Source organism: Agrobacterium sp. 22-214-1 (assembly GCF_053522465.1).
On record NZ_JBNWCK010000006.1, the window covers coordinates 1 to 115343 of the forward strand.

A 115343-nucleotide genomic window follows, 5' to 3' on the forward strand; every position below is an offset into this window, starting at 1 on the left:
CAAAACCCCGTTGCACTCGCGACGGGGTTTGTTGTTTCTGGACTCATGATATCGGGCCCGCCGTCAGGGAAAAACTAGGCCGCTGATCACAAAGCCAATCCCACAATCTACTTCCATGAACAAAGCCATCTTCGGCATTGCCATCGATCAGAAAACCGTGAGTTGGCCGTGGCTGCGGGCGAAATCCTGCCCGCACGGATATCGCGCAGCATGCGGCGGCCGAGCCGTGTCGAAGACCGGCTCATGAGGTCAGTTCGCAGGTTCGGCCAACCGGGCCATTATAGCGGACATTCGGTGGATACGGCGCAGCGGCTGTTTGCGTCGTAGCAGCCATCAGCCACGGTTCAATCAGTAAGACAGGAAACGTCCACCCGCCCGACTTGCCGTCCTCGACGCGGCTACGATGGGTCTTGGCGGCGAGGAGGAACAGCGCGTTCCTCCACAGTTTCCAATTCGCCTGTTCCCATCAGACGCAAAATTGATCCTCGATCGAGGAATCCCGCTGACTGTCCAGCAATAGTGGGCATAGAAGGCGACGGGGTCATCAGCCGATCCCTTTCTGCTCTATGTTTCAGCGACGGGGCGTGCCGCTCGTTCTGCCTGCCGCGGCCTCATGTGTGCAAAGATAGTCGCAACAAAGGCCAACGGTTCATGGAACGTCAAATGCTCGCTCTATTTCCAGAGATTGTTGCAATGGGCGCGCTCGGGATCCTTTCCGCGCTCTCCACGGCGTCGACCGTAGGGTGAGTCTGCTGTGCCCAGCGCAAAGCCAGTCGTAATCGTCTGCGGACATCGATGCCCAATCCCTAAAGGGCCGCGGTGAGCAGGGGCTCGCCATGATCAACCGTGAGCCGGCTTGTCACAGGTACCACCTCGCGGGGGCCATCGGGCCCGTCAAATGTCCAGTGTGTCCGCAGCTCCGTGCGCGAGAATGGGTTTTGGCTGCGCCGCTCATTGTCTATACCGGACACTCTCCGGGGTCTTTCCTGTCCAGGTTCGAAAGGCCCGATAGAAGGAATTCGGCTCATCAAAGCCGAGCAGGAAAGAGATTTCCGCCAGAGGCAGGGTTGTCTTCCTGAGGTAGTGGTGCGCGAGCGCTTCGCGCGTCTCTGCCAGGAGTTGCTGATAACTGGCGCCTTCGGTTTCGATGCGCCGTTGCAGGGTCCGCTTGCTCATCATGAGTTTCCCGGCGATCGCCTCAATGGAAATACGGCCGCTCGGGATTCCCTCTATAAGGGCTGCACGAACGCGTTGCGACGTCGTGACCTCTCTATCGAGTTCGGCGAGCTGCTGACGTAAATGTGGCTCGAACGTTGCCCACATTTGCGGATTTGAGGTCAGGAAGGGGCGGATCGCATCGGCCGCGCTGAAGACAATCCGGTGGCGCGCTCCCTGTTTCAGCCTGGCCCCCAGAAATGCTTCATAAGGGGGTATCGGCGAAGGCAGGACGGTGGTCGTTACCGCGACTGGCATCACCGCCTCGCGCGTAGCCATGCGAGCGAGCGAAACGAAAAAGAGCAATTCCAGCAGGATCAGGGAATCGGGCGGCTGGGCCGCGCAGGTCCACGCGAGTTCCAAGGTCATCCGATCATGCTCCTCCGACACCTCGAGGTGCATTGGCGCGATCAGCCGCTTGTATTGCGCGACGCGGCGGACGGCCGTCACGAGGTTGGGGCTGCACAATGCAGCGAAGATAGGTGGCGAAAAAGCTTCGCCGCGGATGGCTTCGCACACCCGCAGCGGGAGAAGTCCATCACCCGCCTCCGCCTCCATGCCGTTCCAGAGACGGTGATATTGATCGGGCAGGAGGCGAACCGAGGGGTGTTGCAGAAGATCGTCCGACAGACCGGCACGCCGCAGGACGTTGGTCGCGGAGATACCGAGGTCCTTGAGGACCATCCGCCATGTCGTCGTGTCGAGTGCGTAGGTGTGCGATGGGGCCATTCTGGTTTCTCCCGCGTGATGACTTAAGCCATTCACTTGCAGGGCATATTACATAGAGAAGAACACTGCCGACAGCTGTCAGCAATGCCGGCTGCAGGTTTTATGCGATCTACTGCACGATGCGAAGGGAGAGACATACTGGAAGCAGATTACCAGCAAACGCGTTCGCCCGTGCCACAAGCTCGGCCAAATTCTCTTCCTCAGTTTCGAGCGCTCTTCCCTCCTTCAACAATTTCTGTCCCTGGGGAGCAAGCACTGACCAGGCATATTGGGCCCATTGGTCCGGCTGCTCTTTATCGTCCCCTATCGCCAGAAGAAAAAGCTGTTCGAACCTGTCCAGCCTGACGCCTCCGCCGGTCACCGGCGAAGCGAGAAACTGCAGGGTTTCGCTGTCCTTCGCGCTCCTGCAAACAGCAGCGTTGAACGCGCGGCAGCTTTTCTCGCGCCGCGCCTGCCCCTCCTCCCTCAGGCATGGCTGTAGGTATCCCGCACCGACGAGCGCGCTCAGCGTCTCCGTCACTTGCCCCCAGGACAGAGAACGGCCAACGATACTATCGCTCAAAATCTCCCGCACAGTGACGGGACCGCCGGACAGAACATTCAGCAGCGGTTCGTAAATCGCCTCTTGAAGCTGCTGATTTGAGAAACGCCTTTTCAGGGCTGCGGCAACGACGTCGCGGGGCCTGGAAAGTGCAAACCGGGCATCGATCCAACCGCCCGCCGAACTTCGAACAGAATGGGGGATCGCGCCCTTTACGAACAGATCCCGACGAAACTGCTCATTCGTCACGAAAGCTTTCAATGTCTCGCGCTGTATCGGATCCGCCTCCGCCCGCAATAAAGCCTGCTGCTCGGCGCTGAACAGCTGGCTCTCTACCGTATCGAGCAGATCGACTGAGCCGAGGAATGACAGCTTAGCGGCAGACAATTCCCTGGCGACATCCGAAAAATACATGGGATGCCAGTCCTCATTGAAATATTCGTGCGCGAGGTAGTTGCACGACATCGGCTGCATCTGGCCGAAATGCGTTTTCACTGAGGGATTGTTTTTGAAATATCCCGTATTCGCTTTGAGAAGCGTGTCCGCGAACGCGAGGGCTTCCTCGATGCGCAGCTGCAGCGGTCCTGAGCTCCGATTTGCCCGATCGATAAGAATGCGCCGCAAAGGCAGGGCGGACGCCCAGCCGGGGAGCGTGTTGTAGCTGATGAAGACCAGACCGCCGGGCTTCAGCTTGCGAAAGATGAAGTCCATGATCTGGCCGCGGTTCTTCGCCGATATCCAGCTGAAGACCCCGTGGAGGGCGATGATATCGAAGCCATCGGGAAGCGAGGGTTCATCGGCAAAATCCGCAAAGGCATGCTCGTAAAACCGGATATTGGCAAGTGCGGCTTCACCGGCCAGCGATTGCGCGCCGGCAATGTGGGCGGGATTGAAATCATTGGCATAAAATTCGATATCAGGATTGGCGGCGGCAAGAAGATTGGTCGAGAAGCCCTGACCGCAGCCAAGCTCGCAATATTTCAGCGGTCGGCCTTCCAGGACAAATTTCTGTCCCCTGCAAAGGGCGGCAAAACCCAACAAGGCAGGCGTCAACTCCCGGTAAAAATCGAATGTATAGTCCAGGCCGTCTACATAGCCTTGCGTCCAAGTCGTCAAAATACACCTGCTCTGCTATGGGTTGTAATCTGGGCCGATCAAGCCAAGGCATCCGCGCGCGACATGCTGCTTTGCTCCAAAACTTCGGAGTTGGCGCTCAACGGGCCCAACCTTAGGTGCTGGCTCATGGGTCAGGATGGCGGGCGTGCCATGCGGCACCAGCAAGGGGAGAAGTTGCTCATCCGATTCCGCCTCCATTCCGCTCCGGAAGCCGTGGATATCGAGCAGGAGGCGTATCGAGGGAGCTGTTGAATATCCCCCGATACGCCGGCGCGCCGCAGGGGCGACGACTCAAGCCACCCCGAATTGCGCCTTCATACCAGCGAAAAACTCTGCATCGACTGATGCACGGCGCGCGGCGAGGAGCTGCTCCGCATCGGCGCCGGCGATATAACGGAGCCGGTCGCTCTCATCCGTTGTCGCCTCGTAAACGACTTCCGCAATCGCCTCTGGCGACGATGTGTGCTCCTTCATCGAATTCACAAGGTCCCACATGCCCTGAATAAGAGGCTGATATTCAATCAGTGCAGGATCGTTGTTGTGTTCGAAGGACCGACCGGAAAAATCCGTGTTGATCATGCCGGGTTGGATGATTTTCACACGGATGCCGAGGGGGGCAAGCTCATATTGCAGCGCTTCGGAAAGGCCTTCCACCGCGAACTTGGTGCCATGATAGAGCGTGCCGGTCGGAAAGGCGACGCGCCCACCCATCGATGAGATGTTGACGATGACGCCACTGCGATTCTTCCGGAAATGCGGCAAAAGGGCTTTGGTCGTTGCCATGAGGCCGAGGACGTTCACGTCATACTGGCGGCGCATGCTTTCCAACGGTGTTGCCTCGAGGGGGCCATAAGCACCGTAACCCGCATTATTGACAAGGGCGTCGATACGCCCGAACGTTGCCAAACCGGCTACCAGCGCGGCGGTGATCGACGTGACATCCTGAACGTCGAGACGGGTGACGAGAGTATTGGCAAGCTTCGTCAGTTCTTTTTCGGACTCTGGGTCGCGCATCGTTGCAATGACGTTCCATCCTTTCGCTTGAAAGAGCTTTGCGGTGGCACGGCCAAGGCCGCTCGAAGTTCCGGTAATGAGGATCGTTCTAGTCATCTTGTGCTTCCCAATTTCATGACGGGCGCCACTCTATGTGAGTGATTTCTGCCGTCAGTATCGTAACGCGCCAATGTGCTACCGGATCGCGCCAATCAATACATAGTCGGGCGCGGTGGTCAGCCCTTGCTCCTCTCGATCCACACGCGCTCCGGCTCGCCGGAGGATTTCCGCGACAATCCCCACGCTGGGCGGCAGTCTGCGCCATGATCGTATACGAACCCGTACCAATGTCGGTCATATCGCTTGCGACAACGACGGAGGCGTCTGGCTTCAGCGTCACGCGTGCTCCTGACGTGAGTACCGGCGATCCACGATAGGCGCCGGCGACACCTTGACCGGGCGGCCCAGCTTGCGTGCGGCAAGCCCGGCCAGGATCGCATCGGCTCGAACGAAAATTTTCGTGCCAAAGCCACCGCCGATATAGGGAGAGTCCAGTCTGACATTTTCGGGCGGGATGCTAAAAGCCTTCGCTATCGACTGTGCGCTCCACGTAATCATCTGGTTTGACGTCCAGAGAGTGATGCGATCATCGTCCCAGGAGGCCAGCGTAGCACGCGGTTCCATCATCGCATGACTTTCGGCGGGTGTGGTGTAGGTTTTGTCCAGCTTCACCGGCGCGTCGCGAAATGCGGCCTCGAAATCTCCCACCGCGACCCGCGGTTCGAACTCACCCGCACCGGCATGCGCAGAGAGGTCGAAGCTGACGCTGCCGTCCACCTCGTAATTTACAATCAGGAGGTTGGCCGCGGTGCGCGCGGTCTCGAAACTGTCCGCAACAACGACTGCGATGGCCTGATGATAGTGAATCACATCCCGTCCGCCAAAATGGTGAACGGGATCATACACCGCTATGTCGACGAGGCGATCAAGCGGCGTGGGCTGTTTTGCCGTGCCCAGAACACAGGTCACTATCATTATTCGAAAAGAAGAAGTACGGCGCATTTCTCACCGCGTGCAAATTGCAATCGCTCGAGAATTGGTGATGGTAAAGCCGTTGGAGGAAATCCGCTTTGCAGGATTATGGCGTCAACCGCACAATGATCGCGGCCTCGGAAGACGACAATTTCCGTTCGACGGTCAGAGCTTGTGCTGAATCAAGGCCACTGATGGTGACGCGGCCGCCCATAATCGGCTCTCTCACGACCGGTTCGAAGATGACGTCTCCATCAACCAGCAACTGGGTCTTCTGCCCGAGAGCCGCGCGTGTGAAATCCTCGAAGGCCTTGGCGCTTTCCGGTGTCAACGCAATTTCCACCGCAGGCCCGGCAGCGGGATCGACCGAGGTTTTCACGCTTGCGACCTTGAGCGAAATCGGTGCAATATCCCTTGCACCGTCGGCAGAGGCGTTGCCGCCATCGGTCGGGCTGGGAGAGGGAGGCGTATCGACATCGGTCTTCGCTCGGTACTGGTTCAGATCGATCGAAGCTTGCGGATCGTTTTTGGACAGCGGTTCAACAAGTTGGCCAGACAGGGTCCTGCCATTCCACGCATGCGGTGCAGGCAGGACCGGTGGCTGACCCTCTTGCCAGACATGCACAGCCATTGTGAGCGTCACGCCGCCGACACTTGCGACCGTGTTTTCCAGAACTTCGAGTGTCGAACCATCACGTGTTGAATTCACATAGGTCACGGTTCGTGACTTCCCGGCACTTTTGACCTGCGCCAACTGGGTTTCGGTCAGTTGCTTCGCCCGGTCTCCGAAACTCGCGATCATGCCGTCGATCGAGGATTGTTGCGATTGTAGCAGGGCAACCGGATCGTAGGTTATCTTTGCGCTGAACGTGGCCGTTTGCGTGATCTTGTCGGCGGCTTCGAGTTTCCAGACGGTGCTTGTCGGGACGAGCGTGCCCTTCAGCTCTTCATTGCCTTCAACCGTCCATTCCCGTCCGATATCGGTCGTAAAAGCTTCTGAAGACTGCCCAAGTGCAAGGATCATGCTTTCGGGCGCAAGAACGTCGATAATTGTGAGAGGGTTACTTTTGACGGTCTGAAGCATGCGAGAGGCCGTGCCGTCCGGCGCGGAGGTGGACAGGAGCCTTTCCATATTGGCAACGATCTGATCCGCGCCCACGAGCGCCGTCGGAGTACCGCTCAAATCGGTCTCGAATTCCAGTTGCTGAACACCGTAGGCGGCGAGTGAATTGCGAAACATGGCGTTCATCGGATAGGAATCCGCCGCGTCCACCGCATCCGGCGGGATATCGGCGGAGAGTCGCCATTGCACCCGCATGCCCTCGTCGTCCCGCGATAGCACCGTTGCCGATTGACGGAAGTCCCCGCGCATGACAACGGACGAGGCTTCCGGCTTGTCGAACCAAAGCGACATATCGGTCTCGGTCGTCTTTTGGACGCGATAATGAAGCTCAGTCCCGACGGCAGGTTCGTAAGGTGGAACGGTCACGCTCTCCGCTGCCTGGGCCGGGCCGGCTGCCATCGTTGCCTGGAGTATCAGCCCGGCAGCGAGAAAGAGGGAAGGGACCAGACCGATATTTCGGCGCGTTGTGTTCGTGCGAATTTGCGTCTCCCTCCGATTACGGTTCTCCAACACCTGACACGTCGATTTCATGCTGTCTATCCCAGGTTCAACGCCAAACGTCTCCCACAAGCAGTGATTTTTAATCATTGAATCCTGTCTTGCACTGCGATTCCGCGATCATTGCACATCAGGCGATGTCACGGCGCGCAGTCCGCTAGTTGAGGCGTTGACTGGTCGTGGCATCGAACAGGTGGATCGATGCCAGATCCGGCTGCACCTGGATGGTTGCGCCCGGCTGCGCTTGGACGCGCTCGCGGAAGACGCCGATGATCTGGTGATCGCCGAGCATCATCGTGACCTGCGTTTCAGACCCCATCGGCTCCACTAATAAAACGGTTGCTGTGAGGCCATGGTTGACCAGTTCGAAATGTTCCGGGCGGATGCCGTAGATCGCTTCGCCTGTGGCAGGGCCGGGCGGGAGGGGCAGGACGACGCCGTCAGCCTCGAAACCATCGGCGGTCAATCGTCCCTTGATGAAATTCATCGCCGGGGAACCGATGAAGCCGGCGACGAAGGGATTGGCGGGCCGGTCATAAAGCTCGAGCGGCGCTCCGCATTGCTCGACCCGTCCGGCATTCATCACCACGATCTTGTCGGCCATGGTCATGGCTTCCACCTGATCATGCGTGACATAAACGGTCGTGACCCCCAGACGCTGGTGCAACGCCTTGATTTCACCGCGCATCACCACACGCAGCTTGGCATCGAGATTGCTGAGCGGTTCGTCGAACAGAAAAACCTGCGGATTGCGGACGATTGCGCGGCCCATGGCGACACGCTGCCGTTGCCCGCCGGAAAGCTGGCGGGGGAAGCGTTCGAGCAATGGCGTCAGCCCCAATATGTCAGCTGCCCAGCTCACCCGCTCGGCAATCTCGGCCTTGCTGCCACCGCGATGCTCGAGCGAGAAGGCCATGTTCCTGGCGACGCTCATGTGCGGATAAAGCGCGTAGTTCTGGAAGACCATGGCGATGTCGCGGTCTTTCGGTTCGATCTCGTTGACGACACGGCTGCTGATCGAGATATCGCCGCTGGTCACGGTTTCAAGGCCTGCGATCATCCGCAGCAAAGTGGATTTGCCGCAGCCCGAAGGGCCGACGAGGACGACGAATTCGCCATCGGCAATATCGATATCGACACCATGGATGGTGGCGAGTGCGCCATAGCTTTTCTTGACGGATCTAAGTGTAACGGGTGCCATGGGTCAGCCTTTCGATTAGCCTTTAAGCCCGGTATGGGCGAGGCCTTCGACGAATTGTTTCTGCGCAACGATGAAGACGATGAGTACGGGGATGGCGGTCATCGTTGCGGCGGCAAGCTGGATGTTCCACATCGGTCCGCCATAGGCGTCGGTAAATTGTGTCAATGCCTGCGGCAGGGTGAACTTGTCGGGGCTGGAAAGAAAGACGATGGGTTCGAGATAGAGGTTCCAGCTACCGAGAAAGGTAAAGATCGCAACGGCGGCCAGCGCCGGACGGGCAAGCGGCAGGGCGATGGTCCAGAATATCTTGAACCGGCCGAGGCCATCGACCCGGGCGGCCTCCTCCAGTTCCACCGGCAGGGAAATGAAGAACTGGCGCATGATGAAGGTGGCGAAGACCGCCGGCGCACCGAAGATCGGCACGAGGATCAGCGGCCAGTGTGTGTTGATCATGCCCCATTTGAGAAACATCCGGAACAGCGGAACGAGCGTCACTTCCGATGGGATCAGCAATCCCACCAGCACCACCATGAAAATGGCGTTGGCAAATGGGAACCTGATACGCGCAAAGGCATATCCGGCCATCGACGCCACTGCCATGGTGCCGATGGTGACAATTGCCGCGATATAGGCCGAGTTCCAGTATTGGAGCGCGAAGGGCTGTATTCTGAAAACGTCGGAATAGGACGAAAAATCAAAGGCGCGCGGCCAGATATCCGGCGGAAAGGCAAATATCTGGCTGACGGGTTTGACCGACGACGTGACCATCCACCAGGTCGGAAAAACGAAGGGGACAAGCAGCAGGCAGAGTATGAAATAGATCAGCGTCTGCGCGCGGGGGCTGAGTTCAGTTTTCATAGAATACGAACTTTCTGCGCAGGTGCCATTGGATGAAGGTGAGCGCGCCGACAATGACCAGCAGGATGATGGAGAGTGTCGAGCCGTAACCGAAGAGGTAGAACTGGAAGGCCTGCTGATAGAGGTAATAAACGAGAACCGTCGTGGAAAAGCCCGGCCCGCCCTGCGTGAGGATCATGATCTGCGCAAAGACCTGCAAAGCGCCGACAATGGTGACGATGGAGGCGAGCAGGATCGTCGGGCTGATCATCGGCAGGGTAATGCGATAGAATTGCTTGAAGCGCGGCACACCGTCGACGCGTGCGGCTTCGAACAGTTCTCGCGGCACGCCCTGTAGTGCTGCAAGAAACAGGATCATGTTGAGGCCGAGATTCTTGAGCGCCTGCACGACGATGACCGAGATCATCGCAGTCGTTGGGTGGCGCAGCCAGTTGGGACCTTCGACGCCGATCATTTGCAGGAGGCCGTTGATACCGCCATTGTTCTGCAACAAGAAGCTCCAGACGATTGTCCAGGCGACCAGCGACACCACGACAGGCGAAAAGAACAGTGTGCGGAACACGGTCATGAAGGCCAGCTTCTGATTCAGGAGCAACGCAAGCCCCAGCGCCAGGCTCATATTGAGCAGGGCAAGTCCGGCCGAGAACACGGCGGTCACGGCCAGCACTTCGCCTATGGCCGGGTCGTTGAGCAGCTTCTGGTAGTTGGCGGCGCCGGTGAACCGGAACGATCCCGCCAGCACGTTCCACTCATGCAGCGAATACCAGAAGACCAGCACCAGCGGCACGAGCACAAAGACAACGATACCGATGAGTTGCGGCGCTATGAACAGATAACCGGTGGCGGCGTCTCGGCGCGCCATGGTCCAGAAGCCGCGCCGGGCCTTTTTCTGCGCCGTCTGGAGGGCAAGCGTCATGGCTTTTCGTCCTTCTGCCTTTCGCATCCACGGAAAATCGGATGACTACCAAGCGTCAATTGGCCGCCAGCAACGGATCGAGACGGCCGCAAAGCGCTTGCAGGACAGCCGCGACATCGGCGTCGGGACGCCAGAGACCGTCAAGGCCAGCGCGAACGGTCTGTTGCAGCCGGGCAAAATTGCGGACCTGCTGCGTTGATTGACCGGTGGCGACGCCACGAATGACCACGGCCTCTATCTGTTTACGCGACAGCAATGGGTTGGCGGCCGCGAGGACATCGGCGATGAGCAGGCTCTGCCGTGCCGGCGGGAAAAACCGCGCGAGCTTGGCCACATTAGGCTTGGAGGAGAAAAACGCCAGGAATTCCGCCGCAAGCTTCGGGTTTTTGCCGCTGGCCATGACGCCAATGCCTGCCCGACCTGTTACGGCATAGTCACCTGCAGGTCCTGTAGGCAACGGCACGAGATCCCAGTCGAAGGCCTTGTCGCCTTTCGGCAAAAGCGCTGCGCGGCTGATCTGGGTGGTCGTCATCGCCGCATCCCCGGCAAAAAAATCGGCAGAAACACCGGGGCCCGGCATGGCTTTTTTCACGAAGATCGCATCGTGAATGAAGCGCATCGCATCAACCATCTCCCGGCTGGCAAAAGCGCAGGACTTGGTATCCTTCGACCAGGGATAGGCATTCCAGCCGGTATAGACTTCGGCAAGGTTCTCCCAGGCCTTGTATTCGAAATCACGAATGATCAATCCCTGTTTGCCGGTGGCCGCGACTTTCGCGGCCGTCGCAATGGCATTGTCCCAGTTCCATTCGCCGGCAGCGATCATTTCGGCGGGTGTTTTTGCACCTGCCGCCCGGATCATGTCGTTGTTGACGAAGACGCCGAAGGGCGACGTCGAGAACGGATAGAGATATTGTACACCTTCGTAAGACCAGGCGGTGAGTGTTGCCGGGGGGAAGTCGCCCATGTCGTAACCTTCGGTATTGTCAAAGGTTTCGGTGAGGGGATAAAGCGCCCCGGCCGCCATGAAGTCAGGCGCGGTCGTGTCGAACAGCCAGGCCAGATCGGGAGGGTTGCCGCCGGCGATCTGGGTGGTCAAGGTGGTGGCATAGCCTTCGTATGCAAGCGAATCGTAGTTGATCTTGACGCCGGGATGGCTGGCCTCGAACTCATGGGCGATCTCGTTGAAGAGGGCGAGATGGGCTTCGTTGGCGCTCCAGATGGCCATTCGCAATTCCTGCGACAAAGCCGGCGAAACTAGCCCGGATGTGACCAGAAAACCGGTCAATGCAATTTTCACTATACTCCTGCGCATGAATAATCCTCCCAGATTATACGTTTTGGCTAGTAGCCGCGAATATCAGGCCAATGGCGCTCCACCCCTTGGCGTTCGATGTGGGTGTGAAACTCCGCTAGCCGCTTTTCATCGGCATGCACGCCATGCGGGGTCTCGCCCCTGTCAAGGCAATAGGCGGCCAGCATGCCGGCCACTTCGCCGATGTTCCATTCGACCGGATGCAGCCTGTAACAACCATTGGTGATATGCGTCGTGCCGATATTCTTGGATGCCGCCAGCAGGTTCGTTTTGTGGCGGGGAATAAGGGCACCCAGCGGGATTTCGAAAGGGCAGGCGCCGACATCGATATAGTTATCGCCGCCCGTCGAGGGGTGCAGGTCGATGCGGTACATACCGATACCGATACTGTCGGGGTAATGCACCGCGCCGCGATCGCCGCGCACGGCAAGCGACAGATCCTGTTCGACCACCGTGGTCAGAGCACGAATGCGACGGCTTTCACGGATATAGGGCGCCATGGCCAGGCCATGCTCCGTGCCGGTAATGTCGCCGCGCAAGCGCAGACCCGGAAAACCCTGACCACCATCCGGGCGGGGCGCTTCGGTCTGCATCCAGTAGAACATGGAATAGGACAGGCTTGCCGCATCGGCCAGCCGCTCGGCATATTGTTCGGGGGTAACGTCGATGATCGGCGCCTCGAAATAATCGATCATCGGCCAGTTCACGAGGCAGATATCGCTGGCATAGGCACCGGGCCGAAATGTGTGGCGGGCGGCAATGCGGCGGAATATCCACAGGCTCATATCGCCCGCGCTCTGTCGCTGGTCGGCAACGTCGCGTGTCGCGTTGTCGACCGGGTTGGGATCGAAGAACCGGCGGCTGCGTTCCAGTGTCCGCGGATTGGGAGAGTCCCAGCTCAACAGCGGGCCGCCCCAGAATTCGGGAGCAACCTGCCGCCAGTGGTCATACCGGGCGGGCTTGTCGATGACATGATCGCCGTCAACCTGATCGACGGCGAAGCAGATCGATACGGCCTGCTGATTGTGCGGTTGCGCCTCAGCCGGCGCGCTCGGCTCGCCGGTCTCGGATTGGGCTTCGAAACCGGTGACATAGTCGGTCGCGGTCAGCGGCAGCAGATCGCCCAGTTCGGTGGCGTCGATGATGTAGCGGGCCGAGCAGGAAATGAGGTCGCCCGTATTGCAATGGCGCAGCGTCACGGCCCGCACGGTGTCGCTGTCGACGTCTGCGGCGATCGGCTCATAGGGCTTGAGGATGGTCAGCTTGCCGCCGGCCGCGTAAGGCGCAAGCATTGCGTCCATCACTGCCAACGAAACGCGTGGTTCGTGGCAGAGGCGAGATACGTTGCCGTCACCGGGGTTGAGTGTCAGATCCGCCCGGGCGGTGTCCGTCAGCGGATAGTGGTCGCGGTAATATTGCCGTACGCCCGTGCGCAAGGCGCGATAGCTGGCTGTGATCCCGAACTGCTCGACCCAGCTGTGCTCGTCGGGCGGCACGGCCTGGCTGGTCAACTGGCCGCCAATCCACTCGAATGCTTCGGTCAGGATAACGCTGCGACCGTTGCGCAGGGCTCCAAGCGCCGCCGCCACGCCGCCAAGTCCGCCGCCAACCACAAGAATATCTGCATTGTATTCTCTCACGTCAGGTTCTCTTTCCTTGGGTTGGACCTTGAGTTGGGGAGCCGAGCGTTTCGCCCGCCACGATGTCGCAGCCCAGCAATATCTGCTTTACGGGGCCGGGGGGGCTGGTGAGGGTCTCGACCAGCATGGAGGTTGCCTGCCTGCCCATTTCTTCGCGGGGGATGGCATAGGAGGTGAAGACGCGTTGCAACCGAAGCGTATGCGTGCGGGTGCCGCTGCCCAGCACCACGATGGAAAGATCGGCGGGGACGCTCACCCCCTGGGCGCGGGCATGATTGTCGAAGATCACCGCTTCGGCCACTTCGGCAAAAAAAACGACGCTTGCGCCGCTGGCGCGAACGGCGGCCAGTTGTTCGGCCGGATCGCCGTTTTCGCTTTCGTGGGAATAGACCAGTTCCGCTGCGCCCTCGATTGCGGCGAGAAAACCACGCCAGCGGTCGCTGATGGATTCCGCCGGACCCGTCGCGCCGATAAAGGCGAAGCGGCGATGCCCGGCGACAAGCGCCTCTCGGACAAGAGCATGCGTGGCTGTCACGTAATCCGCGCCAACATAACGCACCGGCCCGCCGGCATCGTCACGACGGCCGACTGCGACATAGGGATAGTTACCGGCAACGAGTTGGGCCAGCTCATCGCGGTCGAACTGGCTGCCCAAAATCAGGCATCCGTCTGCAAGTCGAAGCCGACCCGTTTCCCCGAAGATACGCTTGCGGCCGTTATCGTCGCGCGCCGCAGCCGTCATCAGCAGAAGGTCGTAGCCCAACCTCTCCGCTTCCTCCTCTATCCCCATCAGAAAGGGCGTGTAGAAATCCGCCTGCGCAATCGGAAAAGCCGGCTGATAGGTGAATACACCCAGAATCCGGTTGGCGCCCTTGACCATGCTGCGCGCGATGGGGTCCGCCACATAACCCGTGTCGCGAATGGCCTTCAGCACGCGCTCTCGCGTTTCAGGCGGGATACGGCCTTCAGCGGATTTCGCCTCGTTGAGGACGAGCGAAACCGTCGCCTGGCTGACCCCCGCGAAGATCGCAATGTCCCGTTGCGTCAAGCGCCTAACCATCGAAACCTCGTTTCCTGTCGATTGCTAATTCGTATTAGCTGCTTATGCGTATAAACAGGTTCTGCGAGGGGATGTCAAGAGTGAGGTACTTCATGATGATGTGTCGGTTTCCGGCATGGAGCATTTTTGCCGTCTACGCTCATGCACTTTCCGCAGGCGGAGCGTTCACTCCCCTACCGCCATTCCCTCGCGTCTTGGGTCGGCGCTGCCGGCCAAGCCCTGGGCGGTTATCTCGATAGCCTGCAGACCGGAATTCATCTCACCCGGTTTCACCTCGTAACCAAGCGCCTTCAGCGGCCCGGCCAGATCTTCAGCGCTGGTGTTGGCCTCAATGTCGTAGGTACCGAACCGGTTGATGAGATGCGGCTGGGCGACGATCGTCTCAACCGGCATTCCCCAGTCGATATAGGCGATCAGCGCCTGCGCCACATAGCCGATGATCTGGCTTCCGCCGGGTGAACCAATGGCGAGCAGCGGTTTTCCATCCTTCATCACGATCGTCGGGGCCATGGAGGAGCGCGGTCGTTTGCCGGGCTCGACGCGGTTGGCAACCGGCAGGCCGCCGTCATGGGTCTTGAAGGAAAAGTCCGTCAACTCGTTGTTTAGCAGGAAGCCATTCGTCATCAGACGCGAGCCGAAACCGCTTTCGATCGTCGTCGTCATCGAGACCACGTTGCCTTCCTTGTCGACGATGACGAAATGGCTCGTGGATGGCAACTCAAGCGCGGCATCCCGGCCGAAAAGCAGCGCGTGGTCCCATTCCGGCTCACCGGCCTTGACGGCATCGTTGGCCAGCGCCTTGTCGCCGTCAAGCAGCTTTGCCCTCTCGCCTAGATAGGTCTTGTCCAGCATGCCCTTGACCGGTAGCGGCACGAAATCGGTGTCAGCGACGTAACGCTCGCGGTCGGCGAAGGCGAGACGCTGCGCGTCGCCGATAATGCGCCAGCTTTCGACATTTTCCGGCCCCAGCGACCTGAGATCGAAATTCTCCGCCATGCCGAGTATCTGGCCGATGGCAATACCTCCCGACGATGGCGGTCCCATGCCGCAAACGTCATGCGCACGATAAATAAAGCAGACCGGTTCGCGCTCGATGACGCGATAGTTGGAAAGATCGGAAAGTGACAGCACGCCAGGATTGTCGGCTGCCTCGCGCACCGTCTTGACGATCGCCTCGGCAATTTTCCCCTTGTAAAAGGCATCGGCGCCGTCCTTGGCGATCGCTGCAAGCGTCTCGGCATAGGCCGGGTTCTTCAACGGAGTACCGGCCTGCAGCGCGGCCCCGGAGGTGTCATAGAAATAGGACCGCGCCTCTGGATATGTCTTCAGCCGGTCACCCTCGGACGCGATCAGAGAGGCAAGGCGCGGCGACACCTGAAAACCGTCGGTCGCCAGCGTTTCCGCCGGCTTCAGCAAGCTTGCCCATTCGGCCTTTCCATAGCGTTTGTGAGCTTCCTCCAGAAGTCGCACCGTTCCCGGCGTGCCAACGGAACGACCGCCGATGACTGCGTTCATGAATTTAAGCGGCTGACCTTTGTCATCCAGGAAAAGCTTTGGCGTGGCTTCCATCGGTGCCGTCTCCCGGCCGTCCAACGTCGTCAGCCTGCCGCTTTTTGCGTGGTAATAAACGAGGAAGGCGCCGCCGCCGAGACCGGAACTCTGCGGTTCAACGAGGCCCAGCACGGTCTGCACTGCCACCATCGCATCTATGGCATTACCGCCCGCGGCGATCACGTCGCGCCCCGCCTGGGCTGCCAGTGGATTGGCTGCCGCGACCATGAAGCTCTTTGACTGGACGCGTCTGGCAGTCGCAAGCCCCGTCGCTTTCTCGGGCGCCACTATGTCGGACGCCTGCTGGGCGGAGGCGATTGCGACGGAAAACATCAAGGCGAGAACAGCTTCACTGAGAAATCTCATTTTCATTAGCCTTATCCTCCAGAGCGGCACAACCCGTTAGTGTAAGAAGGGCATCCAACTGAGCCAGCAGGCAGGTCGAACTCGTAATGATTCAGGCGCGGATAATTTTCCGAATTCTTCCTTCGCTCCCGCAAAGGCCCGGCCGTCGCCCGTATTTCAGCCCCGTCGCGAGCATGAGTAAAGCGTTTAAGCACTTTGTCGCTTTGTTTCAGGCGGTTTATCCGCTCGCATATTACGTCGCGCGACTTGCCCTTCATGCAATTGCTATCCCTTTATCCCGCTTGCCGCGATACTGGAGATGAACAGCCTCTGCAGGCAGAGATAAAAGATCAGCACCGGCAGCGTGATGATGGTGAGATAAGCCATGACTTCACCCCAGGGTGTGTTGAGCTGGAAGAAATATTGCAGCCCCACCATGACCGGCCTGTAGGCCTCGGACTGGGTAACGAGAAGCGGCCATAGATATTGCTGGCTGTACATGACGAGAAACTTCAGGATCGCAGCCGTTGCGATGACCGGGCCGCTGAGCGGCATGACCACCTGAGCGTAAATCCGCAGCCAGCCGGCCCCGTCGATGCGCGCGGCCTCCAGCAACTCCTTCGGCAGATCCTTGAAATATTGCACGAAGAGGAAAATCGTCAGCCCGTCTGCGATCCATGGGATGATCTGCACATGCCAGGAGTTGAGCCATCCCCAGGTAAACCCGTTGCTGCCGATCCATGGCAGATTGTTGACTTCGAGCAGCAGCGGCACGGCAATGGTTTCAAAGGGAATGATGAGCGTGGCGAGGATGACCGAGAAGAGAACATCCTTTCCACGCCAGTTCAAAAAGGTGAAAGCGAAGGCGGCAAGTGAGCCAAGCAGCAGGGCGAGAAACACGGTAACGCCCGTTACCAGCACCGAGTTGAATATGAAGGTCGCAATCGGCGCTCGGGCAAAAGCCGCAGTGTAGTTTTCGAGCGAAAGGTCTCCCACCGGCAGGAAAGCTCGTATCGACGTGGCATCACTGAGCAGCTGGTCGTTCGGTTTCAGCGACGAGAAGCCCATGAACAAGAGAGGCAAAATGAAGATCGCCGCGAAAGCGAGCATGAGTAGATAGTTGCCGATGAGAAAAGCGAGGCTCTTGCGTTGTCCAGCCTGCATCATTGCTTCTCCCTTGTCAGGTATCGTTGGGTTAGCGAGATGCACAGGACAAGCAGGAACAGGACGACCGAAATTGCCGAACCTGCCGCGATGTCCTGCTGTCGGTATCCCCGCTCAACCGCCTGATAGACGATGCTTTGCGTCGAATCGCGGGGGCCGCCCTTGGTCATCACATCGATCTGCGCAAAAAGGGCAAAAGCCTGCATGGTAATGACGATGATAATTAGCACGGCCGTGTTGCGCAGCAGCGGCCAGGTTATCATGCTGAACTTCTGCCAGCGGCTCGCTCCTTCGATATCAGCCGCCTCGTAAAGATCCGGAGAGATTGTTTGCAGGCCGGAAAGCCATATGACCATGTGGAAACCGACCCCCTGCCAGACGGACATGACCAAGATGGCCCACAGGGCGGTATCGGTCCTGCCCAGCCAGTCGACTGGCTGGAACAGCCCGAAGCTCATGTAACTCAAAAGGCTGTTCAGGAGCCCATTATCCGCCGCATAAATAAACCGCCAGAGCAACGCCACCACCACAACCGACAGCACGACGGGCATGAAGTAGACCGCGCGGAAAATCGTGACGCCGGGAATCTTCTGGTTCACCAACAGGGCAAGAAACAACGCCAGCGCCGCCTGAACCGGCGCAACGACCGCCACGAAGGAAAGCGTGTTGACGAGCGCTGTCAAAAACACGACGTCGCGTGCCAGAATGACGATCTGGTTCTCACCCCAGCTGAAGCTCTTATATTCCCGCATTCCGTCCAGATGGGGATAGTGAGGATTGTTGCGGGTGAAAGTGCGAATTCGCGGATAGGAGATTGCGCCATCCGCCTCCCTTTCCGGCTCGAGCGTCAGCACGCCGATACCCAGCAGCCGGGTGTAATTTTCAACGCCGACAAACTCGGTCGGATTGGGAGATGTCAGCCGCTGGTTGGTGAAGGAAAACCCGAGCCCCAGCAGAAAGGGCGTGATCAGGAACAGCCCGATCAGCGCCATCGCCGGTGCGGCCATGAACCAGCCCGTAAAGCTGTCCCGGGTCAATTTTCCCTTTGAAGACAAGAGTGCCATCGACAACCTCCCCCTATTTGGGTTGGTAACCGGAATTGCGCTCTATGTTGTTGTTTATCTCGTCGGTCGCGTTGTCCAGCGTATCGGCAACATCCGCGCCATTGGCAATGTCGGACACCGCTTTGGAAAACACCGGCGAGATGAAGGCGTAAGCCGGCGTCACCGGGCGCAACGTTCCCTGACGCTTGGAGAGCTCGAAGAAAACTTCGAGCGGGCCACCCTGTTTATAGTTCTCCGTCATCTGGGCTGCGGAAGACGTGGCCGGGATCAGGCCGATCGCATCGGAGAACTGCGCGAGATATTTGTCCTGTATGGCGAATTCGATGAAGGCGGATGCGCCTTCGGGATGCTTGCTGGTGGCCGATACACCAAACTGCCAGGATCCTGCGCCGATCTTTGGACCGTTCCCGAAATCGGGGGCAGGCAGGAACAACAGATCGTCTCCATATTTCTCCAGAGCCTTCACTGCAACCCAGTTGCCCATCCATTGCAGCGCGTGGCGGCCTTCCAGAAAGCCGGTTTCATGGTCGGCAGGCGATTGCGATGTTCCGGGTGCCAGTTTTTTCTGGAACAGGGACTGCCACCATTCCCCGAACTTGATGGCATTGTCTCCGTTGAGGAAATCCTCGGCAGTCTGGTAGTTTTCCTTGTCGATCAGGCTTCCGCCGAAGCTTTCCAGAAACGGGCTGAAGGCATAGCTGTACCATTCGGTTTTATCGGCCATGCCGAGGTCGATCGCATATTCGAACTTGCCGCCGGCCGCGAGCTTTTCGAGCGCTGCATTAAATTCCTCGCCGCTCCACGGCTGATCCAGCGTCGGAATGCGAATGCCATTTTCATCGAGAATGGATTTACGGGCGAATACCGCTACGGCCGCGTCCCACAGGCCGACCGAATAGAGCTTGTCTCCCCATTTCCCGACAGCGCCCGGCAGGAAATTGGCAAGCTTTGCCTCGTCGATCTGCAGTGGCTGCAGATAACTGGACCAGGCCCAGTTCGGCATGTTCGGGCCGTCGACATCCAGAATGTCTGGCAGCTTGTTGGAGAGCGCGGCGGCGGTGACGGATTCGTTATAGGCGGTTTGGGGAAATTCCTGAAGCGATACCCGCCAGTCCGACTGGGACGAATTGAAGTCCTCGATGATGCCGGCCAGAATCTTGCGTTCTTCCACATTGCCCGCGCCGTGATACCACATGGTCAGGTCGGTCTGCGCCAGTGCCACAGTGGAAAAAAGCGTCGTCAAGGCAGCGGTTGCCCCCACAAAAATGGCTTTGATGGTCATAGATGGTCCTCCTCCTGAAGAAGAGTAACTTCAACATCTACCGATTGTTCCGCAGAAAATTTGCGTTCCGGCGGTCCGAAACAGACCATCAAAGTGAGGGGTTCTTTTCCACCGCTTCGACAGACGCCGCTTGAATAACCTCCGGAGCGGCACCGTATTCCGATTTGTTTTGCCGCTGGAAAGCGATAAATTGCTGGGCGGGGAGGGGCCTCGAAAAAAGCCAGCCCTGACCGAAGTCCACGCCGTGTTCCCGCAGATAGGCTGCCTGTTCCTCCGTCTCGATACCTTCGGCGACGGAGAAAAGGCCAAGTTCACGCGCCATTCCGATAATATGCAGCGTGACGGTGCTGGTTGCGGTGTTCCTGCCGATCGTGTCGACGAAGGACTTGTCGATCTTCAGGGCATCCATGGGGAGCCCCTGCAAATATTGAAGGCTGGAATAGCCGGTGCCGAAATCGTCTATCGCGACGGAATGTCCCGCCTTGCGCGCTTTATCCAGGGTAATCCGGGCCGCGTCGATGTCGATGAAACCGCGCTCCGTCGCTTCGAGCCATATTTGCTCATTGCGGATACCGGCAGGCGCCAGACGCTGATCGATAAACTCCAAAATTCGTCCGGTTTTGATGTCCTGGGCACAGAGATTGACGGCAATGTGCAGCGTACGGTCCTCAACGAGGATCGGCCCGATATCCGCAATAATGGCTTCGACGACCTGATCGGTAATAGGCTCTATCAGCCCGGTCTCTTCAGCAAGGGGAATGAAAAAATCCGGCCTTACAAGGGTGCCGTCGGGCCGTTTCCAGCGGACGAGCGCCTCCGCGCCAACGCATATATTGGTCCTCAGATCGATAATCGGCTGATAATGGACGACAAATTCACGATTCCGAATTGCGATTTCCAATTCTGTTTGCGGCGACAACCGCTTGCGCGACATCCAGACGATGATTCCGACGATAAAGGACGCGATGAATGCTCCTATCGGCAAAAGAACCATCAGCTCGCGCAGGAGTTTCTCTCGCATCGCCGCCCTCGGTTCGAGGATGACTGCGGTCAGCCCACCGTCTTTTACGACCGAGTAGAGCGAGGCATCATCGACACCTCGGCCCGCCTGCACCGCAAGCGCCGTGACAATGCGTGCATCCGGCTGATTCTGCGTGCTGATGACCTGCCCATGATCGTTGAGGAGCGCGAGAGACATTCCGTCTCTCAGTATGATATCGACAAAGCGGGAAGGGGCGACGAGCGCGTTGTGGTGGCCGAGGTGCAAACTCGTCATCTGATCGCCATGGCTAACACCCGGCTGAATACGCAACGTCACTTCGATGCCTTCGGACGTGACGTAGTCGACATGGGATTTGGCGATGTTTCCTGCGGTGCGGCCCCAGGAGGTACATTTGATGACGCCGTTTTCGAAATAACCGATCTCTTCGATCGACGGCACATTGATCGTCACGATCCGCATTTGTGCGATATGTTGATCCGAACACGCAGGAAGATGCGCGGCTTCGATTGCTTCCAGCGCGCCTTGCGCTTCCTTGAATGTATTGTCGGCGCGCGCGAGTGACCTTTCGGCAACCAGATTAAGGATGTCGAGTTCCTTTTGGACCGCGACCCGCCAGGAGGTCCAGGCCATGGCGGCAATGGGGAGTGCGGCTCCGATTATGGCCAGAAATATTCCCACAGCTATTACACGCCAACGCCGAGCCCGCATTGTTATTCTCCAACAGTAGCCGGAGAACAAATTGTCCGGTTCTCCTTAATTTTTGCTGTGCGCAAACTGGCGAAAGTTGTCGAGCAGATTTTGGTCGATCAGTTTCCGGAAGAGTCGCCACCCACTGGGTGACGGTGACCGTCGCGGGCTCATTGCTTTGGCTTTATCCTCAAATCCCAGACCCATCAAGCTCCCGGTCGTCGCCGCCTTCCCAGGGAGCGGGCATCGCAAGGCCATCGGTATTGGCTGAGGGCATAGGCATCCAGCACTTCAATTCCGGCTCCGAGTATTCGATGATCCGCCCTGGCGAAGAGTCTGAGGCACGCCAGCCTTCTGAACCGTACTGGTCGCCCTTCGACCAGTACGCAAGGTCTACTTGGGATGGCCCTTGTTCGGACGGACGTATCGTGATGAGAATCCGATCTCCGTTTTTCGGCGCGCTTGCCATATGGCGCCATCGGTGTGGTTGGTCCATCAATTCCCCCATCGTTTCGGCATTCAAGTGTCACCTCACCGTCCAGGAGGGTCAACTCAAACTTTGCATGACTCTGTATCGATCCGACGGATGGCCGATCTCCCTGCAGTGAACTTGCCCCTCAACATCTCTCTCCAGTATCTCGAAAAGATAGGGAAACCCAAGTATGGCGGGTCTCCTCATAAACGCTCTGAGTTGGTTCCATGGCACCTGAATCCTCAAAGCAGCCCAAGGCGACGGCGATGAGATCGGGCCGAAATTCCGGCATCCAATAGACGGTCGATCCACAGGCGGGGCAGAAGCGGAACTCCAGGCTCTTTCCGCTATCTCCAGGGCGCATGTAGGTTTGGTATTCTCCCGACGCAGTAATTTGATCGGCTTCATAAAATACCGCGACTCCGAACGCTGAGCCGGTACGATGCTGGCATGCACGGCAGTGACAAACGGAGACCTTGCGGGGTTCTCCGCTTGTCACCACAGTTAGCTGACGACATGAGCAATGGGCCAAGCGCAAACTGTTGCTCCCAGTTCTAAATCCACGAAATATGGCTTTCGAGGCCCCTCCACCACTCACCGGCAGGAACCGCCTCTCCGGATTTCAGGCTTCGACAGCTTCGCTGACATCATCCAGAAGAAAGTGCACGATCACATAGCGTGTCGTGTATTTCTGACCGCTATCGGAGACGCTTTCGATGCTGCCGCCGTCGGAGGGGTGCCATTTCTGGTAGTGGGGGTTGTTAGCGATCAGCGTAATCGCTTTGTCAGAGAACCTGCCATTCAGCCGGTAGCGGGCCTCTGCGAGATGCCAGATATTTTCAAAATCCTGCTGGCTGATCCGGGCTTTCAAGGCCTTTCTGGATATTGTTTTTCCGGGCGAACCATCGTCATGCGCCGCCGATGGAATATGTAGATCGACCTCTTCTGCACCGTCCAGCAGAAACGCAAATTCGTCTGGCCACATCCGTCTCACGTATCGCTCCTCCCAAAGCTTACCGTCCTACTGCGCGATCATGATAGCGCCTCCGCCGCGAGAGGCAATGGCGGATATGCACCTGTGTTTCCCTCGCGCGCCCACAATCGATGTCGCGAGTTCGAATAGCTGGAACTTGAAATTGGCCGGGAGATCGTGCTTGTTCACGGTCAGCAGGGCACGTGCGCGTCCCCCCGGCCAACGAACTGCATCGAGGAGTAAGGCATGAAGAAGCTCATCAACGATCCAGCCACCGTTGTGCGGGACATGCTCGAAGGCGTGGTGGCCCTCAGCCCCGCGACGGTCCTGCTTGCGGATGAGAATGTCGTTATCCGGTCTGGCCTTCTGGCCCCGGAAAAGCGCAGGGTGGCGGTCCTGTCGGGCGGGGGCAGTGGCCATGAACCAGCGCATGCGGGTTATGTGGGCGCGGGCATGCTCACCGTTGCGGTGGCAGGCGATGTCTTCACCTCGCCAAGCACCGATGCGGTTCTTGCTGGCATCAGGGCTGCGGCCGGACCCGCCGGCGCTCTGGTTATCGTCAAGAACTACACCGGCGATCGGCTGAATTTTGGATTGGCGGCCGAGCTGGCGCGAGCTGAAGGAATTCCGGTCGAGATCGTGGTCGTTGCCGATGACGTTGCGTTGAAGGACACAGTTCCCGACGATCGCCGCCGGGGTATTGCAGGCACAGTGCTTGTGCACAAACTCGCCGGCGCGGCCGCGGAGCAGGGGCTTCCCCTTCAAGAGGTGGCCCGCATCGCCCGGGAAGCCGCCGGAAAATTGTCCTCCATGGGAATATCGCTGGGGTCCTGCACGCTCCCTGCCGTCGGCAGGCCGGGCTTCGTCCTTGGCGACGCTGAGATCGAAGTCGGGCTCGGCATCCATGGCGAGCAGGGCGTCCGGCGGATGTCCATCGCATCGGCGGACGAGCTTGTGAATCTGGTCCTCGAGACGATCGAAGCCGATGGCAGGCTGAAGAGCGGCGACCGGGTTGCGCTTCTGGTCAACGGACTGGGATCGACGCCGCCAATGGAACTTGCGGTCGTGGCGCGATCCGCCGTCACGCGCCTGGAATCAAAGGGCGTCGTGGTCGAAAGGGCATGGGCCGGTACCTTCCTCTCCGCCCTCGATATGCCCGGCTTTTCCCTGTCGGTCATGGATGTGGACGACGCAATGCTCAACCTCATCGATGCGCCAACCGATGCCGGCGCATGGCCGCGCGGCGGTGCGGTGAACCGCAACCGCGTCTTGCCTTCGGCAGGTGTTAAGAAGAGCGTGACTGCGGAAATCAGGATAACAGCCGCCGGTGAACGACTGCGTTCCGCGGCGGAGCGGGTCGCCCGAGCTCTGATCGTCGCAGAGCCCATACTGACGCAGCTGGACAGTGTTACGGGCGACGGTGACCTTGGAACAAGCATGGTGCGAGGTGCCGAAGCAATATTGACGCTGCCCGGGGAGAGCTTCGCAGATGTGTCCGGTGGCTTGATGGCGATGGCAAATGCGATGCGGAAGGCAATCGGCGGAAGCTCGGGCCCCTTTTACGCCACGGGCCTGATGCGCGCTTCGCGCCATCTTGCCGGGATCGAAAAGCCGACGGCCCAACAGATGGCGGAGGCGTTCGGAGCTGCCGTTCTTGCCGTCTCGGAACTCGGTGGCGCGAAACCGGGGGACCGTACGATGATAGATTCGCTTCATCCGGCGGCTGAGACGTTCCGGGACAAGCTCGCAGCCGGAGCTTCGGCCGACGTGGCCTGGCGATCCGCCTCGGCGGCAGGCATCGCAGGCGCCGAGGCGACGACGTCGATGAAGCCGCGGCTCGGGCGCGCGAGCTATCTTGGCGAGCGGGCTATAGGACATCCCGATGCGGGAGCGGTTGCCGTCAGCATCTGGCTCGAAGCAATCGGGAACGATTAGCGCCGATGGGCGGCGGGCCGGAACAGGCATGCGCCGCCCCGGCCCCTCTAGAACCCTGCAATGCCGAGCGTTGCGGGAGCCGGATGAGAAAGCGGATTGCCGCCGTGGCCGCGAAGCTCAGATGCGCCGCGCCTTGATCGTGTTCATGACGAAGCTGGTCTCGATGGTTTCCACGCATTTCAGCTTTGCAATCTTGTCCTTGATGAAACGCTCGTAATCCTCCAGCCCACCGCACATGACCTTGAGCATGTAGTCTCTCGGACCCGTGACCAGATGACATTCGAGAACCTCGTCCCAGTCAAGTACGGCCGCCTCGAACATCCGGATTTCGTCATCGTGCTGGCGGCTGAGGCGGACGGACGCAAGGGCGGTCATGGTCCATCCCTCGATTGCCGGATTGATGATCGCGGAGTACCCTTTGATGGCGCCCATTTCTTCCAGGCGTCGAAGCCGCCGCAGGCACGCCGATGCGGACAGTCCGACCCGCTCGGCAAGTTCGTTGTTCGTGATCCGCGCATCGGCAGACAATTCCTTGAGTATCCGCCTGTCGATCGGGTCTGCAATTTTTTGCGACATAAATGACCATTCTCCGCAATATATTGCTTCATGAGACAACTTGACGCTTCAGAATGCAAGGTATTTTGGTTTCACTGGGTGTAACCTGCAGGTAGTTCAACGCCAGCTGAGGGATCATCGGAAATGACTGCGCCGCATCCGTCCAAAACCCATATCGGCAACCATGCTCTCCATCCTGAAACCCAGATGCTGAATTACGGTTATGATCCGGAATTGTCGGAGGGTGCCGTCAAGCCTCCCGTGTTCCTGACATCGACCTTCGTTTTCAAATCGGCGGAAGACGGGCGCGACTTCTTCGACTACGTCTCCGGCCGCAAGGAGCCGCCGGAGGGCAGGGGCGCGGGCCTCGTCTATTCGCGCTTCAACCATCCGAACAGCGAGATCGTCGAGGATCGTCTTGCGGTTTATGAGCGCACCGAGAGCTGTGCGCTGTTCTCCTCGGGCATGTCCGCCATTTCAACGACGCTTTTCGCCTTCGTGCGGCCCGGTGACACCGTGCTGCATTCCCAGCCGCTGTATGGCGGCACGGAGACGCTGCTGGCCAAGACCTTCCATAATTTCGGCGTCTCGGCGGTGGGTTTCGCCGATGGTGTCAGCGAGACCTCGGTGATGGCTGCCGCAGAAGAGGCGATGGCGAAAGGCAGGGTCTCCGTCATCCTCATCGAGACCCCCGCCAATCCGACAAACAGCATTGTCGACATTTCGATGATGAGCCGGGTCGCCGATGTGATCAGCGAAAGGCAGGGGCACAGGCCGATCATCGCCTGCGATAATACGCTTCTCGGTCCGGTGTTCCAGCGGCCCATCGAATACGGCGCGGACATCTCGCTCTATTCGCTGACGAAATATGTTGGCGGACATTCCGACCTCATTGCCGGGGCAGCGCTCGGCCGGAAGGATGTCATGAAACAGGTGAAGGCGTTGCGTGGAGCAATCGGCACGCAGCTCGATCCGCATTCGTGCTGGATGCTCGGACGTTCCCTTGAGACGCTGCAGATCCGGATGGAGCGGGCCGACAGCAACGCCAGGGTCGTAGCGGAATTCCTGAATGCGCATCCCAAGGTCGAGAAAATCCATTACCTGCCGTTCAGCGATCCGGCATCCGCGGTTGGCAGGGTATTCGCCGCTCAATGCTCCGGCGCGGGATCGACCTTTTCTTTCGACATCGTCGGCGGGCAGGCCGCATCTTTCAAATTTCTCAATGCGCTCAACATATTCAAACTCGCGGTAAGCCTCGGCGGCACGGAGTCTCTTGCATCTCACCCCGCAACGATGACGCATTCGGGAGTTCCTGCCGATGTCCGCCAGCGCATCGGTGTGCTGGATTCCACGATCCGGCTGTCAATCGGCATCGAACATCCCGACGATCTTGTCGCCGATCTGACCCTTGCATTGGATCAGGCCTGACAAAAACGGGAACGCCGCTTACCCCCACGCGCCACAGAAATGATTGAAAGCTCCCGTCGGGTTACAAGCCTGGACGGGCGCTCACCGCCATGTCGCGCTGCTCGCTTTCCAACGTCGCCAAATTGCGGCATTAAGTGTTGTGAAGAGTGCAAGATGAATGTGTCGGGGGGCGCATGAAACTCAGGAGCCAGATTCTCGCATTGGCCATCGGGCCTCTCGTTCTTGCGATTATCGTCATCACGGCGCTGATTACATGGCAGTCCATGACGCTGGCGCGCACGAGCATCGATGCGTTCGAACGAAACATGCTCGCTGCAAAGGAGGCTGAACTCCTCAACCTCACCAATCTTGCCCTTTCGGCGATCCGCTCGGTCTATGACAGGGCAGGACCTGATGACGAGGCCGCGAAGGAAGAGGTCAAGCGCATCCTGACCGGTCTCGACTATGGTACTGACGGCTATTTCTTTGTCTATGACTATGACGGGCTGAACGTGGTCCATCCGCGACAGAATTTCCGTCCGGGGAACAACTGGCTGGATCTCCATGATCCCGATGGCAACCGGGTGATCTACGATCTGATCGTCGAGGCGAAAAAGGGGGGAGGGCTGGTTCAGTACAAGTGGGAAAAGCCTTCCACCAAAAAAATGGCCGACAAGCTTTCCTTTGCGGCCGGCCTCGACAAATGGCGCTGGATGATCGGTACCGGCGTTTACCTCGACGACGTTTTTGCGACGACGACGGCGGCGAAGGAGGAATTGCGGCATTCAATCACCTGGAACTTCCTGATCGTCGCCCTGTTTGCGGTTCCCGCCGTATTGCTGGTCTTTGCCACCTGCATGCTGCTCAATCTGCGCCAGCAGCGGCTGGCGGATGGCCGGCTCAAGGAATTGATGCAAAGGATCATTGATACCCAGGAGGAGGAGCGTCTGCGCATTGCCCGGGAGCTGCATGACGGCATTTCCCAAAATCTCGTCGGCGTGCGTTTTGCGATCGATCTCGCGCGGCGCAAGGTCACGCCGGATAATGTCGGCGCTGTCGAGGCAATCGGCAAAGGCGCCATTGCGCTGAACGAAGCGATCAAGGAAGTCCGCCGCATCTCGCATGATCTTCGCCCGCGTGTTCTCGACGATCTGGGGCTGACGGCAGCTCTGGAATCCCTGATCTCGAGTTTTTCCGAACGCACGGGAATTGCGGCGACGCTTGAATCCGTGGCCTTCAAGCATATGCTTGTCCCGGAGGCACGGGTTGCGCTTTACCGTGTCGCACAGGAGGCGCTGACCAATATCGAGCGCCATGCCGGTGCGACGCAGGTCGCCATCCGGTTCTCCAGTCGCGATGAACGGGTCCAGATGGATGTCAGCGACAATGGCCGCGGCTTTCCGGCCGTTCGGACAGAAAACGGGATGCCGGCAAGCAAGGGGCTCGGTTTGAGAAACATGCAGGAACGCATGACGCATTTCGGGGGCAGGCTGGATGTCGAAAGCTCGGCAAGGGGAACCGTTCTGCGGGCGGTGCTGCCCATCACCGCCATGAAGGAACGCAATAGCGGCTTGCAGGAGGCCGCCGAGTGACCGTTCATCCGATCCGTGTGTTGTTGATCGACAACCATCCTCTGGTTCTGGATGGGTTGAGGGCCGTCCTCGAGACTTACGAGCATCTCGCAGTCGTTGGAACCGCGGTGTCCGCCATGGCCGGTATCGACGCGGCTGTCGCCACGCGGCCCGATGTGGTGCTGATGGATATCAACATGCCACAGATCAATGGCATCGATGCCCTGGAGCTGTTCAAGGAAAAGCAGCTTTCCGCCCGGGTGCTGATGCTGTCGATGCACGACAGCCGGGAATATATATCGACCTCGGTCATGTATGGTGCGGCGGGTTACATTCTGAAGGACGTGGCGACCGAAGAAATAGTCGCTGCAATCGAAACCGTGGCTGCCGGCGGCACCTATTTTTCCTCTGGCGTTCGCGATGTGCTGATGGAGGGGTTTTCGGGCAGGCTGAAGGCGCTGACGACACGCGAGCAGGAAGTTCTGCTGCTGATCGCGCGCGGAAAGAGCAATCGCGACGCTGCCCTGGCGCTCGATATTGCAGAGCGCACGATGGAAACCCATCGCAAGAACATCAAGAGGAAACTGGATATAGCGACGACCGCCGGTCTCATCCGCTATGCAATCGATAACGGGCTTATCAAAGAATAGCCGCTGGAGGCCCGAGGCCCCGGAATGTCGCCATCCGGGGGCCTCGGTAAAGTCTATGTCGGCTTATTTGCCGGCCGTCTGCATGGCATAGCCGTAGCTGTCATAGGTATATTCGGCGACGCGGAACCATTCGAAGCTCTCGTCGCGGAACTTCTTCCAGCCCGGATAGATCTTGGCCCATGCGGGATGCTTCTGGGTGTACTCGTCATAAAGCTCGAAGGTCGCCTTGTAGGCGGCGTCGAGCACATCGCGGGGCAGCGGGCGAAGCTGCGTGCCCTTGGAAACCAGCGAGCGGATCGCATCCTTGTTCTTGACGTCGTACAGCGCCTGCATGTTGATGTTGGCTGCCTTGCAGGCGGTGTCGAGCGCTGCCTTGTATTCATCAGGCAATGCTGCGTATTGGTCCTTGTTGACGAAGAAGTGGATCGTCAGTCCACCCTCCCAGAACGCGGGATAATAGTAATAAGGCGCGATCTGGTAGAAGCCGAGCTTTTCGTCGTCATAGGGACCGACCCATTCCGCGGCATCAATGGTGCCCCGTTCCAGCGCCGGATAGATGTCGCCGCCCGGAAGCTGCTGCGGCACCGCGCCAAGCTTGGCGAGCACCTGTCCGGCGACGCCGGCAATACGCATCTTGAGGCCCTTGATATCCTCGATGCTCTTGATCTCCTTGCGATACCAGCCGCCCATCTGGGCGCCCGTCGCTCCACCGGGAATGCCGATGACGCCGTAGTCGGAAAGGAATTCGTTGTAAGCCTCGTTGCCGCCGCCGTGGTAGAGCCACGCGTTCTGCTGGCGGGCGTTCAGGCCGAAGGGGATGGTCGAACCGATGGCGAATGTCGGATCTTTCCCGGTGAAATAATAGCCGCAGGTATGGGAAATCTCGACGGTATTGGCTTTTACGGCGTCGATGGCCTGGGCGCCGGGAACGATTTCACCGGCCTGAAAGACCTGGATTTCGAACTTTCCGCCTGTAATCGCCTTCAATGCATTGGCCATGACGACGGCGCCGCCATAGATCGTGTCCAGATTGTTCGGGAAGCCGGACGTGAGACGCCAGCGAACGGTTGGCAAAGACTGGGCTATGGCGGGTGTCGCAAGTGCCGAAGCAGCCGCAGCCGCCCCTGCAAGTACGCCGCCCGACAAGAGTTGTCTGCGACCTGGGTTGACCTTCATAGATTACCTCCTCCTATTGAACGTCAGCGATTTTTGTTGCGGCGGGCGCTTTTGTGCCCGGCCGATTGTCATGGGGTGGCCGGCTTTCCGAAGCTCGGTGCGCTGTTGCCGGGTGCCGAGAAAGGATTGGCGAAGGGATCGGCGTCCGTTCCCGCACTCGGCATGGGAACGTTGATATGGACGGACGAAGGATCCGCCACCTTGGCGCCTGACTTGTAGTGCATCACGATGCCGGGGAAGGCGATGATGATGACGACCATGGTCAGCTGGATGAACAGATAGGGAATGGCGCCTAGGTAGATCTGGGACGAGGTGACCGGCTGGATGGTCTGTCCCGTGATCCGGTCCTTATAGGCGCGCGTCGGTGCGACGGACCGCAGGAAGAACAGCGAGAAACCGAAGGGCGGGTGCATGAACGACGTCTGCATGTTGACCGCCAGCATCACGCCAAACCAGATCAGGTCGATGCCAAGCGCATCGGCGACCGGCGCCAGCAGCGGGATGATGATGAAGGCCAGCTCGAAATAATCGAGGAAGAAGGCCAGGAAAAAGACCAGCAGGTTGGCGACGATCAGGAAGCCGATCTCGCCGCCCGGGATCGATGTCATCAGATGCTCGACCCAGACGTGGCCGTTCACGCCATAGAAGGTCAGGGAAAAGACGCGCGCGCCGAGCAGGATGAGCAGCACGAAGGACGACAGCTTCGCCGTGGCGTGCAGCGACTGCTGGATCAGACCGAAATTGAGCTTGCGGTTGGCAAGCGCAAGGGCGAGCGCGCCGACAGCACCCATGGCCCCGCCTTCCGTGGGGGTGGCGATCCCGAGGAAGATCGTGCCGAGCACGAGGAATATCAAGACGAGCGGCGGCACCAGCGAGGTGATGACCTTGAGCAGCAGCTTGGTGCCGCGCAGGGTCCGCGCCTCCAGCGGCAGGGCCGGGACTTTCGTGGGGCTGATGATCGAGGTCACGATGATATAAAGCGCATAGGCCGCCACGAGCATGAGACCCGGAACGAGTGCGCCCTTGTACATGTCGCCCACCGAGCGGCCGAGCTGGTCGGCCAGCACGATCAACACGAGGCTGGGCGGGATGATCTGCGCCAGCGTGCCGGAAGCCGCGATCGTGCCGGCGGCGACCTTGCGGTCATAACCATAGCGCAACATGATGGGAAGCGAGATGAGGCCCATCGAGATAACCGAGGCGGCGACGACGCCGGTGGTGGCGGCCAGAATTGCCCCGACGAAGATCACGGCAAACGCAATGCCGCCGCGGACCGGTCCAAACAGCTGACCGATCGTGTCCAGCAAATCCTCCGCCATGCCGCTCTTTTCAAGAATGAGCCCCATGAAGGTGAAGAACGGTATCGCCAGCAGCGTTTCGTTCGACATCTGGCCGAATATGCGATCGGGAATGGCCTGGAACAGCGTCGCCGGCAGCAGGCCGAGTTCGATCCCGATGAAGCCGAAGAAAAAGCCGACAAAGGCTAGCGCGAAGGCCACGGGATAGCCGAGCAACAGCACGATGATGAGCGCCGCAAACATGATGGGCGCGAGATTTTCCGCAATGAATGCCATTATTGTTTTTTCCTTCGATCAGAGCATTGCCGCCGCGGCGTCAGCCTCTGCAACGGGATCGGGGATATCGCCGCGCAGGATCGCGACACGCTTGATGAGTTCCGAAACGCCCTGGATGGCGAGAAGGCTGAAGCCAATCGGTATCAGCGCCCAGACGGGCCATTGAATGAGGCCGCCCGTGTTGTTTGAAACCTCACCGGAAGCAAGTTTCTGCAGAAACACCGGCCAGGAGAGATAGACCGTGATGAGGCAGAAGGGCATGAGAAAGAAGATGGTCCCGAGAATATCGACCCACAGCTGCCCTTTACGCGGAAGATTTCCGTAGACAAGATCGACCTTCACATGCTCGTTGTTAAGAAGCGTGTAGGCGGCGGCGATCAGAAACACGGCGGAAAACAAATACCACTGCGATTCAAGCCAGGCGTTGGAACTCATCGAAAACGCCTTGCGCATGGCGGCATTGATGGCGCTGATGAAAATGGCCGCGAGAAGCAGCCAGGAAATGCCTTTGCCAATGGCTGCATTGGCGGCATCGATGGCGCGCGAAACGGCCAACAGAAACTTCATGATATCCTCCCCGAAAGCGGCCGCGTACTCCTCAATACGTGTGTGACCGCCATAATTCGGGCAGGATAACCACGGCGGGCTGACGCTCAAGGGCGCGCGCCGGCGAATTTCCTCAGACGTACCGAGAACTGGGTATGGGCAAGATCAAAACCCGCATCGGGGCTTAATTTCGCCTCCCGCTGCCGGCCCAAATGCGTGGTTGCACGGTCGGCTACCATGTCACTGTTTGGCTGTGGTCGCCTCTTTTACCGCCAGCTCCGCCATGGCGAGTGCCGCATCGCGGGTTCTGGCCGCCGCGACAAATCGGCCGTTGTGGCAGAAGCTCGCGCCTTCGACGCCGCAAACCGCTTCCAGATCTTTGTCCGTCAGGCCGGCCCAGGCCGCCGGCAGATCCGCCCGCAGTTCAAAGCCTTCATCCGCGCGGCGGATGCCGGTCAGGCACCAGTCGTTGTTGCGTGGATGAACGACGAAGAGCAGATGGTCGGCGCCCGCCTTCTTGATGGCGGGCCGAAACGGCATTCCCATCGGCAGTTCCAGAATATGTCCCTCGCCGGCATCCACGATAGCCCGGCTCACGAGCGCTTCAGCCCGCAATTTCGCGGCGCTGTTGGCAATCTTTGCCTCCACGAAGCTGCGGGCGATCGCCAGCGCCGCGTGGAAACTGCGATTGTCCGCTTCGGGATCTGTTTCGTCGAAAACAGGCTTCAGAGTTTCCAGCAGGACGGGCAGGGTCAGCCCGGCGAGTGCCCCGGCGGTGGAGGGGCTGAGCGCGCCATTGTCGACCAGATCGACCGGCAGCACGAAGCTGGCATCGAAAGAGGCGTGAACGGTTTCGATATGGTCTTCAGGAACGCCAAAGGCGGCGAGATAATCGCGGCCGAAATGCTTCCAGATCAGTCCGAACGAACTATAGGGCTGACCGTCCTCCCGCAACGGTGCACCGCGCTGGTGGTGATCGAAGGCGCCCTTCGCCGCGTCATAAACACCGCCGACGTCATAGACGATGCGGTCTGCGCCGGGCGCGATCCATTCGGGCGCCCTGCTGCGGATCAGGCGTGCCTGCGGGAAAAGCCGGGTGAGCACGACGCTCGACAGCAGTTCGTCGGCATGGAAGCCACCGGAATGGGTGACGAGGAAGTCCGGGATCATGTCAGGATGCGCCTTGTTGCTTGCGGAAGCTCCGCCTGGGAGTGGCACCTGATACCCTTTGCCGGACGTCATCTCAACCCGCCATTCGCAATGGAGGCTAAAAGCAAGGATATGCTGGACGTCGTGATCCGAAGGAAAGGCGGTTTGTCACCGCGTTTCAAGCCGTCTTCAGGATCGACAGATTGGGTGCCGACCGGTCATTCCCGCTCGTTTTCCAGCGGTCAAAGGCGGCGTGTCCGAGAATGGCGACGGAGGTGTCCTCCTGGGGAGCATGGACGAGAACCGACTGGATATCGCGGAAATGCCGCTCGAGGCCGAGATCGGCGTTGAGGCCGGGATTGCCGATGCCGCGAACGGCTATCTGGACGGCTTCGCGGATTTGCCGGCCGGCGAGAAGCCGGGCCCTTATCAGGTGTTCGGCATCGCCGATATGGTTTGCGAGCGCGCCAAAGATGATCTGCCGGGCGCCGGAGACCAAAAGGTCGATCTCGCCCGAAAGCGTAACGAAACGTTCTGTTCGCGCAATGGCATGGCCCAGATTGGCGGGCACGCGTTCATGCGCGAAGCGAATGAACGCTTCCTGAGCGGCCTCAGCCGCACCCAGATAGATTGCGGTCAGCGCAAGCGTCATCGCCGCGTGGCCGCGATTATCCTGCTGGGCAACGGAGGGATCAACGAGCTCAAGCACATTTTCTGCCGGGATTTCAACGTCGGTATATTCGACGTCGTGCGAACCGGTCGCCCGCATTCCAAGGCTCTTCCAGTTCTCTATGATCTTGATACCGGGCAGGCCATTGGGCACGACGAAGGTGCCGACGCGAGCCTGCGCCTCGTCGGTGTGCGCCCAGACGAGGAAGTGCGTGAGGCCGTGCGCGCCCGTCACGAAGCGCTTGCGGCCCGTGATCGACCAGCCATTCGCCGTCCGGTGCGCACGCGTGGCCGGCAATCCGCCACGGGCCGGCGAGCCCAGCTCGGGCTCCACACGGGCGGCGTTCAGCAGCAGTGGCTGGTGTTTGGCCCTGGAAAGAAGGTCCCTGTAAAGCCCGTCGGGCCAATGGTCCTTCGCCGCCTGTCCCAGATGAGTAAAGATCGTCATCGCGCTGATGAGCGCCACAGAGGGATCGCCGCGTCCAAGCGCCGCCAGAATATGGGCTGCGGTGCTCAAGGTGCCTCCCGGGCCGCCGTAACGCGTGGCCACGGTGCTCTCGAGAAGCCCAGCCTGATGAACGGCGCGAATACCGGTCCAGGGAAACTGACCGGTCTGATCCGCATCCGGTGCGGCTTCGGAAACGGCGTGCACGGCGGCGTCAAGTGCGGTGGGATCGTAGGACATGCGGTAACGGCTTTCTGAAGGTCAGCAGGCGGGATCATCCGTTGCTGGCGTGGATGATCCCTGTCCTGGAAGAAGAGGTGGATGGGTCCGACGGCGTGGCCGGACCGCCGTGATCAGGCGGCTGCCTTCTTCTTTGCCTCTTCGCGTTCGCGAATACCCTCGCGGACGAGGGGCAGGATGTATCGCCCGTAGTCGACGGCATCGTTATAATTGTCGTATCCACGGATCGAAATCAGATCGGCGCCGAGATCGATATAGTCGAGAATGGAGTCGGCGATGGTGCGCGGCGATCCGACCAGAGCGGTTGTTGCGCCGCTTGCATTGGTCGCGGTGACGGTCGGATACCACAGTGCGCGGTCATGGACATCGCCACGTTTGGCGATATCGAGCAGGCGCTGGGAGCCGATATTGGCGGGTGGTGTTGCGTTGACCGGCGCGCGGGAAAGACCCTTCTGGCGGTTCTCGTTCAGACGGTCGAGAACCCTGTGCGCCTTATCCCAGGCCAGTTCATCCGTTTCAGCCACGATTGGCCGGAAGGTAACCCAGATGCGCGGGCGATCGGTCCGGCCGGCTTTTGCGGCCTCGGCATAGATGCGGTCGATCTGCTGCTTGGTTTCAGCCAGCGGTTCACCCCAGAGGCCGAAAATGTCGCACAGCGAGCCGCCGATACGATAGGCGGCATCCGACGAACCGCCGAGCGAAATAGGGATCAGGCCGTTGGTGGGACGCACGGCGCTGCGAAACTGCTTGAACTGGTAATATTTGCCGTCGAAATCGAAGGGCTCGGTCGAACTCCAGGCAAGGCGGAGAATGCGGATATATTCTTCCTGGCGTTCATAACGCTCTTCCTTGTTGAGGAAATCTCCCTCTCGCGCCTGCTCCTCGTCGCTGCCGCCCGCGATGAAGTGGACGACGACGCGCCCGCCGCTCAGCTGGTCGAGCGTGGCGAGGGATTTGGCGGCAACCGTCGGATAAACGGTGTTGGGTCGGAGCGCGACGATGATCTTGATGTTCTTCGTATGCGCAAGCACCGTTGCGCCCAGTGTGAAGGGATCGAACGAGGAAGAGGAATAGGGGATGAGCGTGTAGTTGAAACCGTAATCGTCCAGCGCACGCGCATAACGTTCCAGGAAGAGCGGATCGACCGGAGCATCCGGGATGGGGTTCAGATCATTGGACGCGTTGGGAAAGCTGACGCTGATGAATTCCGCAGCCATGGGATCTCCTTGGTGTTTTTGGGTGTCGGGTAAAAGCTAAAGCCGGCATGGCATATGAGGAAGACAGGTCTTTCTATTTCTATGGAAAATGTAGAAAATATTGCCTGACTATGCTGGCGGTCTAGAACCCTGGATTGCCGCCTGTTCCGGCCGTTGGTTATCGGAAGCGGGTTTCCACCCAAGAGAGGGGGCGACCGTCGTCGCAAGATCGGTAAGCAATCTTATGTTTTCGGACAGTCCGAAAGCGGGAGGCAGAAACAGGACGAGTTCATCTGCAGCTGCCAGTCCGGGGTCGCTCAACACCGCCTCGATGACAGCATCCGGTGTGCCTTGAAAGACCGGAGAAATCATCGCGCCAACCGGCTGGCCGGCAGGAGCCAGCGCACCCTTCGGGCGTGAGGCGGCAATTCCCGCCGTGCGGCGCTCAAGATCGTAGGCCGCGTATTTCTCTCTCAGCTCCGGAGTGGTGCCGACTAGGATGGAAGCTGCAACGGCGACCGGCGGCGGCGTCGTTTTCCAGATGCGCAGCCAGTGGGTGCGATAGGCGTCGATGATCCGCGCCTGATACTGACCGAAAGTCTCGCCCTCGGCCTGATCGTGAAGGACGGTTCCTGAAATCAGGCCGATCCCGAGTTCGGCAGCCTGTATCGCTGAATCGAGGCTGGCGGAGCCTTGGCGGATACGGCTGCGCAGGGTGGGGCTATGTGGCGTTACCCGTAACTCGGCTCCCGGAGGCGCGCCCGTGTCCCGCTCCGTAACGATGTGCAGAACATCGCCGGCAATGGCGGCGAGGAAGCGCGACTGGCGCCGTTTTGCCTCTGTCCGGGCATCGGTGTCGACGGTTCCGAAAACGGCATCGAAGGCGCCGTTGGCCCCGGTTGAAATGGCAAGTTCGAGCCGGCCGTCGATCAAAAGATCGGTCGTTCCCGCCGCCTCGGCCAAAAGGATCGGGTCCTGATAACGCATCGGGATGACGGCGGAGCCAAGTGTGATGTGCCGCGTATGCTGGCCGACTGCCGCAAAGAAAGGTAACGGGGAAGAAAGATAATGGTCGAAGTGACGCTGATAGGCCCAGCCTGACTGATAACCCAGCCTTTCCGCCTGCCTGAACAATTCTATGCCCTGCCGTAACCCCTGTGCCGGACCGTCATCGTCGTTGAACGACACCCGCGTATTGAAGCCAAGCCGCTGTTTCGGTCGAAACAACCCGGGAAGGTCACGGGAAGCTGCTGCAATATTCATGCGAGTTGCTCCTTGCGCAGAGCGTGCCGGACCGCAGGAGCGCGAACCGTGCCGGCAATGCCCGACGGGATGGAGTTCAGCAGCGACGCGGTATATTCGTGTCTCGGATTGCTGAAAATCTCGGTGACGGCTCCATGCTCAACGATGCGTCCCCGCTGCATCACCGAAACGCTGTGCGCAAGTTGCCGGACCAGCGCAAGGTCATGCGAAACGAAAACATAGGTCAGGCCGAGCTTCGCCTGCAGCGACAGGAGAACCTGGACGATATCCGCCTGCACGCTGACATCGAGAGCGGATGTGGGTTCGTCCAGCACGATCACATCCGGTTTGAGGACCAGCGCACGGGCGATTGCCACACGCTGCCGCTGCCCGCCGGAGAGGGCCGACGGTTTGCGCTCCAGGAGGTGCTCGCTCAAACCGACATTCGCGAGAGCTTCCCGTACCCGCTCGGAGCGCTCTTTCGGCGTCCCGATCTCGAACCGGTCGAGTGGTTCACGCACAAGCTGCCCCACCTTCCATGTCGGGTCGAGTGACGTAAACGGGTTCTGGTAAACCAGCTGAAGATGCCGCCAGACGGAACGGAGCGAAGCGCGGTTTTTGTTCGTGACGGTCTCGTCGGCAACCGTAATCGTGCCGCTTTCCGGCTCTTCGAGCCCCAGCAGCAGGCGGATCGTCGTCGTCTTGCCGGAACCGGATTCGCCGACGAGAGCATGGGTCGTACCTGCCGGAACCGAAAACGAAATATCGTCCACCGCAGTCAGGGTTTTGCCATCGACAGTGAAGCGTTTGGTGACGCCGCTGACGGCGATCTTTGGCGATTTGTCGCCATCAAGGAGGCTGAACCCCGGATCGCGGAATTTGGCATAGCGCTCCGGGTTGAGCGCGGGGACGTCGCCATGGAGTTTTTTGGCATAGGGTGAGGAAGGGGAGGAAAAAACCGCGGACGTCCTGCCTTTCTCCTGCACGACGCCGTTCTTCAGCACGACGAGATTATCCGCCCTTTCGGCCGCTATTGCGAGATCGTGGGTAATGAGAAGGAGGCTGATGTTCAGCTCATCCCGAAGACGGGAGAGGAGATCGAGGATGCGCTTCTGGATCGTTACGTCGAGTGCCGAGGTCGGTTCGTCCGCCACCAGCAGTGCAGGGCGCGGCAATATTGCCAGAGCGATCAGCACGCGCTGCAGCATCCCTCCGGACAACTGGTGCGGATAGGAATCGTAAACCCGTTGCGGATTGTCGAGACCCACCTTGGCGAAGGTTTCGAGAATAAGTGTCCTGCGGATCGCTGGATTGGTCTCTTCCGTCAGCGCTGCCGCTTCCAGCGCCTGGGAGCCGATTGTTCTCACAGGATTGAGAGAGTTGCCGGGATCCTGCGGCACGAAGCCGATTTCACGGCCGCGAAACGGCCTGAAGCGGCGTTCTGGCAATGCGAGAATGTTCTGCCTGTCGAAAACAACCTGGCCCGTGGCGTTTGCACCGGTGGGGAGAAGCCTCAGCACGGCTTTCGCGATGGTCGATTTTCCAGAACCGGATTCTCCGATGAGGGCGAGGCTTTCGCCACGTCCGATTTCGAAGCCGACATTATGGACGACCTCCTGCCGTCCGTAGGACACGGCAAGATTTTCGACCTTGAGAAGGGGTACCGCGTGTTGTGGAGACGCAGCCACGAACTCGGGAAGGATTGGCGCTGTTTTCAGTGCGATTTGCGAAGCCATCGGCTGATCCTGTTAACAGAGAGGACGGTCACGATCGTAACGAACGCGGGCGCATAAACGAGCCAGGGCCATTTGAGGTAGTCCTTGCCGATTGAAATCAGCAGGCCCCAGTCGGAGGAAGGCGGAGGGTCGCCGTAGCCGAGGAAGGCGAGGCTGGCGATCACCAGAATGGACTCGCCGAATTGCAGCACGGCAAGCGGCAGCATTGAGCGGGACGCATTTGGAAGGACGTGTCTGAGAACGATGTAGCCGCGCGAACCACCCGAGAGAAAAGATGCTTCCACAAAGGTCGCCTGACGTGTCTTGATGACCTCGGAGCGCGCCACGCGGGCGAAGAAGGCAATGGCTGATATGCCTGTCGCAATCGCCGCATTGATCGTTTCGAAGCCGATGGCCGTGACGATGATGACCGCGAGCAGGAACTTCGGGATGGAGAGCAGCACGTCGACAAAACGCGCAAAGACGATATCCACCCAGCCGCCGAAAAATCCGGCGAGCAAACCGATCACACCACCGATGAAGACACCGATGACGACAGCGACCAAAGCGCTCGATACAGATGAGGCTGTGCCATAAACGACCCGTGTATAGAGATCGCGTCCGAGATGATCGGTGCCGAACCAGTGCGCAAAACTGGGCGCAAGAAGCTTGTCGGCCGGGACACCGTTGATCGGGCTCTGGCTGGTGAACAGTTGCGGCGCAATCGACCAGGCTACGACGATTGCGATGACGAGGAGGGAAAGGGCGACCGTTGGAGTAAGGTTGAGAGCTCTCAGCTTCTCGAACGGATTGCTGCCGGAAACCGGGTTGGAGATAAGGCTCATGGTTCGGCCCCCGTTTCAAGGCCAAGCGACGTGTCGTCGATGGTCGCCAGGCGGCGTTTTCGGCCAACGATAATTTTCACCCGTGGATCGAGCAGCGGATAGAGAAGATCGGCGATGAGGTTGACGACGACGAACACCACGGCTCCAAGCGAGACGATGGCCTGCAGGACCGGCAAGTCCTGCGTGCTGACGGAGCGCTGTACGAGACTGCCGATGCCGGTGCGGCCGAACACGGTTTCCGTGATCAGCGAGTTGCCCAGAAGTTCGCCCACGGTAAGGGCGATAACGGTTACCACCGGTAGCGACGCGGGCTTGAGCAGATGTGTCGTGAAAAGCCTTTTTGGCCCGATGCCGCGGCTGCGGGCGACCGCTGCGTAATCCTGCTCCGCTTCATGATCGAGATTGGCGATCAGGACTTCCGCGATCTGTGCGGAAAACGGTATGCCGATGGTGATCGCCGCAAACAGCGTCGCCCAGAAGCTGTCGGGCTCGATGACCCGGAACAGCCTGAGCTGAAAACCGAAGAGATGGATCAGAAACAGGCCGATGACGAAATTGGGTGTCGACAGGAACAGCGAGGGGAAGGCCCGCAGCAATCCTTGCCCATATCGTTTCGGTACGACCTGCGTGCCATAGGCAACGGCAAAAGCGAGGATCAAGGCGACCGTCAGCCCGGCGGAGGCCAGAACCAGCGTCGATGGCAGCACCTCGGCAATCAGGGTCGCGACGGGTCGATTGGAGCGCATGGAAATGCCGAGGTCGCCCGTTAGGAATGCCGACAGGGAGTGCCAGAGCTGCACGATAATCGGCCTGTCCAGCCCCTGTGCAGCAATGATCTCGGCGATCTCCTGTTCGGTGAAACCGTTCTGCGGGTTGCGCAGAACGCTGGTGATCGGGTCGCCGGGCAGGACGCTGACGACCACGAAGGTGAAGACATAGGCCAGAAGGATGACGACGATCGCCTGGCCGAGCCGCTTTGCGGCGTAGGTTAGGTAGGCATTGCTCATGCCGTCACCTCCTTGACGTTACTCGGTGGGTGCTGGCCTCATTCGGCAATGAACGCTGTGTAATAGCTGGCGTAAGCGACGCCGTTGTAGACTTCGCCCTTCAGCTTCGGCGACTGCACGTAAATGCGCTGAACGATTTGCGTGCGCGGTATGAAGTAGCCCTGTTCGAGCAGATATTTCTGCAGGCTGTCCAGAAGCGGCTTTCGGTCTTCGACGGAACCTGCGCCGGCGATTTTGTCGCGCAGATCGTTGAGCGTCGCATCGCGCTCATCGAGCGCAAACCAGTTCTCGCCATTGTTGGCGTTGGTCAGGATGCTGGCGACGGTGCCGGCGTCGATGAAGCTGCGCGTGACTTCATATGCGGGAACTGCGGCGCCACCGAATTTGACCTTCTCGCCGTAGGTCACGACATCATAAGCCCTGATGTTGACCTTCCATCCGAGCCTGCCGAGCTGCTGGGCAATCAGCTCATCGACGGATTTCGAAGTTGCCAGATAAGGATTGGAATGGATCGTCAATTCCAGCGGCTTGCCGTCTTTCACCCGCACGCCGTCCGCGCCCTTGACCCATCCGGCTTCGTCCAGAAGCTTCTCCGACTTGTCCGGGTTATAGGCGAGGAGATCGCTGTGATCCGTAGCGCCGGGGACGTTGCTCTGGATGAACGACGTCGCAAGCTTCCAGTCCTGCGTATAGACGGTGTCGATGATTTCCTGACGGTTGATGCCTGCCTGGAGCGCCTGGCGCACCTTCACGTCATCATAGGGTTGAAGCTTGGTGTTGACCGCCCAGCCGTTGACGAAGCCGAGGTAACGCGGGGTCGCGACGGTGAAGCCTTCTTCCTTCAGCGATTTCAGTTCCTGGGGCGAGGCATTGTAGGCGACGTCCGCCTGACCGGACTGAACGGAAGCGACGCGAAGGGATGGCTCCGAAACCAGCTTGTAGGTGATGGTATCGAGATAGGCGGGTCCGGTATGGCCGACGGCGGCTGGGCCCCAATTATAATCCTTGCGCTTGACGAGGGTTACATGGTCGCCCTCTTTCCAGGACTCCACCACGTAAGGTCCGCTGCCGGCGGTCCTGCTGAGGTCTGCCTGCTGGCTGGCAGGCTGCGCGATGCTCTTGGGAGAGATCAGGATGGAGCCGTGATAGCCAAGGGTTGGAATGAAACCGAGCGTGGGCTTCTTGAAGAATACCTTGACCGTCGTGGCATCGACCGCCTCGGCGTGATCGTAGGTCTTGGGGAAGAGGCCGATCGGGTTGATCCCCTCGTTCTTGCGGCCGGCATACCAGATGTCGAGATTGGCGACGACAGCCTTCGCATCCAGCGGTTCGCCATCCGAGAAAGTCACGCCGCTCTTCAAATGAAGGGTGAATTCCGTTGCGGTGTCGTTCTGCTCCCAGCGTTCGGCGATCCATGGGCTGACCTTGCCTTCCGCATCGACGTAAAGCAGCTTATCCGTCACATGCCCCCAGATGTGGCCCTGGAAACTGGAGATGGCGCTGTTGTTTGGGATCCAGGTGTCGCCCAGTGAATCGATCAGAAAGGTGATGTCACCGCCATCGCGCGGCGTATCCGCCGCCACTGCGCTCAGAGGTGCCGCTGTCGATAAAAACAGCGAGGCGGAGACTGCCAGAGAGGCCGTGAAAAGCAGCCGGCGACGCGACAGGGAGAATGAGAAAGAACGTCTTGTCATGGTATGATCCTGAAAAGTTCAAAGTTTTTTCGTTGCAATTTCGGCATCTCCTGCGGACGCACATGCGGCCGCCATCATTGGCACCAGGCATGTCAAACCCTTGCCGCGCCGGCCTTTCAGCCGAGCGGGAGAATGCTTGAATTCATGGGGCAGTCGGGTTGGGCGTCGCGAGGGTTAGCGAGCGGCTCGTGGGAGTTCGCTTGGCTGAGGAGCGCGCCCGCTTCTACATATTCCAGTCATGACGCGGTCCCTCGTTGCGTGTTTATCTTGCCCATAAACTAGCAGCCGGGCGCGAGGGAGAAAGACTGGTTATTCTTTTTCTATCGATTTAGTGAATTATTTTATCGCCATTTTGCCGACTGTTTGGATTGGCGTTTCAGACGCCCTTGAATTGCCGTCGCGCTCCGGTGGTCGATGATGGTCTGGCGACGAAGACGCTTTGTTACGCGGCGCAAATGTCATGGCTTCGAAAACCCTGACGGGTGGCAAGTTGCCAGTGAAAAGCTCAATCTCCACCTTGGCGATCTGGCCGGTCGAACCCTGCGACAGTTTCGAAGTGCCGATGTCGCGGGTCAGAATATTGGGATTTCCATGGATGCAGATGGAATTGTCCACCGCGGGATCCTGTGGCTCGAACCAAGCGCCGGTGGCAAGCTGCATCACACCCGGCATGACGTCTTCACTGATGACGGCGCCAGCGAGACAGCTGCCGCGCGCATTAAAAAGCCTGACGACGTCGCCGTCAGATATTCCACGGGCCGAAGCGTCGGTCGGATGGATGCGGACAGGTTCCCGATCCCTGATCTTGGTCGAACGGCTGAAATCGCCATAGTCCAGCTGGCTGTGCAGACGTTGATACGGCTGATTGCAGACGAGATGCAGGGGATGGAGGCGGGCGTCATCGGGCGTCTCCATTCTTGGCGGATACCAGCGAGGATGACCTTTGCAGTCATCATATCCGAAGTCCTCGACAGTCTCTGAAAAAATCTCGATCTTTCCTGACGGCGTCGCCAGCGGCTTCGTTCCGGGGTCGCGAAGGAAAGCGCGCGCCGGGCCACCGTCGTCTGGCTTGACTGGAAGGAGTAGTTCTCCCCGCTTCCAGAAGGTCTCAAAGTCCGGTGCGTCGTGGCCGCCCGCCGCAAGCGCCTGACGGGTCGTCTCGTACAGGAAGGCGAGCCATTCTCCGCTGCTGCGGTTTTCGGTAAAGGCATCGAACCTGCCAAGTTCCCGCGCAATCCCGGCGAATATCTCATAATCGTCGCGTGCTTCGCCAACGGGGTCGATCAGCCGCTTCATCGCGATCATCAGGGGATCGCGATCGGCAGCGCCGATGTCGTCACGCTCAAGCGTGGTCGTGGCGGGCAGCACGATATCGGCATGTCGCGCGGTGGAGGTCCAGGCGGATTCGTGGACGATGATCGTTTCGGGACGCCGGAAAGCGGCCCGCAGCCGGTTGATATCCTGGTGATGGTGAAATGGATTGCCGCCCGCCCAATAGACAAGCCGGATATCGGGATAACGAAGCGTGTGCCCGTTGTAATGGAACTCGGCACCGGGATTGAGCAGCATATCGGCGATGCGTGCACAGGGAATATAGTCCGGCACGGGGTTCTTGAATTGCTGGAGCGTTGGCAAAGGAACGGCGAGCAGGTTCTTGCCGATGTTACCCAACGCGCCGAGGGAGTATGAAAATCCGCCGCCGTCCAGGCCGATCTGGCCAAGCATGGCGGCAAGGACAATGCCCATCCACACCGGCTGTTCGCCATAATCGGCCCGTTGAAGAGAGTGGCTGACCGTGATCAGCGTTCTCGAACCGGCCATCCTGCGCGCCAGCTTGCGGATCGTCTCCGGGTCGATGTTGCAGATCGCGGCTGCCCATTCCGGGCTTTTGTGCTGGCCATCCTCCCTGCCAAGAAGATAGTTCTCGAACCGGTCATATCCAACCGAGTAACGCTCCAGAAATGTCCGGTCGTGCAGCCCTTCGGTGGCTAGGACGTGCGCAAGCCCGAGCATCATCGCCACGTCCGTACCGGGAATAATGGGAAGCCACTCGGCACCCGCATCAGCGGGAAAATCGTCCGCCAGGGGGCTGACGAATGTGAAATGCGCACCGCGAGCGCTCGCGCCGGCCAGTTTCTGCCGAACGGTGTGCGTGCTGATCCCTCCGCCGTGGACATCGGCATTCTTGATCGCCATCCCACCGAAGGAAAGCACCAGCTCGCTGCTGCGTTCGATCGCATCCCAGGTCACGCTTTTGCGGTCGAAGCTGTCATACGGTCCAAGCACATGGGGAATTATGACCATGGCGGCGCCGGAACTATACGTGTTGACGGACCGGACATATCCGCCAAGGACATTCAAGAAGCGGTGAATCTGGCTTTGTGCGTGATGAAACCGGCCGGCGCTCGACCAGCCATAGGAGCCGCCGAATACCGCGCTCGGGCCATGATCGTCATAGACCCGTCTCAGCTCATCCGCGACCAGCTTCGTTGCTTCGGCCCAGCTGACCTCGACGAAATCGTCAGCGCCGCGTCGCTGCGCGTGGCCGGTCTCGCGTTCAAGCCAGCCCCGCCGAACGGCAGGCCGTTTGATACGAACGGGGCTGTCGGCAATCGCCGGAAGATTGCCCAGCAGCGGTGATGGATGCGGGTCACCGGGATGGGGCTCTATCTCCAGTCGCCCATTTGCAAGCCGCCCGGAGAATGCCCCCCAGTGGGAACTGTGAGTTTTGAAGGAATTCATCGCATGGCCTCACGATCATCGACTGCAAAGTGGCAATTCTAGTTCGGCAGGATTTTCCCCGGATTCATGATACCGGCAGGATCGACCGCATGTTTGATGAGCGCCATCAGATCGACCGCGTCGCCATGTTCCTCGCGCAGATAAGCGATCTTCCCTGTGCCGACGCCATGTTCTCCGGTCGAGGTGCCGCCGACAGACAGCGCATATCGCACCATCTTCTTGTTGATGGCCGCCACTTCGCTGAGCTCTTCCGCATTGTCGGGATCGACCGCGAAGACGACATGATAATTGCCGTCGCCGACATGGCCGAGGATAGCCGCCGGTACGCTGCAATCCTGCAGAAGTTCGCGGGTCTTCAATATGCAGTTGCTGAGCTGCGAGACCGGAACACAGACATCCGATGACCAGCCTTTGGCGTTTGGCCTCTGTGACACGACGGCATAAAACGCATTATGCCTCGCTTTCCAGAGACGGTTGCGCTCTTCAGGCGCATTGGCCCACTCGAAATCCTTGCCGCCATGTTCCTCCACGATGGCGGATACCATGTCGACCTGCTCCTGAACGCCGGCGGGCGAGCCATGAAACTCGAAAGCCAACGTATCCTCGATCTTCAGGTCCAGCCCGGAATAGGTGTTGACGGCCCTGATCAGGCCACGGTCCATAAGCTCAATGCGGGCGACCGGGATGCCAAGCTGCACGACCTGAATGGCAGCCGCCACCGCCTGTTCGACGCTCTCGAAAGAGCAGAGTGCGGCCGAGATGGTTTCCGGAATTCCGTAGAGACGCAGCGTTACTTCGGTGATGATCCCCAGCGTTCCTTCCGAGCCCACGAACAGCCGCGTCAGGTCATATCCGGCGGAAGATTTTCTGGCGCGGCCGCCGGTTCTGATAATCTGACCGGTCGGCAGCACCACGGTCAGCCCGAGCACGTTTTCCCGCATCGTTCCGTAGCGGACGGCATTGGTGCCCGAAGCGCGGGTTGCGGCCATGCCGCCAATCGAGGCGTTCGCGCCGGGATCGATGGGAAAGAACAATCCCATGTCGCGCAGATATGTGTTCAACTGCTCCCGGGTTACGCCAGCCTCAACCGTGCAATCCAGATCGTCAATGCTGATACGGGCTATCTTCGACATGCGTGAAAGGTCGATGGAGACCCCGCCATTGACAGCCGTCAAATGTCCCTCAAGCGAAGTGCCGGCGCCGAAAGCGATGACGGGCACCCCCTCCGCCGCACATAGCCGCACGATCTCGGATACCTCCGACGTGGTTTCGGCGAAAGCGACCGCATCGGGAAACGCGGCTGCATGATGCGCTTCGCCGCGCCCATGCTGCTCGCGTAGTGCCAGCGACGTTGAAAGACGCTCCCCGAGGAGGTTCCGCAACGATTGGATGAGAGGAGGTGGGAGGTCAGGCATAAGAAAATTCCATGGGAATCTGCATCGAAGGCGAAGCGCCCCGCCCGGCAAAACGCCGGGACTGTCTCCGCCTTCTGGCGGCGATATCAGGCGGCGAGCTTTTCGCCCCCGAGATGACGCTCGAGGAACGGAAGGCTGTCCTGCCCCCAGTAGAGTTCATCCTGATAGCGATAGGTCGGCACCCCGAACACACCGGCTGTCCTGGCCGCTTCGAAGCTGGCCTTTTGCAATGCCGCAACCGCATCGCTTTGGCCATGCTCATCGAGGGCTGCAGCATTAAAGCCTGCGGCTGTCGCAATCGCCCGGCGGACGTCCGCCTTGCCGATGTCTTCACCGCGAACCCAGAAGGCTTCCTGAAGCGCAACTGCCAGCTTCAGCCAGTCCTCGCCCGTTTCGATGGCCGCGGCAACCATCAGGCCGGCCGGTGAGGGATCCGAGAGCGCGGCGCGATTGTCGAAATTCAGCACTTTTCCGCGCAATGCCGCCCAGCGCTTCAGATCCCTGATCCAGTAGGCGCGTCTGGCCTCCGGCCGGTTTCGCGAATAAATGCCGCCGTTTTCCTCGATCAGCGGAATGACATGGGGGCGGATCGTGGCGCCCTGTTCTTTCGCCAGCGCAGCAAACGGTTCAAGACCGATGAAGGCCCAGGGAGAGCCGATGCTGAAAAAATAATCGATCGTCTTTGTCATTGTCTGCTGCTTTCAGTTGGGTTGATCGGTGGAGGCGGCCGTGTCGAAGACGGAGAGCGCACAGTCACGCGCAATCAGCACCGCTTTGGGATCGCGCCCGACGGCAACGGTCGCTAAGGCCCCTTCGTAGAGAAGCGAAAGATGGGCGGCGGCAATCTCCACGGTGCTGCCGGCTCTTGCCAGAACAGCGGCAAACACGTCTCTGACCTTCGCCTTATGGGCGCGCGCAACGACCACGACGCGCTCGGATTCGCCATGTTCCGCAACCGCAAGAGCAAAGGCGCAGCCGCGAAAATCCGGGCTGTCGGCCTTTTCGTGGAGCTGCTCGAAGATCAACCGGATCTGCTCCTTCGGAGCCATGTCTGCATCCAGCACTTTATGGAGCGAATGGATTACCCGCTCGTGACGCGCCTCCAGATAGGCTGCAACGAGATGATCCTTCGACGGGAAATGCCGATAGAGCGTCGCCTTCGCAACATTCGCTTCTTCGATGATACGATCTATGCCGACGGCCCGGATGCCCTCGCGATAGAAGAGTGTGCCAGCGGCGGTGAGGATATGGTCTGATATGGCTTCTCGCATTATCGTTTCACACTGTCGTTTGATAAATCGCACTGCTACAGGCCGCCGGTCATGAAGAAGCGGCGGGATTGGCATGCGCCGTCCGGTCCGGGGCGGCGATGAGAGACGTGATCGCATCGAGTGGCAGCGGCTTTGAAAACCCGCCCTGATGCGCCAGTTTTCCGGCAAGCGTTTGAACGGCTTCGTTATAGGGCGTCGGAACATTGTGAAGCCGGCCCAGCAGAACGATTTCTCCGTTGAGGAAATCCACTTCGCTCGAGGCTCCGCGCCTGAAACTCTGCCATGTCGATTGCTGGCCCGGATGGATTCCGCTGTTCGGCGCAACCCGCCAGTTCGAAATGTCGACGGTTCGCTCGGAGGGCGAGGCTAGCGTGTAGCCCGCCGCGTCCAGCACATGGCGGGCCTCATCCACCAGAGCCGCGCTGATCCTGTCGTTCAGATCGGCCGGACCGTCGAAAAGTTCGAGGACGTTGCGAACGTTGTGAAGGAGCTTTGCTCCTTTCCAGCGGCGGATGTCGTCGCTTGCCTCGGCAAGATATCCAGCCCTGTTCAGGTCCGCCGTGACCTGTGCGGTCACGTCATCCTGTCCGAGCGGAAAGCGCCCGACTGTCACGATGCCCAATTGCGGCTCGCCGCCCACCACCACCTTGCCGGTTTCGGTGAACCGCGCCGGTGTCAGAATGCTTGCACCATAGACCCGGGCAAATGTTCTCAGGGCATTCGCTTCTGTCGCCAGTCCGTTTTGAAAAGTCACGATAGGCAGGTTTGCCGCTGCCGGTGTCGTCGTGTTCGAGACGCTTTGCCAGGACCAGAAGGCGAGCGCGCTTACGGCATCCTGAGCTTTCACCGTGAGCAGGAGGATATCGTCCGGCGTCAATTCCGGAAGATCCGTCAGGTCGAAAACCTTCAGATCGATCTGCCGCGTCTCCGCCGGGCGCTGGAAGGTGAGGCCATGCTGCCTGATATGGCTGATCTGGGCGCCCCGTCCGAAAAGCGCATAGTCAATGCCGGAAAGTGCGAACTGCGCTGCAAGGCTCGCGCCCACCGCGCCGGCGCCAATGATAACGTAACGTGGCATCTGTCGTTTCTCGTCCTGTCTTTTACACTCCGGATTTTCCGGAGGATTTCGGTTATTGATTGGTTCGGCGGTCTGTGCGGGCGGCGATTGAGGACGGTGGCGGGATGCGGTTCAGAAGCAGTCTGGAACGGATCGTAAGGCCTTCGAGCGGTATAAAGGAAGACCGGTCATTCTATATCTACTAATTTTATAGAAAATCAGTTCCCGAAATCGGCGATTTCGGGAGAGATTGCGCTGCCCCTGGCCGGCGCTTGGCATTGCCGAGCCGGTGGCGCGTCTGCGTTCGATACCGTCAGCCGCAACGGAGTTTATTTGATACCGAAACCGAGGCGACGCAATGTCTGGCTCAGTTCCGCGCGGCCCTTCAGCGCGGCGGCGTTCTCCACACGCTGTGCGATGGGCGCCGTCCAGCCGTTTTGCGGCAGGCCCTGTTTTTCCTGAAACACCTTCAGGACCTCATCGTAAGAATTGAGATCGTCGCGTGCCGGTTCCGAATAGGTTTCATGAAACAGAATGGATGATTGCGACAGGCGCGGTTTGACATCGGTTTTCACCGCCGGATCAGGATAACCGACCGTCAGGCCAAAGACGGCAACCGTCTCGGGGGGAAGGTTCAGTTCGCGCGACACGTCCTCCGGTCTGTTGCGGATACCGCCCACATAGCAGGAGCCAAGGCCGAGTGAATCAATTACGGCAACAGCATTCTGCGCTGCCAGCGCCGCATCGATGGCGCCGATCAGGAAGCTTTCCAGATAATCCAGCCCTTCGCCCTTGTTTCCCTGGTTTGAAGCGACCGTGCGCAGCCGCTTCAGGTCGATAAGCCAGATGAGGAAAACAGGTGCATCCTTTATATGGGCGTTGCCGCCCGTGAAGCCCGCCAGACGTGCCTTTCGCTCCTTGTCCTGAACCGCTACCACGCTCCACGCCTGAAGATTGGACGATGTGGGTGCAGATTGCGCGGCTGCGACCAGAAGTTCCAGGCTGCCCTGTGGCAGAGCTTTCGGCAGATAGGCGCGGGCGGTGCGGTGGTTCAGCAAGGCGTCAATGGTGTCGTTCCAGAAAGGCGGCGAAAAATCGGCCTGCGTTCCATAACGGGCTTCAACACGCTGCTGCGGTATTTCCAGTTTGGTAATCGGATTGGTCAAAGTCATCGCTAAGAAACTCCGTAATGCTGGTGATGGACCGCGGGGCCCATGGCGGGGATTGGACAGTCTGTGAGGTGTATCATTTGATATGCTTCGCCGACCCATCTGCCGAGCAATGTCCTACTCAATCCCGATTTTTCAGTGAAACAACATTTCCATGGGAATTTAAAACGAAACACCAGTGCGATTTCCTCTCATTCGCCGTCGGCCGCAGGGAAGCAACGAGGATTTGGGCAAAATGGATAATTCGGCACAAATTTTGGCGCGTGTTTGCATGCGTGCTGAAATAGAATTCTGCAACAAATGTTTTCTTTGGCGGCAAAGAAGAATTTTCTTCTTATGGAAACCCTGATTTGCCCTGATGCTTTCGTCATCGAAACGACGTTTTCAAACGGGGATTTTCATGACGATAGGACGCCGCCAGTTCAACAGGATGCTTCTTCTGGCAACGGCAGGAACGGCCCTGCCGGGTTCGCTATTCGCAGCGAATGGCGACGCGGGCCGGCCCGTCTCCGGCGGCACGCTCAGGCTGCTCTATCGTGTCGATCCCGGCAACGCGCTTTTCGCCATCAACACCTCATCGGGGACCGGACAGGCAATCGGCCCGAAGATCGTTGAAGGTCTTCTGACATTCGATTTCGACCTGAAGCCGCAGCCGCTGCTGGCAACGGAATGGTCCGTTTCGGATGACCATCTTCGTTATACGTTCAAACTTCGCCCAAATGTGAAATGGCACGATGGTCGGGATTTCACCTCGGAAGACGTCGCGTTTTCGATTTTTCGTCTGAAGGAAGCTCATCCGCGCGGCCGCATCACCTATCAGAACGTCGAGGCGGTGGAGACGCCGGATCCCCTGACCGCCATTATCGTGCTGTCCAAACCGGCGCCATTTCTGATTGCCGCGCAATCGAGTTCGGAATCGCCGATCGTGCCCAAGCATATTTTCGAAAAGCTGAAGCCAGCCGATGGCCAGACATTGCAGACCGCGATTGGCACCGGCCCTTTCAGGTTGACGGAATGGACACCGGGCAGCCATCTGATCTTCGAACGAAATCCCGACTATTGGGATGCCGGCAAACCCTATCTCGATCGCATCATCCTGCGCATCATCACCGATCCGGCCGCGCGGGCGGTGGCGCTGGAAACGGGAGAAGTGGATATTGGCGACAACCCGGTGCCGCTGGCGGATCTCGCGCGATTGAAGCAGAACCCCGATCTCGTTCTGGATACGAACACCTATGCTTATGCGGGCCCGCAGCAGCAGCTGTTTTTCAATTACGATAATGAAATCTTCCGCAAGAAAGACGTCCGCCTGGCCATTGCGAAGGCGATCAATCTCGATGAAATCGTCAATGTGGCGCTCTTCGGTTATGCGCAGGTATCGCCGAGCCCCGTCAGCACCGCCCTGCCGAACTGGTATGATGCGTCCGTCAAGGCCCATGCCTATGATCCCCGGGAAGCGGAAAGATTGCTCGATGCGGCGGGATATCCCCGCAAGGACGACGGCAAGCGTTTTCCCGTGCGGTTGACCTATAATTCCTATCTGACGCCCGGCTTTGCCGACGTCCTTCGCAGCCAGCTTGAAAAGATCGGCATTGCCGTCGAAATCCGCAAATACGACCTGCCGACCTATCTGAAGACGGTCTACACGGACCGCGCCTTCGATCTGGTCGTGGAATCCCTTTCCAACACCTTCGATCCGTCGCTCGGCATCCAGCGCGCTTACTGGAGCAAGAATTTCAAGATCGGGCTGCCCTTTTCCAACGCGGCCAACTACGCCAATCCAGAGGCGGATGCGCTTCTGGAGGCGGCGGCCATCGAGCCCGATCCGAAAAAGCGCTGGGTGACCTGGAGCAGGTTCCAGCATCTCATCCATGACGACGTCGCCTCCGTCGATCTTGTGGCGGCGGGAAGCCAGATCGTGGCGCACAGGCGCGTCCGGAACTACGTCACCGGCGCGCAGGGGCTGAACTGGAGTTTCGGCGATCTATGGCTCGATCCGACCGCTTGAAACCCGATGTGAAAAACCAGAATTTGTCAGGAGGATATGCAATGTCCGTACATGCCGTAACCAAAGACCGTCTCATCGAGTGGCTGACAGATGGCAAGGAACTTGCCGTTCTCGACATTCGCCCCGCAGAAGAGGTGGGGTATGCTTCTCCATTGTTTGCGACCAACCTTCCGGCTGAAAGGCTGGAGGCGGAAATCGACCGCTTCATTCCGCGTCCCGTCGTGCGGACCGTTCTGGTGGACGATGGCACGGGAAGCGCGGAGCAGGCGGCGGAACGGCTGGCCGCCAGAGGCTGGAGCGATATCCATTTTCTGCGGGGAGGAATTCCGGCATGGATCGACGGCGGCATCGACGCCCTGCCGACATTCGATATTCCCGGCGTTCCTTTCGTCCAGAAGGTCCGGGGTGAAAAGAACACGCCCGTGGTTTTTGCCCGTGAACTGAAGGCGTGGCAGGAAGCCGGCGAAGATGTTGTCGTGATCGACACCCGCACCATAGCGGAATATGAAAAGGCACATGTGCCGGGCGCCATCGGCGTACCCGGTGCCGAGCTTCTGCTGCGGTTTTCCGACCTCGTGCCATCACCCAAAACACGGGTTGTCGTCTCCTGCGCGGGCCTTCCCCGTGCTATCCTCGGCGCGCAGACCTTGATCGACGCCGGTGTTGAAAACGATGTCAGCTATTTGCACGATGGCACGCGCGGCTGGACCGACGACGGGTTTGAGCTGGAAACGGGGCGCTCGCAGACATATCCGCCCGCCAGCGACGATGCGAAAAATATCGCGAAGACGCGTCTGGAGGCATTTTCCCGCGATGACGGGCTGCAGTTCATCGATCGCGCCACGGCCGGGACATGGCTGCGGGACACGGCGCGAACGACCTATTTTCTCGACGTGAGAACACCGGAAGAATTCGCAGCCTCCCACCTTAAAGGTTCGATTTCTTCGGAAGGCGGCCAGCTTCTCGGTGTCGCCTATCGCACCATTGCCGTGCGCGGCGCACGGGTCATTCTGGTGGATGACCTGCTGGGCGCCCGCGCGAGGGTCGTTGCCCATTGGCTGAAACGTCGGGGCTTTGAAATCGCTCTTCACCTGCACGACTTCGAGCAGGGTGCCGAGGCGGCAGCCGCATAGGTTTTCCTGAAGGCTACCGTCACTTTCATGTCTTCGATTGCCGCCGCGCCTATCCCGTTTTATGAAGAGCCGATCTGAGCTTTCGGCAGGCGCGGCGATGAGATTGTGAGGGGCAGTGCTGTTACGACCACCGGCACGATCAGTGCGAACCATGCTGCCCCGTAGCCGAGATGATCGACCAGAAGGCCGAATATATAGGGGCCGATTGCCATGACACCCAGGCAGATCGTGGAAGCGAAGGCGATCGTCGACGCTATTGAACCTTTCGGTGCGCTTTCGGCGATCTGAAGAAGATAAAGTGGAAACCAACCGATCCCGAATATTCCCAGCACGACAAGCACGATGAGGATAATCGACGTCGGAACGCCGATGGGCAGTGCCGCGAGGATTGCGGCAGCGCCTGCGGCAATGACGGATACCAGGCCGAAGGATTGCGTGCGAAGGCCGGGCCGGAAGCGGTCGCTGAGCCATGGCAACAAAATCCGGCCAGGAATGCCCGCAAGCTGCGTTGCGGCAAACATGGACGATGCGGCAAAGAGGCCAAGCCCCAATCCATCCGCCATGAAGCCGATGACGTGTGCGGTGAGGGTGAATTGAAACGCGGACATGGCGATACCAAGCCGTAATACGGGCCAGAAGCTCGGATTCTGCCCGACCTCGCGGGCGAGTTTTGCCAGGGGAAGCGGGCGCTCGGTTTTTGCGGCCACATCGCCTCCCTCGCGATAGAGACCCCAGAAGAGTGCGGCGCCCATGACGGAAACACCGGCGCAGAGCCACGCTGCTGCATGCCATCCGTAACGAACCGCCATGAACGGGAGGAGGGCGGCCGCGATCATCGTTCCGAAAGGAACCGCGGCCTGCCGAAACCCTGTCGCTATGCCGCGTTTGGCAGGCGGGAACCAGCGCATGATCGCCCGTGTGCCGCCCGGTTGGACAGCGGCATAGGTGCCGCCCAGAAACGCGATGCACAAAAGCAGCGCGGGCAGACTGTTTGCGAATGACGCCGCGCAGGCCATCGCGAGCGCCATGCCGAGCATGGCAATGCCGACAATGCGGCGCTCGCCGTGAATATCGATGGCGCGGCCGAGCGTGAACATCGTCATGATCTGAACACCGTTCATGACCGTCACGGCCAGTGATGCGGATGCGAGGGAGATACCGAATGCTTCCCGCCAGAAGGGCACGAGGATGTAAATCCCCTGCGATACGAACGAGCCGGCGGTTTGCGTTGCGACGGCGACGGCAAGGACTGCCCAGATCCGGCGGTCGGCGACGGGCGTGGGCGAGGTCGAGGAAATCTGTGAAGACACGAAAAGCTCCTATCGAGAGTTTTCGTGCAATAGCGCTCGTGAGAACCCGATAGAATTAGGGGCTTGCGCATTTCAGCGATAACAGCTTGTTATGCAAAACATGCGCTCATTGGATCCCGAGGCCGTCGAGGCTTTTCTTCTCGTTGCCGAATTGCAGTCGTTCACACGGGTTGCAGGCGTGATGAACACGTCGCAGGCGGCGATATCGTTGCGCCTGCGCCGGCTTGAGGACATGCTGGGGCATCGCCTCGTCGAACGGACGCCGCGCCGCGTGCGTTTGACGGCCGCCGGCGAACGCTTTCTGGAGCCCGCGCGTGCTTATGTCGCGGCCGGCCGGCGTGCGCTCGATGTCTTTGGGCAGGAGCCGACCCGTCTCGCGATCGGTTTCACGCATCATTTGATCGGGGCCGATTTGCCCCGGATACTCCGGGTGATCAGCGAGCGTGAGACGAGCGTTACGCTTCATCTGCGCACCGCCGGCACCAGGACCCTGCTTGAACTCTACGATGCCGGCGCGCTCGATGCGATCGTCGTGTTGCGGCATGACGACATTCGCCGCGATGGCGAGTTGCTGTTTCAGGAAAGCTTCGGCTGGTACTGTAGCGCGGATTTCGATCTGCCGTCGAACCTGCCGGTGCCGCTGGTGCTTCAACCGGAACCCTGCAATTTGCGAGCCATGGCCCTTCGGGCGCTGGAAGCGGCGGACATCGCCTGGCGTGAGGTATTCGTCGGAACCGGGGCAACGGCGGTGGGAGCGGCTGCCGAAGCCGGGATCGGCGTCGCACTGCTGGCGCGAAGTGTAGCGCCTGCCGGTCTGCGGGAGGTGAGGGACGGCCTGCTCCCACAGCTTTCAAAACTGGACGTGGTGATGATTTCCGCGGTTACCGGCGATCACGCGAACGCCGTGCTGCGACGGATCACGCGGGCATTTCAGTCGCCTCGAGCCTGAATGGTCTATTTTCGAATTTCATCTTCGACCGCGATTGAATCTCATTGGCAACCTTACTAACATGTTAGATACATGCATTGGAGGTTCGCGATTCCCTGCAGAATTCGATCCTCACCAATATCTACCGTGTGAACGCCATAAAAATCCGGCTGATCCGCCAGGCACACACGCAGCTCAATCCTCCGCTTGTCTTGCCAACGATGTACGGTCACCTGAACCTTCTCGATGCGATCGCCTCACGCGATCCAGCCGCTGCAGCCGCCGCGATGGAGCAGCATATTCACAATGCCAAAAACCGCGCGATCGCACGGTAGCGGCTCTTCTGGCGGGCCTTTCGGGCTGTTTCCCTATGCTTGGGGCAGCCACGCCGGAGCGTGACGTCCAATGAAACCGCTGCCGAATGCATATAGGCGCCGCCGCCTTGCGTGGTGGCGCCTGGGACCGTTTCGTCGGGCAGGAACTCATCGGCCGTCGTGTCGGCCTCCTCGGTTTCGGTAACATCGCGCGCAAGCTCTCCGGTTTCGATGTGGAGGTGATCATGCAGGGCACGGAGGAATTCCGGAGGCGCATATCCAGGTAGCGGCTTCCCCCGTCATCAACAGGGAGGCCAATGGGGAAAACAGTTCTGCCGGCCATGGCATGTCATGCCCAGCCTTTCAGCGCCCGCCCGGAATAATAGCTGGGCGTGGTGGCGCGGTAGATCGGTATGCTGGCGGCGCCCAGATGAGGCAGGTCGCTCATGATCGATTTGCGTATTTCCGGCGGCTCGACGAAAAAATCTTCGCCGAGTATTTCCAGAGAACCGATACGCCCCACGATATGTTCGAGAATCCAGTCCGGCAGCGATCCACCGAAAATGATGGCTGCCGGATCCATCGTGCGGGCGACCGTCAATGAAAGAAGGCGAAGCTGATCCGTTGCCCGCTCCAGCCACGACACCACGGCGGGATGGTCGGCATAACTTTCGTCAATGTCCTTCAGGCGTCGAATGCCGACGCCTTGAGCAGCCAGAGTGTCGCACAGGTCCTGTCCCGATGGGCGGGGATGGGACTTCGGAAACAGCCCGCCGAACTCGCCGGCATTGCCATTGGTGCCGCGATAGAGATGGCGCTGCACCACCAGGGCGCCACCGATGCCATATGTCAGCCAGATCATCGCGAAATTTCGGATATTGCGGCCTGCACCATAATAGAGTTCGGAAAGAATGACGGTGTTGCCGTCATTTTCGTGAAAGACCGGGAAATCGAAATAGGGCTGGAAGTCCTTTTCGACGTCGATATCGCGCCAGCTTTCGAACTGCTTGATGCGAAAGACATGGCCGCGATCCCGCTTGAAATGGCCGGGAAAGCTGATGCCGCAGCCCAGCACATCTTTCTTTTTTATCTTCGCTTTTTCAAGCACTTGCCGGGCGGATGCCTCGGCCATCGCCATAATATGCTCGAAACTGTGCCCTTCCAGTTCCGATCTGATTTCCTGCCTTATCGTGCCGTTGAGATCGGCCACGCAGACACGCAGATCGTCTGGATTGAAGTAGACCCCCAGCGTGAAAAGCCCGTTCGGATTGATCTCGATGGCGGTGGAGGGTTTACCCCGTTTGCCGTCATTGCGGGCCTCCTCCGCTTCGACGATGAGGCCGGATTCCAGGAGATTGGCCGTCAGGCGAGTAAGGGTCGGTGCGGAAACATCCATCTCCCGCGCCAGCTCGATACGCGACATGCCTCCCTTGCCGCGCAAAATCTCGAGCAGCCGCCGCTCATTGTAGCCGAGATCGATCAAACAAGTCTCCCCGCGAGAAGTTACGCCGGATGATTAGCGCAAATCGCGCGATTGTACACCTCGTTTTGCCGGAAAACCTGTCGTTGAGATTGAAGGGTTGTAAGTGAAAATCATAAAAAATTGTGTTTTTTCAATAGGATATTTTATTTTCGTATTCAAAATAAATTCCGGCTTGACTAATTAATTTACGTAAAGAAAATAAATAATAGGCAGCGGGTGGCGACAGGCAAAATCAAAAAGAAATCATGTCGCAGGGCCGGTCTGTCAGGGAACAAAAAACGGAGCCCCCTTATGCGTAAATCATGCACTATTTTCGCGCGCCTTTTTGCCGGCGCCACTTTTCTTGCCAGCGCGGCTTTCGCTCATGCCGAAGGTACCGTCGTGGTCTATTCCGCTGCCCCGCAGCAGCTCATGGACGAATTGCTACCCATGTTCGAAAAGAAAACCGGCACCAAGGTCGAGCTTGTCAAAGCCGGGTCCGGTGAGCTGATGAACCGCATCAAGGCGGAGAGCGGCAAAGCGGCGGGCGATGTGATCTGGAGCGTCGACGGGACGGTTATCGATTTCTCCGCCGACCTTTTCGAGCCATACAAGCCGGTTGAGGCTGCATCGATCAACCCTGCCTTTTCACCGAGCGCGAACTGGGTGCCTTTCACGGCTGTCGTCACGGCCTTTATCGTCAATAAGGAGGCCCTGAAAGGCGCTCCCGTTCCGACGTCCTGGGCCGATCTCGCAAAGCCGGAATATAAGGGCCTGATTTCGTCGGCCCGCGCCGACCAGTCCGGCTCGGCCTATATTCAGATGGCGACGGTATTGCAGGATTTCGACAGCGAGGAAAAAGGCTGGGAAATTTATACCGGCATTCTCGGCAACTCGGTTCTTTCCACCTCTTCAGGCGCGGTGCCGCGTTTCGTCAACGATGGCGAACAGGCCGTTGGCATTACGCTAGAAGATGCCGCGCTGCGCTACAAGCTCGGCAGCGCGCCGGTCGAAATCGTTTATCCGAAAGAGGGTACGGCAATCGCGCCTGACGGCATGGCGCTCGTGAAGGGAGCGCCGAATGCCGGCAATGGCAAGGCCTTCATCGATTTCATCGTCTCCAAGGAAGCGCAGGAAATCGTGGTGAAGGCGGGTCGTCGCTCGGTTCGAACCGATGTTCCCGCCAATCCGGCACTCGTTCCGCTGTCCGATGTTCCGGACGCGAAATACGATTTCAAATGGGCTGCGGACAACCGCGCGCGCCTGATGGAAAAGTGGAACGAGACATTGCTCGACGTTCAGTAAGATAATTGCCGGGGACGGCGCAGAAGCGACCGTCCCCCTTTATCCCATTCACAATTCGCTTTTCGTTTGTCCAGCGTGGTCACGGGCCGTGCAGGATCTGTCATGGAGCAGCACATGGCCGCCGTGGAAATTACCAGCATCAAGAAGAGTTACCGGGATGTCGTTGCCCTTTCCGACATCAATATCTCCATCCCCTCGGGATCGTTTTTTACGCTCCTCGGTCCGAGCGGATGCGGCAAGACGACCCTCCTGCGCACGATCGCCGGGTTTCACCAGCAGGATAGCGGCAGTATCAGCATCGAAAGACAGGCGATCGAACATGTGCCTGCGCATAAGCGCGATGTCGGCATGGTCTTTCAGGATTATGCGGTCTTCCCGCATATTTCCGTATTCGACAACATCGCCTTCGGTTTGAAGCAGCGCAAGGCATCTTCCACCGAGATTCGCGAACGTGTCGGCAAGATTCTCGACATCGTGCAGCTCGCTCCCTACGCCAAGCGCATGCCGCATGAATTATCCGGCGGTCAGCAGCAGCGTGTCGGCCTGGCGCGTGCGCTCGTCATCAATCCGAAAGTGCTGTTGATGGACGAGCCCCTATCCAACCTCGATGCGAAACTGCGCGTGGATCTGCGGCGCGAACTGCGCGAAATCCAGCAGGCCATGAACATTACCACGGTTTATGTGACTCACGATCAGGAGGAGGCGCTTGCCATGTCCGATCTGGTCTGCGTGATGTATGGCGGCGTCATCCAGCAGGCCGCAGCGCCCTGGGAAGTCTATAACAACCCCGCCAACCGTTTCGTCGCCTCCTTCGTGGGGGCAAACAACTTCCTGACGCTGGATCGTTCGGGTGGGCAGATATCCATTTCCGGGCACAGTGTGGGGCTGCCGCAGGTCGACGCCATTGCGCCGCAACGAACGGTCGTTGCCGCCATCCGTCCCGAAGCGATTACCGTCGGCTCGCCTGCGACCGAAGATGAACGCCGCATCGAACTGCCTGTCACCATAAGGCAGGTCAGCTTCACCGGCCGCGAGATGAATGTTGCCGCGGTGCTGTCGTCGGGAGAGGAAATCGAGGCGATCACCAAGCCGTCGCCCGATATCATCGCCCTTCAGCCCGGCCAGAAAACGGTTTTCTCCTGGGCTGCGGGCGATACCAAGCTCTTCGGTGAGGGCGTTACCGGGGAGCGCCTGTCATGACGGATATGACCGCGACCGCTACCACGGGCGGCTTCCGCCTGAGACTGCCGGGCTTCTGGACCAGCGTGACGGCATTTGCCGTTGTCATATTGGCAATCTTTTTGATCCTGCCCATTTTCAGCGTGTTCTTCATCAGCTTCTTCGACGCCAAGACGGGTGACTTCGGTTTCGGCAACTATGTTCAGGTGCTGACGCGGCGTTTTTATACCGTGGCATTGTGGAACACGCTTGTCATCGGCGTGCTCGGCATGTTGGGGGCCTGCCTGCTTGGTATTCCGCTTGCCTTCTGCACCTCGCGTTACCGCATCAAGGGCCGCACCTTCATTGCCACCTTCGCGGTGCTGGTTCTGTGCGCGCCGCCCTTCATCGGCGCCTATGCCTGGATCATGCTGTTCGGTGCCAACGGTGCGGTCACCAATCTCCTGTCTTTCGCCGGCATTTCACTGCCGACCATCTACGGGATACCGGGCATCGTGATGGTCTTCAGCCTCAAGTTCTTTCCCTATATCTTCCTGATGACGGAAAATGCGCTGAACACCATCAACAAATCCTATGAGGATGCGGCGGAAAACCTCGGCTGCACGGCGTTCGAACGTTTCCGCAAGATCACCTTGCCGCTGGTCTTTCCGGCAGTCAGCACCGGCGCGATCATCTGCTTCGTATTGTCCATCGCAGACTTCGGAACTCCGGCAATCCTCGGTAAGGGCATCAGGACGCTCTCGACCATCGCCTATGCGCAATATACCTCCGAAATGGCCGGCACACCGACCATGGCAGTCACGATTTCCATGGTGATGATTGCGATTTCCATGGCAGCACTTCTGTTGCAGCGGCACATTCTCGCCAAGCGCCGTTATGCCAGCTCATTGACGAACCGGCCGGTAAAGCGCTCCATGCGCCCGCTAAAATCGTTTATCGTGCACGGTTTCTGCTATCTGGTCGTCTTTGTCGCCATGCTGCCGTCCCTTACGGTCATCTACACATCGTTTCTCGCGACGAACGGCCCCGTCTTCACAGGCGGTTTCGGGTTGGACAGCTATGCCCGCATTCTTCGCGATTCACCGCAGGCGATTGCCAACAGCTTCACCTTTGCGATTGCCGCCGTTGTGTTGATCGCCATCGTTTCCGGCCTGCTCTCTTTCATCGTGGTCAGGCGTGACAATGCAGTGTCGGGCTCGCTCGATCTTCTGCTGATGGTGCCCTATCTGATACCCGGCGTCGTCATGGCGATCGGCTACGTCACGACGTTCCGTTATCCGCCTTTTGACATTACCGGCACGGCACTCATCATCATCCTGCTGGTGTTTATCCGCCGCCTGCCTTACGGCGTCCGCTCCACGACCTCGATCCTGCGGCAGATCAAGCCTTCCATCGAGGAGGCCGCGGTCAATCTCGGCGCTTCGCCGGCAAAGACGTTCATATCGGTGACGGTGCCGCTGATGTTGCCGGGGCTCATCATCGGTTCCTTGATGAGCTTCATCACCGCCATCAACGAATTGTCCTCGACGCTGATCCTTTACACGGCGCGGACGATTACGATGCCTGTGCTGATCTATATTCAGGTGATTGACGGCGAGTTCGGCACGGCCGCGGCTCTTTCCACCTTACTTCTCGTCAGCACCGGACTTTGCGTCTTCGTCGTCTTCCGGCTTTCGGAAGACAAGGAAGCCTCTTTCGTCTGAAACCATCCAAATATCATTCAAAACTGCAGCAGCGGCGACCCATGTGTCGCCGCCAGCCTCCCTCTGCAAGGACACCAGAAAGATGAATATCGCGAGCTTTTCGCAATCGAAATACAAGAACGCCGCAAAGCCGGGGGACGATGTGGCGCTTCTCATTCCCGGACGGGTCCTGGCCGTTTTCGACGGCGCGACCGACCCGACCGGAGCAAGTTACGGTGGGCTGAGTTCCGGCCGCATCGCGGCCCTTGCCGCCGCCAATGCCGTGGCTGAGATGAGCCTTGACGGCAGGCTGGAAACGCTCGCCGCGCCCGCGCTTTTTCAGAATATCAGCGATATCCTGAAAAAGGAGGCGCAGCGCATCAATGCCGGCCATCCGCCATCGACCACATTGGCGATCGTGGCGGATATGGGCGACAGCTTCCGCCTGCTGCTTGCGGGCGATTCCGGCGTCAGGATCAATGGTACCCGTCTGTTTCAGCACACAAAGCTCATCGATACGGTAAGCACTTCGGCGCGTATATTCGTGTTCAAACAGCTTCTCGCCGCCATCGGCGATGGCGATGCGGCCGAGGCGCGCACGCGCGCGACGATCTTCTCAGGCCTGCATTCGGCTGTCGCAAACGGCATCATGACGGCACGGGATGCGGAAAATGTCGTTATTGCCGCGGCCGGGATGAGCGGCCTTGAGAACGACATCGAAACGGTCGAGGAATTCCTGATGGGTGGAATCCGTGTCCAGCCGCAATTCGCAAACCGGCATGGGCATGTACTGGGTTACGCCTCGGTGAATGGCGGAACCGTCATGCAGGAGGGGACGGTTGATGTCCGCATCGCCAAAGACGGGCTCTCGAGCGTTGAAATATTCTCCGACGGCTATTTGTCCCTGCCGGCGGGGACGGATGTTGCGGCCTGGGAAGCGGAATTCGCGCGTGTCGAGGCGGCGGATTTTCACAAGCTGCGTGAGTATCCGTCCGTCAAAGGTTCGACAACGGCGGAATTCAGCGATGACAGGACCGTCATTTGCCTCAACCTGGTTCAAGGATAGTCCAATTTACGAACCTCATGTGAGCCGGCCGACATCGCATATCGATGTCGGCGTCATTCGCGGTCGGTCAGCTTGAGATGTTTGCTGACGGAGACGGCCATGCCGCGCCGGCTGACGCCAAGCTTCGCGTAGATGTTCTTCAGGTGGAATTTCACGGTCGCTTCCGAAAGGCCAAGATCGCGGGCCATTTCCTTGTTGCTGCGGCCTTCGGAGAGAAGTTTCAAAACGGTGGTTTCCCGCCCGCTCAGCAGTCCGGCGGCATGTGTTGCGCCGTCGTCATTGCCGCCCAGCGGCATCACCATACGTGGCTGGCGGCCAAGGCCGTGTCCGACGATGCGGCTCATGAATTCCACCGCGTTCGGGCTGAATACCTTCAGGCCGAAACGGCGCACGATGGCGCGCAATGTGGTGGCAAGATCGTGCCCCTCATCGGTAAAGAGCTGGGTCGCCTCGTGAGCGCGGGCAAGGGCGATGGCCGATTGCAGATAGGCGAAGGCCTGTTGTTGTCGGCCCGCTTTCCACGATGCCTGTACCGCCATGATTTCGGCCAGCATGCGGTGATAGGCGCGGCCGGACGCCTTGGCGGAAAGGATCAGGGCTTCGAGCCTTAGCAACGCCTGCGGCGCCTGCCCCTGCGCAAGCGCGAACCGGGCGCTGGCGATGTCGAAATCATAGGCCTCGCGCCAGGTCCAGTTGCCGGGACCGCCTGCCTGTTTCAGGGTTTCCGCCCGCTCCATCGCCTGCGTCGCCGACTCGATCATGCCGGCCCTGACGAGCAGATCGACACGCATGATCGCAGCCGCGGTCTTCAGGCGGGGCAGGTTGCGTTCCACCGCCACTTCCTCCGCCTTGTCGATTGCGGCAGCGGCGGCGTCGAAGCCGCTGACCTGAAGACGGCTGCGGGCCAGCAGCCAGAACAGGCGCATGAAAAGGTCGACCCAGCTTTCGCCGCGTATCAGCGGCTCCACGCATTCCGTCAGGGTCTGCTCGACATGAAGCACTTCACCCTGTTGATAAAGCACGTCGGCAGTCGCGAGGCGGACGATGGCGAGCAGGTTCCTGTCCGTCCAGTGCACCCGCTCCACCAGTTCCTCGGCCTCCCGGCAAAATTGCAGGGCTGCGGAAAATTCACCGGTCAGCGTGCTGACGAGGCCGAGGTGGATGAGCATGAAGACCTGGGCATAGGGCGTTTTCTCCTCGCGGTAATATCCGAGCGCCTTCAGCGCCGCCCGCCGCGCCTCCTCAAGCTCGCCGGTCCGGGTATAAATGATGCAGAGGTGGTTGAAGAGCCAGGCGAGTTCCCACGTGGCATGCGGCGGCAGGGCGGCGGCGGCCCGTTCCAGCCGTTGCGCCTCGGCTGGGCTCATGCGGCGGTCTTCATAAACATCGATCAGGCTGTCGATATGGTCGAGGACGCTACGGTCGACGGCCGCAAGTGCGGCAGCGGACCATTCGCCGTTTTCTTTCAGAATATCGAGCCGTTCGCGCCCGGCCGCCGCATTGCCGCGCTTGGAGAGCACCACGGCATAACAGACCATCAGGCCGGGCGATGCATGCAGGATTTCCGGCGGAAAATTATCGATCAGGTGCTCCAGCACCTGATGCCCGGCCCGCAGGAAAATATCGACGCCACCGGCCTTGCCGATGATTTCTTCCGCCATATGGAAATCGCCGCTCTGGGCGGCGTGGGAAACGGCGCGTTCCAGATGGGCGCGGGTTGCAAACCAGAGGGCGGCCTGGCGATGCAACGTCTTCTTTTCCGTTTCCGAAACGAAGGCGGTGTCCCGTTCGAGGCACGTGCGAAGCACGGGGTGCAGGGAGAGCCAGCCATTCGGCCCGTTTTCGATAATGGGATGCATGGTCTCCAGCATGGCCAGATCCTCTTCCGTCAAGCCGGGCAAACCGAGGTCGGAGGCGAGATCAAGACGAAATTCCGAGAAAGGCGACAATCGGCGCAGGGTGGACAGGAGCGCCGGAGAAAGCCGGTTGATGACGGTTTCGCGCGTGTAGTCCATCAAATCGGCATGGGTCCCGGCGAGCAACAGGCGCCGCTCTTCTTCCGTCGGGCCTCCGGTCATGATGCCGGTGGCGAGTTGCGCCAGCGCTGGCCAGCCACGGGTAATTTCCATCAGGGGATCGACGAGCGCCGCCATCGCGCCGCGGGCCAGAAGCCGCCGCAGGTCGGATCGCCCGAATTCGAGTTCTCGCGCCGTCACCTCCGTCAATACCCCGCGTGCCTTCAGCCGGGCAAGCGGCAATTGCGCGGGAGAACAGGACGAGCAGGCGATACGGAGCGCATCGGGCGCGGAAAGAATGAGCTGCTCCAGAAGCCGGTATCGGCTGCCGGTGTCGATTTCGTCGACATTGTCGATGAAAAGAATGGTCAGGCCCTCACGCCGCGCCACTGCTTCCATGGCGTCCGTCATCGCATCCTGCGTGTCCGCCATTGCGGCAAGGCCAAGCGACTGACGCAATTCACCGACGAAACGCTCAGGGGACGCAATTCCGGACGCGTTGAGCCAGGAACAATGGGAAACCGCCGTATCGCGCATGCCCGGCAAAGTGAGGGTGCCGTCCACCAGACGCTCATAGGCCGCTTTCATCAGGGCGGTCTTGCCGAAACCGGGCGGGGCGCGAAGAACGACGATCTGTCTGGAAAGCCCTGCGGCCAGCTTGGAGAGCAGATAGGGTCTTTCGATGCCTGAAAAAAGCATGCGCGGCGGGCTGAAGCGCAACCCGGCGCCGGTAAAGGTTCTTACGGCATGCAACGGCTTTTCACGCAAGACACGGCTTGGCATCGGTCCTCTTTCGTCACTGAACGACCGGCCCCAGCCGGAATGGCATCCGGAAAGGGCAGGGCATTATCAGCGCCTGATGCCGGGCATTCGTCAAGAGCCGAGTGGCCGGTAGGCTTGCGGCAGGCCGAAGGCGGCGGGACCGAAGACGGCAAGCGCTTCCGGCGTGCGCATGATGGGCGGCACACGCACGGCAAGCACGTTCACGCGCTGTCCATAACGCAGCCTCTCGGTGGTGATGGCTTCGGCCGTGTCGATGTCGAGCACGGTGATGAGATCGGGAACGATCGCGAGCACGCGGCCGCTTTCCTCCTCGGCGACGAGGTTTTCGTTCTGGATGCGGATTTTGACTTTCGGTTTCGAGGTGTCGAAGGGTTCGATGGTGGCAATCCCCACCGACCAGCCGTTTTCCTCCTTGCGGGCGACATCGCAGACCTTGCCGGAGGTGATGATTTCGGCATGGCCGTAATGCGTGCCCGCGAAAAAATCGACAAGCGCCCGCACCGGATCGTGGTGCCCGGAGGCCGCCTCGCGCAGGGTCCGGCCAATGCCGATGGCAAGCGACATGGTTGCTGGTACCGAAACGCGTTTTGCCGTCTCGCCATCCATGCCGTAATTGACGATATAGGCCTGCCCGCCCATGCGGATGGTCACGCCGCGGGCCAGCCACTCGGCCTTGGCGGCGTCTTCGGTCTCGATCAGCACGCGGTTGCCGCGTTCGTCCGCCACCGCAACGGGGCTTGCCGGCACGCCGTAGACATTGAAGGTTTCCATCTCAAGCTGCGGGAAGGCGCGGCCCATGCCGTCCGCATCGATGACGGGCACGCGCTTTTTGGCCGCCAGCACGATGGGTATCATGGAATTGATGCCGCCCGCCTCGAAGGGAATGATGGCGTCGACATCGATGCCGGTGTGGTCCTCATAGGTCTCAAGGGCAAGGTCGCCCTCTTCGCCGGAGGGGATTTTCTCGATGAGGATGGTGGGCGCTCCCATTGCGCCACAGGCGACGACGGCTGCGCCATCGGGCACCGCGTCGAGCGCGATCAGGTCCACCGGCCCGTATTTTTCGATGGCGGCCTTGGCCAGAAGTTTGCCGATATAGGGATCGCCGCCGCCGCCGGTGCCGAGAACGGCCGCGCCGACGGCCAGATCGTCTATGTCCTGCTCCGTGATGATTGCCATGTCAGTCGATCTCCTCGATGGAGGTAAAGGGTTCCTTCAGGCCGAAGCAGGCCGGGCCGAACACGTTGAGCGCTTCCGGGGTGCGCATGATCTCGGGCACGGAGACGGCGACCACGGTGACGCGCTGGCCGTAACGCAGGTTTTCGCTGGTGATTGGCTCGGCGGTTTCCGTGTTCATGATCGAGATCAGGTCCGGCACAATGGCCTTTACCCTGCCATCCTGCCTTGCGATCAGGTTCTCGTTCTGGATTTCGATTTCCATCTGCGAGGTGAATGGCGCGACGGCTTCGATGCGGGCGCGGCCAATGGTGAAACCGGCTTTGGTTTCGCGCATCACATCGACGATCTTTCCCTTGAAGATGACGCGGCCGTAACGGTAAAGCGTGGATGGCAGGAAACCGAGAAGCGCCTCGATGGGATTGATGTGGTCCTCCTGCGCCTTGCGCAACACCTTGCCGATGTGGATCGCCAGTGTCAGCGTATTGGGAATGGCCGTGCGCTTCACCTCCGCGCCGCTCATGGCATATTCCGCAATATAGGCGCAGCCGCCCATGCGAATGGCGACGGCGCGGGAGAGCCATTCCATCTGCCTGTTATCGACGGCTTCGATCAGCGCGCAATCGCCCCACTCGTTGCTCACCGCCATGGGGGAGCCGGATATGCCGTAAACGCCGAATGTCTCCATTTCCAGAAACGGAAAGGCGCGCCCCATGCCATCGGCATCGACGATGGGCAGACCGAGCCGGGCGCCGACGACCAGCGGAATGGTGGAATTGATGCCGCCTATCTCGATGGGCATGGTGTAGCCGGCTTTTTTGCCGAGCCGTTTCTCAAGGCGACGGAGCGAGAAGATGGCCTCTTCGCCGGAGGGGATTTTCTCCACCAGCACGGTCGGCGCACCCATCATGGCTGTCGGGATGACGAGGCTGTCGTCCGGCAATTCACTGGGGTCGATCAACTCGACCTCGCAGCTTTCGTCCAGGCATTGCTGCACCATCATGCGCCCGACATAGGGGTCGCCGCCGCCACCGGTTCCGAGAAAAGCCGCGCCAACGGCTAGATCGGCAAGATGTTCGCGTGTGAGTTTCATCGCCATGTCCTCAGCCGATCACCAGGTCGCCAACCGCCTTGACGCGGATGCGGGTGGCGCTGCCGGGCAGATAGGCAAGCGGCACTTCCTCGATATCCATGATCTTGACGGAGGCTGCAGTCGCCCCCGCCTTTACCGCCCGTTCAGAAGCCTCGGCCTTGGCGCTGGCCAGAACGGCGTCACGAGAGGTGCCTTCCAGCGAGAAGATGCGATCCACCTCACCGCCCACCTGTGCGATGGCCGCGCCGATGGCATTGGCGACGGAGGCGTTTTCCGGCCTTAAAACCTTCGACGCCGAAGGAAGATCGCGCGAGACCAGAATTGAGCCGCCGCCCACCAGAATGACGGGAAGAGGATCGGCGCTGGTTTTCATGCGATCCACGGCCTCATCGACCATGCGATGCATGGTGTCGAGCGCGTTTTCGATGGTTTTTGCGGGAATATGCGCAACGCGGGATCGGTCGCCAATATCCTCCAGCCCGGCCGCCACGACGATATCCGTGGTGGTCAGGGTATCGCCGCCGAAAACCAGCGCCTTGCTGGTGATCTCGTAACCGACGGAATCGGGACCGATGCGCTTACCCTCGTCACGCACCAGCGAGCCGCCGCCAAGCCCGATGGCCAGCACATCCGGCATGCGGAAATTGGTGCGCACACCGCCAATATCGACCGCAACCGCCGATTCTCGCGGAAAACCGTGCACGAGCATGCCGACATCCGATGTCGTACCGCCAATATCTACCACCATGGCTTCCTTGACACCGGCCAGCATGGCAGCGCCGCGCATGGAATTGGTGGGACCGGAGGCGAAGGTAAGGACGGGATAACGCTCGACATAGTCGGGAGACATCAATGTTCCGTCGTTCTGGCTGATGAAAAAGGGCGCCTTGATGTCGAGTTCCTTCAGCGCGCTGCGGAAGGAGGAGACGACCTTGCGGGAAAGCTCGGCCAGCGAGGCATTCATGATCGAGGCGTTTTCACGCTCGAGGAAACCCACCCTGCCGATTTCGTGGCTGAGCGAGATGGCGACATCCGGAACGGCATCGCGCAGGATTTCGGCGGCGCGCAGCTCCATTTCCGGCGTGACCGGTGAAAAAACCGAGGTGATGGCCGCCGTCTTCAGACCGCGTTCGCGCACGGTGGCGGCAACCTCCATCAATCCCTTTTCGTCGAGAGGCGCGATGGTGCGCCCGTCGAATTCATGTCCGCCGCGCAGCATGAAGGTGTGGCGGCCAAGCGTGTCGGCAAGGTCCTTCGGCCAGTCGGTCAGCGGCGGCAGGCCCTTGGTGGCCGGCAGGCCGAGGCGGATGGCGGCAACTTCCAGCAGGCGCTTGCGCTCGACCACGGCATTGGTGAAATGGGTCGTGCCGATCATCACCGCCTGAATTTGCGAGACGGATACGCCCGTCATGCCCAGAAGCTTGTTCAACACCGCCACGATGCCCGAGCCGACATCGGCCGTTGTCGGGCTTTTGCAGGCGCCGATGACCGCTGCCCCATCCATAAGGGCGGCGTCGGTATTCGTGCCACCCACATCAATGCCAATACGCATGTCTTTCTCCTGTCGATTGACAAGGGAAGGGCGCCTGCGCGGCTGGTCACCGCACATTGCATCCTTTCCCGATTTTCTGGTTCCGGTGGCCGGGTCTCAGGCCACCAAGACTTCGGATCGTTCCGGGTCCCACGTCACGCCGATCGCCTGTCCGGGCGACAGCCTGGCGAGATGGGACTGGTTCTGCCGTTCGGCGACGATATCCTGTCCGCCGACCGAAAGATGGTAGCGGACAAGCGCACCCTGATAGGTTTCCGAAACGACGGTTGCCGGAACGCCGGTGCCGGCCTCGCCGATGATGATGTTTTCCGGCCTGACGACGAGCTTGACGGCTTTGCCATCGGCGAAGTCTTCGGCGGGAACACGTGTCAGCGCCACGGTGTCGCCGAAGCTGACCACCAGACTTTCGCCTTGGCGGCCCCTCACTGTGGCGTCGATGACATTCGACTGGCCGATGAAGGTGGTGACGAAAAGCGTCTTCGGCCTTTCGTAGATTTCCTGCGGCGTGCCCACCTGCTCGACTTTGGCCTTCTGCATCACGCCGATGCGGTCGGACATGGTGAGCGCCTCATCCTGATCGTGGGTCACATAAACGGTGGTGATGCCGAGCTTCTTTTGCAGATCCTTGATCCAGTATTTCATTTCCTCCCGCAGCGATTTGTCGAGCGCCGAAAGCGGTTCGTCGAGAAGCAGGATGCGCGGTTCGGTAACCAGCACGCGGGCAAGGGCCACACGCTGCTGCTCGCCACCGGAAAGCTGGCGCTGATAGCGGTTTTCATATCCCATCAGCCCGACCTGGCGTAACGCGAAGGCGACGGAGCTGTCGATTTCCTCCCTGGATTTCTTTCGCAGCTTCAGGCCGAAGGCGATGTTTTCCGCCACGCTCATATGCGGAAAAATCGCATAATTCTGGAAGACGATGCCGATGTCGCGCTTTTCGGGCGGCAGATAGGTGACGTCATCCGATCCGATCAGGATCTGCCCCGACGATGGGCGGATGAAGCCGGCGATCATGCGCAATGTCGTGGACTTGCCGCAGCCGGAAGGTCCCAGCAGCGAGAAGAATTCGCCCTGCTCTATGTGCAGATCGATGCCCGCGACCGCGACATTGTCGCCATAGGATTTGACGAGGCTTTTCAGTTGAATATCCGACATCGGCTTCCGTTGTCCTTTCTCTCTGGGGCGTGGCCGGCGGGACCGGCCACGACGTTCTGCGGGTGCGAGGGTCATCCCGCGAAGATTTCGTTCACGGTCTCGACGATATCGTCTTCGTTTTCGAGATAGGCCTTCCAGTCCGGCAGCCAGAAATCCTTGGTGGCGTCGGCGCTGTTGACGATACCGGCCTTGACGAGATTATCCGGCAGGACGGCATTGGAGACGGTGGGGCGCAGGTAGAATTCCTTGCCCATATTGGTCATGAAGGACGGCTCCAGCGCGCGGTTGAGAAGCGCATAGGCCAGCTTCTTCTGGGTCGGCTCGGAATAGCGGCTGACCGTGTAGGTCTGGGTGAGGATCGGCTGAAGTTCCTTCCAGTACATCACGGCGAAGGGAGCGCCCTTGTCGCGGGCCTGCATCGGTTCGGCGTCGCTCTGCACGGCGATTACTACCTCGCCGCGATCCATCAGCGTCTGCATGTTGCCGGTGAAATCCGAAATCTTGGCAGGCATCAATTCCTTCATCGCCTTGTAACCCGCGTCGAGATCGTACTGATCCTTGCCGAATAGCGAGCAGGCGACGAGGAAGAAGTCCATCTGCAGGGTGTTGGAGGTGATGTAGGTGCCGCGCTTGCCGGCGAATTCCGGCTTCCACATGTCCTTGAAGCTGGTGGGTGGCGGGGTAACGAGATCGGTGCGGTAGGCATGCACATACTGGTTGAAGGCCCAGGTGACGCCGACGCCGTTCGAGGTGGCGAAGGGCCAGAGATTTTTGCCGTTCGGCACATTGGGAAGGATTTCGTCGATCGTGTGGAAGAAATCGCCCGCTGCCGCCGTCTTGAACATTTCCGGCAGGTTCCAGTTGGTGATGTCGAGCGGCGGTTTCTTCGGCCCGTTGGCGACGAATTTCGGAAACCACGGCCAGGTGGAATCATATTCGATCTTGCAGTTGAAATCTTTCGCGAAGTCGGTCAGCAGATATTTGTGCACCAGTTCGCCCCAGGGGCCGCCCCATTCGCCTACCCGCAACACCGCCCCGCCGGCATCGAAAACGGAACCGTCGTAGGTCACGTCCTGCGAGAAGGCATGGTTGATGTTGAAGAGCGGCAAGGTTGCCGCTGCAGCACCCATCTTGAGGAGCCTGCGGCGGCCGGGATCGAATGTCATTCCTGTCATGTCCATGTTCCCCTTGTTTTTGAATCTATGGATACGGGTATTTCATTGAATGTCCGGCGGAGCCCTAGCCGCCGAAAATGCGCTTCAGATTGATGAGCCTGGAGGTCGCCACCATCGAGACGACAACGAGAAGGATGGCGAAGATGCCTGCCGCAGCCGCGGTGGGTTCGAAGGCGTAGCGTAGCGCCACATACATCGCCATCGGCAACGTCTGCAGGTTTGGCGTCGAGAGAAAGAGCGTCACCTCGAACTGGCCGAAGGAAATGATGAAAGCGAAGATGGTGCCCGCCGAAATGGCCGGTGAAATAATCTTCAGCGTCACGAGGCGGAAAGCGGTGAAGGGAGAGGCTCCGAGCGAGCGCGCCGCCTCTTCCAGGCTGCGGTCGAAGCCGACGAGGGCGGCGGTGACCGTGGCGATGACGAAGGGGCAGGTGACGATGACGTGGCCGATGATAAGCCCGGTCATGCTCCGTGCGAGCCCGATGCCGGTGGTGACGTAGAATACATAAAGCGCAAGACCAAGCACCACCCCCGGCAGGACGATGGGCATCATGAAGAAGGCGCGCAGCGGTGCGACGAGACGGCTCGACGACCGTGTCAGGAAAAGCGCCGCCATGGTGCCGAGCATCGTCGCAATCGCTGTGGAGATGCCGGCGACGAGGAAGGAAACGCCATAGGCCGACAGAAAGGTCGGTGAGGTCAGGAAGGCATAGACCCAACGCAGGGAAAAACCCTGCGGCGGAAAGGTCAGGTAATCGCCGGCATTCAGCCCGGACAGGATGACGATGATGACCGGCACCAGCAGGACGGTCAGTGTCAGGACCGACAGAAGCCTGAAAACAAGCGGAATGGATGATTCCTCACGCATCAGCTGCGCCCTCCCGTGGTGCGCATGGCAGCGCGGTGATAGACGGCGATCGCCATCAGGCTGGTGACGAAGAGGACCACGGCGATTGCCGCGCCGAATTGCCAGCGCCCGGTTTCCGCCACCTGCTGGTAGATGTGGATCGGCATGACCATGACCTTCCAGCCGCCCATCAGCGCCGGCACGACATAGGATGAAATGGCGAGTGCAAAGACCAGCAGCGTGCCCGCCAGAATTCCCGGCATGGAAAGCGGCAGCACGATGGAGAAGAAGGCCTTCGTGCGGGAGGCGCCAAGCGATCTGGCCGCCTCTTCCAGCGCCGGATGGATGGATTTAATGATGCCGATCAGGGAGAGGATCATAAAAGGCAGCGTGATCTGCACCAGCCCGACCACGACACCGAAAATATTGTACATCAGCGGCAGCGGCTGCGAAATGACACCCATGCGGATGAGCGCGCCGTTGATGAGACCGTTATCGCCCAGAAGTACCATCAGCCCATAGAGCCGGATGACCATGTCGAGCTGCATGGACGATAATACGAGGATCATCAGCAGGGTGTTACGGCCGGGATTGACCGTTTTGGCGATGACATAGGCAAGCGGATATCCGAGCACCAGGCAGACGAGCGCCACCACGGCGGCAATGCCGACGGAACGCAGGATGGCCTCGTAATAGATGGCGCGGGTGAAGATGCGAACGAAATTGTCGAAGGTGATCGCGCTCGACAATGTGATGACGCCGGCCACCGATTTGTTGAAGGCGAGGGCGAAAAGCGAGGCGGTGGGCACGACGAAAAAGGCGATGAAAAAAATCAGCGCGGGCAGCAGGAGCAGCCAGAAGCCGAAACCGTCGCTCGAGCGCTTTCGCGCCGGCGAAACCTGAGCGAGGGGCAGGCCGTCCATCTGCTTGTCGGTTGTCGTCATTGCGGATACCGCCATGTTGCGTGATCTCCCGTCATTCGGCCGCTTGCGGCAACATGGCTCTGTGCAGTGCGTCGTAGCCGATCAGTTCCTTTTCCGGCGGTGCCGGATAGGTCGTCTTGCTCTGGGAAAGACCGGCGCGGACGAGGCCGGCGGCAATGGAAACGGCTGTCGGGATGGGATCGACGACGGGAACGTCGATGCCCTCGGCAAGCAGCCCTTCACGCAGGCCGGCGGCGCATCCCATCAGGCCGGTGCAGCCGAAGATCAAGGCTTCCGCGCCATCTTCCTCCACCGCCTTTCTGCCTTCCTCGACGAGGCGGCGGGCGGTGGCGGCAAGGTCCGTTTCGAGCTCCAGCACGGGAATATCGACACTGCGCACCGAGGCCAGTTTGCTGGAAAGGCCACTAAGGGCGGCGGTATTTTCAAAAGACGGGATCAGGCGGCGCATGACGGTAATGACGGAGAATTTGTGTCCCAGCATGGAAGCAACATGCATGCCGGTTTGGCATGGCCCGAGAACGACCATGCCGGAAATCTCCCGGGCCGGGCGCAGGCCGGGATCGCCCATGCAGTCGATGATGACGGCATCGACGCCTTCACGTTCGGCGCGGGCTATTTCAAGCAGGGTGCCCGGAACGGACATCGCCGCCTCGAACTCGCTTTCAATCGAGCCCGGCCCGGTGGCTATTTCGGCGTGGGAAAGGCTGATGCCGGGATATTCCAGCGCCTTGAGATCCGCCAGCTTGCGAAAGCCGCGCGTTACGATGGGGGATACGACACGAACATGAATGTCACGCATTCTCGATATCTCCTTCAGCACCGCAACGACTTGCGTACGCGGGCAAAACCAGGCCTGAAGTTGCGTATCCGACGCTTGCCGAGCCTCCGGTGACTGCGCCGCTTGTTCCGATGCCTTACGGTGCATCGGCTTGCCTCCGGACGAAAGAGCTTAGGCGAATAGGGGCTTCACTCTTTTGGGTGGGTAGTATGGCTGGTTTGAAAGCGCAGTACCTATCCGTTTAGATAGGTACTGCTGCATAAAACAGATGCGCCTGCGATGTTTGACTAAACATTGGGCGATCAAAGTCGTAAAATGAGGCGCTTTTGGCGTTTCGCGAACGGTTTAACCGCAAGCGGGCCTTACGGGAGGCGCAGCGCCCGTACCCAGCCGTGACCCGGGTGCAGGCGCTCGAGGCAGTCTCGCAGCCAAAGGCGTTCCGAAAGAGGTAATTTGGGCTGGGCTCTTGCGAAATCGTCCTCGTCCTTGGGGCGCCTGTGCTTTGCCTTGAACAGAAGCACGGCGGAGGCATTGAGATAAGGGATGCCGTCTGCGGTCAGCGACACCATTTCGATCCGCGGCCGCGTTATTTCCGGATTTCTCTTGTAAACCCAGGTGTCATTCGTCCCCGGCTCGATCATCATATCGGCGCGCCAGCACCCGGCAGGGCGATCGAAGCACCATATTTGAAAAATCTCGGGAGCCGGGTGCTGGTCCGCCGGCAGCGGTTCGATAATGCCATCGTTGACGGTATAGAACTCCATGTCACCCAGTTTCCGGCAAAAGATACTCAGATCTTCGCGCAGGACCGTGAATTCGAGATCGTCATGCTCACGCGTCTTGCTCCCCTGCCACAGATCGAGCGCCCAGCCGCCGACAACGCACCATGGCCGCGATACGCCGTCCAGTCGCTGGGACAGTTCGGCAGGGCTCCAGGGGGTCCACGCATTCTGGTCCGGCACAAGCGGGTGATCACTCATAATATACGGTCGCTTCCATGCAATTTTCGTATTGCCGTTTATTTGCCGATGGCCTCAAGGCCAACGCTTCAGCAGCCCCGCCAGAAGCGTCAGCGCCTCCGTGAGATCGTCGAATGACGGGCCGCCGAGGCAGAGCCGAATACCGCTCGCCTGATCGTCGGGGTTCACCAGCATGGATTCGGGAAGGGTCAACTTGATACGCATCGCCGCAGCTGCGAATGCGAAACGATTGGCGGCGTCGCGTTCCATCGGCAGCCAGACGTTGTATGCATCGGGATGCGAGCCAAGCTGGTTCGTGCCGAGCAGTGAAACAGCCAGGCTGGAGCGCCGTCGGGCCTCGTGGCGTAAATCCCGCTGGATTGACGAGATGATGCCGGAGGTTAGCCAATCTTCAACCACCGCGCAGGAGAGTGCGGATGGGGCCATCGGCATGTCCTGCAGAAGGTCTTCGGCGGTGTCGTGCAGCCCTGCCGGCAATGCAAGCACGCCGATCTGCAGGCCGGGACCAAGCGACTTGGAGAGCCCGTTCACATGAAACGAGATTTCAGGAGCCAATGAGGCGAGCGGCGGCAAGGCCTCGGCCGATGCCGCATAAACGCCGTCCTCGATGATCCATACGCCCGCCCGGCGGCAAATATCCGCAATGATCTGCCGCCGCGCTGCGCCCATGGTGACGGTTGTCGGATTATGCAGCGTCGGCGTCAGATAGACTGCGGTGCCGTCACGTGACGTCGTGCCGGCGAGCGCTGCGGCAAGCGCTTCCGGCACCATGCCTTCGGCATCGATTTCAACACCCTGCATCCGGTATCCTTTACGCCGGGCCAGTGCGATCGCGCCGGGATAGGTGATCCGTTCGGTCAGGAGCAGGCCCTTCGGGCCGCAGGCGAGATCGAAGGCCAGCGCCAGCGCCTGGCGGGCGCCGCTTGTCAGCACCAGATGTGACGGATCGACGGTCAGGCCCAGCGTTTCGAGCCAGTGGGCGAGAAGGCGGCGGTGTTCCAGATGTCCGGCGGGCGGGGCGTAAAGATTGATGTGATCCGCATCGATCCTGCGGGCGATCCCCGTTAGCGTCCTGGCCAGAATGCGGGCATTAAGCGTGGCCGGCGGCGCATTGGAGGAGAGGTCGAACTGCCGATCCTTGTGCGCCTCCTGAAGCGCCACGAATGTTCCCCGTCCCTTGACGCTGCGTGTCAGCCCGCGCCGTTCGAGAACTGAATAGGCTTTTGTCACCGTGCCAAGCCCCACCCCCAGTTTCCATGCAAGATCGCGATGGGCGGGCAGACGGTCGCCGCCCGTCAACCGCCCCTCGATGATGTCATCGGCAAGAGCAAGCACCAGCCGTTCTGCGGCATTCGCCTCAATATCTGCAAGACGGGGAGTCCAGGGGGATTGAAGCAGCACGGCCTTACCTTCGATAAAAGTGTCACGTTACACTATTTCAATAAACACCAAGTGTAACATAGGCTATGACGACGCTGATTGAAATCCACACTTTACGGCGGGCGATCGGCCATGATGCTGGCGCCTGGAGGATCGAATGTTCAGCCATGTAACCGTCGGAACGCGTGATCTTGAGCGGGCGGAACGCTTCTACGATGCCGTGCTTGTCCCGCTCGGCCTGACGCGGCGGGTCGTTACCCCGGATGGCGGGCCTGCGGCGCTTTGCTGGGTGGCAGCACACTCCCCGTTGCCCCGCTTTTATGTCTATCGTCCTTTCAACGGCGAGCCGGCCACGGTCGGCAACGGCGGCATGGTCGCCTTTCTGGCGCCGTCGAAAGAGGCGGTGGAGACGGCCTATGCCGGCGGCCTTTCGCATGGCGGCACGGATGAAGGAGTTCCGGGGCCACGCCCGCATTACGGAGACGGCTATTTCGGCGCCTATCTGCGTGACCCTGACGGCAACAAGGTCCACATCGCTCATCGCGGAGACCTCCAGCAATAGTGCTGGGGAAGTGTCCTGCTTCTGGAGAAATCGGAATGATCGTTAGCCAGATCGCCCTCGTCTACGGCACCTATATCGTCGCCACCGCCAGCCCGGGGCCAAGCAACATGGCGATCATGGGCACGGCGATGCGTGATGGCCGGCTGCCCGCCCTCGCTTTGGCGGCCGGTGTCATCACCGGCTCGCTCTTCTGGGCGATCCTTGCGGCGACGGGCATGTCCGCCGTGCTGGCCGCCTATGCCCAGGCGCTTTTCATCATCAAGATATTTGGCGGCGTCTACCTGCTGTATCTGGCCTTTCGAGCGGGCAGGTCGGCCCTGAAGCCGGTCTCCGATCTTGTGGGGACGAAAACCGGGCGTGCGACGCCGCCCTATCGGGCGCTCTACCGGCAGGGTCTCCTCATGCATATCGGAAATCCGAAGGCGATCATGGCCTGGATAGCGATCATGTCGCTGGGGTTTCGCGAGGACGCGCCGGCGGGCATGTTGCCGGCGATCATTGGCGGCTGCGCCCTTCTCGGCGTCATCGTATTCGGCAGCTATGCGCTTCTCTTTTCCACCGCCTCGATGATTGCGCTCTACACCAGATTGCGGCGCTGGATCGAATCCGTGCTTTCTGCGGTATTTGCCGTTGCGGGGTTGAAATTGCTTCTCTCGCAGAGCTGACAGCCTCGCCGTCCGTGTTGCCGATCAATCCCAACTGAAAGAGCCATGTCATGAGTTTTGCTATCCACATGATCGACGTGTTCGGCTCCGGGCCGCTTTCCGGCAATCCGCTGGCGGTCGTCATCGGCGCCGATGCTTTGTCGACGGATGAAATGCAGGGATTGACGCGGTGGTTCAACCTTTCCGAAACCACCTTCCTGCTGCGGCCCACCCATCCGCAGGCTGATTACCGGGTCAGGATATTCTCGCTGGACAGGGAGTTGCCCTTTGCCGGGCATCCCACACTTGGCAGCTGCCATGCCTGGCTTTCGGCCAACGGCATGGCAAAAAATCAAACCGCCATTGTTCAGGAGTGCGGTGCGGGACTGGTCACGATCCGGCGCTCGCATGGGCGACTTTGTTTTGCCGCTCCGCCGCTTATCCGTTCCGGCGCACCGACGCCGGCCGAACTGGAAGAGGCGCGGCAGCTGTTGAGGATCGAGGCTTGCGATATCATCGATGCCGCCTGGATCGATAATGGTCCCGGCTGGCTGGGAATCAGGCTGGCATCGGCCGAAAAGGTGCTTGGCCTCGACCCGTCCCGCAATTGGCCCGGCCGTATCGATATCGGTGTGGTTGGCCCTCATGCGCAAGGCGGCGAGACCGCCTTTGAGGTTCGCGCCTTCTTCAGCGATCATCTGGGCGTCATCGTCGAAGACCCCGTCACCGGAAGCCTCAACGCCTCGGTGGCGCAATGGCTGTTCGCGACGGGCGTGGTTGACGAAGACTATGTCGCGGCGCAGGGAACGCGCCTTGGCCGCCACGGCCGCATCTACCTGACCCGCGATGATGCCGGCCAGATATGGGTTGGCGGCGAAACGCGCACGCATGTCGAAGGCCGGTTGCAAGGCCTTTGAAAAGACAGACGAAAACGAGGTGAATTTGATGAGTAGCAGTGTTTACCGCCCCATTTCCGAACGCGTATTGGCGGATGATTGGGGACGGCTGACCAAGTATGAGTATGAACTTCAGCTGAGGGACGGAAGCTGGCAACGGCAGACCCGGGAAGCATATGATCGCGGCAACGGGGCGACATGCCTGTTGTACAATCCGGCAAGCGACAATGTCCTGCTGACCCGCCAGTTCCGGTTGCCCGTGCTTTTGAATGGCGGTCTGGAATCGCTGATCGAGACACCGGCGGGGCTGCTGGAAGGCGCTGACCCGGCGACGCGAATGCGTGCGGAACTGATCGAGGAAACCGGTTATGAGGTTTCCGAACTTACGCATCTGTTCGATATCTACATGAGCCCCGGATCGGTCACGGAATATCTCGCCTTTTTCTACGGCGAATATGCCGAGAAACATAAGGTCGGGGCAGGTGGCGGTTCAGCGGAAGAGGGCGAAGACATCGATGTGCTGGAAATCGCCTTGCCCGAGGCGATGCGGATGATCGGCCGCGGCGATATTCGCGATGCCAAGACGATCATTCTGATCCAGCATCTCGCCATCCGGCTCTTGCAGGAAAAGATCACGGCACGCTGATCCTCATCCAATGCCTCCGGTCCGGGGCGTCAGCGCCGGATCAATCCGATCATCGTTTTTGAAATTCAGAAATACGAAGGAGTTTCAGCATGGATATTGCGCCGCTCAGCCCCATTCACGCATCCACCGCCTCGGCAACGGACACCCTGAAAATGCTGGTACGCTACAAGGCCTGGGCGAACGGGTTGACGTTCAGAAGCGTGATGGAGCTGCCGGCAGGTGAAGCCCTTCGGCAGAGGCCGACGCGGTTCGGAAACATGGTGCATACGCTGAACCATGTTTATGTGGTGGACGATATTTTCAGGCATCATCTACAAGGAAAGAAACACGGTTACACCGCCCGCAACACCGACCATACGCCCGCAATTGGCGAATTATGGGAAGCGGTTCAGGAAATGGACCGCTGGTATGTCGATATGGTCGACACCTGGGCGGACGTAGATCTCGCGAAAGCCGTTCATTTCGAATTTGTCGGAGGAGGGGAAGGCGTCATGACCCGCGAGCAGATCGTGCTGCATATCGTCAATCATGGCACCTATCACCGCGGCTTTGTCGGCGACCTGATGTATCAGGTGCCTTTTACGCCGCCGTCAAACGATCTTCCCGTCTTTATTAGGGATCGTTATCGCGGCGCTTACTGAGCGCTTGCCGTCGGTGCGATCACCGGGCGAAAAGATTGGCGGCCATATAGTCTACAAATGCTCTGACTTTTGGAGAGAGATATCGATTGGTCGGCCAGAGGACGCGGAAAGTCCCTGTGTCGGCCATGTAGTCGTCGAGCAGCGATACCAGTTTCCCCTGAGCGATTTCGGATGTTACTGCGAACGAGGGCAGACATGTTATCCCGAATGATCGTTCCGCAAGGTAGATCAGGGGTTCCAGCGTGCTCGCAACGGTGGCGACCGGAAGATCGATCCTGATTTCGTGTCCTTCGCGAACCAGCGGCCACGGCTCAAGCTTTCCGGAATTGGCGAAGCGATGATGGAGACAGCGGTGCCGGACAAGGTCTTCCGGAATCTCCGGGCGTCCATGCGCCTTGAGGTAGTCAGGCGCCGCCACGACGCTGTGCCTGAAAGTGCCGAGCTTGCGGCTCATCAGCCGTGTGTCCCTGATCTCGCCCGTTCGGATGACGGCGTCGAATCCCTCTTCGATGACATCAACCAGACGATCGGTAAAATCGAGGTCGAGGCTGATTTCGGGATACGCCTCCATGAAGGCGGATATCGTCGGCATCAGAAGCATGCCCGCAAGCGGAAGGCTCACTCGAAGTTGCCCGCGCGGAACGGCCTGCGATCTCGACAGTTGCGCCTGCACGGTCTCATATTCGGACTGGATGCGCCGGCATGTATCGAGGAAGAAACTTCCGTCCTCCGTCAGGGCCATGCTGCGCGTCGAGCGATTGAACAGTCTTACGCCCAGCTCCTCCTCCAGACGCGCAATGGCTTTTCCGACGGCTGATCCGGAGATGCCGAGGCGATGCCCGGCGGCCACGAAGCTTCCCGCTTCCGCCACCTGAATGAATATGCCGAGTGTTCCGAGTTTGTCCATGACGCCGCAATTAAGGAATTTTTATCCGGTATGTTAAGAATAGCAGCTCGTTTATCCGCTATTTTGCTTCCGATATCCAGATGTCGCCGCGGCCGAAATGGCTCGAGCTTCAAATGGAGATAACTCATGGAAACGAAACCTATCGCAGCTTTTGCGGGCTCTCCCGCTCCCACGACCTTCGTTGTCAACGTCATTCATGCGCATCCGGGAAAGCAGGACGAAGCCTTCGCCATTATTCAGGATGTCGTTCACTATGTTGCCGAACGAAAAGAAGGGTTTCTCTGGAGCAGCCTTGCGAAAAGCACCGACGGAGAGACGGTTGTCAATGTCGAGGCCATTCAGGGAACCGGCAATGTCGACGAGTTCTTTTCCGATCCGCAATTCGTCGAAAAATTCCGGAAACTGGACACCGTCTCCAGGAGCGAGTTTCACACATACACCGTCGGCGATCTGGTTCTCCCGAAGCCCATTGCTGAGTGACGGATAGAGCGCGCTCGGTTTTGAAAACGTGCCGGTCAGGTGGCGGCCGGGGGGCTTCCCCCGGCATTGGAACGGAAGGCCGTCGCCGGGCCATGGTCGAAGCACTCGATCAGCATTTCGGTCAGCACCCGGATTTTTCTTGCCGGATGCTGGCCGGGCGGTCTGACGACAAATATTCCCGCCGGCGGCGGCGGATAGCGTTTCATGACGCGGACCAGCTCGCCCGAGTCCAGATGATCCTTGATGAGATCGTCGGGCAACACGGCGATCCCCAGACCGGCGACTGCGGCGACGGCGAGGGCGGCCCCGTTGTCGGCCTTGAAACGTCCCTGTGGACGAATGCTTGTCACCCTGTCTCCATCCATCACCTGCCAGGTTTCCGTTCCCTGCATGAGAGCCTGATGGGTGACGAGTTCTTCCGGTGTCTCCGGAGAGCCATGGGCCCTGATATAGTCCGGGCTGGCGACGAAACTTCCGTAGAGGGGGCCGACACGTCTGGCGACAAGGTTGGAATCCTGAAGGTGGCCGACCCGGATCGCACAATCATACCCTTCTGCGATCAGATCCACGAAACGATCCGTGTAACAGGTCTGGATCTGGAGTTGGGGATAGCGGCGCGCCATTTGCGCAATCACCCGTGCGAAATGCGTCGGGCCGAAAGAAAGCGGCGCAGCAATCCGCAGACGCCCGCAGAGCTCGCCAGCCGGAAGAATTGTCTCCCTCGCCACATCGATTTCGGCTGAAATCCTCGCCGCATAGTCCCGGAAGGTTGCTCCCGCCTCCGTCAGGGAAGCGCCGCGTGTGGATCGGGCCAGAAGCTGGACGCCAAGCTCGGCTTCAAGCCGCAAGAGCCGCCGGCTGACCATCGACTTGGAGATGCCGAGCCGCAGCGCGGCCGAAGTGACGCCTCCCGCATCTGCAACTTCGACGAATGTCCGGAGATCTTCGATATCCACTCAGCGTTCCTCATTCTGCGACACAGCTCAGCGCTGACAAGGACTACCGCATCATAAACAGGAATGACAAGTTTCGTCCCGCGGCAGTGCCCGAAGGGGCGCATGTCTTTGCGCAAGCGCTTCAATAAACCGCCAACATAGGATGAACCCATGACCTTTCGTAACGGCCTCGATTCACTTCTCCGCCCTGAAGATTCCGTCCTCGTTCTGATCGATCATCAGCCCTATCAGCTCGCGAACCTGAACAGCCACGATCCGCAGGCTGTGGTCAACCTCACGACCGCACTGGCGAAGCTGGCAAAAGCCTTCAATGTTCCGACCGTTCTTACCAGCGTGATTGCGGCGCGCGGCGGACTGCTCTTCAAGCAGATCACCGACGTGTTTCCCGGCCAGGAAGTCATCGATCGCACCTGGGTGAACACCTGGCAGGACGAGAATGTGGTGAACGTCGTCAAGGCGACCGGCCGCAAGCAACTGATCATCGCCGGCCTGTGGACCGAGGTTTGCGTCGCAATGCCCGTCATCCAGGCGGCCGGCGAAGGCTGGGACGTGACCGTGATCACCGATGCGTCGGGCGGGATTTCGAAGGAATCTCACGAAGTTGCCATCCAGCGCATGATCGCGGCCGGTGCGAACCCGATGACCGTGATGGCGCTGGCCGGCGAATGGCAGCGCGATTGGGCGCGCACCGAGCATGTCGAGGAGCTGACCGAAATCCTCATCCAGCACTTCGGCGGCAGCGGCATCGCCTATCTCTGGGAACAGCAGCTTCTCAACACGCCGGTGCCGGCCACAAAGGGCGGTCACTAGAGCCGGGCAGGGATGGCGGGCGTCTGTTAGCTCCCGCCATCCCGTCGCCTCAAGGCTATTCTCTCGCCCTGCAAACGAGGCCGGCGCGATCCCCATGAGAAAGGGAGGCGCCGGCTTTGATCGCTTGCCTATGGGCGCGCGCATCGGACATACTGCCCCTTGAACCACAAAGGCCAAGGGCAAGACGAAGCCAGAGACTTGGAACTGGATCGCGGAGCCATGCGAGAAGATTGAGCCCATGAATACGCGATTCCTCGAAACTTTTCTCTGGGCTGCCCGATTGAGCAGCTTTTCGGCAGCCGCGGAACGTTTGCACACAACGCAAGCATCGGTGTCCAACCGGATCGCCGCTTTGGAGCGGGAGCTCGGTGTCGTGCTGTTCACGCGCGATGTGCGCTGCGTCAACCTGACGCCCGCCGGTCGTCTGGCGCTGCAACATGCCGAAAAGATCGTCAACCTCACCGGCGAGTTCCGGCAGATCGTCAGTAACCGCGAGGCGCTGAGGGGTACGGTGCGGATCGGTGCCGCCGATACGATCGTCTATGCCTGGCTGCCGCTTCTCATCCGCCGCGTGAACGAGCAATATCCCGGTGTCAGTCTGGACCTGACCATCGATACCAGCCTGAAACTCTCGCAGCGCATTCAGAACGGCGAGGTGGATGTCGGTTTCATCATGGGGCCGATCATGGCTGCGGATATTTATAATTCACCGCTCTGTACATTCGAATCCTGTTGGGTCGGCGCGGTGGAATTGCCGCTGCCGGAAACCGGTGTCACGCTTGAAGATATCGCGCATTTTCCGCTTCTTACCTTCTCGACCGGCTCACAACCGCATCAGGCGTTGCGCGCGCTTCTCGATTCCCATGGCCTGTCCGACAGCCGCATCTACAATTCCAATTCGCTGTCGATCATGACGCGCCTTGTGGCCACGGCGGTCGGGGTGGGCGCCTTGCCGCGCGTTTTGGTGGACGGCATCATCAAATCGGGCGAAGCGCGTATTCTCGACATCACCCCGCCGGTGCCGCCTCTTACCTTCCACACGGTTTATCAGGAACGCGGCGACAACGCGCTTGCCCGTGCCATTGCGGACATGGCGACGGAAATCGTCAGTGAAACCACCACGCAATGGATGACGGCCGCAGCTTAAATTTTATGCTGCATCGCAAAATGATTAATCTATAAGCTTACCTTATGGGTTTCGATAGAGTTTTTCCGTTTGTCAGGAAAACAGTTCCCGTTCTTAATTCTCCTCGCAACATGAGAGGAGAGCAACGTGAAAGTCTCACTTGTTCAAATGAATACCCAGAACGACAAGGCAGAAAACCTCAAGGTTGCTGCCGATTTAATTGAGAAGGCAGTCAAGTCGGATAGTCCTGATCTTGTTGTTCTTCCAGAATACTTCGCATTTCTTGGAGATAATCCTCAGGAAATGCATGAGAGCGGGGAAGAATTCCCCGGCGGCGAGATTTACTCGCTGCTTTCGGATCTGGCCAGAAAGCACGCGATCACGCTGCATGCCGGTTCCATCGTCGAGAAGGAAGGCAACCGCTTTTACAATTCGACGCTCGTTTTCGGACCGGACGGCAAACAGATCGCCCGTTACCGTAAAATTCACCTGTTCGACGTCGATACGCCGAACGGCATCAGCTACCGTGAATCCGATTCCGTTGCCCGTGGCGAAGAGGTCGTGACCTACAAGGTTGGCGACAGGACGGTCGGCTGCGGCATCTGCTACGATATCCGCTTCCCGGAACTGTTCCGCGCCCTGCGGGACAAGGGTGCAGATGTCATCGTTCTACCGGCCGCTTTCACGCTGATGACCGGCAAGGACCATTGGGAAGTGCTGGCCCGCGCCCGCGCTGTCGAAACCCAGACCTATTTCCTCGCTGTCGGCCAGATCGGCACCCATGCGGGCGGCAAGAAGGCCTGCTGGGGTCATTCCATGGTCATCGATCCGTGGGGTCACATCGTCGCGCAATGCTCCGACACCGTCGGGACTGCCGGCGCCGCTCTCGACTTCGACTATTCGGCCAAGGTGCGCGCCAACGTGCCGGTGGCGAACCACCACGTTCTCTGATCGGAGAAAGACCCAATGTTTATCGTCAACCCCATGCCGGAACAGATCGGCGCCGACATCATCGAGCTTCTTGAAAAGGTCGAAGTCGCAACGATCGGCCATGTGCTTCATTCCGGTTTCGTCGATCCTGAAATCCGGGCCGTTCTTCCGGGCAAGCGCGTGGCGGGCACCGCCGTCACGCTGCGCATCCCGAATGCGGATTCGACCATGCTCCACTACCTGACGCAACTCGTGCGTCCGGGCGATATCGTTCTCATCGACCGTTGCGGTGATACCCGTCACGCCTGCTGGGGCGGCGTCATCACCAACACCATGAAGATGGCGGGCGTGAAAGCCGGTGTCGTCGATGGCCCGGCGACCGATTTCTCGGAGTTCACCAAGGTCGACATGCCCATGTGGTGCCGCGGCCCGTCGCCGATCACCACCAAGATCCTTGGTCTGGAAGGCGCGATCAACGTTCCGATCAGCGTTGGCGGCCAGATGATCAATCCGGGCGATGCGATCCTGTGCGATGAAAGCGGTGTTGTCGCCCTTCATCCGAGCCAGGCCCGTGCCATGGCGGAACGCGCCATCGGCATGCAGGAAGCCGAGATCGTGCTTCTGGAACGCCTGCGCAACGGCGAGAAGCTGCCGGATATTTCCGGCGCCAACAAATTCGTCCAGGCCAAGCTGAGCGCCTGACACAATCTTTCGGGTGGCGGACCCGTTCGCCACTCCCAATAACAATAGAGGAGAACAGGACAATGAAGAAATCGATACTTCTGAGTGGGATTCTCATGCTTGGCGCGGCGGCCCTGCCGGCACACGCCCAGCAGACCGTGACGTTCCTCGGCTATAGCGGCCTTTTCCAGGAGCGTTACACCAAGGCCGTCATCGAGCCTTTCATGGCCGCCAACCCGGATATCAAGGTAGACTATTTCCCGCAGCAGGGTTCTGCCGCCATGCTCGGCTCGCTGCGTGCGCAGAAAGCTGCTCCGCAATCCGATATCGCGCTGATGGACGTCTCCGTCGCCAAGACCGGCACGGATGAAGGCCTGTTCGACAAGGTCGATGAAAGCGTTACCAAGAACGTTGCCGACCTCTATCCGAACGCCCGCTTCGAAGGCGTCGCCGGTGTCGGCGTGACCTTCGACAACCTCGTTCTCATCTACAATACCGATGCAATCAAGACCGCACCGGACAGCTGGAACGCCCTGAAAGACAGCGCCTTCAAAGGTAAGATCGCCATGCTGAGCGCCCCTGACATCGTCGGTATCGGTACGACCATCATCATGGACCACATGAATGGCGGCACCGACTTCATCAAGAATATCGACGCCGGCATCAATGCCATGGCGGAAGTCGCGCCGAACGTCCAGACCTGGGAACCGAAGCCGGAAGTCTATCCGACTGTCGTCAACGGTCAGGTGTCGCTGGGCGTGGGCTGGAATGCCCGCAGCCAGGTCAATGCCGACGGTTCCAAGGGCAAGATGAACGTCGTTCTTCCGAAGGAAGGCACGATCCTGCAGATCAATACGCTCAACCTCGTCAAGGGCGGCCCATCGTCCGAGGCGGCCCGCAAGTTCATCGATTACGCGCTGAGCCCGGAAGCCCAGGCCGCCTTCACCGCCGCCATGTATTACGCGCCGACCAACGCCAAGGCCACGGTGGCTCCGGATGTCATCGATCGCACGGTCGTCAAGGCGATGGACAAGGTCATCCCGGTTGATTGGATCGGCCTCTCGAAGGTTCGTGACCAGATCACGCAGGACTGGCGCCGCAAGGTCATCCCGCTCAGCCGCTAAGGCTTTCACGCCCGGTGTGAAAAATGGCAAGACTTCCGCATCCCCTTCGGGCGGATGCGGAAACGGCATGGGCCCCGGCTCATTTCCTCTGTCGGTGTTGGGATCGATGGAGGGGTGGGTGGCCCGAAGGCCTGCATGGGGAAAGCGCCGCGCAGAGCGCAGGTGAATTTCCGCCGCGATTGCATAGATCAAGGGACAGGGCATGTCCGCGACCCCGCCGGGATGGGACATGTTCTGGAGAAAGGCAAAAAGCCAGAATGGGAACTTCAGACATCATGCAGCCAGGATTTCTCTCGATTCGTTCATTGACCAAGCGCTACGAAACCATGGTCGCCGTGGATAATCTCAATCTCGAGATTCCCAAGGGCGAACTGGTTGCCTTCCTCGGTCCATCCGGCTGCGGCAAGTCGACGTCGCTGCGCATGATTGCCGGCCTTGCACCCGTGACGTCAGGTTCGATCCTGATCGACGGCAAGGATGTGACGCAGCTTGCGCCCTATAAGCGCGATATCGGCCTCGTTTTTCAGAGCTATGCGCTTTTCCCGCATATGACGGTTCTCAAGAACGTCATGTTCGGTCTTGAAATGCGCAAAGTGCCGACTGCCGAAGCGGAACGGCGTGCGCGCGAAGCGATTGCCATGGTGCGTCTGGAAGGGCGCGAGGATCGCCGGCCCGCCCAGCTTTCCGGCGGCCAGCAGCAGCGTGTCGCACTGGCGCGTGCACTCGTCATCCAGCCCTCCATTCTCCTGTTCGACGAGCCTCTTTCCAATCTCGACGCCAAGCTGCGCGACGAGATGCGCTCTGAAATCCGCCGCATCCAGAAACAGCTCGGCATCACGTCCATCTTCGTCACCCATGATCAGGTCGAGGCGCTCAGCATGTGCGACAAGGTCGCGGTCCTCAATGGCGGGCGTCTGGAACAGCTCGGCACGCCGCATGATCTTTACGAGCGCCCGGCAACGGCTTTCGTCGCCTCTTTCGTCGGCCGCACCAACAGGCTGGTCGGAAACGCCGTCGGCGATCACATCACGGTCGGGGATGCGGTATTGCGTGCGCCCGGCTCGCACAGTGGCACGATCGATCTTATGGTACGGCCGCACCGCATGGCCATGACGGTTGCCGGTGACGCCGCACCAGATTTCGACGGAGCGCCGGTCAATCGCATCGCCGGTGAGGTTCGCGATGTCTATTATGCAGGCGATATCCTTCACTACGAGATCGCCGCGGGCGGACAGACATTGTCGGTGGAGCGCGCGACTTCCGGCGGGGAAACACCCGTGGCGGCGGGCAGCGCGGTCAGCCTAGTCTGGCGGGTGGAGGACACGCTGGTCTTCGGAGCAGGCCAATGACAGCGGCGGTCATGATCACGGCTCCCGGCAGCCGCACATCCTCCATGGTGTTTCTCGCAACGCTTCTTCTCGGGCCGATCATTGCGGTCAATGGGCTGGCCTTCGTCATGCCCGTCTTCAACCTGCTCCTGCTTTCTTTCCGTGAAAGCCTTGGCGGCGGTGGTCTCGGGCAAGCCCACACGCTCGACAACTGGTCGTCCACCCTGACCGACGGTTTTTATATCGAACTGATCGGCCAGAGCATCCTGACCAGTCTTCTAATCACGGTTCTCACACTCATCGCCTCTTATCCCATCGCGCTTTATCTTCACCGGGCGCAGGGTCGCTGGAAGACGCTGCTGCTGGTGCTTGTCATTTCGCCGTTGCTCACCTCGGCCGTGGTGCGCACCTATGGCTGGATCGCGATCCTTGCCGATGACGGCCTCATCAACAACATCCTCTTAGCGCTCGGTGCCGAAAGCGGCGTGCGGCTGCTGTTCAACAAGGTCGGCGTCGTCATCGGTCTTACGGAAATCCTGATGCCCTATATGATCCTGGCGCTGCTGGCGGGTTTCGGCAGCCTCGATCCGCGTGTCGAAGAGGCGGCGGAAACGCTCGGCGCATCGCCCTGGAAAGTATTCTGGCGGATCATCGTGCCGCTTACCATGCCCGGCGTCGCCCTCGGTTGCCTGCTTTCCTTCGTTCTGGCCGTCAGTTCGTTCATAACCCCCAAGCTGCTTGGCGGCGGGCGTGTCTTCCTTCTGGCGACGGAAATCTACGATCAGGCCATCGTGACGCTCAACTGGCCGCTCGCCGCGACGCTGTCGATGATCATCCTCGTGATTTTCGGCGCTGCCCTGGTGCTCTATTCCCGGCTTCTGCGGGCCATTCTTTAAAAGGAGATCGAAGATGGAAGAACGTCCCGCTCCGCTGGCGCTGAAAATCGTCGCCTTCATCATGTTCCTTTTTCTGCTGGCGCCCGTGGTTCTCGTCGTGCCGATCTCGTTTTCGGCCGATAGCTACATGACCTTTCCGCCCTCCGGCTGGAGCCTGCGCTGGTATGTCGATCTCATGCACAATTCCAAGATGATGGGAGCGCTGGGCACCAGCACCCTTCTCGCCATCATCGTCACCGCGCTCTCCATGCTGATAGCGCTGCCCGCCTCCTATGCCATCGTTCGCATGCGGGTGATCGGTGCGGATGCGCTTCTCGCCTTCTTCACCGCGCCGCTGCTTCTGCCGACCATCGTTCTCGGCCTCGCGATCCTGATCGTCTTTGCCGGTGCCGGCCTGCTCGGCACCTTCACCGGTCTGGTGATTGCGCATCTCATCATCGTGCTGCCCTATGCGCTGCGTGTTCTCACCACCTCGCTTGCCGGCCTGCCGCTGATCTTCGAGGAGGCAGCCTCCACGCTCGGGGCATCGCCGCTCACGATTTTCCGACGCGTGACCATGCCGATGATCGCGCCGGGTGTCGTGGCGACGGCGGCACTTTCCTTTCTGGTGTCGTTCGATGAAGCGGTGATTTCGCTGTTCCTCACCGGCCCGCGCATCACCACGCTTCCCGTCGCCATGTATCAGCATGTGGAAACGCAGGCCGATCCGCTGGTTGCGGCCATTTCCGTTCTTTTGATCGTGCTCACCCTTGCCGTCGTCCTCATCGTCGACCGCACGGCGGGCCTGACCAAGACTTTCGTGAAATAAAGTCGCGGGGCCGCCCGCTGGCGCTGGCTGCCCCTACTGGCACAGGCGCAATTTCACTCCCGTTTATGAACGCCGCTGCTGCATCGGCGCGATCCGTCGCGCCCGTTGATTTCGCTTTGAAAGACGAAGGCAAAGGTAAGCCCATGGCTGAAACCCCCTCCACGGAATTTGATGTCGCCGTCATTGGCGCCGGTGTGGTCGGTTGCGCGGTCGCCCGCCGTTTCGCGCTGGCCGGTGCGAAGGTGGTGGTCATCGAAAAAGGCCCCGATATCCTCTCCGGCGCCTCCAAGGCCAATAGCGCCATCCTCCATACCGGCTTCGATGCGCCGGAAGGCAGTCTGGAACTGGAACTGGTGAAGGCAGGCCGGGAGGAATATCTCTCCATTCATGGGCAGATGGGCCTCAGCCTCGTCCAAACAGGCGCGCTGGTCTGCGCCTGGAACCCGGACGAAGCGGAAAAACTGCAGGCGATAGCCGATCAGGGGCTGCGCAACGGCATTGCCGGGCTTGAGCTTCTCACAGCGGGGCAGGCCCGTGAAACCATGCCGGGCCTGTCCGACCGCCTTGTCGCCGCGCTCGACGTCCCGGGCGAACATATCATCGATCCTTGGTCCGCGCCGCTCGGCTATCTCACGCAGGCGGTGGCGCTCGGCGCGCAGCTGGTGCGCAACGCGGAAGTCCTGTCCGGTGCGTTCGACGGCGCGTGGCGGATCGAGACGACGGCGGGCGTTATCCTTGCCGCGAGTGTCGTCAATGCCGCCGGGCTGTTCGGCGATATCGTCGATGCGCGTCTGGGGCTTTCGCCCGACTTCGCCATCAAGCCCCGCAAGGGGCAGTTCGTGGTGCTGGACAAGGCTGCCCGCCGGCATGTGCCGCGCATCGTCCTGCCCGTTCCCACCGAAATCACCAAGGGCATCGTGGTGTGCCCCACCGCCTTCGGTAATGTTCTCGTCGGCCCGACAGCGGAAGAGCAGGAAGACCGCGAGTGCGCGACGGTCGAGACGGCGATGCTGGAAGCACTGCTGGAACGCGGCGCGGAGATCGTTCCGGTGCTTGCTTCCGTTTCCGTGACCGCCGTTTATGCCGGTCTGCGGCCGGCGTCTGAAAAGAAGCATTACCGCATTTCCGCCCGGCCGGACCGGCGGGCGATCACGCTCGGCGGTATTCGCTCCACGGGCCTCAGCGCCGCACTCGGTCTGGCGCAACATGCGCTGAGGCTTCACGAAGGTTTCGGCACGCATTTTGTCTCACCGCCCTCCGCTCCCGACGTGACGATGCCCAACCTGACAGAAACCTGCGAGCGGGACTGGCAGCGTGCCGATCACGGCGAAATCGTCTGTCATTGCGAACTCGTCACCCGCCGCGAGATCGAGGCGACCTTTTTAAGCCCGGTGCCGCCGGGCGATTTCGGTGGGCTGCGGCGGCGCACCCGCGCCGGCATGGGTCGCTGTCAGGGCTTTTATTGCAACGCCCGGCTGGCCGCGATGACGGGCGACCGCCTGGCAGCTCCGCTTGCCGTTCGCGAGGGAGACGACCGATGAGTGCGGATGTGATCGTGGTCGGCGGCGGCCCGGCGGGTGTGGCGGCGGCGCTGGAGCTGAAAGCGCGCGGTATCGCCCGCGTGATGATCCTCGAGCGTGAGCCGGCCCTTGGCGGCGCGACCCGGCATTGCCTGCATTCGCCCTTCGGCATGCGTGAATTCGGACGCGTCTATTTCGGCCCGGCCTATGCGCAACGCCTGCAGCGGCAGGCGCAGAATGCGGGTGTCGATATCCGCACCGGTCATTCCGTGGTGGAACTCGGGCAGGATGGCGCGCTGCTGGTGACGTCGGCGCGCGGCGTCGAGACGCTAAAGGCCCGGCGTATCGTGCTTGCGACCGGCGCGCGGGAAAAACCACGCTCCGCGCGGCTATTACCCGGCGACCGGCCGGTGGGTGTGGTCACCACCGGCACGCTGCAATCCTATGTCGCCTTTCACGGCATCATGCCCTTTCGTCGGCCGCTTATCATCGGTTCGGAACTGGTTTCCTTTTCCGCGCTTCTGAGCTGCCTGATGCATCGCGGCCGGCCGGTGGCGATGATCGAGCCGGAGCCTCACCCGTTGGCGCGGTCGCCTTTTCAATGGTTTCCGCGACTGGCCGGGGTGCCCTTTCATTGTGGTGCGGTACTCACGGATATTCGCGGGCGCGGGCGGGTCGAAGAAGCCGATATCCGTCTGGCGGATGGTCGCATCCTGACAGTTCAATGCGACGGTGTTCTGCTCACCGGGCGGTTCACGCCGGAGGCAGCGCTTCTCAATGCATCCCCGGCGGATGTTGCGGTAGGCAGCGCCGGGCCGCTGATCGATCAGGACGGACGGATGACCGATCCGATATTCTTCGCCGGCGGGAATGTCTTGCGGGCCGTGGAAACGGGCGGCTGGGCGTTTCGCGAAGGCCGTCGGGTTGGCGCGGCGGTGGCTGACGATCTCGCCCGGGAACCGTGCGGCGCACCGGGGGTGCCCGTCACCTTCGCCGATCCGCTCAAGCTGACGGTTCCCGCCATGTTGCGGCCGGGTGGGCTCGACAGACCAGCATTTCGCGACTTTCAGCTTCGTTTCACCAGACACGTTCAAGGCCGGCTTTCGCTGCATCTCGATGGAACTGACGTGTGGAGCAAGACCGGCCGTTGGCACCCTGAACGCCGTGTGCTGGTGCCCATTCCCGGCGCGGCGTTTGAAGCGGGGCAGATTGCCTTTCATTTTCGGGAGACCAATTGATGCGCATCGCGGCGATCGATCAGGGAACGACATCGACCCGGTGCCTTGTGGTGAGCGATGGCGGCACGGCGGAGGTCGTGGCCAGCCGGCGTCACGCACAATTTTATCCGGCCGCCGGCCATGTGGAACATGATCCGGATGAACTGCTGGGCAACATCCGCGCAGTGCTGGCTGCCGCCGGGCCGGTGGATGCCATCGCCATCGCCAATCAGGGCGAGAGTTGCCTGGCGTGGGACGCCGTGAGCGGGGAGGCGCTGTCGCCGGTCATCGTCTGGCAGGATGCCCGCACCGCCGAAGCGCTGGCCACCCTGCCGCCTTCGGCAACGGATCGTTCGAAAGATATTTGCGGGCTGCCGCTCGATCCCTATTTTTCGGCCAGCAAACTGGCCTGGCTGGTCAAGCACAATCCGGCGGTGGCGCAGGCATGCGCCGCAGGCCGTTTGCGGCTGGGCACCACCGATGCGTTTTTTCTGGACCGGCTGACGGGCTGTTTCCGCACCGACCTTGCAACAGCGTCGCGCACGGGTCTGCTCGATCTCTCAACCGGAGACTGGAGCCCGGAACTCGGCGCGCTTCACGGCGTGCCGCTGGATTGCCTGCCCAAAATCGGCCCTGTCGATGGCGGCTTCGGCGCGGTCGAGGGAACGCCCATCCGCGTTTCCATCGTCGATCAGCAGGCAGCGCTTTATGGGCATGGCTGCCGCAAGGCCGGCGATTGCAAGATAACCTTCGGAACCGGAGCCTTTCTGCTGGCCGTTGCCGGTAACGGGCGGCCGTTGACGGGAGAGCTTCTGCCGACCATTGGCTGGCAAATGCAGGGGGCGCCTGCGGTTTTCGCTATCGAAGGCGGGATCTACGATGCCGGCGCGGCGCTCGAATGGGCGAAAAAGATCGGCCTCTATGCTGAAAATGCAGAACTCGACGGTTTCGAGGGGCCGTCGGCCATTCGCCGAGGCCTTGTCTTCGTGCCCGCCCTTTCGGGCCTTGCCGCGCCCTATTGGGACAGGCAGGCCGTGCCGTTGTTCATCGGCATGGACCACGCCACCGAGCGGCGTGACATGGTGCGCGCCGTGCTGGAAGGCATTGCCCTGCTGACGGCGCGGTTGGTCGAGGCGGCGTCGGCCGTCGCCCCCATAGGCGATACGATCTCCATCGATGGCGGCTTGTCGAACAGCCGCTATTTCGCCCGCTTTCTGGCCGCCGCCAGCGGCCGAACCATTTGCGTGCCCGCCATGCGCGAGTTGACGGCGCTCGGTCTGGCGGAACTGTGCGGCGTCGATGTCGCGGCCCTGCGAGGCGATGCCGAGATATTCGCGCCCGACGGATCGGTCGATGCCGAAGACCATGCCCGCTTTGCACGCGCCATAGACAGTGCACGGAGCTGGCAACGATCCAAAACCTGCACAAGTGCGGTTATGTCGACCGTGCCGGCAGCGGGTGTCTGATTTCTCCAATTTAAAGAACAGGCGACAAAGGCGACAGAATTTGATAAATTACAAAACAGCCGGTTGCGGTTTGACGCGTCGATAGAAGTCACCGAGCGTTCCTGTACCGCCAGCCGGATCATGGCGCAGGAGGAGAAGTGCTATGACGGCATTCCATGTCATGGCCGGTGCGAGTGGTGAATTTGCCCGCCCGGAAGTCCGCAAGATTGGCATCCCGGATATTGTGGATGCGTTGAAGCTGGGACTTGAGGACTTTAAAGAAAAGCCGTCCCACTATGTTTTTCTCTGTCTTATGTATCCGATCGCCGGTGTTTTTCTGGTGATGTGGAGTTCCGGCGCCAACCTGCTGCCGGTTATTTATCCGCTGATGTCGGGTTTTGCACTGATTGGTCCGATCGCGGCCATCGGACTTTATGAAATCAGTCGGCGACGTGAGCAGGGGTTGGATAGCTCCTGGCGGCATGCACTGGAGGTTCGTCACTCTCCGGCCCTGCCGTCGATCATCGCGGTCGCCGTCATGCTGTTCGTGCTTTTCGTCGTCTGGTTGATTGTTGCGCAGAGCATCTACACTGCGACTTTCGATGCGACCGGTCCGGTTTCGCTCTCCACCTTTCTGTCGGACGTATTGACGACTTCGCAAGGTCTCTCCCTCATCATCTGGGGCAATCTGGCAGGTTTCGTTTTCGCGGTCGTCGTGCTGGCGACAACGGTGGTGGCGTTCCCGCTGCTGCTCGACCGGGATGTCGGCGCAGTCGCGGCGGTGGATGCGAGCATCCGCGCCACGCTTGCCAACCCGGTTCCGGTGGCGCTTTGGGGATTGATCGTTGCGGCGTTGCTCGTCGTCGGTACGATCCCGGTATTTATCGGCCTCGCGGTCGTCATGCCCATCCTCGGCCACGCGACCTGGCACCTTTATCGGAAACTGATCGTGTCCGATTATCCACGCCGTACGCCCTGAATTCATAGAGGAAATCTATCTGTAGATCATCCTCCCTGCCGTCGCGGCCCCGCTGAGGGGAGCCGCAACGGGTGGGATGACCATGGAGAGTGCGGAGATGCCATGTGGTATCGTTTTCTTCCGATCTGTCTGCTTTCCGAGAGTGCCTTTCCGACGGAGGCCGTAGCACAAGAAGGGGACGCTGCCGCAGGGGCTACGATAATTGCTCGCCCGATCAATTTATGAGATAATTCTAATATACTTCGCGATGGGGTTGTAGAAGTATTCGTGGCCGGGTCACGGGAGGAGACGATGGCTGTCGTTGTGATTCTCGTTCTGCTGGTGGTGGGATCGATCTTGTTCCACCTCTTGAGCCCGTGGTGGTGGACGCCGATAGCCTCGAACTGGAGCTATATCGACAATACGATCATCATCACTTTCTGGATCACCGGCTTCGTTTTCTCGGCCGTCGTGCTGTTCGTCGCCTATTGCGTGTTCCGCTTCAGGCACCGCGCCGGAAATCGGGCGGCATACGAGCCCGAAAACAAGCGCCTGGAATGGTGGCTGGCGGGCGGAACCGGGGTTGGGGTGGCTGCAATGCTTCTGCCGGGCCTCTTCGTATGGAACCAGTTCGTGACCGTACCGGACGGTGCGAGCGAAGTGGAAGTGGTCGGTCAGCAATGGCAATGGAGTTTTCGGCTGCCGGGAGCGGACGGACGGCTCGGGCGGGCGGATACGCGCGCTATTGGACCCGGCAATCCGCTCGGCCTGAACAGGAACGATCCCGCGGGAATGGACGATGTCATCGTTGAAGGCGGCGAGTTGCATCTGCCCGCTGGCAGGCCGGTGAAAATGCTGCTGCGCGCGGTCGATGTCGTGCATGATTTCTACGTGCCGGAGTTCCGGGCCAAGATGGACATGATCCCCGGCTCGGTCACCTATTACTGGTTTACGCCGACCCGGACGGGAACCTTCGAGGTTCTCTGCGCGGAACTGTGCGGTGTGGGCCATCCGCAGATGCGTGGCACCGTCGTCGTCGATACCGAGACCGATTATCAAGCCTGGCTGCAGCAGCAGCCGACTTTCTCGAAATTGCTGGCTTCGGCGGAAACGCCGGCGGCCAGATAAGCGCCGTGCATATTGGAAGGGAAGACCGCATCGGGGGAACAGGGAGGTTGGAACATGGTCGAGATTGGATCCGGCGCCGGGCAGGTCATTCAGCCCGCTGAAGTCGAGGACGTCGAGCTTTATCACCCGAAAAGCTGGTGGACGAAATATGTCTTCAGCCAGGATGCCAAGATCATTGCCATTCAATATTTCCTGACAGCCATCGCAATCGGCATGGTGGCACTGGTGCTTTCCTGGCTGATGCGGCTGCAGCTCGCTTTTCCCGGCTATTTCTCCTTCATCGATGCGGAACATTATTATCAGTTCATCACCATGCATGGCATGATCATGGTGATCTACCTGCTGACGGCATTGTTTCTCGGCGGTTTCGGCAACTACCTGATCCCGCTGATGCTCGGTGCGCGCGACATGGTGTTTCCCTATGCCAATATGCTGAGCTACTGGCTCTACCTCTCCGCCGTCCTTGTGCTGGTGGCCGGTTTCTTCGCACCCGGCGGGCCGACGGGCGCCGGCTGGACGCTCTATCCGCCGCAGGCGCTTCTTTCGGGAACGCCGGGCGGGCGCGACTGGGGCATCATCCTGATGCTGTCATCGCTGATACTGTTCATCATCGGCTTTACTTTGGGCGGGCTGAATTACGTCGTCACCGTGTTGCAGGGACGCACGCGGGGCATGACGCTGATGCGCATGCCATTGACGATATGGGGCATATTCACGGCGACCGCCATGGCGCTACTCGCTTTCCCGGCGCTCTTCGTCGCCGCCGTCATGATGCTGTTCGACCGGCTGCTCGGCACGAGCTTCTTCATGCCGGCCATCGTGGAGATGGGCGAACAATTGAAGCAGGAGGGCGGCAGTCCCATCCTGTTTCAGCACCTGTTCTGGTTCTTCGGCCATCCGGAAGTCTATATCGTCGCACTTCCCGCCTTCGGCATCGTCTCGGATCTGATCAGCACCCATGCGCGCAAGAATATCTTCGGCTACCGCATGATGGTCTGGGCGATCGTCATCATCGCGGCGCTGAGCTTCGTCGTCTGGGCGCATCATATGTATGTCAGCGGCATGAACCCGAATTTCGGGTTCTTTTTTGCAACCACGACGCTGATTATCGCCGTGCCGACGGCGATCAAGGTCTATAACTGGGTGCTGACGCTCTGGCGCGGCGATATCCATCTCACCCTGCCGATGCTGTTTGCGCTCGCCTTCATTGTCACATTCATCAATGGCGGATTGACCGGTCTCTTCCTCGGCAATGTCGTCGTCGATGTGCCGCTTTCGGATACGATGTTCGTGGTCGCCCATTTTCATATGGTGATGGGGGTCGCGCCGATCATGGTGATCTTCGGTGCGATTCACCACTGGTATCCGAAAGTCACGGGCCGGATGCTGAACGAGGCGATGGGGCACGTCCATTTCTGGATCACCTTTCTCGGTGCCTATGCCATCTTCTTCCCGATGCATTATCTCGGGCTGATGGGTGTGCCGCGCCGCTATTACGAGCTGGGCGAAACCGCCTTCATTCCAGATTCTGCGCACACGTTGAACATATTCATCACCATGGCCGCGCTCATCGTCGGTGCGGCTCAACTGCTATTCGTGTTCAATCTCGAGTGGAGCCTGCGCTGGGGCAAAAAGGCGGTCGGCAATCCGTGGCGGGCCACGACACTGGAATGGCAGACGCCGCAGACCCCGCCGGTTCATGGCAACTGGGGCAAGGAACTGCCGGTCGTTTATCGCTGGCCGTATGATTACAGCGTGCCCGGCGCGGCTGAGGACTTCCTGCCGCAAAACCAGCCGGCTGCGGCCGGGCCGTCCGAAAGGGCCTTGTCATGAGCGCCATCCTCGTCTTCATGGCCGGGATCGCCGGCATCATCGGCTGGTGGATGGCGCGGCAGCGGCTGGCTTCGAAGCCCTGGCTGGAAGTCGGTCTGGCAGGCGATGCGCCGCAGATGCAGGGATCGTCGGCGACGATTGCGAAAGTCGGACTTGGGATATTTCTGGCGGTCGTCGGCGCGTTGTTCACCTTGCTCATCAGCGCCTATCTCGGCCGCATGGGCGGCGCCGACTGGTGGGGTATCCCGATCCCCGGACTGTTATGGGTGAACACCGCGGCGCTCGCCGCCAGCAGTCTGGCGCTGCAATGGGCGAAAACCGAAACCCGTCCAGATCATCGCGACAGGCTGAATGCGGCTCTTGTGACAGCCTTTGCGACGGCGGTTTTCTTTGTCGCCGGTCAATTCCTGGCGTGGCGGCAACTCATCTCCGCAGGCTATATTCTGGCGGATAACCCATCGAACAGCTTCTTCTACATGATCACCGGCCTGCACGGCCTGCATATATTGGGCGGGCTCTTCGTGCTGGGACGCACCGCAATCCGTGCCCGGAGCGAGCCCTTGTCGGCAAGGATGCGCCTGAGTGTGGAGCTGTGCGCCATCTACTGGCATTTCATGCTGGTCGTCTGGCTGGTCCTTTTTGCGCTTTTCGCCGGCTGGGCGAATAGTTTCGTCGATCTCTGCCGTCAATTGGTCACCTGAGGAGTGTCGATCATGGCCGCATCCATGGAGGAAAGACCGGTAAGTGATCCGCATCTGCGGCCGGCGGGACTGCGCGGCGTCGCCGCCGATCTGTCATCGGACCAGCGGGCGTTCAAGAACGTCTCCTGGGGCAAGGCGATGATGTGGATATTCATCCTGAGCGATATCTTCATTTTCGGCTGTTTCCTGCTGGCCTATATGGCGGCGCGCATGTCGGCAACCGCGGCCTGGCCCAATCCGAGCGAGGTTTTCGCGCTCACGATTGCCGGCAGGCACATTCCGCTGATCCTGATTGCCATCATGACCTTTGTTCTCATCAGCAGCAGCGGCACGATGGCCATGGCCGTCAACTTCGCCTATCGCCGCGACCGTCGCAAAACCGCCGCGCTGATGGTGGCGACGGCAGCGCTTGGCGCGACATTCGTGGGAATGCAGGCATTCGAATGGAGCAAGCTGATCGCGGAGGGCGTTCGCCCCTGGGAAAACCCGTGGGGTGCGGCGCAGTTCGGTTCGGCTTTCTTCATGATCACGGGCTTTCACGGCACCCATGTTTCCATCGGCGTCCTGTTTCTTCTCATCGTCGCGCGCAAGGTGTGGCGGGGAGATTTCGATGAGGAAAGGCGGGGGTTCTTCACCAGCCGCAAGGGGCAATATGAGATCGTCGAGATAACCGGGCTTTACTGGCACTTCGTGGATCTGGTGTGGGTCTTTATCTTCGCATTCTTCTATCTGTGGTGAGTGAGGATGGCATCATGGCACAGCAACAGTCACAACAGGGACAGCAGCATCCGATAAGACTTTACATGGTGGTCTGGGGACTGCTTTTCGTCCTCAGCGCCTTCTCCTATATGGTCGATTATCTTGGCGTTCAGAGCTATCCGAGATGGTCTCTCATCATCCTGTTCATGATCCTGAAGGCGGGGCTGATCATGGCGATTTTCATGCACATGGCCTGGGAACGGCTGGTCCTGATCTACGCCATCCTGCTTCCGCCGGTTCTCGTGCTCGTCTTCGCAGCCCTGATGGCCTCGGAATCCAACTACACGGCTCTTACCCGGGTGACCTTCATGGGCGCCGGTTCTTGAGACCCGGCGTTCAGGCGCTCCTGACCAGCCAGTCCGCGAACAACCGGGCCTTTGCGGAGGCGCGCGGGTGAATTTTCAGATGAAACGCCACAGGTGAGGCGATGCTCTCGGGCACAAGCCGGACCAGCGAACCGTTCTGCATCAGATTCCCGACCAGTCCGTCCCAGCCCAGAACTGCGCCGATGTCGTCCTGCGCGCTCTGAAGCGCGATTGTATAATTGTTGACGTAGAAGCTGCGACCTTTCGGAGCGGAAAGACCCAGTGACTGGAACCAGTCGGACCAGCCTGTCCAGTTCGTTTCCTCGCCGCTCGAATGGATCAGGGGAACCTTGAGCAAATCCCTTATCGAGGAAATGGCGTGTTCCGCCAGGAAGTGCGGGGTTCCGAGCGCGACGATGCTGTCCTGGAAAAGCTTGCGATATTCGCAATGATCGTCTTCCGGATTGCCGTAGTGAATGCTGAGATCGCAGCGGTTCGCCTGCGCCGGAACGTCGCTGACAATTTGCGCAATGGTTATTGCGGGATGGAACTTCCAGAAAGCGGATATTTTCGGCGTGAGCCAAAGCGAACTGACCGCCGTGGTCGCCCGAATGGTCACATCGACCGCCTCGGGACGATCCCTTATCTCGCTGACGACGTCCGAGATCGCCTCAAAACCGCGCTGAAGTGCGACAAACAGGAAGGCGCCTTTTTCGGTCAGCTCCACCCCCTTGCTGCGGCGGATGAACAACTGGCACCCCAGATCGCTTTCGAGCGCCTTTATCTGATGGCTGATCGCCGCCGGCGTGACGTTCATCTCCCCGGCCGCCTGTTTGAAGCTCAGATTGCGCGCCGCCGCCTCGAAGCAGACGAGGGCCGTTATCGAGGATAAGTCGTAAGGCCTTGGCATGAAGGGCTCTCCACGTTCTGAGTTTACTTAAACTAAATCAGCATGAAAATAATTGCTATTGTCAAAAACAGCGGTGAGAGGGATTTTTACGGTCAGAACAAAGACAAGTTGGGAACCTACCGCCATGAACGCACCTATTTCCGCACAGGAGCTGCTCGCGCGCCGCAAGCCCGGCCATGCCCTGGAGCAACCCTTCTATACGTCGCAATCGATCTATGATCTCGATCTCGAACATCTCTTCTACAAGGAGTGGCTGTTTGCGATCCCGGCCTGCCAGCTGGTGAAAACCGGCAATTACGTGACAATGCGCGTCGGCGCCTACAACGTCGTCATTGTGAAAGCCCGCGACGGCGAAATCCGCGCCTTTCACAATTCCTGTCGTCATCGCGGCTCCATCATTTGCAAGGCGCGCGAGGGGCAGGTGGCGAAACTGGTCTGTCCTTATCATCAATGGACCTACGAACTGGATGGCAAGCTTCTCTGGGCCAACGACATGGGTCCCGGCTTTGACCCGTCAGAACATGGGCTGAAACCGGTCAGCCTGCGTAACCTTGATGGGCTTGTCTACATCTGCCTCGCCGACACGCCGCCGGCCTTCGAGCCCTTCGCCGAGCTGGCGCGCCCCTATCTGGCGGTCCATGATCTTTCGAACGCCAAGGTCGCTTACACCTCGACCATCGTTGAAAAAGGCAACTGGAAGCTCGTCTGGGAAAACAACCGCGAATGCTACCATTGCAGCAGCAACCACCCCGCACTCTGCCGCTCCTTCCCGCTCGATCCGGAAGTTGCAGGCGTTTCGGCCGACGGTTCCATCTCGGCACGGCTTCAGGCCCATTTTGACCGTTGCGAGGCCTCCGGTGCTCCGGCGCAGTTTCTGCTGGCGGGTGAGGGCCAATATCGTCTAGCGCGAATGCCGCTGCAGGAAGGCGCGCTGAGCTACACCATGGACGGCAAGGCCGCGGTGGATAAGCAGCTCGGCCGGGTCGCCGCCCCGGATGCCGGATCCCTGCTGGTATTCCACTATCCTTCGACCTGGAACCATTTCTTGCCGGATCATTCTCTGACATTCCGTGTGGCGCCGATCAGCCCCACGGAAACCGAGGTCACGACCACCTGGCTCGTTCACAAGGATGCTGTCGAGGGCGTCGATTACGATCTGAAGCGGCTGACGGAAGTCTGGATCGCCACCAATGACGAAGACCGCGAGATCGTCGAAACCAACCAGGAGGGAATTTTTTCTCCCGCCTACCGTCCCGGCCCCTATTCGCCCGCGCAGGAAAGCGGAGTGATCCAGTTCATCGACTGGTATGCGAACTTTCTGGAACGCTCCCTGACGACATTCCAGATGGCGGCGGAGTGAAGGGATGGACGCCGTCACCAAGCCCAGACTTGCCTTCTGGTCGGATAGGGAAGAGCTGGAATGCGTCTCCTGTCTTCCGGAAGCGCCGAATGTGATGACATTCGGGTTCCAGTCTCCCTCCGGCGCTCTGTTCAGCTTCGATCCGGGGCAATTCGTTACGCTGGAATTGCCGGTTCCAGGCGGCAGCGTCTACCGCACCTACACGATCTCGTCCTCGCCATCGCGGCCGACCTGCCTCACCGTAACCGTCAAGGCGCAGGCGGATTCCATCGGAACGCGATGGATGTTCGACAATCTGCGTCCCGGCGTACGGCTGCGCGCCACGGGACCGGCGGGCCGCTTTTCGATCATGCATCACCCGGCGGATAAGTATCTGTTCATTTCGGCCGGATCTGGCATTACGCCGATGATGTCCATGACCACGCATCTCTACGATTCCGGGCGCGAACCGGATATCGTTTTCGTCAATTGCGCACGGCGTCCTTCCGAGATCATCTTCCGCGAGCGGCTTGAGCATATGGCTTCGCGCGTCAACGGCATCGATCTGAAATGGGTTGTGGAACAGACCGATCCTTTCAAGCCGTGGACGGGGTATCGCGGGTTCTTCAATCAGGTCATGCTGGGCCTGATGGCGCAGGACTATCTGGAGCGGGAGGTTTTCTGCTGCGGGCCCGAACCTTTCATGCGGGCGGTGCGCGAAGCGCTGGCCGGGCTCGGCTACGATATGAACCGCTATCATCAGGAGAGTTTTCAGGCGGCCCCGCAGCAGGCGGAAGCGGTCCCGGTGGATGTCGTCCCGGACGACAGGAACCAGGCGGAGATCGAATTCAGCCTGTCCGGTATTTCGACCCATTGTGCAGAGACCGATACGATCCTGATCGCCGCGCGGGCGGCAGGTCTGATAATCCCGTCGGGATGCACCATGGGCCTGTGCGGCACCTGCAAGGTCCGCAAGATCGAGGGGCAGGTGCATATGGTGCATAATGGCGGTATCACCGACGAGGATATCGCCGATGACTACATTCTTGCCTGCTGCTCCAGACCGATCGGGTTTGTGAAGCTCGAAATATAGCTACCTGCAGGAAAAACGCTGTGCGAAGCTTCACCCACTGGGGCCGGTCGAATTCGGTCCGGTACAGCACAGCGCCCTGACTATTTGATCGCCAACCGAATGAACACAAAGGATGAGAATGACACGTTTTCAGGGAAAATCCGCGTTGGTGACCGGCGCTGCCGGCGGCATCGGGGCGGCCGTGGTGCGCCAGCTGCGGTCGGAAGGCGCTCGCGTGGCGGTGGCGGATCGAAGCCTCGCCGGGCTTGAGGCCGACGCCTATCTGGAGGGCGATCTGCTGGACCCGGCTTACGCAGACGGATTGGCGCAGGCGGCCTTCGATGCACTCGGCGCGCTCGATATCGTCATCAACAATGCCGGTGTCATCACAAGAGGTGCGGTGACGGAAACGACCGATGCCGATTGGTCGCTATCGGTCGGCGTCAATGTCGAGGCCCCGTTCCGCGTCTGCCGTGCCGCTATTCCGATCATGGCTGCGAGAGGCGGCGGCGCAATCGTTAACGTGTCGTCCTGCTGGGGTGTGCGTCCGGGACCGAACCATGCGGTCTATTGCATGACCAAGGCGGCGATCGCGTCCCTTACCCAGTGCATGGGCATGGACCATGCACATCAGAATATCCGGGTGAATGCGGTGTGTCCCAATGAGGTCAACACGCCGATGTTGCGTACCGGATTCATCAAGAGAGGCTTCGACCCCGATACGGCCGTTGCCGAACTCGGAAAAACCGTACCGCTGGGGCGGATCGCGGAACCCGAGGATATTGCCGATGTCATCACCTTTCTCGCCTCCGACGCTGCGCGTTACATGTGCGGCGCTCTGGTCGAGGTAAATGGAGGAAAGCCGGTAGGATGACCCGTTTTAATGGAAAAGTCGCTCTGGTGACAGGCGGACGCAGCGGCATCGGCCGGGCGATTGCCAGCAGGCTGCGCGAAGAAGGCGCCCGGGTTTTCACGGCGCAACGGGGCGAAGATCGGGAGTTTGAGGGCCTTCCCGTGGATTTCGCCGATCCGGCGGCGGCTTCCGCTGCCGTGAAAACCATCATCGACCAGTCCGGCAGGCTCGATGTCCTCATCAACAATGCCGGGATGATGCAGGAGGCGCCTGTCGAGGAAATGTCTCTCGAAGACTGGACCCGCAACCTGACCGTCAATTTGACCACGCCCTTCATGCTCATCAAGGCTGCCCTGCCGCATCTGCGGGCTACAAAGGGAACGATCGTGAATATCGGTTCCATCGAGGGGCTGGGTTCCAATCCGAAACATGCCGCATATTGCGCCTCCAAGGCCGGCCTGCATGGCCTGACCCGCGCCGTTGCCGTCGATCACGGAGCGGAGGGCATTCGCTGCAATGCCGTCGCGCCGGGCTGGATCGACACGGATCTAAACATCGATTTCATCGAAAGCATGCCTGATCCGGCCGGTTTCAGGCGCTCCATCGGCAACATCCATCTCGTCGGCCGCACCGGCAAGCCGGAAGAAGTCGCAAGCCTTGTCGCATGGTTGGCGTCATCGGAATCGTCTTTCGTAACGGGGCAGGTCTGGAGTGTCGATGGCGGCCGCATGGCCAAATTGAGCCTGCCGCAATAGAACAAATTGGCCGGACAAGTGCGGCGCGCATTTCCCATTGGAAGCGCGCCGCCCAAGCAATGCACTGAAATCACTGAACGGAAAGCGCCTTTGCCTTTCGAAAGGCGGCATCCAATCCAGCCTCGACCACATTGGCGAAGCCCGCCCTGCGCATCGCCAGAATGCCGGCGGCCGTTGTCCCCTTGTAGTCAACAAATGACGTCACCGTTTCGTCGGGAGACGTGCCATCCCGTTCCTGGAGCCGTCCTGCTCCAATCATGACCTGCTGTGCGGCGCGGCGGGCCACGACTGGCGGTATGCCCCGGGCGATTGCATCATTCATCATCGCTTCCGCCAGCAAGGCGGGAAATGCCGCGCCCGATCCGGACATGGCGGTAAAATAGTCGATATCCGACTCCCGGCCCACAAGGTCCACTTCACCGCAGCTGCGGAATAGCGTGCCGACAGTCTCCGCATCGCCTGTTTCAGACGATGCAACGAAGAAAGGCGTATAGGCAAACCGATTTCCGCTGCAGCGTTCGGCAGAGCCCGTGCGACGCGTGCGGAACCGGTTCTTTCCCTGATATTGTCGACCGTCACGCCGGCCATCACGGAAACCACCAGTTTTCCGGTGGCATTGATCTCGACCGCGCTCCAATCCTGCGGCCGCACCGAAAGGATGACGATATCGGAATTGTCTACCAACTCCCCGTTATCCTGCGTCCAGCGGCAGTCCAGCGGCTCTGCTGGCTTGCTGTGCCGGAAAGAGCAGGTCAACCGGTCGGCGGATAGCATGCCGGAGCAAACGAGCGCCTTAGCTATCGCGGTTCCGAGCCATCCAGCGCCTCCGACGATGCCGATGCGACCGATATCCACCATGACCGAAGCACTCCTCAACCGATCTGAAATCCGTGGGCCAGCGGGTCGCGGTCATCCACGAATATCGTGTTGTGCCCGGTGATCCGCGCCCAGCCTGAAACGCTCGGGACGATGCCCCTGAAGCTGCCGATCTCCGTCTCCTGCTCGATCCTGCCTTCGAAGATCGTGCCGATCAGGCTTTCCTGACGAAATTTCTCCCCGGCTTTAAGGCGGCCCTTGCCGTGGAGCTGCGCCATGCGGGCCGAAGTGCCCGTGCCGCCGGGTGACCGGTCGATGGCCTTGTCTCCGTAAAACACCGCGCCGCGCCCATCTGCATCTGTTGAAACCGGTTGGTCGCACCAGATGGCATGATGCACACCACTTATTCTCTCATCCTGAGGATGGACCGGATTGCAAATAGGCGAAAGCGCGCTGCGCAGCTTGCGGCTGAGATCGACAATATCGCTGGCCGACATGCCGTCGAGACCGGCCCAGGCGGCTTGCGGCTCGACCACCGCATAATAATTGCCGCCATAGGCGATATCGACAAGGAGCCTGCCGAGGCCGGGAACCTCAACCTCCACATCGGCGGCATGAAGGTAGCTCGCGACATTGAACATGCGGACGGATTCGACGAATTCTCCGGGCTTCTCGTATTGAATGTCGACCCGTCCCGCGGGCGTCTCTATCGACAGTCTGCCCGGTACTTTCGGGGTCACCAGACCCTCCTCGATTGCCGCCGTCACGAGCCCGATGGTGCCGGCGCCGCACATCGGCAGGCATCCGCTGACCTCGATGAATATCACCGCGAAATCGCAATCCTGCCGGTGGGCCGGATAGATGATCGCGCCCGACATCACATCATGGCCGCGAGGTTCGAACATCAGCGCCTGCCGGACCCAGTCATGGTCGCGAACGAATATTTCGCGGCGCGCGGCTATTGGAAGATGCGGCAGCAGCGGCCCGCCGCCGGCAACGAGGCGAACGGGGTTTCCGCAGGTGTGGGAATCGATGCAGAAAAAGCTGTGGCGCATGGATTCTTTCCTCAGTTCGCGCCGTTTTCCTGCGCCGATGCCCGGCGGCCCTGCAACGCACCTCTGGAAAGGCGGTCGAGGAAAATGGCGATGGCGACGATGGCAAGTCCTGCCCTCAGGCCCGGACCCATTTCCATGCGGGTCAATCCGCGCGTGACTTCGGCGCCGAGCCCTCCGGCCCCGACAAGCCCCGCCAGCACGACCATGGCCAGGGAAAGCAGAATGCACTGGTTGAGGCCGACCAGAAGCGTGGGCGTCGCGGATGGGATTTCGATCTTGAACAGGATGGAGCGCGGCGATGCGCCCGTCGCCTGCCCAAGTTCCAGAAGGTCCTTGGGCACCTGGTTGAAGGCGAGCGTCGTGAGGCGCAGCATCGGCGGAACCCCGTAGACGATGGTCGCGATGATCGCGGGAACGCGGCCGAGACTGAAGATCATGACGGCCGGGATCAGATAGACCCATGGCGGCACGGTCTGCATGATGTCGAGCACCGGACGAATGAGTGTTTCGAACCGCTTGTAGCGCGATGCCAGAATGCCGAGCGGGAATGCGATTGACACCGAAATGGCGACGGCCACGGTCACCAGAGCGAGCGTCTGCATCGATTCTGTCCACAGGCCCGCGAAGAAGCAGAATGCCAGCGTCAGCACCGTCACCATCGCGGCCTTCATATTGATGAAGAAGAAGGCAAGCACGGTCGCTACGGCGATCAGGGCAAAGGCGGGCGGATAGAGCAGTGCGGCTTCGATTGCGCCGAGAACCGTTTCGATGATGTTGGTCACCGCTGCGAAGAACGGATGAAAATTGGTGTTCAGCCAGTCCACGGTGGGCGCGAGATAGGTGCCCGGTGAAAATCGGAGCATGTCGAAATTCATCTTGCACCTACCTTGACGCGGCGGGCCGCGCTTTGCGTGAGCCGATCCAGCACCATGGTCAAAATGACGATGGCGATTGCGGCATTGATGGAGGTGGCGATATCGAGCGTGCGCACGGCCCCGTAGATCGTCTCACCAAGGCCGCCGGAGCCGACGATGCCGGCAATGACGACCATGCCGAAGGCCATCATCAGGCTCTGATTGATACCGGCCATGACGCTTGGAATGGCGAATGGCAGGCGGATTTTCGTGAACATCTGCCAGGGCGTCAATCCGCTTGCGTGACCCAGTTCGATGAATTCCCGGGGCGTCATGCGGATGCCGAGCGAGGTCAGCCGAATGGCGGGCGGCATGGCGACGATGAAGGTGGCGATGAGCGCAGTCGCCGGCCCATATCCCAGAAGCGCGATCGCGGGCAGAAGGTAGATGTAAGGCGGCATGGTCTGGATCAGGTCGAGGACGGGTTCCAGCACCCTGTCCAGCGATTTGGCGAAGCCCGCGAGGATGCCGACCGGTATTCCGACCAGAAGCGCGAGAATTGTCGCCGTGGCGACGAGCGCCAGCGTGCTCATGGTTTCGGTCCACAGTCCCATGGTCGCGCAAAACAGCAGCGCGACGCCGGCAAGAATGCCGGCTGTCAGGTTGATCAGCCGCCAGCCGAGCAGTGCCGCGACAAGTGCGATGACGACCGGTGGGGCAAGCTGGAGAAACCAGAGGATGCCGTCATAGCTGCCCTCCAGCAACCGGCTGGCGAAATCGAACAGCCCTTCGCCGTTATCGCCGATCCAGCCAAGCGCATCTTCCGTCCAGGTGTCGAAACGGTCCGTGATGATCGAGGTGTCCATGACCATCCCTCCGCCTAAGCCGCCGTGAATTCTTCGCCGGGCGTTCCGGCGACGCCGCGCAGCAAGCCGCGTGTCGTGACGACACCAATCACGGCATCGTTCTCGACCACCGCAACCGCATCCTGATCGGACTGCATGGTGAGATCGATCAGCGCGCCGATATCGGCTTCCGGCGAGGCCCGGAGCAGCGTGCCAATATCGCAGTGGGGCCGGGAGGCCGCAAATTCGGTGACCGGCTGCATGACCGAATGCGCCTTCACCAGATGGATTCTGGAGATGCCCGCCACGAAATCGGCGACATAGTCATCGGCGGGTTTGGTGACGATATCCTCGGCGGTGCCGACCTGCACGATGACGCCGTCCTTCATGATGGCGATGCGGTCGCCGATGCGGATGGCTTCCTCAAGGTCATGGGTGATGAAAACGGCGGATTTGCCGAGCGATTTCGTCAGCTGCCGGAATTCGTCCTGCAATTGGCGGCGGATAAGGGGGTCAAGCGCGCTGAACGGCTCGTCCATGAGAATGATCTCGGGATCGGCGGCGAGCGCACGGGCAAGGCCGACACGCTGCTGCATGCCGCCCGACAGTTCGGAGGGATAGCGCGACGTCCAGTCCCCCAGCCCGACTTTCTCAAGGGCGGCGCGCGCCACGCGGTTGCGCTCGTCCTTCGCGACGCCGCGAACCTCGAGGCTGAAGCTGGCATTCTCAAGCACGGTGCGGTGGGGCAAAAGCGCCACGCTCTGGAAGACCATGGCGATGTTGCGGGCGCGCAATTCACGCAGTTCGGCGGCATTCAGCCGGGCGATATCCTTGCCCTTCACGGTGATTTTGCCGACGCTCGGCTCGATGAGGCGGTTGAGAAGCCGGATCAATGTCGATTTGCCGCTGCCGGAAAGCCCCATGATGCAGAAGATTTCGCCACGGCGAACCTGAAGGCTGGCGTCGGAGACGCCGACGACACAGTCGAAATCCTCCAATACCTGCTTCTTCGACAATCCGCGTTCGGAGACGGCCTTGACGGCGGCCTGAGCACGCGCGCCGAAAATCTTCCAGACGTTCTGGCAATCAACCAACACTTCGTTGGAATCATTCATCATAGCATCCATTGCGTTCCCCACGGGCCTGCTCGGGCCGGCCTTCAAGTTTTGGAAATCCAGGTGCGGGCCACCCTGGCGGCCCGCACGTTCAAGGTCATTCGCTCTTGATGTTTTCCCAGCGCTTCAGAAGATCGGCGTGGCTGTCGGTCCAGTCCTTGACCGCCTGATCCATCGTCTTGCCGTCATTGACCGCGGCGTTGATCGCGGTGATATCGGCAAGCGGCACATAGACGCTGGCGATCACTTCGCGGGCATGCGGATATTCCGCAGAGAAGCCTTTCTGACCGATCCAGTAATAGCTCTGCGGCGGCGGGAACACGGCCTTCGGATCCTTCAGGTACTTGACGTCGTATCGCTGCATCATCCACGACGGTTCCCAGATCGTGACGGCGATCCATTCTTTGCGGTCGACCGCCGACTTGAGCGCGGCGGTCATCGCGGCGGTGCTGCCTTCGACGAGCTGGAGCTTCAGGCCGTAACTCTTGACGGCATTGCCGGTGTCACGCATCAGACCGGAACCGGGTTCGATGCCGACGATCTTGCCGCCGAACTTGTCGGCATTGTCGTTCAATTGATCGATGGAGTCGATGGGCACGTATTTCGGCACAGCGATGCCCTGGAAGAGGCCGTGCGATACGGGCGAGATTTTTTCCAGCCGCCGCTTGTTTTTATCCCAGTAGTCCTGGGCGATATAATCGGTCTGCGAGACCAGAAGCTTGATATCGCCCTTCGTCAGCGCGGCATAGGCGATGCCCCATTCGGAGAAGGGCACAACCTTGACGGTATAGCCGGAATCCTCCAGCACTTTTTTGGTAATTCCGGTGATGGGTGTAAGATCCTCCCAGGACATCGTACCCATGGTAATGGTCTTTTCTTCCGCGTGAGCGGAGAATGCCGTCATGCCGACCATCGCGGCCGCGCAAAGCGCCTTCCATAAAGTCTTCATTGTGTATCTCCTAGTTTTTGTTCCCATTCTTATTCGAAGACCCGACGCCGGCCCGGTCTTCCCATTGCGCGGGAGGGTTCATCCCTCGCGGCCTGCACGCAATTCCTGCAAACGGATCACCGAATTGATTCCCAGCCACGCGAACGGTTCCGGCGGCAGCCGGGACGGCTGAGGGTGATCCATGTATTCCTGAAGATGCCGGGAGGTGTTGCCGGTCGCCAGTTCCGCCGCCATCATGCCGGCGAGTGTGCTTTTCACCGTGCCGAGACCATTTTCGCAGCAGGCGGAAAAAAGCCCTTCCTCGATCTCGCCGAAAGCGGGCACGTGGTTGCGGCTGAGGCAGATGCGCCCGGCCCAGCTATGCTCGAACGCTATGCCCTTGAGACCGGGAAAGCGGGCGTCGAGCGAGCGCCGATGCGCGTCCACCATCTTCGAGAGCCGCTGCTCTGTAAGCGAAAGGGTGGTGTCGTAGGTATATTTCGTGCGGATTGCGATGCGCGACTGGCCGCCGGAGGTGACCTTCCTGACGGTCGCCCCCATGGCGTCGGCGGGAAGCAGCGCCCAATTGTCGTGTCCGGAAGTCTTGCGGCCGAAATCCTCCGCAGGAAACGGCGCCGTCATCGAGGCATAGGCGAAGATGTGCATCAGCCGGCCCTGGAAATGGCCGAAATCATCGATGTGCCCATTGACCCCGAGAACGACCTTCGGAGCGGTGACGCTGCCGCGTGGGCACATGGCGGTCCACACGCCGCCCTCACGTTTCAGGGCGCTCACCGGCGAATGTTCGAACAGGTCCACCCTGCGCGAAAGGCCGGCGGCGAATTCGCGGATATAGTCCGCCGGCTGGATCAGCACTGCGCCCGGCGTATAGAGCCCGCCGAGGTAATAATCCGATCCGGTCAGCGCGCGCATCTGCGCGGCGTCGAGGAAACTGTGCTTCTCGCCGGCGTTTTTCAGCGACAGGCCGAAACTTTCATTGAGCTTCATGCCGCGTGCGGTTGCGGCGGCATTTATCTTTCCGGCCGGATCGAATGTCTGGTGCGACATTCCGTATTCCGCGGCGGCCCCGGCGGCGAATTTTATCGCCGAGCGGTTCTGTTCCATCTCGACTTTGGTGGCATCGGCAGCGCCGCTCGAATATTCACCGGATGCGAGATTGTGCGGGACGTCGATCATGAAGCCCGAATTGCGGCCCGAGGTTCCTTTGCCCACCTCGCTCGCATCGAGAATGACGATCCTGTCGCCGGGGCAAAGCTCCAGCAGACGGCGGGCGGCGGAAAGACCGGCAAAGCCCGCGCCGATGATCAACCAGTCCGCCGTGACGTCGCCTTCCAGGCTGCGGACCGGGAAGGAACGTTTGCTGATCGCCTCCCAGCCCGAGATGCCGTTTTCGACCGGCAAACGTTTGACGGACCGGCTCGTCATCTGACCGTCTCGTCCACCGAACGATCCGATATGTCGATCCAGATCGTCTTGAGTTCGCAATAATTGTCGTGCGCGAAAATCGACTTGTCGCGCCCGCCGAAACCGGATTCCTTGTAACCGCCGAAAGGCGTCGTGGCATCGCCCTCTCCGAAGCAGTTGACGGTTACGATGCCGGCGCGGATGTCGCGCGACAGCCGGATCGCCTTGCGCAGGCTTGCGGTATAGACGGAGGCCGCAAGGCCATAATTGATGTCGTTGGCAAGAGCCACCGCCTCGGCGAGCGTGTTGAAACTCGTCACCGACAGGATCGGGCCGAAGATTTCTTCCTGGAAAAGACGGCTGGACGGCGTGACGTCATCGACGACCGTGGGTTCGATGAAGATGCCCTTCTCGGTCTTGCCGCCGTGAACGATGGCAAGCTTTTCGGTCTTCACGTCGTCGAGGAAGGAGTGGACCTTGTCGAAATGGGCCTTGCTGACCAGCGATCCGACACGGTTTTCCGGGTCGAGCGGGTCGCCCATCTTCCATTCGCGCATATAAGCGCCGATCCGCTGGAGCAGCTCGTCCTTGATTTTCGCATCGACGATCAGCCGCGAGGAGGCCGAGCAATTCTCGCCCATGTTCCAGAATGCGCCGTTGACGACTTGTTCGGCAACGAGATCGAGGTCTTCGGCATCGTCCAGCACCACCGCCGGGTTCTTGCCGCCGCATTCGAGCACGACGCGCTTGAGGTTGGAATCGGCGGCATAACGCAGGAACCGTCGGCCGGTCGGTGTCGAGCCGGTGAAGGCCACCATGTCGACATCCATATGCATGCCGATCGGCTCGCCGACCTCCTTGCCGCCGCCGGTGACGACGTTGAAGACGCCGGCGGGAATGCCAGCCTCATGGGCCAGTTCGGCGACACGCAAAGTCGTCAGCGTCGTTTCCGCAGCCGGCTTGACGATGACCGAGCAGCCGGAGGCAAGCGCCGGGCCGATCTTCCATGCCAGCATCAGCAGCGGGAAGTTCCAGGGCAGGACACAGCCGACGACGCCGACGGGTTCGCGCACGATCATGGCAAGAGCGTTGCCGCTGACCGGGGCGGTATTGTCGTAAAGCTTGTCGATCAGCTCGGCATGCCAGCGAATGGTATGGATCGTATCGGGAACGTCGACCGTCTGGCACTCGCGGATCGGCTTGCCGCTGTCGAGGCTTTCCATGACCGCCAGTTCGTGCCTGTTGCGCTCAAGCAGCTTGGCGAATTCCAGGAGGATTTCCTTGCGCTCCGCAGGTGCGAGCTGACGCCAGCGGCCGTCTTCGAAGGCTTCCCGCGCTTTTGCGACTGCGTAGTCGACATCGCTTGCGTCACAGGCCGCGATATCGGCGAGCTTTTCGCCGGTGGCGGGGTTGGTCGAGACAAATGTCTTGCCGGATTTGGCCGGCACGAAAGCGCCGTCGATGAAGGCGTTGGCGGGCAATTGAAGATCGGCGGCAATCGCCCGGTATTCGGCGGCGGTCAAAGGTTCATGCATGATTGGCTCCCGACGTGATCTGGGCGACCGTGCGCTTCAAGGTGGCGACGACAGTCTGGAGAGTGCGTTTTTCCTCGGAGTTTAGCGGCCTGAGCGGCGCGCGGACGGGACCGGCCTTCAGGCCGATGATCTCGCAGCCGTGCTTGATGGATTGCACGAATTTTCCGCATTCGAGAAAATCCATCAGCGGCAGCATCGCGGTCATGATCGCGCGGCCCTTGTCGAAGTTCTTTTCCAGAACGCAGGCCTCATAGAGCGCCACATGTTCGCGCGGCAGGAAATTCGAGCCCGCACAGACCCAGCTCCGCGCGCCCCAGGCGAAGAATTCCAGCGCCTGGTCGTCCCAGCCGCAGGACAGCGCAATATGCGGGAACTTGCGAGCGAGGCGGTGCAGATTGCCCATGTCGCCGGAGCTTTCCTTGATGGCGACGACATTTCTCGACTTGCCGACGCGGGCGAAATAGTCCTCGCCCATCATCACACCCATGCGGGCGGGGTAGTTGTAGAGCATGATCGGCAGGTTGGCGGCGCGGTCGACGGCAAGGGCGTGAACGGCATTTTCGCGCTCCGTCGGCAGGGCGTAGGGCGGGGAGGAGACGAGAATGGCGTCGGCCCCGATGTCCTTTGCGGCCCTGGCATATTCAATGGAATCCTCGGTGCGCGTGGCCCCGGTGCCGACGATCAGCGGCAGCCGTGTGCCGATCACATCCTTTGCGTAAGCTGCCAGATCGAAGCGCTCCTGCGCCGTCTGCGCGTAATATTCGCCCGTGGAGCCGCCGACGATGATGCCATGCACCTTCGCTTCGATCAGCTGTTCCAGAACGGCTGCAAAACCGTCACGGTCGATCTCTCCTTCCGGCCCGAGCGGCGTGATCGCCGGGGTATATATGCCTTCGAACTTCAAGACGATTTCTCCATCGCTGCAACGGGCACCTCGACGAGGGCATCCGCCTTCATTCCCTGTGGTGCGATGAACATTTCCATGTTCTCGCGCGACAATTCCCAATGTTCGAAGACCAGATCGACGACGGCGTCCTCGTCATGCTTTTCAATCGCGGCGATGAAGCCGTCATGGTGCTCGACGGCGAGTTTCAGGCGCTCGCGCATGTCATCGTTGCGGGGCCGGTAAAAGGTGTGACCGATGCGGGCGTGATCGATCAGCAGGCGGCCGAGGCTTGCCTGAAGATAGACATTCCCGGACATGTCGCCGATCAGTGCGTGGAAATGGTTGTTTTCCACCACCATGGACGGAGCATCGCCCGTTGCGCTCGCCTTGCGGAATCGTTCCTGCGTGTCCTTCAGTTCACCCAGCTGTTTCGGCCGGAAATTCTGCACGGCGAGGCGGCCGATCGCGGCATAGATCATCGGGGCGACGAGAAAGAAGTGCCGCAGCGTCTGATGGTTCATCGGAATGACGCGCGCACCGCGATTGGCGCGGATATCGATATAACCTTCACCCTCGAGACGGCGGAAGATTTCCCGGACAGGGGTGCGCGAAAGGCCATAGCGCGCGCCGAGGCTCACCTCATCCAGATCCTGGTCGGGGTCGAGTTCCATCGTCAGAATCTGGTGCTTGATATCTTCGTACAAGCCATTCTTGCCGTTCTTCATTCAAACCTCCTGCCCAAACCGGTGCGGGCGCATTCCATTCGTGTCGACGATGAAAAGCTGGCACGGGTTATGGAATGAGTCAATGAAATTGTATAATTTAGTTATACATTGCTTATAAGAAAATTATTCATTTTGGAAAATTCGCGCATCTGAAGACGCGCAATAGATTGAATATATTGCGCTTTAAGGAATGCTCATTGTTTGCGAAAGCTCGGCGATTCTGTCCCGTTGCACCCCCTGCCGTGCGGTAGAAGGCTTGTTCACACCGGTGACCGAAGGATGTTCAGGATTGTGGAAGCAGCACGCCGACGGCGAATTCCTCGTCGGTTGCGACGTGGCCGGCCTGAGTCTTGCGATATTCGCTGGGGGTGAAACCGCGCTCGGCTCGTAGCGTGCGGGAAAAGTGCGGCGCATCGCAAAAACCGGTGGCGAGCGCAATCTGGGTGATACTGTCACGCGTCGTGCGCAGGAGCGACAAAGCGCGATCCAGCCGAAGCTCGAGATAGACCTTCGAAGGCGTTGCGCTGAGGTCGTTCAGGAAACGCCGTTCGAGGCTGCGGCGGCCAAGGCCGAGATCATTCGCCAGTTCCAGCACGGTTCTCGGAACCTCGATATT

Annotated in this window: 104 protein-coding genes and 1 pseudogene (1 of these 105 running past the window's edge); 40 read left to right on the forward strand and 65 right to left on the reverse strand. The window is 60.0% G+C overall.

The window, feature by feature from the left end:
- Positions 1 to 951: 951 nt before the first annotated feature.
- The 20 genes from ACQZ5G_RS19515 to ACQZ5G_RS19610 all read right to left on the reverse strand — a co-directional run bounded on the left by ACQZ5G_RS19515 (position 952) and on the right by ACQZ5G_RS19610 (position 22790).
- A complete protein-coding gene (locus tag ACQZ5G_RS19515) occupies positions 952 to 1944 on the reverse strand; it encodes an AraC family transcriptional regulator ligand-binding domain-containing protein (RefSeq protein WP_448738771.1) in 993 nt (330 codons plus the stop codon).
- Between the two features lie 109 nt (positions 1945 to 2053).
- On the reverse strand, positions 2054 to 3601 hold the full coding sequence (locus ACQZ5G_RS19520) for a class I SAM-dependent methyltransferase (protein ID WP_448738770.1): 1548 nt from the start codon (positions 3599 to 3601) through the stop codon (positions 2054 to 2056).
- Positions 3602 to 3892: 291 nt separating this feature from the next.
- Complete coding sequence (locus ACQZ5G_RS19525; RefSeq protein ID WP_448738769.1) at positions 3893 to 4711, reverse strand: SDR family oxidoreductase; 819 nt, start codon at positions 4709 to 4711, stop codon at positions 3893 to 3895.
- Between the two features lie 16 nt (positions 4712 to 4727).
- The gene (locus tag ACQZ5G_RS19530; protein ID WP_448738768.1) at positions 4728 to 4994 is read right to left on the reverse strand and encodes a hypothetical protein; all 267 of its coding nucleotides are present in this window, start codon (positions 4992 to 4994) and stop codon (positions 4728 to 4730) included.
- A complete protein-coding gene (locus ACQZ5G_RS19535) occupies positions 4991 to 5656 on the reverse strand; it encodes a molybdopterin cofactor-binding domain-containing protein (protein ID WP_448738767.1) in 666 nt (221 codons plus the stop codon). Before ACQZ5G_RS19535 ends, ACQZ5G_RS19530 begins: the two co-directional genes overlap by 4 nt.
- A gap of 76 nt (positions 5657 to 5732) precedes the next feature.
- On the reverse strand, positions 5733 to 7280 hold the full coding sequence (locus ACQZ5G_RS19540) for a SecDF P1 head subdomain-containing protein (protein WP_448738766.1): 1548 nt from the start codon (positions 7278 to 7280) through the stop codon (positions 5733 to 5735).
- A 124-nt stretch (positions 7281 to 7404) separates the two neighbouring features.
- Positions 7405 to 8448 (reverse strand): ABC transporter ATP-binding protein, encoded by a 1044-nt coding sequence (locus ACQZ5G_RS19545; protein WP_448738765.1) that lies wholly within the window; start codon positions 8446 to 8448, stop codon positions 7405 to 7407.
- A 15-nt stretch (positions 8449 to 8463) separates the two neighbouring features.
- Complete coding sequence (locus ACQZ5G_RS19550; RefSeq protein WP_448738764.1) at positions 8464 to 9306, reverse strand: carbohydrate ABC transporter permease; 843 nt, start codon at positions 9304 to 9306, stop codon at positions 8464 to 8466.
- Entirely contained in the window at positions 9296 to 10222 is a 927-nt protein-coding gene (locus ACQZ5G_RS19555; RefSeq protein WP_448738763.1) for a carbohydrate ABC transporter permease, read from the reverse strand. Before ACQZ5G_RS19555 ends, ACQZ5G_RS19550 begins: the two co-directional genes overlap by 11 nt.
- A gap of 55 nt (positions 10223 to 10277) precedes the next feature.
- Entirely contained in the window at positions 10278 to 11537 is a 1260-nt protein-coding gene (locus ACQZ5G_RS19560) for an ABC transporter substrate-binding protein (RefSeq protein WP_448738762.1), read from the reverse strand.
- Positions 11538 to 11566: 29 nt separating this feature from the next.
- On the reverse strand, positions 11567 to 13177 hold the full coding sequence (locus ACQZ5G_RS19565; protein ID WP_448738761.1) for an FAD-dependent oxidoreductase: 1611 nt from the start codon (positions 13175 to 13177) through the stop codon (positions 11567 to 11569).
- A 1-nt stretch (position 13178) separates the two neighbouring features.
- Complete coding sequence (locus ACQZ5G_RS19570) at positions 13179 to 14237, reverse strand: LacI family DNA-binding transcriptional regulator (protein ID WP_448738760.1); 1059 nt, start codon at positions 14235 to 14237, stop codon at positions 13179 to 13181.
- A 165-nt stretch (positions 14238 to 14402) separates the two neighbouring features.
- Positions 14403 to 16160 (reverse strand): gamma-glutamyltransferase, encoded by a 1758-nt coding sequence (gene ggt, locus ACQZ5G_RS19575; RefSeq protein WP_448738759.1) that lies wholly within the window; start codon positions 16158 to 16160, stop codon positions 14403 to 14405.
- Between the two features lie 258 nt (positions 16161 to 16418).
- Positions 16419 to 17300 carry a carbohydrate ABC transporter permease gene (locus ACQZ5G_RS19580; protein WP_448738758.1) on the reverse strand — a complete coding sequence of 294 codons (882 nt, stop codon included), beginning with the start codon at positions 17298 to 17300 and terminating at the stop codon, positions 16419 to 16421.
- Positions 17297 to 18361: a carbohydrate ABC transporter permease gene (locus tag ACQZ5G_RS19585; RefSeq protein ID WP_448738757.1), complete on the reverse strand. Its 1065-nt coding sequence runs from the start codon at positions 18359 to 18361 to the stop codon at positions 17297 to 17299. The genes ACQZ5G_RS19580 and ACQZ5G_RS19585 overlap by 4 nt, the downstream gene beginning before the upstream one ends.
- A gap of 13 nt (positions 18362 to 18374) precedes the next feature.
- On the reverse strand, positions 18375 to 19643 hold the full coding sequence (locus ACQZ5G_RS19590) for a sugar ABC transporter substrate-binding protein (protein ID WP_448738756.1): 1269 nt from the start codon (positions 19641 to 19643) through the stop codon (positions 18375 to 18377).
- Positions 19644 to 19731: 88 nt separating this feature from the next.
- Positions 19732 to 21354 (reverse strand): EAL domain-containing protein, encoded by a 1623-nt coding sequence (locus ACQZ5G_RS19595; RefSeq protein ID WP_035239005.1) that lies wholly within the window; start codon positions 21352 to 21354, stop codon positions 19732 to 19734.
- Positions 21355 to 21523: 169 nt separating this feature from the next.
- A complete protein-coding gene (locus ACQZ5G_RS19600) occupies positions 21524 to 21829 on the reverse strand; it encodes a hypothetical protein (RefSeq protein ID WP_035239040.1) in 306 nt (101 codons plus the stop codon).
- 121 nt (positions 21830 to 21950) lie between these two features.
- Complete coding sequence (locus ACQZ5G_RS19605) at positions 21951 to 22343, reverse strand: GFA family protein (protein WP_003521849.1); 393 nt, start codon at positions 22341 to 22343, stop codon at positions 21951 to 21953.
- 84 nt (positions 22344 to 22427) lie between these two features.
- Complete coding sequence (locus ACQZ5G_RS19610; protein WP_020809082.1) at positions 22428 to 22790, reverse strand: hypothetical protein; 363 nt, start codon at positions 22788 to 22790, stop codon at positions 22428 to 22430.
- Between the two features lie 234 nt (positions 22791 to 23024).
- Here ACQZ5G_RS19610 and ACQZ5G_RS19615 point away from each other — a divergent pair, with 234 nt between their 5' ends.
- Positions 23025 to 24713: a dihydroxyacetone kinase family protein gene (locus ACQZ5G_RS19615; RefSeq protein ID WP_448738755.1), complete on the forward strand. Its 1689-nt coding sequence runs from the start codon at positions 23025 to 23027 to the stop codon at positions 24711 to 24713.
- A 117-nt stretch (positions 24714 to 24830) separates the two neighbouring features.
- On the opposite strand, the gene ACQZ5G_RS19620 is transcribed toward ACQZ5G_RS19615, so the two are convergent.
- Complete coding sequence (locus ACQZ5G_RS19620) at positions 24831 to 25289, reverse strand: Lrp/AsnC family transcriptional regulator (protein ID WP_003521846.1); 459 nt, start codon at positions 25287 to 25289, stop codon at positions 24831 to 24833.
- A 123-nt stretch (positions 25290 to 25412) separates the two neighbouring features.
- Here ACQZ5G_RS19620 and ACQZ5G_RS19625 point away from each other — a divergent pair, with 123 nt between their 5' ends.
- From ACQZ5G_RS19625 to mctR, 3 genes are all read left to right on the forward strand, one after another.
- The gene (locus ACQZ5G_RS19625; RefSeq protein WP_448738754.1) at positions 25413 to 26696 is read left to right on the forward strand and encodes a cystathionine gamma-synthase family protein; all 1284 of its coding nucleotides are present in this window, start codon (positions 25413 to 25415) and stop codon (positions 26694 to 26696) included.
- A gap of 173 nt (positions 26697 to 26869) precedes the next feature.
- Positions 26870 to 28267, forward strand: coding sequence for a two-component system sensor histidine kinase MctS (mctS, locus tag ACQZ5G_RS19630; protein WP_448738753.1), 1398 nt, complete (start codon positions 26870 to 26872; stop codon positions 28265 to 28267).
- On the forward strand, positions 28264 to 28896 hold the full coding sequence (gene mctR / locus ACQZ5G_RS19635; protein ID WP_448738752.1) for a two-component system response regulator MctR: 633 nt from the start codon (positions 28264 to 28266) through the stop codon (positions 28894 to 28896). The genes mctS and mctR overlap by 4 nt, the downstream gene beginning before the upstream one ends.
- A gap of 63 nt (positions 28897 to 28959) precedes the next feature.
- Here mctR and ACQZ5G_RS19640 read toward each other — a convergent pair whose 3' ends face one another.
- The 17 genes from ACQZ5G_RS19640 to ACQZ5G_RS19720 form a co-directional block, all read right to left on the reverse strand.
- Positions 28960 to 30072 carry a TRAP transporter substrate-binding protein gene (locus ACQZ5G_RS19640; RefSeq protein ID WP_020809088.1) on the reverse strand — a complete coding sequence of 371 codons (1113 nt, stop codon included), beginning with the start codon at positions 30070 to 30072 and terminating at the stop codon, positions 28960 to 28962.
- A gap of 68 nt (positions 30073 to 30140) precedes the next feature.
- Entirely contained in the window at positions 30141 to 31649 is a 1509-nt protein-coding gene (locus ACQZ5G_RS19645; protein ID WP_181424064.1) for a TRAP transporter large permease subunit, read from the reverse strand.
- A gap of 15 nt (positions 31650 to 31664) precedes the next feature.
- A complete protein-coding gene (locus ACQZ5G_RS19650; RefSeq protein WP_174023024.1) occupies positions 31665 to 32213 on the reverse strand; it encodes a TRAP transporter small permease subunit in 549 nt (182 codons plus the stop codon).
- A gap of 219 nt (positions 32214 to 32432) precedes the next feature.
- Entirely contained in the window at positions 32433 to 33362 is a 930-nt protein-coding gene (locus tag ACQZ5G_RS19655; protein ID WP_448738751.1) for an MYG1 family protein, read from the reverse strand.
- Between the two features lie 157 nt (positions 33363 to 33519).
- Positions 33520 to 34695, reverse strand: a complete 1176-nt coding sequence (locus ACQZ5G_RS19660; protein ID WP_448738750.1) for an acyl-CoA dehydrogenase family protein — start codon at positions 34693 to 34695, stop codon at positions 33520 to 33522.
- A gap of 113 nt (positions 34696 to 34808) precedes the next feature.
- Positions 34809 to 35912, reverse strand: a complete 1104-nt coding sequence (locus ACQZ5G_RS19665; RefSeq protein WP_003521836.1) for an LLM class flavin-dependent oxidoreductase — start codon at positions 35910 to 35912, stop codon at positions 34809 to 34811.
- Positions 35913 to 36020: 108 nt separating this feature from the next.
- The gene (locus ACQZ5G_RS19670) at positions 36021 to 37154 is read right to left on the reverse strand and encodes an LLM class flavin-dependent oxidoreductase (protein WP_448738749.1); all 1134 of its coding nucleotides are present in this window, start codon (positions 37152 to 37154) and stop codon (positions 36021 to 36023) included.
- Positions 37151 to 38869: a dipeptide ABC transporter ATP-binding protein gene (locus tag ACQZ5G_RS19675; protein ID WP_448738748.1), complete on the reverse strand. Its 1719-nt coding sequence runs from the start codon at positions 38867 to 38869 to the stop codon at positions 37151 to 37153. The genes ACQZ5G_RS19670 and ACQZ5G_RS19675 overlap by 4 nt, the downstream gene beginning before the upstream one ends.
- Entirely contained in the window at positions 38848 to 39693 is an 846-nt protein-coding gene (locus ACQZ5G_RS19680; protein ID WP_448738747.1) for an ABC transporter permease, read from the reverse strand. The genes ACQZ5G_RS19675 and ACQZ5G_RS19680 overlap by 22 nt, the downstream gene beginning before the upstream one ends.
- The gene (locus ACQZ5G_RS19685) at positions 39690 to 40700 is read right to left on the reverse strand and encodes an ABC transporter permease (RefSeq protein ID WP_448738746.1); all 1011 of its coding nucleotides are present in this window, start codon (positions 40698 to 40700) and stop codon (positions 39690 to 39692) included. The genes ACQZ5G_RS19680 and ACQZ5G_RS19685 overlap by 4 nt, the downstream gene beginning before the upstream one ends.
- Before the next feature lie 38 nt (positions 40701 to 40738).
- Positions 40739 to 42394, reverse strand: coding sequence for an ABC transporter substrate-binding protein (locus tag ACQZ5G_RS19690; protein WP_448738745.1), 1656 nt, complete (start codon positions 42392 to 42394; stop codon positions 40739 to 40741).
- Positions 42395 to 42730: 336 nt separating this feature from the next.
- The gene (locus ACQZ5G_RS19695; RefSeq protein WP_448738744.1) at positions 42731 to 45136 is read right to left on the reverse strand and encodes a molybdopterin guanine dinucleotide-containing S/N-oxide reductase; all 2406 of its coding nucleotides are present in this window, start codon (positions 45134 to 45136) and stop codon (positions 42731 to 42733) included.
- A gap of 38 nt (positions 45137 to 45174) precedes the next feature.
- Positions 45175 to 46551 carry an FAD-binding oxidoreductase gene (locus tag ACQZ5G_RS19700; RefSeq protein WP_448738743.1) on the reverse strand — a complete coding sequence of 459 codons (1377 nt, stop codon included), beginning with the start codon at positions 46549 to 46551 and terminating at the stop codon, positions 45175 to 45177.
- A gap of 86 nt (positions 46552 to 46637) precedes the next feature.
- Positions 46638 to 47240 (reverse strand): DsbA family protein, encoded by a 603-nt coding sequence (locus ACQZ5G_RS19705; protein WP_448738742.1) that lies wholly within the window; start codon positions 47238 to 47240, stop codon positions 46638 to 46640.
- A 12-nt stretch (positions 47241 to 47252) separates the two neighbouring features.
- Entirely contained in the window at positions 47253 to 47822 is a 570-nt protein-coding gene (locus ACQZ5G_RS19710) for a TetR/AcrR family transcriptional regulator (protein WP_003521827.1), read from the reverse strand.
- A 49-nt stretch (positions 47823 to 47871) separates the two neighbouring features.
- Positions 47872 to 48900, reverse strand: a complete 1029-nt coding sequence (locus ACQZ5G_RS19715) for a ketopantoate reductase family protein (RefSeq protein ID WP_448738741.1) — start codon at positions 48898 to 48900, stop codon at positions 47872 to 47874.
- A gap of 308 nt (positions 48901 to 49208) precedes the next feature.
- On the reverse strand, positions 49209 to 50051 hold the full coding sequence (locus ACQZ5G_RS19720; RefSeq protein WP_448738740.1) for an NADPH-dependent oxidoreductase: 843 nt from the start codon (positions 50049 to 50051) through the stop codon (positions 49209 to 49211).
- Positions 50052 to 50448: 397 nt separating this feature from the next.
- Here ACQZ5G_RS19720 and ACQZ5G_RS19725 point away from each other — a divergent pair, with 397 nt between their 5' ends.
- Together ACQZ5G_RS19725 and ACQZ5G_RS19730 are read left to right on the forward strand one after the other, a co-directional pair.
- Positions 50449 to 52056: an ABC transporter substrate-binding protein gene (locus tag ACQZ5G_RS19725; protein ID WP_448738739.1), complete on the forward strand. Its 1608-nt coding sequence runs from the start codon at positions 50449 to 50451 to the stop codon at positions 52054 to 52056.
- A 41-nt stretch (positions 52057 to 52097) separates the two neighbouring features.
- Complete coding sequence (locus ACQZ5G_RS19730) at positions 52098 to 53189, forward strand: rhodanese-like domain-containing protein (protein ID WP_448738738.1); 1092 nt, start codon at positions 52098 to 52100, stop codon at positions 53187 to 53189.
- 59 nt (positions 53190 to 53248) lie between these two features.
- Here ACQZ5G_RS19730 and ACQZ5G_RS19735 read toward each other — a convergent pair whose 3' ends face one another.
- Entirely contained in the window at positions 53249 to 54499 is a 1251-nt protein-coding gene (locus ACQZ5G_RS19735; protein ID WP_448738737.1) for an MFS transporter, read from the reverse strand.
- A 91-nt stretch (positions 54500 to 54590) separates the two neighbouring features.
- On the opposite strand from ACQZ5G_RS19735, the gene ACQZ5G_RS19740 reads away from it, so the two are divergent.
- The 3 genes from ACQZ5G_RS19740 (at position 54591) to ACQZ5G_RS19750 (ending at position 56028) form a co-directional block, all read left to right on the forward strand.
- Entirely contained in the window at positions 54591 to 55448 is an 858-nt protein-coding gene (locus tag ACQZ5G_RS19740) for a LysR family transcriptional regulator (protein WP_035238920.1), read from the forward strand.
- Positions 55449 to 55525: 77 nt separating this feature from the next.
- Entirely contained in the window at positions 55526 to 55762 is a 237-nt protein-coding gene (locus ACQZ5G_RS19745; protein WP_003521820.1) for an FCD domain-containing protein, read from the forward strand.
- A gap of 86 nt (positions 55763 to 55848) precedes the next feature.
- Entirely contained in the window at positions 55849 to 56028 is a 180-nt protein-coding gene (locus ACQZ5G_RS19750; RefSeq protein ID WP_003521819.1) for a hypothetical protein, read from the forward strand.
- Between the two features lie 62 nt (positions 56029 to 56090).
- Here ACQZ5G_RS19750 and ACQZ5G_RS19755 read toward each other — a convergent pair whose 3' ends face one another.
- Positions 56091 to 57224, reverse strand: coding sequence for an ROK family transcriptional regulator (locus ACQZ5G_RS19755; RefSeq protein WP_003521818.1), 1134 nt, complete (start codon positions 57222 to 57224; stop codon positions 56091 to 56093).
- Between the two features lie 291 nt (positions 57225 to 57515).
- On the opposite strand from ACQZ5G_RS19755, the gene ACQZ5G_RS19760 reads away from it, so the two are divergent.
- From ACQZ5G_RS19760 to ACQZ5G_RS19775, 4 genes are all read left to right on the forward strand, one after another.
- Complete coding sequence (locus ACQZ5G_RS19760; RefSeq protein WP_003521817.1) at positions 57516 to 58508, forward strand: ABC transporter substrate-binding protein; 993 nt, start codon at positions 57516 to 57518, stop codon at positions 58506 to 58508.
- 102 nt (positions 58509 to 58610) lie between these two features.
- Positions 58611 to 59708: an ABC transporter ATP-binding protein gene (locus ACQZ5G_RS19765; RefSeq protein ID WP_448738736.1), complete on the forward strand. Its 1098-nt coding sequence runs from the start codon at positions 58611 to 58613 to the stop codon at positions 59706 to 59708.
- Positions 59705 to 61390: an ABC transporter permease gene (locus ACQZ5G_RS19770; RefSeq protein ID WP_020812367.1), complete on the forward strand. Its 1686-nt coding sequence runs from the start codon at positions 59705 to 59707 to the stop codon at positions 61388 to 61390. Before ACQZ5G_RS19765 ends, ACQZ5G_RS19770 begins: the two co-directional genes overlap by 4 nt.
- A gap of 82 nt (positions 61391 to 61472) precedes the next feature.
- Positions 61473 to 62435: a hypothetical protein gene (locus ACQZ5G_RS19775; RefSeq protein WP_448738735.1), complete on the forward strand. Its 963-nt coding sequence runs from the start codon at positions 61473 to 61475 to the stop codon at positions 62433 to 62435.
- A 53-nt stretch (positions 62436 to 62488) separates the two neighbouring features.
- Here ACQZ5G_RS19775 and ACQZ5G_RS19780 read toward each other — a convergent pair whose 3' ends face one another.
- The 11 genes from ACQZ5G_RS19780 to ACQZ5G_RS19830 all read right to left on the reverse strand — a co-directional run bounded on the left by ACQZ5G_RS19780 (position 62489) and on the right by ACQZ5G_RS19830 (position 76334).
- Complete coding sequence (locus tag ACQZ5G_RS19780) at positions 62489 to 65233, reverse strand: LuxR C-terminal-related transcriptional regulator (RefSeq protein WP_448738734.1); 2745 nt, start codon at positions 65231 to 65233, stop codon at positions 62489 to 62491.
- A gap of 90 nt (positions 65234 to 65323) precedes the next feature.
- Entirely contained in the window at positions 65324 to 66412 is a 1089-nt protein-coding gene (locus ACQZ5G_RS19785; RefSeq protein WP_448738733.1) for a DUF917 domain-containing protein, read from the reverse strand.
- Position 66413: 1 nt separating this feature from the next.
- Positions 66414 to 67502, reverse strand: coding sequence for a DUF917 domain-containing protein (locus ACQZ5G_RS19790; RefSeq protein ID WP_448742676.1), 1089 nt, complete (start codon positions 67500 to 67502; stop codon positions 66414 to 66416).
- Between the two features lie 10 nt (positions 67503 to 67512).
- The gene (locus ACQZ5G_RS19795; RefSeq protein ID WP_448738731.1) at positions 67513 to 69054 is read right to left on the reverse strand and encodes a hydantoinase/oxoprolinase N-terminal domain-containing protein; all 1542 of its coding nucleotides are present in this window, start codon (positions 69052 to 69054) and stop codon (positions 67513 to 67515) included.
- A gap of 96 nt (positions 69055 to 69150) precedes the next feature.
- The gene (locus ACQZ5G_RS19800) at positions 69151 to 70209 is read right to left on the reverse strand and encodes an ABC transporter ATP-binding protein (RefSeq protein ID WP_448738730.1); all 1059 of its coding nucleotides are present in this window, start codon (positions 70207 to 70209) and stop codon (positions 69151 to 69153) included.
- Between the two features lie 71 nt (positions 70210 to 70280).
- Entirely contained in the window at positions 70281 to 71384 is a 1104-nt protein-coding gene (locus tag ACQZ5G_RS19805) for an ABC transporter substrate-binding protein (RefSeq protein WP_448738729.1), read from the reverse strand.
- Between the two features lie 64 nt (positions 71385 to 71448).
- The gene (locus ACQZ5G_RS19810; RefSeq protein WP_448738728.1) at positions 71449 to 72252 is read right to left on the reverse strand and encodes an ABC transporter permease; all 804 of its coding nucleotides are present in this window, start codon (positions 72250 to 72252) and stop codon (positions 71449 to 71451) included.
- Positions 72252 to 73190 (reverse strand): ABC transporter permease, encoded by a 939-nt coding sequence (locus ACQZ5G_RS19815; RefSeq protein ID WP_448738727.1) that lies wholly within the window; start codon positions 73188 to 73190, stop codon positions 72252 to 72254. Before ACQZ5G_RS19815 ends, ACQZ5G_RS19810 begins: the two co-directional genes overlap by 1 nt.
- 16 nt (positions 73191 to 73206) lie before the next feature.
- A complete protein-coding gene (locus ACQZ5G_RS19820) occupies positions 73207 to 73974 on the reverse strand; it encodes an aspartate/glutamate racemase family protein (protein ID WP_448738726.1) in 768 nt (255 codons plus the stop codon).
- Between the two features lie 341 nt (positions 73975 to 74315).
- Positions 74316 to 74933 carry a nucleotidyltransferase domain-containing protein gene (locus ACQZ5G_RS19825; protein WP_448738725.1) on the reverse strand — a complete coding sequence of 206 codons (618 nt, stop codon included), beginning with the start codon at positions 74931 to 74933 and terminating at the stop codon, positions 74316 to 74318.
- A 54-nt stretch (positions 74934 to 74987) separates the two neighbouring features.
- Positions 74988 to 76334: an aminotransferase-like domain-containing protein gene (locus ACQZ5G_RS19830; protein ID WP_448738724.1), complete on the reverse strand. Its 1347-nt coding sequence runs from the start codon at positions 76332 to 76334 to the stop codon at positions 74988 to 74990.
- Between the two features lie 136 nt (positions 76335 to 76470).
- Here ACQZ5G_RS19830 and ACQZ5G_RS19835 point away from each other — a divergent pair, with 136 nt between their 5' ends.
- From ACQZ5G_RS19835 to ACQZ5G_RS19855, 5 genes are all read left to right on the forward strand, one after another.
- A complete protein-coding gene (locus ACQZ5G_RS19835; protein ID WP_448738723.1) occupies positions 76471 to 76875 on the forward strand; it encodes a VOC family protein in 405 nt (134 codons plus the stop codon).
- Between the two features lie 35 nt (positions 76876 to 76910).
- Positions 76911 to 77540, forward strand: a complete 630-nt coding sequence (locus ACQZ5G_RS19840; protein WP_448738722.1) for a LysE family translocator — start codon at positions 76911 to 76913, stop codon at positions 77538 to 77540.
- Positions 77541 to 77590: 50 nt separating this feature from the next.
- Positions 77591 to 78436: a PhzF family phenazine biosynthesis protein gene (locus tag ACQZ5G_RS19845; RefSeq protein WP_448738721.1), complete on the forward strand. Its 846-nt coding sequence runs from the start codon at positions 77591 to 77593 to the stop codon at positions 78434 to 78436.
- A 28-nt stretch (positions 78437 to 78464) separates the two neighbouring features.
- Positions 78465 to 79061, forward strand: coding sequence for an NUDIX domain-containing protein (locus ACQZ5G_RS19850; RefSeq protein ID WP_448738720.1), 597 nt, complete (start codon positions 78465 to 78467; stop codon positions 79059 to 79061).
- Positions 79062 to 79150: 89 nt separating this feature from the next.
- Entirely contained in the window at positions 79151 to 79702 is a 552-nt protein-coding gene (locus ACQZ5G_RS19855) for a DinB family protein (RefSeq protein WP_448738719.1), read from the forward strand.
- Between the two features lie 19 nt (positions 79703 to 79721).
- On the opposite strand, the gene ACQZ5G_RS19860 is transcribed toward ACQZ5G_RS19855, so the two are convergent.
- The gene (locus ACQZ5G_RS19860) at positions 79722 to 80609 is read right to left on the reverse strand and encodes a LysR family transcriptional regulator (protein WP_448738718.1); all 888 of its coding nucleotides are present in this window, start codon (positions 80607 to 80609) and stop codon (positions 79722 to 79724) included.
- A 126-nt stretch (positions 80610 to 80735) separates the two neighbouring features.
- Here ACQZ5G_RS19860 and ACQZ5G_RS19865 point away from each other — a divergent pair, with 126 nt between their 5' ends.
- Positions 80736 to 81089: an antibiotic biosynthesis monooxygenase gene (locus ACQZ5G_RS19865; protein WP_135398260.1), complete on the forward strand. Its 354-nt coding sequence runs from the start codon at positions 80736 to 80738 to the stop codon at positions 81087 to 81089.
- Positions 81090 to 81124: 35 nt separating this feature from the next.
- Here the strand turns inward: ACQZ5G_RS19865 and ACQZ5G_RS19870 are convergent, their stop codons facing one another.
- A complete protein-coding gene (locus ACQZ5G_RS19870; RefSeq protein ID WP_448738717.1) occupies positions 81125 to 82045 on the reverse strand; it encodes a LysR family transcriptional regulator in 921 nt (306 codons plus the stop codon).
- 150 nt (positions 82046 to 82195) lie between these two features.
- On the opposite strand from ACQZ5G_RS19870, the gene ACQZ5G_RS19875 reads away from it, so the two are divergent.
- The 17 genes from ACQZ5G_RS19875 to ACQZ5G_RS19955 all read left to right on the forward strand — a co-directional run bounded on the left by ACQZ5G_RS19875 (position 82196) and on the right by ACQZ5G_RS19955 (position 99635).
- On the forward strand, positions 82196 to 82855 hold the full coding sequence (locus ACQZ5G_RS19875; RefSeq protein WP_003521973.1) for a hydrolase: 660 nt from the start codon (positions 82196 to 82198) through the stop codon (positions 82853 to 82855).
- Between the two features lie 238 nt (positions 82856 to 83093).
- On the forward strand, positions 83094 to 84002 hold the full coding sequence (locus ACQZ5G_RS19880) for a LysR family transcriptional regulator (RefSeq protein WP_020812348.1): 909 nt from the start codon (positions 83094 to 83096) through the stop codon (positions 84000 to 84002).
- 126 nt (positions 84003 to 84128) lie between these two features.
- Entirely contained in the window at positions 84129 to 84932 is an 804-nt protein-coding gene (locus tag ACQZ5G_RS19885) for a carbon-nitrogen hydrolase family protein (RefSeq protein WP_020812347.1), read from the forward strand.
- 15 nt (positions 84933 to 84947) lie between these two features.
- On the forward strand, positions 84948 to 85613 hold the full coding sequence (locus ACQZ5G_RS19890; protein WP_003521976.1) for an RraA family protein: 666 nt from the start codon (positions 84948 to 84950) through the stop codon (positions 85611 to 85613).
- 62 nt (positions 85614 to 85675) lie between these two features.
- Positions 85676 to 86716, forward strand: a complete 1041-nt coding sequence (locus ACQZ5G_RS19895) for an ABC transporter substrate-binding protein (RefSeq protein WP_448738716.1) — start codon at positions 85676 to 85678, stop codon at positions 86714 to 86716.
- A 275-nt stretch (positions 86717 to 86991) separates the two neighbouring features.
- The gene (locus tag ACQZ5G_RS19900; protein WP_448738715.1) at positions 86992 to 88065 is read left to right on the forward strand and encodes an ABC transporter ATP-binding protein; all 1074 of its coding nucleotides are present in this window, start codon (positions 86992 to 86994) and stop codon (positions 88063 to 88065) included.
- Positions 88062 to 88940, forward strand: a complete 879-nt coding sequence (locus ACQZ5G_RS19905) for an ABC transporter permease (RefSeq protein WP_448738714.1) — start codon at positions 88062 to 88064, stop codon at positions 88938 to 88940. The genes ACQZ5G_RS19900 and ACQZ5G_RS19905 overlap by 4 nt, the downstream gene beginning before the upstream one ends.
- Before the next feature lie 13 nt (positions 88941 to 88953).
- On the forward strand, positions 88954 to 89748 hold the full coding sequence (locus tag ACQZ5G_RS19910) for an ABC transporter permease (protein WP_003521980.1): 795 nt from the start codon (positions 88954 to 88956) through the stop codon (positions 89746 to 89748).
- A 143-nt stretch (positions 89749 to 89891) separates the two neighbouring features.
- Positions 89892 to 91289: an FAD-dependent oxidoreductase gene (locus tag ACQZ5G_RS19915; RefSeq protein WP_448738713.1), complete on the forward strand. Its 1398-nt coding sequence runs from the start codon at positions 89892 to 89894 to the stop codon at positions 91287 to 91289.
- Positions 91286 to 92506 (forward strand): NAD(P)/FAD-dependent oxidoreductase, encoded by a 1221-nt coding sequence (locus ACQZ5G_RS19920; protein ID WP_448738712.1) that lies wholly within the window; start codon positions 91286 to 91288, stop codon positions 92504 to 92506. The genes ACQZ5G_RS19915 and ACQZ5G_RS19920 overlap by 4 nt, the downstream gene beginning before the upstream one ends.
- Positions 92506 to 93951 (forward strand): FGGY family carbohydrate kinase, encoded by a 1446-nt coding sequence (locus ACQZ5G_RS19925; protein ID WP_448738711.1) that lies wholly within the window; start codon positions 92506 to 92508, stop codon positions 93949 to 93951. Before ACQZ5G_RS19920 ends, ACQZ5G_RS19925 begins: the two co-directional genes overlap by 1 nt.
- A 142-nt stretch (positions 93952 to 94093) precedes the next feature.
- Positions 94094 to 94909 (forward strand): DUF2189 domain-containing protein, encoded by an 816-nt coding sequence (locus ACQZ5G_RS19930; RefSeq protein WP_448738710.1) that lies wholly within the window; start codon positions 94094 to 94096, stop codon positions 94907 to 94909.
- A gap of 291 nt (positions 94910 to 95200) precedes the next feature.
- On the forward strand, positions 95201 to 96016 hold the full coding sequence (locus ACQZ5G_RS19935; protein WP_448738709.1) for a cytochrome c oxidase subunit II: 816 nt from the start codon (positions 95201 to 95203) through the stop codon (positions 96014 to 96016).
- Between the two features lie 54 nt (positions 96017 to 96070).
- Positions 96071 to 97849 (forward strand): cytochrome c oxidase subunit I, encoded by a 1779-nt coding sequence (locus tag ACQZ5G_RS19940; RefSeq protein WP_003521987.1) that lies wholly within the window; start codon positions 96071 to 96073, stop codon positions 97847 to 97849.
- Positions 97846 to 98550 (forward strand): cytochrome c oxidase subunit 3, encoded by a 705-nt coding sequence (locus tag ACQZ5G_RS19945; protein ID WP_003521988.1) that lies wholly within the window; start codon positions 97846 to 97848, stop codon positions 98548 to 98550. Before ACQZ5G_RS19940 ends, ACQZ5G_RS19945 begins: the two co-directional genes overlap by 4 nt.
- Before the next feature lie 12 nt (positions 98551 to 98562).
- Positions 98563 to 99288 (forward strand): heme-copper oxidase subunit III family protein, encoded by a 726-nt coding sequence (locus ACQZ5G_RS19950; protein ID WP_003521989.1) that lies wholly within the window; start codon positions 98563 to 98565, stop codon positions 99286 to 99288.
- 14 nt (positions 99289 to 99302) lie between these two features.
- Positions 99303 to 99635: a cytochrome C oxidase subunit IV family protein gene (locus ACQZ5G_RS19955; protein WP_448738708.1), complete on the forward strand. Its 333-nt coding sequence runs from the start codon at positions 99303 to 99305 to the stop codon at positions 99633 to 99635.
- Positions 99636 to 99645: 10 nt separating this feature from the next.
- Here ACQZ5G_RS19955 and ACQZ5G_RS19960 read toward each other — a convergent pair whose 3' ends face one another.
- On the reverse strand, positions 99646 to 100524 hold the full coding sequence (locus tag ACQZ5G_RS19960) for a LysR substrate-binding domain-containing protein (RefSeq protein WP_448738707.1): 879 nt from the start codon (positions 100522 to 100524) through the stop codon (positions 99646 to 99648).
- A gap of 124 nt (positions 100525 to 100648) precedes the next feature.
- On the opposite strand from ACQZ5G_RS19960, the gene ACQZ5G_RS19965 reads away from it, so the two are divergent.
- From ACQZ5G_RS19965 to ACQZ5G_RS19980, 4 genes are all read left to right on the forward strand, one after another.
- Positions 100649 to 101884 carry an aromatic ring-hydroxylating oxygenase subunit alpha gene (locus ACQZ5G_RS19965; protein ID WP_448738706.1) on the forward strand — a complete coding sequence of 412 codons (1236 nt, stop codon included), beginning with the start codon at positions 100649 to 100651 and terminating at the stop codon, positions 101882 to 101884.
- 4 nt (positions 101885 to 101888) lie between these two features.
- A complete protein-coding gene (locus ACQZ5G_RS19970; RefSeq protein ID WP_448738705.1) occupies positions 101889 to 102956 on the forward strand; it encodes a 2Fe-2S iron-sulfur cluster-binding protein in 1068 nt (355 codons plus the stop codon).
- A gap of 118 nt (positions 102957 to 103074) precedes the next feature.
- Positions 103075 to 103809, forward strand: a complete 735-nt coding sequence (locus ACQZ5G_RS19975) for an SDR family NAD(P)-dependent oxidoreductase (protein ID WP_448738704.1) — start codon at positions 103075 to 103077, stop codon at positions 103807 to 103809.
- The gene (locus ACQZ5G_RS19980) at positions 103806 to 104543 is read left to right on the forward strand and encodes an SDR family NAD(P)-dependent oxidoreductase (RefSeq protein ID WP_448738703.1); all 738 of its coding nucleotides are present in this window, start codon (positions 103806 to 103808) and stop codon (positions 104541 to 104543) included. The genes ACQZ5G_RS19975 and ACQZ5G_RS19980 overlap by 4 nt, the downstream gene beginning before the upstream one ends.
- A 70-nt stretch (positions 104544 to 104613) precedes the next feature.
- Here ACQZ5G_RS19980 and ACQZ5G_RS19985 read toward each other — a convergent pair.
- From ACQZ5G_RS19985 to ACQZ5G_RS20035, 11 genes and pseudogenes are all read right to left on the reverse strand, one after another.
- A pseudogene (locus ACQZ5G_RS19985) lies at positions 104614 to 105401 on the reverse strand (pyrroline-5-carboxylate reductase family protein).
- A gap of 14 nt (positions 105402 to 105415) precedes the next feature.
- Positions 105416 to 106414, reverse strand: a complete 999-nt coding sequence (locus tag ACQZ5G_RS19990; protein ID WP_448738702.1) for a 4-hydroxyproline epimerase — start codon at positions 106412 to 106414, stop codon at positions 105416 to 105418.
- Positions 106415 to 106425: 11 nt separating this feature from the next.
- The gene (locus ACQZ5G_RS19995) at positions 106426 to 107289 is read right to left on the reverse strand and encodes an ABC transporter permease (RefSeq protein WP_448738701.1); all 864 of its coding nucleotides are present in this window, start codon (positions 107287 to 107289) and stop codon (positions 106426 to 106428) included.
- On the reverse strand, positions 107286 to 108134 hold the full coding sequence (locus ACQZ5G_RS20000; RefSeq protein WP_448738700.1) for an ABC transporter permease: 849 nt from the start codon (positions 108132 to 108134) through the stop codon (positions 107286 to 107288). Before ACQZ5G_RS20000 ends, ACQZ5G_RS19995 begins: the two co-directional genes overlap by 4 nt.
- Before the next feature lie 14 nt (positions 108135 to 108148).
- Complete coding sequence (locus ACQZ5G_RS20005) at positions 108149 to 109228, reverse strand: quaternary amine ABC transporter ATP-binding protein (RefSeq protein WP_448738699.1); 1080 nt, start codon at positions 109226 to 109228, stop codon at positions 108149 to 108151.
- Positions 109229 to 109325: 97 nt separating this feature from the next.
- The gene (locus ACQZ5G_RS20010; protein WP_448738698.1) at positions 109326 to 110177 is read right to left on the reverse strand and encodes a glycine betaine ABC transporter substrate-binding protein; all 852 of its coding nucleotides are present in this window, start codon (positions 110175 to 110177) and stop codon (positions 109326 to 109328) included.
- Positions 110178 to 110255: 78 nt separating this feature from the next.
- Positions 110256 to 111602: an NAD(P)/FAD-dependent oxidoreductase gene (locus tag ACQZ5G_RS20015; RefSeq protein WP_448738697.1), complete on the reverse strand. Its 1347-nt coding sequence runs from the start codon at positions 111600 to 111602 to the stop codon at positions 110256 to 110258.
- On the reverse strand, positions 111599 to 113116 hold the full coding sequence (locus tag ACQZ5G_RS20020) for an aldehyde dehydrogenase (protein WP_448738696.1): 1518 nt from the start codon (positions 113114 to 113116) through the stop codon (positions 111599 to 111601). The genes ACQZ5G_RS20015 and ACQZ5G_RS20020 overlap by 4 nt, the downstream gene beginning before the upstream one ends.
- A complete protein-coding gene (locus ACQZ5G_RS20025; protein WP_448738695.1) occupies positions 113109 to 114020 on the reverse strand; it encodes a dihydrodipicolinate synthase family protein in 912 nt (303 codons plus the stop codon). Before ACQZ5G_RS20025 ends, ACQZ5G_RS20020 begins: the two co-directional genes overlap by 8 nt.
- Entirely contained in the window at positions 114017 to 114727 is a 711-nt protein-coding gene (locus ACQZ5G_RS20030) for a GntR family transcriptional regulator (protein ID WP_059761131.1), read from the reverse strand. Before ACQZ5G_RS20030 ends, ACQZ5G_RS20025 begins: the two co-directional genes overlap by 4 nt.
- Positions 114728 to 115010: 283 nt before the next feature.
- On the reverse strand, positions 115011 to 115343 hold the 3' portion of the coding sequence (locus tag ACQZ5G_RS20035) for a GlxA family transcriptional regulator (RefSeq protein ID WP_448738694.1). 714 nt of this gene lie beyond the right edge of the window; only the last 333 of its 1047 coding nucleotides appear in the window; its start codon lies beyond the right edge, outside the window; the stop codon is at positions 115011 to 115013.

Excerpts from the sequence above, each read along its gene's own strand:
- ACQZ5G_RS19515 (WP_448738771.1), bottom strand. The coding sequence starts at position 1,944 with ATGGCCCCATCGCACACCTACGCACTCGACACGACGACATGGCGGATG.
- ACQZ5G_RS19525 (WP_448738769.1), bottom strand. The coding sequence starts at position 4,711 with ATGACTAGAACGATCCTCATTACCGGAACTTCGAGCGGCCTTGGCCGT.
- ACQZ5G_RS19535 (WP_448738767.1), bottom strand. The coding sequence starts at position 5,656 with ATGCGCCGTACTTCTTCTTTTCGAATAATGATAGTGACCTGTGTTCTG.
- ACQZ5G_RS19540 (WP_448738766.1), bottom strand. The coding sequence starts at position 7,280 with ATGAAATCGACGTGTCAGGTGTTGGAGAACCGTAATCGGAGGGAGACG.
- ACQZ5G_RS19545 (WP_448738765.1), bottom strand. The coding sequence starts at position 8,448 with ATGGCACCCGTTACACTTAGATCCGTCAAGAAAAGCTATGGCGCACTC.
- ACQZ5G_RS19550 (WP_448738764.1), bottom strand. The coding sequence starts at position 9,306 with ATGAAAACTGAACTCAGCCCCCGCGCGCAGACGCTGATCTATTTCATA.
- ACQZ5G_RS19555 (WP_448738763.1), bottom strand. The coding sequence starts at position 10,222 with ATGACGCTTGCCCTCCAGACGGCGCAGAAAAAGGCCCGGCGCGGCTTC.
- ACQZ5G_RS19560 (WP_448738762.1), bottom strand. The coding sequence starts at position 11,537 with ATGCGCAGGAGTATAGTGAAAATTGCATTGACCGGTTTTCTGGTCACA.
- ACQZ5G_RS19570 (WP_448738760.1), bottom strand. The coding sequence starts at position 14,237 with ATGGTTAGGCGCTTGACGCAACGGGACATTGCGATCTTCGCGGGGGTC.
- ggt (WP_448738759.1), bottom strand. The coding sequence starts at position 16,160 with ATGAAAATGAGATTTCTCAGTGAAGCTGTTCTCGCCTTGATGTTTTCC.
- ACQZ5G_RS19580 (WP_448738758.1), bottom strand. The coding sequence starts at position 17,300 with ATGATGCAGGCTGGACAACGCAAGAGCCTCGCTTTTCTCATCGGCAAC.
- ACQZ5G_RS19585 (WP_448738757.1), bottom strand. The coding sequence starts at position 18,361 with ATGGCACTCTTGTCTTCAAAGGGAAAATTGACCCGGGACAGCTTTACG.
- ACQZ5G_RS19590 (WP_448738756.1), bottom strand. The coding sequence starts at position 19,643 with ATGACCATCAAAGCCATTTTTGTGGGGGCAACCGCTGCCTTGACGACG.
- ACQZ5G_RS19595 (WP_035239005.1), bottom strand. The coding sequence starts at position 21,354 with ATGCGGGCTCGGCGTTGGCGTGTAATAGCTGTGGGAATATTTCTGGCC.
- ACQZ5G_RS19600 (WP_035239040.1), bottom strand. The coding sequence starts at position 21,829 with ATGGACCAACCACACCGATGGCGCCATATGGCAAGCGCGCCGAAAAAC.
- ACQZ5G_RS19610 (WP_020809082.1), bottom strand. The coding sequence starts at position 22,790 with ATGTGGCCAGACGAATTTGCGTTTCTGCTGGACGGTGCAGAAGAGGTC.
- ACQZ5G_RS19615 (WP_448738755.1), top strand. The coding sequence starts at position 23,025 with ATGAAGAAGCTCATCAACGATCCAGCCACCGTTGTGCGGGACATGCTC.
- ACQZ5G_RS19620 (WP_003521846.1), bottom strand. The coding sequence starts at position 25,289 with ATGTCGCAAAAAATTGCAGACCCGATCGACAGGCGGATACTCAAGGAA.
- ACQZ5G_RS19625 (WP_448738754.1), top strand. The coding sequence starts at position 25,413 with ATGACTGCGCCGCATCCGTCCAAAACCCATATCGGCAACCATGCTCTC.
- mctS (WP_448738753.1), top strand. The coding sequence starts at position 26,870 with ATGAAACTCAGGAGCCAGATTCTCGCATTGGCCATCGGGCCTCTCGTT.
- ACQZ5G_RS19640 (WP_020809088.1), bottom strand. The coding sequence starts at position 30,072 with ATGAAGGTCAACCCAGGTCGCAGACAACTCTTGTCGGGCGGCGTACTT.
- ACQZ5G_RS19650 (WP_174023024.1), bottom strand. The coding sequence starts at position 32,213 with ATGAAGTTTCTGTTGGCCGTTTCGCGCGCCATCGATGCCGCCAATGCA.
- ACQZ5G_RS19655 (WP_448738751.1), bottom strand. The coding sequence starts at position 33,362 with ATGATCCCGGACTTCCTCGTCACCCATTCCGGTGGCTTCCATGCCGAC.
- ACQZ5G_RS19660 (WP_448738750.1), bottom strand. The coding sequence starts at position 34,695 with ATGTCCTACGATCCCACCGCACTTGACGCCGCCGTGCACGCCGTTTCC.
- ACQZ5G_RS19665 (WP_003521836.1), bottom strand. The coding sequence starts at position 35,912 with ATGGCTGCGGAATTCATCAGCGTCAGCTTTCCCAACGCGTCCAATGAT.
- ACQZ5G_RS19670 (WP_448738749.1), bottom strand. The coding sequence starts at position 37,154 with ATGAATATTGCAGCAGCTTCCCGTGACCTTCCCGGGTTGTTTCGACCG.
- ACQZ5G_RS19675 (WP_448738748.1), bottom strand. The coding sequence starts at position 38,869 with ATGGCTTCGCAAATCGCACTGAAAACAGCGCCAATCCTTCCCGAGTTC.
- ACQZ5G_RS19680 (WP_448738747.1), bottom strand. The coding sequence starts at position 39,693 with ATGAGCCTTATCTCCAACCCGGTTTCCGGCAGCAATCCGTTCGAGAAG.
- ACQZ5G_RS19685 (WP_448738746.1), bottom strand. The coding sequence starts at position 40,700 with ATGAGCAATGCCTACCTAACCTACGCCGCAAAGCGGCTCGGCCAGGCG.
- ACQZ5G_RS19690 (WP_448738745.1), bottom strand. The coding sequence starts at position 42,394 with ATGACAAGACGTTCTTTCTCATTCTCCCTGTCGCGTCGCCGGCTGCTT.
- ACQZ5G_RS19695 (WP_448738744.1), bottom strand. The coding sequence starts at position 45,136 with ATGAATTCCTTCAAAACTCACAGTTCCCACTGGGGGGCATTCTCCGGG.
- ACQZ5G_RS19700 (WP_448738743.1), bottom strand. The coding sequence starts at position 46,551 with ATGCCTGACCTCCCACCTCCTCTCATCCAATCGTTGCGGAACCTCCTC.
- ACQZ5G_RS19705 (WP_448738742.1), bottom strand. The coding sequence starts at position 47,240 with ATGACAAAGACGATCGATTATTTTTTCAGCATCGGCTCTCCCTGGGCC.
- ACQZ5G_RS19710 (WP_003521827.1), bottom strand. The coding sequence starts at position 47,822 with ATGCGAGAAGCCATATCAGACCATATCCTCACCGCCGCTGGCACACTC.
- ACQZ5G_RS19715 (WP_448738741.1), bottom strand. The coding sequence starts at position 48,900 with ATGCCACGTTACGTTATCATTGGCGCCGGCGCGGTGGGCGCGAGCCTT.
- ACQZ5G_RS19720 (WP_448738740.1), bottom strand. The coding sequence starts at position 50,051 with ATGACTTTGACCAATCCGATTACCAAACTGGAAATACCGCAGCAGCGT.
- ACQZ5G_RS19725 (WP_448738739.1), top strand. The coding sequence starts at position 50,449 with ATGACGATAGGACGCCGCCAGTTCAACAGGATGCTTCTTCTGGCAACG.
- ACQZ5G_RS19730 (WP_448738738.1), top strand. The coding sequence starts at position 52,098 with ATGTCCGTACATGCCGTAACCAAAGACCGTCTCATCGAGTGGCTGACA.
- ACQZ5G_RS19740 (WP_035238920.1), top strand. The coding sequence starts at position 54,591 with ATGCAAAACATGCGCTCATTGGATCCCGAGGCCGTCGAGGCTTTTCTT.
- ACQZ5G_RS19750 (WP_003521819.1), top strand. The coding sequence starts at position 55,849 with ATGCATATAGGCGCCGCCGCCTTGCGTGGTGGCGCCTGGGACCGTTTC.
- ACQZ5G_RS19760 (WP_003521817.1), top strand. The coding sequence starts at position 57,516 with ATGCGTAAATCATGCACTATTTTCGCGCGCCTTTTTGCCGGCGCCACT.
- ACQZ5G_RS19765 (WP_448738736.1), top strand. The coding sequence starts at position 58,611 with ATGGAGCAGCACATGGCCGCCGTGGAAATTACCAGCATCAAGAAGAGT.
- ACQZ5G_RS19770 (WP_020812367.1), top strand. The coding sequence starts at position 59,705 with ATGACGGATATGACCGCGACCGCTACCACGGGCGGCTTCCGCCTGAGA.
- ACQZ5G_RS19775 (WP_448738735.1), top strand. The coding sequence starts at position 61,473 with ATGAATATCGCGAGCTTTTCGCAATCGAAATACAAGAACGCCGCAAAG.
- ACQZ5G_RS19780 (WP_448738734.1), bottom strand. The coding sequence starts at position 65,233 with ATGCCAAGCCGTGTCTTGCGTGAAAAGCCGTTGCATGCCGTAAGAACC.
- ACQZ5G_RS19785 (WP_448738733.1), bottom strand. The coding sequence starts at position 66,412 with ATGGCAATCATCACGGAGCAGGACATAGACGATCTGGCCGTCGGCGCG.
- ACQZ5G_RS19790 (WP_448742676.1), bottom strand. The coding sequence starts at position 67,502 with ATGAAACTCACACGCGAACATCTTGCCGATCTAGCCGTTGGCGCGGCT.
- ACQZ5G_RS19795 (WP_448738731.1), bottom strand. The coding sequence starts at position 69,054 with ATGCGTATTGGCATTGATGTGGGTGGCACGAATACCGACGCCGCCCTT.
- ACQZ5G_RS19800 (WP_448738730.1), bottom strand. The coding sequence starts at position 70,209 with ATGTCGGATATTCAACTGAAAAGCCTCGTCAAATCCTATGGCGACAAT.
- ACQZ5G_RS19805 (WP_448738729.1), bottom strand. The coding sequence starts at position 71,384 with ATGACAGGAATGACATTCGATCCCGGCCGCCGCAGGCTCCTCAAGATG.
- ACQZ5G_RS19810 (WP_448738728.1), bottom strand. The coding sequence starts at position 72,252 with ATGCGTGAGGAATCATCCATTCCGCTTGTTTTCAGGCTTCTGTCGGTC.
- ACQZ5G_RS19815 (WP_448738727.1), bottom strand. The coding sequence starts at position 73,190 with ATGGCGGTATCCGCAATGACGACAACCGACAAGCAGATGGACGGCCTG.
- ACQZ5G_RS19820 (WP_448738726.1), bottom strand. The coding sequence starts at position 73,974 with ATGCGTGACATTCATGTTCGTGTCGTATCCCCCATCGTAACGCGCGGC.
- ACQZ5G_RS19825 (WP_448738725.1), bottom strand. The coding sequence starts at position 74,933 with ATGAGTGATCACCCGCTTGTGCCGGACCAGAATGCGTGGACCCCCTGG.
- ACQZ5G_RS19835 (WP_448738723.1), top strand. The coding sequence starts at position 76,471 with ATGTTCAGCCATGTAACCGTCGGAACGCGTGATCTTGAGCGGGCGGAA.
- ACQZ5G_RS19840 (WP_448738722.1), top strand. The coding sequence starts at position 76,911 with ATGATCGTTAGCCAGATCGCCCTCGTCTACGGCACCTATATCGTCGCC.
- ACQZ5G_RS19845 (WP_448738721.1), top strand. The coding sequence starts at position 77,591 with ATGAGTTTTGCTATCCACATGATCGACGTGTTCGGCTCCGGGCCGCTT.
- ACQZ5G_RS19850 (WP_448738720.1), top strand. The coding sequence starts at position 78,465 with ATGAGTAGCAGTGTTTACCGCCCCATTTCCGAACGCGTATTGGCGGAT.
- ACQZ5G_RS19855 (WP_448738719.1), top strand. The coding sequence starts at position 79,151 with ATGGATATTGCGCCGCTCAGCCCCATTCACGCATCCACCGCCTCGGCA.
- ACQZ5G_RS19860 (WP_448738718.1), bottom strand. The coding sequence starts at position 80,609 with ATGGACAAACTCGGAACACTCGGCATATTCATTCAGGTGGCGGAAGCG.
- ACQZ5G_RS19865 (WP_135398260.1), top strand. The coding sequence starts at position 80,736 with ATGGAAACGAAACCTATCGCAGCTTTTGCGGGCTCTCCCGCTCCCACG.
- ACQZ5G_RS19875 (WP_003521973.1), top strand. The coding sequence starts at position 82,196 with ATGACCTTTCGTAACGGCCTCGATTCACTTCTCCGCCCTGAAGATTCC.
- ACQZ5G_RS19880 (WP_020812348.1), top strand. The coding sequence starts at position 83,094 with ATGAATACGCGATTCCTCGAAACTTTTCTCTGGGCTGCCCGATTGAGC.
- ACQZ5G_RS19890 (WP_003521976.1), top strand. The coding sequence starts at position 84,948 with ATGTTTATCGTCAACCCCATGCCGGAACAGATCGGCGCCGACATCATC.
- ACQZ5G_RS19895 (WP_448738716.1), top strand. The coding sequence starts at position 85,676 with ATGAAGAAATCGATACTTCTGAGTGGGATTCTCATGCTTGGCGCGGCG.
- ACQZ5G_RS19900 (WP_448738715.1), top strand. The coding sequence starts at position 86,992 with ATGCAGCCAGGATTTCTCTCGATTCGTTCATTGACCAAGCGCTACGAA.
- ACQZ5G_RS19905 (WP_448738714.1), top strand. The coding sequence starts at position 88,062 with ATGACAGCGGCGGTCATGATCACGGCTCCCGGCAGCCGCACATCCTCC.
- ACQZ5G_RS19910 (WP_003521980.1), top strand. The coding sequence starts at position 88,954 with ATGGAAGAACGTCCCGCTCCGCTGGCGCTGAAAATCGTCGCCTTCATC.
- ACQZ5G_RS19915 (WP_448738713.1), top strand. The coding sequence starts at position 89,892 with ATGGCTGAAACCCCCTCCACGGAATTTGATGTCGCCGTCATTGGCGCC.
- ACQZ5G_RS19920 (WP_448738712.1), top strand. The coding sequence starts at position 91,286 with ATGAGTGCGGATGTGATCGTGGTCGGCGGCGGCCCGGCGGGTGTGGCG.
- ACQZ5G_RS19925 (WP_448738711.1), top strand. The coding sequence starts at position 92,506 with ATGCGCATCGCGGCGATCGATCAGGGAACGACATCGACCCGGTGCCTT.
- ACQZ5G_RS19930 (WP_448738710.1), top strand. The coding sequence starts at position 94,094 with ATGACGGCATTCCATGTCATGGCCGGTGCGAGTGGTGAATTTGCCCGC.
- ACQZ5G_RS19935 (WP_448738709.1), top strand. The coding sequence starts at position 95,201 with ATGGCTGTCGTTGTGATTCTCGTTCTGCTGGTGGTGGGATCGATCTTG.
- ACQZ5G_RS19940 (WP_003521987.1), top strand. The coding sequence starts at position 96,071 with ATGGTCGAGATTGGATCCGGCGCCGGGCAGGTCATTCAGCCCGCTGAA.
- ACQZ5G_RS19945 (WP_003521988.1), top strand. The coding sequence starts at position 97,846 with ATGAGCGCCATCCTCGTCTTCATGGCCGGGATCGCCGGCATCATCGGC.
- ACQZ5G_RS19950 (WP_003521989.1), top strand. The coding sequence starts at position 98,563 with ATGGCCGCATCCATGGAGGAAAGACCGGTAAGTGATCCGCATCTGCGG.
- ACQZ5G_RS19955 (WP_448738708.1), top strand. The coding sequence starts at position 99,303 with ATGGCACAGCAACAGTCACAACAGGGACAGCAGCATCCGATAAGACTT.
- ACQZ5G_RS19960 (WP_448738707.1), bottom strand. The coding sequence starts at position 100,524 with ATGCCAAGGCCTTACGACTTATCCTCGATAACGGCCCTCGTCTGCTTC.
- ACQZ5G_RS19965 (WP_448738706.1), top strand. The coding sequence starts at position 100,649 with ATGAACGCACCTATTTCCGCACAGGAGCTGCTCGCGCGCCGCAAGCCC.
- ACQZ5G_RS19970 (WP_448738705.1), top strand. The coding sequence starts at position 101,889 with ATGGACGCCGTCACCAAGCCCAGACTTGCCTTCTGGTCGGATAGGGAA.
- ACQZ5G_RS19975 (WP_448738704.1), top strand. The coding sequence starts at position 103,075 with ATGACACGTTTTCAGGGAAAATCCGCGTTGGTGACCGGCGCTGCCGGC.
- ACQZ5G_RS19980 (WP_448738703.1), top strand. The coding sequence starts at position 103,806 with ATGACCCGTTTTAATGGAAAAGTCGCTCTGGTGACAGGCGGACGCAGC.
- ACQZ5G_RS19990 (WP_448738702.1), bottom strand. The coding sequence starts at position 106,414 with ATGCGCCACAGCTTTTTCTGCATCGATTCCCACACCTGCGGAAACCCC.
- ACQZ5G_RS19995 (WP_448738701.1), bottom strand. The coding sequence starts at position 107,289 with ATGAATTTCGACATGCTCCGATTTTCACCGGGCACCTATCTCGCGCCC.
- ACQZ5G_RS20000 (WP_448738700.1), bottom strand. The coding sequence starts at position 108,134 with ATGGACACCTCGATCATCACGGACCGTTTCGACACCTGGACGGAAGAT.
- ACQZ5G_RS20005 (WP_448738699.1), bottom strand. The coding sequence starts at position 109,228 with ATGAATGATTCCAACGAAGTGTTGGTTGATTGCCAGAACGTCTGGAAG.
- ACQZ5G_RS20010 (WP_448738698.1), bottom strand. The coding sequence starts at position 110,177 with ATGAAGACTTTATGGAAGGCGCTTTGCGCGGCCGCGATGGTCGGCATG.
- ACQZ5G_RS20015 (WP_448738697.1), bottom strand. The coding sequence starts at position 111,602 with ATGACGAGCCGGTCCGTCAAACGTTTGCCGGTCGAAAACGGCATCTCG.
- ACQZ5G_RS20020 (WP_448738696.1), bottom strand. The coding sequence starts at position 113,116 with ATGCATGAACCTTTGACCGCCGCCGAATACCGGGCGATTGCCGCCGAT.
- ACQZ5G_RS20030 (WP_059761131.1), bottom strand. The coding sequence starts at position 114,727 with ATGAAGAACGGCAAGAATGGCTTGTACGAAGATATCAAGCACCAGATT.